Genomic DNA, 115343 nt, shown 5'->3' with positions numbered 1-115343 from the left:
CCATCATCTCGGTTATACCCCGCATTTAGATTATACGAACGCCTAACATACATATCTTTAGGGATGTAGCTAAAATTTGCAGTATCGTTAGAGATTACCTTATTAATTTTCGACTGATCTTCACCCTCGTAAGTAGCTTTATTGGTTCTGCCATACAGTTTTACCCAACCATTACTATTTGCAAAATCGTAGACTTTATCGCCTTTGCCACCAATAATGCGGATTTTTATTTTCGAGTTTTTATTATCGAGCATCAAACTATCATCGCCATTATGCATGTAAACGCGAAGTTCTTTCGTAGTATTTGGGTCGAATTTGCGGTCGAACAACTCCTGTTTGATGTTTCCTTCCTTCGATATTTTATTAATTTTAACCCGCAAGCCATCATTTTCGCTGTCTGATATCTTTATAAGCTCATTTTTGTTGGTGAGTTCGATATCTACAATCCGGTTAAAGAAGTGGTAGTAATCGTTCATCATTTTTGGTAAACTGGCGATACGCTCTTTAAGTGTTGCCATAAATGCATCGTGATGCAATGAATAGCTAGGTTCTGGCAGCTTTCTTAAAGCTTTCTCAAAAACCATTTCGTTATAGTTGGCGCAAAAATCTTTAACAATTTTATCAAACTCTTCCTCGGTGATATTGGCTGTCCAGCGGCTACTGATCTCCCTTCCCTCCCATAAGAACCAATTGATGTTTTGAATGGGTCTTTCGTACCCCTGCATCATAGGCAATAAACTTGAGGATTGTGAAAAGCGCTGTAAATAACCATCGGATCTGAAAAATACCTGATCCCGGTCTCGTGGAACTGGCGCATAATTAGAACCATCTTTAGTTTTGGTTTCTTTCCAACGCCACTGGTCTTCATGCCTATCCCAATCGCCCAGCAACACGTCTAAAGCCCGTGCTCGTACCCAAGCCGGGCCATCCAACTTATTGTCGTTATCATCTGTTAATTTCTTATCCATTTTCGGCGAACTGTCCGATTCGCCGACAGGCTCTCGTTCTTCAAACAAACACAAGGTATTTGCAAATGCAGATTCATACTCTCCTAATCCATCATCTGGAGATACCCAGCCAATGATGGGATTGGTATGTGGAATTTTGGCAGCCTTTGCCAGTTCGGGTACAACCAAAGCCGAAAAAGGATGTTGGGCCGACATGTTATCTTTGATGATATCTTTAGCAAAGGTATTGCGCAAACCTTCGGGCAGCAAAACCTCTGGAAATTTCTCCACGCTACGCAAAACATATTCTTTCCCGTCTTTGTCTTCGAGCCTTAACGAACGTGATTGATTGCCGCCACCGCGTTGAGTAGCTTTTAAGCCGCCCATCATCTGAGAAATTCTGAGTACAGGAACTTTGGTTTTCGCTGCATATTCTTTCCGGTAATTTTCGCCAAATACAAACCGATGGAACCGTCCAACGCTATCGTATTCTGGTTTTACTTGTACATAGATACTGTCAGCAGCAATTGGCTTATCGCGGTTCCTAATCTTGGCAGGCAATACTTCAAATTTCTTGGTATAGCTATAAACGCGTTTCACAGAGGTATCAGAATAGATGTAAAACTCGTAGCGCATATCATTATTTTTCAACTGGTCTGCTACTACATAACCCTGTTGCATTTCGTGGAAAAGTGAATTTCTACCTTCTTTATTTGGCGATACCTTCGACCCAGAACCGCTCACAATCTGGAGTTGCTTACTCTTAATAAGTTGCAATCCATGCTCGTGCCCCGCCACATAAGTTACATTCGGATAATCTCCGAATACACCATTTACCGATCTGATTAAATCTTTATAAGCAGGATGGTTAATATCTTCAGGGCTTAGTAAAGTTGACCTTAACAAGGGATAAATAGAGCCTAAAACTGGGAGTGGAATAAAAAGATTTTTATTGAGTGAAGTAAGTGGGAACAGGTGGTTTCGCAAATTAAAATATCCACCGTGGGGCCCATAACTTTGGAATGGGTGATGCGAAGCCAAAAGAATTACCTTGTCTTTATTTTGTTCCAGAAGTTGTTCCATTCGTACCAGTACCTCATCTTTGGTTCTGCACTCACACTCACCTGCCGGGTTACTTTTATTATACGGAAACAACCACCATTCGCTATCATAAGCAATGATTGTTAACTTATCGGTTAATTTAATCGCGACTGGATCTGGGCAGCCGTTATCAGGGATTAATTTAAGAAGTGGATCGCCTTGCGCTTTTAAATAATCGTCTTGTGCTTTAATTTTCGCCAAGCCGTTAGGACCAGATTTATCCCAGTCGTGGTTACCCGGGATGAAATAAACTGCAGCCCCCATTTGTCTCATCGGTTCGAACTGCGATTTCAGAATCTTACGGGTATCCTCTTCCTCTAAACTTCCGGGTAATCCCATCCCGGTAGGATAAATGTTATCTCCCAAATAAATAACCGTAGTCTTTTTCGGAATTACCTGTTTAGCGGCATTTTTTAGATCCTGCATCTGTGCCGGATTCATTTCTCCAGCATCGCCAAAGAGAATTACACGATACTTAACATCATCCTGCCCAAAGGCAGCAACTTTTATCAATATCAAGAATACCAGAAGCGTAAATCTTTGGATCATATATGAATTGTTATTACGTAAACTTTCAATTATTTCTTTAAACTAAATTTAAGCACATTGCCAGCAGCCAGGGTTCCACCTTCATTAGAGATGTATAAATTACCGGCCTTATCAAAAGCAATTCCTTCTGGCTGGTTAAAGTTATCGCCTTTAAGTGGTGCAGTGGCTTTAATTTTAAAATCTGCATCTGTAACTACCAATAATTTATTTATAGATGAGATGATATACCACTCACCCGTTAAAGGATTTTTTGTTAATGCCGAAGGACGAAATTTCATTTTCGATTCGCCAGCAAGTTTGCCAATTTCTTTGAAAGAAAGTGTTGTTGTTGCACCGGGTGTAAATTTACCACCGTCAAATTTAAAGGCATAAATTGTATTTCCGTCGGCTTTGCCCTTTTTAACTTCCTTATCTAAAATGTAAACCATTCCTGCTTCCTCATCGGTTGCCAAGCCTTCATATTCTGCCTTTGGAACCAAATCTTTTGTTTTAACTACGTTGCTTGCTTCAGGCTGATCAATGCCTTTCATTGGGAAAGTATGCAGTTCACCATTGCTTTTCAACACGATAAAATGATCATCGATGATTGCCAAATCCTCGTAATCTCCGCTACCACCAAATTTGGTAAACTTCGAAGACTTATCCCCCAATGCCAGGTTAAATAAATCGCCATCTTCATCCTGGATAGCGTAAATTGTTTTAGAATCGCCCTTGTAGAAAGTAATTCCAGAAATTTCAAACAAATTTTGCGGCATGTTAAATTTTTCTGGTCTCGATAAATCGTAAGGGATACTAGTTTCTGAATTTGCACTTTGCTCGGTCTGCTCTGCAGCTGCAGGATCATTTCCGTGCTTTTCGTTTACACATGAGCTACCTACAAAGGCACTTACTAAAAATCCTAATATAGCGGCAGATTTTGTTTTTTTAGTCATCATTGATTGAATTATGCTTATTTTTTAAATAATTATAGATGCCGAGCTGTGAAGCCAACGGCGTTTTGGTTACGCTTACCGGAACATTGTTCATGTGCGCATCTATAGTAACAGCCTGGGCGCTGTCGTGTTTTTGAATATTAATGATCTCTAAAATTTCTTCTTTAATTTCCTCGCTGTAAATTGGAAAACAAACCTCTATTCTCCGGTAAATATTCCGGTTCATCCAGTCTGCAGAACCTAAATAAAGCTCGGTTTGGCCCAGGTTATGGAAAACAAAAATTCTGCCATGCTCCAGGTAACGGTCAACAATTCTGGTAATGGTTATATTTTCGCTTTGGCCCTTTAATCCCGGTACTAATCGGCAAATGCTTCTTACAATTAAATCGATTTTTACACCTGCGGTGGATGCCTCGTAAAGTTTATCAATTAAAACTTTCTCTTCGAGGTTATTCATTTTGATGGTAATAGATGCAGGTTTTCCCGCTCTGGCAGAAGCAATTTCCCGATCAATTAGCGATAAGAATCTCTCCTGCAAATTAAACTGTGCTACCAAAAGCACTTTAAAATCGATAAATGTATCGGCTGTTGGTTTAATGCGCTTAGACAAAAACATAAACAATAACTCTACTTCGCGGAGCATCTCCTTATTGGCCGTCATTAAAATATGATCGGTATAAAATGCTGCCGTACTTTCGTTAAAATTCCCTGTAGCAAAAAGGCCCACATAACGCATCCTACCATCTACCAATCTTTTTACCAAAGCCACTTTGGCATGGACTTTTAAGGCGGTAACGCTGTAAATAATGTCTACGCCAACGGCTTTCATTTTCTTTGCCCATTTGATGTTGTTGGCCTCATCAAAACGGGCTTTAAGCTCTACCAAAACCTTAACCTTCTTGCCGTTTTTTGCAGCGCTAATTAAAGCATTTACAATCTTCGAATCGCTGGCCACCCGATAGAGCGTTACGTAAATTTCTTTTACAGTTTCATCAACCGCAGCCTCATTGAAGAAGCGGAGCACACTATCGTAACTTTGGTAAGGCGTGTGCACCATAATGTCTTTCTTTTCTATGGCAGCGGTTAGCGTGCCATCTATAACATTGGTGTTGCAAAGTTTAGGCCAGGCGGCATTTGAAAGTGGTGCAGATTTTACCGGAAAGGACATCAGGTCTTTAAGGTTGTGGTATTGTCCGCCTTCGATATTATTGGCTTTTTTAAGGTTAAATGTCTTGCGGACTAATTTAAGCACATGCTTTGGGATCCCCGGTGCATACAAAAACCGCGTGGCGAAGCCTAAATCGCGTTTTGATAGCTGTTTCTCCAGCTGGTCTGACAAGCTTCCAGAGTATTCGTCTTTTAAATCAATTTCCGCATCACGGGTAATTTTGAAACTAAAGCATCCGGTTACTTTATCGCCTGGAAAAATACGATCTAAATGGTAACGGATAATATCATCTAAAAACACCACAACGGTTTCATCATTGGTTACCACCTGGTAAAATCGGGGCAATTCGGTTGATGGAATGTTTAACACCACAACCTGTTCTGCTTCATTTCGCTTTAAGGTAATTAAGAAATAGAGCTCGTTATTCGATGGAAAAAAATCGGTATTGTCATCAATATATACCGGCTGTAAAAAGGCCAAGACCTGACTTAGAAAATAGGAAGTGACATCTTGCTGAACGGATGTAGGGTAAGAGTGGCCATATACCAGGTTTATCCCATTAGATGAAAGTGATGGGATAATGGAATTTTTTAGCGCTGTACCATAACGCTGTTGCTGCTCGGAAATAAGGCTATTGGCGCTAAGCAATAAATGTTCATCTATCTTAATATCATTATCTTCCCGGTTACTTAGTTTTTCCAAAGCCAATAAGACCGGCATTCTCACGCGATAAAATTCATCCAGATTGGAAGAAAAGATCGATAGAAATTTAATGCGCTCCAGTACGGGTACCGATGTACGCTCGGCTTCCATCAAAATGCGCTCATTAAATTTAAGCCAGCTTAAATCTCTGTTAAAAAAGGAAGTGGAACCCATATTCGCCATTACAATTTACCATAGGCAGCGTACGCAATTACAAAGGCAAAAACGGCAGCAATTAATCCCCACATAAAAATATTGTAGGCCAAACGAATGAGCTTGTATTTACGGCCAAGCACCACGCCTTGTGAATATACGTCTTTAATGAGCGTACCATATAAAAAATCCTTATCATTCATCACCTTTATCATCCCCTCGGTATAGCTGGGCAAACTCATCTTATAGAAATTGCCAAAAAACAATAAGTTTACCTTTTTATCTGCCAGGTCTTGCTGGGAAAATTCTCCTTCCGGGATGGATGGACGAGTAGACAAAATGGACACAACCACGCAGGTTAAACTAACAATAAGTAAAATAAATGTGGGGATGATGAGGTTCCCATGATCTTCTAGCCTGCGCAGGAGCAAACTTACAATTAACGAAAGCATGATGGAATTAACTGTAATGAGGATATGCGCTTTATTATCGGCCATATCACTCAATCTTTGGTTGTTGGTCGATGTAATCCGGAACATGGTTTCGATGCCTTTATCTGGCCGATCGCCTTTGCCCTTCTTTTTATCCTGGATCACGGGAATAACAGGAGTCGTTTCTGCCAGTTCAGTTTCGATCTCTTCCTGCGCCGTAAGCTTGCTTTTTAGCTTCTTGATGTTTTCCAGCTTTTGATCTTGGAGCAACAAAACTGCATAATCAGTATGGTAATGGTGTACCTCCATAAACTGGATGTCGTTCTTTCGCCATTCTGTTTTGCTGATGTCTTTCTTGTGTAGCAATGCCACCTCTTTGTGCATCAACTTACCTTTTTTGCGGAAGTCTGGCAATCCAAGGTGGAATAAATCGGCATCACAAAGAATTTTCTCGATCTGCGTTTTTGGCGCTTGCGGAATTTTAGTCGACAGGATTGCCGCCTTAACATTTTTGATTACGTGGGCATCTACCTGTTTTCCGCTTAGGAATCGATCAGCCAGTTCAGCACCTTTTTTTTCGTGGTGCGCTACATCTTCAAAATATCCGGTATCATGGAAATAGGCCGCAGCGGTTACCGCAAAATAATCTTCCTCATTTAACTGATAATGATTGGCGATTTGTTGGGCGGCTTCTACAACCTCTTTGGTATGTGCTAAATTATGGTAAACCAATCGCGGATCTTGGTGGGTATGGAAGTAATCGCTAACATGCTTTTCTACTTCTTCCTGCAATTGTTTATAGTTCATGGGTGTGCGTTAGTTTGTAAGTTGATATCCTGATGGTGGAAATTCATTTTCTATAAATATTAAAATCACAAAATTGTTTGCGATAATCGCAGATAAAAATACGCTTAATTTGATAAAAAGCGATTTGCGACCGCTAACAATAATTTTAGCCGCAGCTAATTTTACTTCGCTGGTATATATCCGTTCATGCTGTTGCCAAAATAAGAGAATAAAACCACTGAAATGAGGAGCAATAATTGACTGAAAATGAGTTTTATAAAAAAATATTGAAAATTTTAAAAGAAACTTTTTCGATAATTGAATGCAAATTTGTAACATTGCACTCGCAAAAAAGCACAGCTTTTTTCGGGGCCTATAGCTCAGTTGGTTAGAGTAGAAGACTCATAATCTTTTGGTCGCTGGTTCGAGCCCAGCTGGGCCCACAAACCCTTCAGTTCTACTGAAGGGTTTTTTTGTAACCAAAAACTGCACTTTAGGCTATCTGATGGCTAATTTCAATGATTGTAGCGACTGCTAAGCATGTGAATTTAAGTAAATCTTAGATCAAGTCGCTAACAAGAAATCGGCAATTTGTTTGGTTTCACCTGGCGAAAATATTGGCTTGAAGTAGTTGACATAGCTAAGTAACTCTTTTAAAGTTAGAACCTTTACATACTGAAATTCTTCTTTCGGTTTTGTGTTTATTAAAACAATTAGGTTTTTAATAGGGAGTTTTTTTGTACCCCAATGATGGTTGTCTAAATTAAGATTAAAGTTGCTGAGTTCATTGTTAAGCATTTTAAACAAGATGTAACTACTTCTTCTGATTTGCTCAACCGGCGAACGCAAATCTAAATTCTGCAATGATTTCTCACTCCAGTTTTTTGTTTCAATTAGAAATATGCCTGAAGGTGCGACAAGTAAATGGTCGACTTGGATAGATTTTATGTAATGCTGATCTCGTTTATTGTAAATTGCTGGTTCGAAAGAAAGCTTAAAATCATTTATTAAATAGTAATCATCAGAAAGGGCCTCCAATGTTTTTACAACTTTCTGCTCCCCTATTGCGCCATAAATATAATTGCTTGATTCCTCAATAACTGATTTCTTTCTATCAACTTCAGACAATGCAGTTTGTGCACTCTCTAAAACAGCCTTACTAAACTGTGCAATTATATAGTTGAACCGATTTCTTTTAATTTGTTGTATCTCCAATAAATGCCTGATCGATTTTATTACTTCTTCGTTAAAATTTTTTTCTTTGTTTCGGAGTCTTCTATTATTGTTCCAATTTATGATTTTTCTTCTAAGGCCGATAATCCTGCTTGTCCATTTATTGCTAATCGATTCTTCTAACTGTTGCTTAAGGTCATCAATCTCCATCATCAATCTTTCCTTTGCCTGTTTTGTTTCTATTTTAATCGTTGTACCTAACCGATTTAAATCTACATCCAGCGAATTTTTCTCATCCTCAATAAGCTGCTCATGGGTTGCAATTAATTGGTTTCTAATGGTTAAATAGGAAGTTTTGAAGGTCAGCACTTCTTTCAGAGAGTTGAAGTCATGAATATTATTCTCCTTCAAATGAATTTTCAAGGTCGAAAGCGAACCAATCATGTTATACGTTTTGCACATGCTATGAGGAGGAATAATTTAGGGAACTAGCTTTTGGTAATTCGTATTATTAAAATACAAAGCAATGATCGGATTTTTAGCGCAATGGTTAAATAGAATTACTACAGGTGAACGTTGTATAAATCTTTTATAAAAGCGCTTCAGCCTTAATGTTGTTAAATTCTCGTCTTAGGGAAAAGTTCTTCTCATTGTTCGTTTGCCGGAATATGTTTTTCTTTGCAATAACTTTCAACTTCTGTGTCGTTTGCAAAGTAGCCGTCACAAAATTCGTCTAGTTCTTTTTCTGCTCCGGATACATATTTTTCACTTGCAGTCATTAGTTTTTCAGTCTGTTCGATGAATTTTTCAAACTCCTTATTCATCTTACAAAGTTTGTCAATAGTCTTAAAATCTAAATCTCTATAAACTGCTGGAAATAGTACTTTGCTTTGATAAGGATTTGCGTTTAGTTCGATAATTCCAATTCCGAAAGATTGATTAAGCCTTGCCATTTCTTCATTTAAACTATCGCTAAACTCAAATGCAACTAAATACCCGTAATTAGCCCAACTTGAATTTGAAACCGCTTGAAAAAATGCTTTTTTGAGTTCACTGTCGCTGTTGATCTCTCTTTTCAGTTCGTAAGAACTCAATTTAAAAGTATCAACACGATTTATTGATTTTAAAAAGTTTTGGCTTGCTTTTGTCTGTAGATGCAAGAACTTAATTCCAACCATATCTGGGTGTGTCCAAATTTGATTACTGTCTTTGCCATTTGATTGTTCGTGAAAAATAGTTTTTGAGTAAGTATCGGTATTTTTTAAGTAACTACTCAACAATTTATGTAAATCACGCTCCTCGTAAATTTTAGATTTACTTACCTTTAATGGCTTTATAGCCAAGATTTCGTTGTCTCCACTTAAAATGTCGACGCCAATGTTCTGCTCGTTTTTTGTTAGGTAATAAGAATAGCTCCCTCCATCCTGTTTTATCCTTTTTACTCTTGTGTCTCCATTGCGAATAAAGTCGCCAAGTAAAGCCGAAATTGTTGAGTCAGGCGTTTTTGCTGGTCCAAAATCATAGTAATTGTTTTTAATTATATGATGATGTATCTCCAAATAATTTGTCAAATTGTTAATCTCATCTAGGCTTCTTAAAATAGCTTCTTTTATTGTCATTTCTAGTTCATTTTGTTATCGTGTATTAGGTATGCTACTATTGTAATATAGCTTCTAATGCTTGGAGCAGTGGCATAAATCAAAGCGCAAAAATTCGTATCAATTGCTAAAATTTAGTTGAAATTAAAGTTGAGTTACCCACATTTACCCAAAGAGTGCGATAACATGTCAGCTGCAGTTAATTTATTGTGTTATAATTTTCATTTCAAGCACGATGTAGTGTCGCACTTTATATTTCTCCCACCATTGTTCAGGAGGCACACCGTTTGCCGTCAAAGCGCAATAAAATAGATAGCCTGGTTGCTTAGGGTCTTCGTATGGCAAGGAATAAACAAACAACGGAATTATTTTATCTGTAGGGATTTTCTTGAACTTTTCGTTTGTTACTAATCCGTCCCTCAAGCTATATTGATCACTTTTTGCTCGCCTATATTTTCTTGATAAACTCATTCCTAAAAATCTATAATTGAAAAGAACACTGTCGCCTAAAGGCTTAGTGATAAGAGACAAAGTTGAGCTCGTATCATTTTCCTTAAGTTTGAAATTTTCTTTTGCGTATTCTGCGGTCAATAACGTGTCGCATTTTGTTACTTTTCCATTCCAATATTCTTTTGTAACTAAATGCAGATAACGACTTTTAGAGGAGTTCTTAAATTGAACTTTGTAATAATCTATATTTTCTAACTCCATTAGAAGTTGTACGTCACTTATTTTAGAACCATAATTTGCTTTGGCTTCAATACTGTCAATTGTCTGTGCTTTACTTATTATGAATATTGCTGTCATAATAATTGTCAAGGTAAGTCTTAGTTTCATCTGTGATTGTTTTCGAATGTGTGTTTAGTTCCAGCTAAGGTTTGCCGCTTTGCGAAGGACGGAATTCGAAATACAAAGGTTGAGGCTGGGCACTGAGCATTCACTTTGCCCAAACGCCTGCTATGCCCTCGCCCTTCATTTTCGGTCGGTTTATAAATTCGAATCATTACCTATATATTGATTTAGTAAGTCACCTCTTTCCAAATCTTGATTTAAAGCATTTAATAACCCAATTGCTTCATTGTAAGTTTCAACTATAAAAGGTCTTCTGATTCGGTTGGATAAGGCTAATGCAAACTGGTTGAGAAGTTCAAAAATACGAGGGTTTGTTAATAATCCAGAAATGAGCATATCTAATAATTTAGCAACCTAAGATATTAATTATACTCGAAAATGAGCATCTAAAATATAAGTATTTCCCTGATTAACTGTAAATACTTTTTCGAGTACCAATAATTTAATCGTGAGTTAATGAACATAAATCCAGCTCGTTTCACCATGCATAGCTCAAAACCGCCTGGCAACTAAGCCCTGGCGTGGCACATCCCGCGGAGCGGTTACAAATCATCATCTGTATTTAAAGGAAGTAATAAATCGGAGTCGTTATTTGGTTTCTTCAATGTAGATACCGCGTTAACTCTTTTGCTTACCATTTCTCTTTTCATTAGGCCTTCTGGAAAGGTGTCTAGCACCAACATTTTTGAGGCAATGGGTAATATTTTACTAAGCCAAATTGCTTCTTCCTGTTTAGTTAAAATAACTGGCATGCGTTTCTTAGCATGAATTTCGCCCACCAGAGTATTCGCTTCTGTAGTGAGGATGCCATAGGTGCGGAATTTCTCATTCGTTTCCGGGTCAACCCACTGCGACCATAATCCGGCAAAGCAAAACAGCTTTCTGTCTTTCACGGTAAAACGATAAGGCTGTTTCTCCCCTTTGCCAAATTCTTTCCATTCGTAAAAGCTATCGGCCAGTACCAGGCAGGTTTTATGGTTAACCAACAAAGGTCGCCACAACTTACTTTCCATTGCAGTTTCGCTTTTAATGTTCCAGGTGTCGCGGGTAAGTTTTAAACTTTCGGCAAAATAAGGCACAATACCAAAAGCCATTTGCTGGATAATATCAGGTTCATCTGCAGTGATGACCAATCCTTTCTGTGTAATAGCCAGGTTGTAGTTTGGTGTCCACTCTCCTTGTATTTGATGTGGATGGTTTTTTAAAATTTCCTTTTCCTCGGCGGTAAGTGTATATCTGGCGCACATGATAGCTGTTTAAAGCACATAACAAGTAGCGCCTCGTAATGGTTTTTTACTTCTTCGCCGATCTTGGTTTTGGTTCTTCGTTAATCTGGTTCAGCCTGCTGGCTTCCTTAAGCAAATATCGTTTAATTAAATCGAGTAATTCTTTCATCTTATTTTACTTTGATAATATCGTTCCAATTGGTGGTATAATGCGGCTTTAGAAAGCCCCGTTTCATGGTCCATTTCTGGTTGTGGCCCTCTCCTGCCATGCGTAAAGTGCCGGCTCCGTAATGGGTATTCAACTGATCTAGTACTTGAGAAACCTTATTGTATTTTGCGCCTTTAAATGCTGCAAACATATTTAGCTGCACTTCACTTTCAGGAATTAATCCTGTGGCGTTTACTTCAACCTTCTGGTACATGTAGCCCCGCAAAAAGATTTTTTTCAGTCCCCATAGCGCCGCCTGAATCATTTCAGTGGTATTGTTGATGGGGTGCGCAAGTGGTATGGTGATAGACGGATAGGCTTGTAATTCCTGATCTATAAATTTGTTCGTAAGTAACCTGACCGACAACACGGTAGTACATAATTGTTCCCTGCGCAACTTCCCGGCTAAACGGGCGGCATAATTCGCCGTGGCTTCTTTCAGCTGACTGTAGTCGCCGGTTAATTTGCCGAACGCCCTGCTGGTGCACATGCCTTTCTTTGGGTCGAGCATGGTTTTTAGGGGAATGCAACTTTCGCCCCAGAGTTCTCGCCACAGCCGCACGCCTACCACCGTCATGTGGGTTTGCACCCAATCTACCGGTAATGCCCTAAATTGTGCTGCCGTTTCTATGCCTCCTCTAATTAATTTATGTGCGAATTGCTTGCCAACGCCCCATAAATCTTCTACCGGGTAATCTGCCAGGGCGCTCTCAATTTCATCTTCAGTTTGCAATACCATTACACCATGGTGTTTCTTTGAAGTTTTGTTGGCAACTTTAGCCAGCACTTTGGTAGGTGCTACCCCTACACTAATGGGGATTCCGGTATTATTGATCACTGTATTTCTGATTTCATTCGCGTAAACGTTCAGGTTATCGAACCCGTTTAATCCGAGAAAACATTCATCAATACTATAAACTTCAACATTTGGCGTAAACCGGGCAAGGTTAGTCATTACCCGGGCGCTGATGTCGCCATATAAAGTATAATGACTGCTAAACACGGCAATGTTGTATTGCTCAATTTCGGCCCTGATTTTGAAAAATGGCGCACCCATAGCAATGCCGCAGGCTTTCGCCTCATTACTTCGGGCAATTACGCAGCCATCGTTATTGCTTAACACCACCACCGGAACGCCATTGCATTGCGGTTGAAACAAGCGGTGGCAGCTGACATAAAAATTATTACAATCTGCCAGTGCGAACATGATTTTGCTTGGCGTGAGGTAAACAAGTCCAGGTTACGGCACCAAATACCGTTATGGTTTTGCCTGTAATGTTCATACAGGCATCCATGCCATCATTAACACACAAATAGGTATTTGCGCCATTAATTAGGAGTTTACGGGTGAGCCATTCATCATCAATACAACAAACGATTAACATGCCCGAAGTTACTTTAACCGATTTATCAACGATGAGAATGCTTCCTTTCATGATACCAAAATATCGCATCTGGTCGTCATCAGCTTCAAAGTAAAAGGTATTGGTGGGATCGCTCACTATCCGCTCTGCAATATGTAATCTCCGCTGTTTATAGTCTTCTGCAGGAGAGATGAAGCCCGATACGCGACCGGGGTTTTCAAGGGTATCGAGCAAATTGTTAGTTGGTATCTCTAGTTCTCTAATCATAACATGGAATGCTTTGTTGATCAAAATTACTAAAAATATTAGCAAAACAATGTATTGTTGATAGTTAACTTACAACCAAAGCTAACCTACTGTTAAACATGAAATTAGCTATAATGAATTTTGTTTATAACTTATATGGGAATAGATATGATAGGAAAAAATTGTTTCTATGGCGATATACGATTGTTATAATTTAAACCAACCGATATTTCCCAGCTTATGTAACTGGCTATGCTAACAGATACAGATTACAGCCTATTGCAGACTTGCAAAAGCGCAAGCAGAAGATTGCCAGCTGAACCTGGCTATCTCACGTTTTCTAGATTGTGTGTGCTTTAGTAGCAGATGATAAAACAATTTATAAAAACAAAAGAGGTTGAATCCTTTTAAGATCACAACCTCTTCTGGGTTAAGTGTAGTGGTTTAAGTAAAGCTTTTCGGCAGACTAGCCGTTACCCGATGCGTTGCCAGCTAAATCGCCGCCCACATCTTCTTCATCATCCGTTTCGCCGGTGAGCCCACGCTGTACATCGTTATCTTCTAAATCTTCCTGCTCATTTGGGCTTTTCCTCGTCTGCCCACTTTCTTCTTCGTCGTTGTGATCCTTTGGATCGGTTGAATCTGTATGTATCATAGTCTTTGTTTTTTATTGATAACCTCGAGATGCGATTAATGGTTTTAAAAAAAAGGATTAACATTTTGGGGATGATAAATAAAGTATCGGGGAAGGAAAGCAAAGTCTTGCTGTGGTTGCTGCCGGGCTTGGCTCAGACCGCAACCCCGAACATAACCTTGAGCCTTTTACAAATTGAACCCGGGATCGAATTCTGGTTACGAAAAAAAGCCTCCAACTTTCGTTAGAGGCTCTGGTGATCCCGCTGGGATTCGAACCCAGGACCACTACATTAAAAGTGTAATGCTCTACCAGCTGAGCTACGGAATCGTTATTGACGGTGCGAAGATAGAATTTAAACACTTATTTTCAAATAATTCATCCATTACAGAAAATAGTATTTACAAACATTTGACGATCTCACGCTAAGACATAAGTATGGTACGAAGTGCTTTCATGTGCGATTCACGCCTGGGTAAAATCAATAAAAAAGGCCCTTCAATTAAGAAAGGCCTAATGTTTTAATCTAAATCGTCCCGTTGATTTAATTCTAACAATGTAAATATATACATTAAACATCCAAATAAATTAAAATTTCTAAAAAAAGGGTAATTCCACCCCCTTTATCTGTATTATTAAATATACAAATCGAATATAAATTTATTGTTCGAGTTCTAGAAATCTACGTAATTTGTGTGATTTAAAGCAAGCAGAGCAATAAAAATTCAAAAATACTTAGGCCAGGCAAGGCAAAATATTTATGTTTGCATTAAACGCTTAAAACTATACGTTTGCTTCCCTCCCGTTGCACAGCGGTAGTTCTGTTCAATCAATTTTTTCCGCTTAATATAACGTAACCCTAACACTTAAGTAAATTAATCATGCCCCAGTTTCTGTACGGAATAGATTTTGGAACAACCAACTCTGCACTTTCCATTTACGACGAACAAAAGAAAGAAATCATCGAGACCATTTCCATCCCGTCGTTGATTTATTTCACCGAGGCAAAATCTTTCGATAATGGTAGAAGCTATGTTATTGGCGATAAGGCTATTGATGCCTACATTAACGATGGCATGAATGGTCGCTTTATTAAATCGGTGAAACAAATTCTATCCCGCTCAACATTTACAGAAACAAGGATCCACAATCAGCGCTACAATGCATCAGACCTGGTTGCCTTGATCTTAAAAGGGCTAAAAGAGCAAGCCGATATGCTGATTGGTGAAAATTGCACCAAGGCTGTTATTGGCAGACCGGTTTTTTTCGATGATGATAACACCTCCAAAGATACATTAGCGCAAAGCAGATTAAAGAAAGCGGCAGAAATGGCTGGCTTCACAGATATTCGCTTCCAGTTCGAACCAATTGGCGCCGCCTTTGCTTATGAAAAAACCATCACCAAAAAAGAAAGAGTGTTGGTGGCAGATTTAGGTGGCGGTACTACCGACTTCACGTACCTAATCCTGGATCCGACTAAGGTGGGCAGCAAAGATAGGAAGAACGATATGATTGCATCTGGTGGCATTTATATTGGCGGAGATAGTTTGGATTCGGCTTTCATGTGGGAAGTAGGCACGCCTTATTTTGGTAAAAACACCACCTACGAAGCTACACCAGGAAAAGTACTCCATGTGCCTAAATCGCTTTTTGCCAATATTTGTACCTGGGATAAAATGAATTTCTTTAACGGCCTGAAAATCAAAAAAGAAATGGAAGATTATTACTACTATTCGAAATTCGATCCGCAATTTAAAAACCTGATTACCTTGGTAGACAATAATTTAGGTTATTCAGTTTTCAGGTCGATCGAAAAAACCAAGATTCTCCTATCAGCCGAAAAAGAGACACATTTTACCTATAGCCAAATGGGGATTAAGATCGCGGAAACTGTCGATATTCACCGGTATAACCAGATCATCGATAGGGATATTCAAAAAATTGAAAGTTATTTAGCACAGTTTATGACCGCCAATAATATCCGTTTTGATGATGTCGATTGCTTATTCTTAACTGGCGGTACGTCTATGGTTGCTTCGGTACAGCAGCTTTTTAAGAATAAATTTCCACATATCCCCCTTAATTCTGGCGACAATTTTAAGAGCGTAGCCAAAGGCCTGGCTTACAGTGGGTATCTCTTCGAGGATTAAGCGCTTTAAATATTCTCGTCCTCTAAATCAGTAGAAAGTTAACTCAAGATCACACACCGAAACCTTATTAGCGACGAGCTTATAACATTTCGATGAACCGTTTCCAAGGTATAATTTGGGCAATACAGATCAGGAAACAGGTATAATTGGCTTGGCGCAAAGTTGATCGTTAAGTAATTTAATTGACATTTATCACTTTATTTTTGTCGATTATCTGCCCAATTGTGTTAATTGCAAACAAGTTTTTATAATTTAGCAACTTGAAATTGATGCGGCTGAAATGTAGATAACCGTTAGCAAAACCTTACGCGTTAGGCGCAATTGCAAGCAATGCTCGAGGTCGGGAAAACCTTTTATCGAGAAGAGAATAATATCGATGATGTATTTTCTTTAACAACCGCATCAATTTTCAATTTATCCGAGGTTGCTAAACTGAAGGACAGATATGCCCTTATATCGTCTGAAAGTACTGTTAAAGCTGGTTGTTTGTTCAAAACCTAACATGTTCGAAATTTCTTCAACCGTGTAATCGCTGTTAAGCAGCAGTTCTTCTGCTTCCCGCATAATTCTGTCTTTTACCAGCACCGTTAGGCTTTTCCCCAACACCCGGTCTAGAAATGAATTTAACCGACGTGGACTCATGCCCATACCTTCTGCATAAAATTGTATGGAACGCTCTTTTCTGAAATAATGTTCTAAAATGGCTTTAAAACGCAGCACATTCTGGAGTTCATCAAGCGTAAGCGCAGCAAGGTAACCATCAAAATTAGATGTGAAGCCTAAAAACAATGAGAGGTACTGAGCAAGAAACTGGGCATCTTTCTCAGCTTCGATTTCCTTCTTAAGTTGCGCAATTAAACTATAGGTCTTTTTAAGCTTTTGCCCTTCTAAATCTCTGTATGATAACTTAAGGAAAAGGTTTTTCGCCTGAGGATCCAAGTGTTGCATCAAAAATTCCGCATATAAAAAGCTGCTGAATGTTAACCAATAGCCAGACTCAATTTCTCCCTCAATCCTTACTAATCCCTCCTCGGGAATAAAAAAAATGCGACCCTCTTTTAGTGGATAGTCGCCAGAATTCATGCATAAAAAACCGTCTGCTTTGGTAATGACTAAAATACGCATTGCATGTTTGGCTCGCAATGCTCTTTCTCTTTTAAAGGTTCCCTTAATAACTTCGAGTTCTATCATTTTGGTAACTGGGCTTCTGCAACATATTGCTAATTGTTAGATGCTTCGCTGGCTGCAAGGTTACAATATTAGCAAAACGATTTAGGTTTCCCGATGCTTTTTGAACGGTTGTTTACCAAACCTGTGCTTCCTCAAAGATTTACCCCTACATTTACAGCTATTGTAAATACCCTGTGCAATGCAAAGCACACATTAACCTCACTTTTTTAGCCGCTTTGTTGATACCTTGCCAGTAAACAGCGTTTCTTTGCAGTATTAGTTGGTAATGTGCCTGAAATCTTCTTCATAGAAATATAACCTCAATGAGCGCTTAAAGATTCCCCCGAGCTCTGCGTTAACTAAATCGGAATCAAACTTACATAAATGAATTTACTAATCTTCTGCTTCGATTGAAATTGCCACAAACATCAGGATTGCTCATTATAAATTCAATTTATCCTGCTGCAGTTTATGTTTCCAAACCTAACACACACTAATAATCCTTGATAATTTTGCAACCTAAAATTAAACCCATGCTAAACACGATAGCCATCACAACTCATCCTGTAAAAATATCTAACAAAGAAAAATTTTAACTCGCTAAAACCTTCACATCGATGGCTTCAACACGTTTTTCTACAAAGTGAATATCAAAAAGTACAATGTTATTTGGCTCTATCGGATCTAGTAATCCGGAAGATGAGAAACGAAAATCGGTGCCACCGTTTGATGGTGTGATAAGACCAAGGCCTTTTTCCTTGTCGTAAAATTTTACAGTACCTAAACGCATATTTAAAACAAAGGGCATTTTAAGCAGATGCCCGAGCATTTAACATCTATTTTGTTAAATGGTTTGCAGTTTTAAGCTTTTATCACAAAAAAGAGTAATTATAGATTTATTCTAGACTTGAAGATGAATTATATTTTCTTTCCGGCAAAGATTATCCAGAATACGATAATACCACTTACTATAAAAAATATCCCTAATATCAGATTTACCTTATCATCCATTTCGGTAAGCTACACAAAATATTATAGCACAATGTAGAAACGGGGCATTTACAACCTGCAGTTGTAGTATTGATGGTTATAGCTCTGACAGCTTTTCGGCTATTGGCTTTCTGCGTAATCTCAGCCGTGGCATTCCGGTTATGTTCTTTGCTACCACACCTCTTTTCGTCGTCGCAATTTCAAATTCTACCTCACTGCCAACATATAAACCCCTGGCCTTACAATCGGCAATATCGAAGTATATACCATTAACTACCATTTCCTGAGAGATTAAGCCAAAACCTCGTTGTTTATTGTAAGCTGTAATTACGCCTGTCATAACATATGTGGTTAGAGATGTGATATCATAAAAATAGTAATCAAACAACCAAAGATTAACACAAGTAGATTAGGTAATCCTTTCAATAGATAAACTTCGCTAATTAGTTGATAAATAAGAAAGAAAGGTAGGTTTATTTTAAGCAGATAGTAATCTACACCAAATCTATCAAGGCTGCCAAAGCCAGTTCTTGAGATTACTATTTCGGAACACACCAGACAATTAGTTTACACCAGCTATTTGATTAGCTTACTAAACACCTATTTTTATTATCAAATTTTTAAAGATATTTGCGGAAAATTAAACCCGATGCAGCACATTAAAAACATTATATTTGATTATGGGAACGTAATTTTCGACATTGATTTCGAAATTGCACAAGAGTCGTTCAGGAAACTCGGTATTAGTGATATTGCCAACTTCTTTGCACACAAAAGCCATAACCGTTTATTTGATGATTTCGAAACCGGGGCCATCTCTCCAGCAGCGTTTCGCAATGGCATTAGGGAAGCCGCAAAAAATCCAGATTTAAGCGATAGTGAGATCGACGCCGCCTGGAATAGCTTGTTAATTGGCACTATCCAGGAAAATCACGATTTACTGCTTGCGGTTAAGCAGAAATACCGCACCTTCTTATTAAGCAACAACAATGAAATTCATTATAATTGGATCATCAATTATTTGAAGCAGACATTTACGCTTAATAACTACGATGATTTTTTCGAGAAAGCTTATTTCTCTCAACAGATGAAATTGAGAAAGCCGAATACCAACATTTTCGAGCAAGTTCTAAAAGAAAACAATTTAAATCCTGCAGAAACCCTTTTTATTGATGATAGTCCGCAACACATTGAAGGCGCAAAAAAGGTGGGGTTACAGACCCTATTAATGACAGATAAGCCGGCTCAACTGGAAAATTTCCTAAAAGCGAACGGCATCATTTAGTAGAAGCCATGTTGCGAAGCATCTTTCTAAGTTGAATAATGCTTCGCAAATTTATCTTATTTAAGCGACCTACGTTTTAGTTCTCTTTCAATTAAACCCAACTCCCGACCAGTTTGCCCTGCTACCGAAGTGTTTTCTTGTGCTCTTCTAAACAGATATGGCATTACCGCTTTAATTGGTCCGTAAGGTACATATTTAGTTACGTTGTAGTTGGCATCGGCCAGGTTGAAACTTAAATTATCGCTCATGCCCAACAACTGCGCAAAATACACATGCGGGTGGTTGTGCGGTACCTTTTTTTCATCCATCAGGTAAGTTAACAGACGACTACTATCTTCATTGTGCGTACCACAAACAATCGCAATTTCATCAATATGATCTACGCAATAACGCAAAGATTCGTTGTAATCGCGATCTGAGGAATCCTTATCTGGCTGTATTGGCGATGGATAACCCATTTCTTCAGCACGTTTGCGCTCTTTCTCCATATACGCTCCTCGCACCATTTTCACGCCAAGTACAAAACCTGCTGCCTTAGCAATCAGGTGGTCGGCTTTCATGTCTGCCAACTTATCGTGGCGATACATTTGGTAGGTATTGTAAACGATAATCCTTTCCTGGTTAAATTTGCGCATCATATCAAGCGCCAGTTCATCTATTGTATCTTGAATCCAGGTTTCTTCTGCATCAATCATCACTGGCACCTGCTTCTCAAATGCCGTTCGGCAAATCATTTCGCATCGCATTTTAACCTTTTCAAATGCAGCAGTTTCATCTGCAGTAAGCGTTTGCTTCGCATCTAACTTCTCTAAAAGGGAAAAGCGCCCAATACCGGTAACCTTAAAAACGGTGATGGGAATATGCAGATCGCCTTCGGCACGCAAGATGGTGCGGATAATCTCCTGACAGGTTTCATCGAACACCGTTTCTTCTTCTTCTCCTTCAACCGAATAATCTAATATGGTTCCAACACCACCCTTGGCTAATTGAGCAATGGCCTTGTCGCATTCGGCAATGGTTTCTCCACCGCAAAACTGCTGAAAAATGGTTGCCTTGATAGCGCCTTGAATAGGCAAACCAATACTCAGAAAAAAGTTGGTTATTGGCGGACCAACTTTTGTTAAAAAATTACTCCCAATCATCTTGAAAAGCCAATAAGCCTTTTTTAATTCGGCATTGGTTTTTTGACGAAAAGCGATTTCCGTATTATCGAAATTTGGTTGCTTGTTGGGAGATAATTGCATTACAAAATGTTTAATAAGTCAGTTGGATGCAAAATTATAAAAAGCATTGATTGTAAAAATTAAAAACAGGTAAATAATCGTATTTTTGCAGCAAAATGATACAATTCAAACTAGAAGGCGAGTTTATTCCATTAATCCAGCTGCTAAAAGCAATGGGTTTAGTTGGCACTGGCGGCGATGCACAGGCGGCAGTGATGGATGGTTTGGTGAAATGCAATGGAGAAGTAGAATTTCGCAAACGCTATAAAGTTAGGGTGGGCGATATCATCACTTTTGGACAAGATAAAATCGAAGTAATTTAATGGAAACTTTAACCAGTGCAGGCCACTCGCTTTATTTCGAAAGCAATTTAACCGCATTAAAAGCACTTTTAGAGCGCAATACCTATAGTAAGGTTTTTATTCTCGCAGATGAACATACCAGCGAAATCTGCTTGCCTGTTTTTCAATCACTAATGGACGATTTTGCCGATTTCGATCTGATTGAAACATCTGCAGGGGAAGAAAATAAAAACATCGATTTCTGTATTGGCATCTGGAAAACCCTTTTAGATTTTGGAGCCGACCGAAAAAGTCTGTTGATTAATTTAGGCGGAGGTGTAATAACCGACATGGGCGGGTTTATCGCATCTACATACAAACGCGGTATCGATTTTATCAATATTCCCACTACCCTGCTCTCACAAGTTGATGCTTCTGTGGGCGGAAAAACAGGGATCGATATTGATCATGTTAAAAACATGGTAGGAACATTCTCTTTACCAAAAATGGTTTTTATTGAAACCCAATTTTTGACCACCCTGCCGCAAAGAGAACTTTTATCCGGCTTTGCCGAAATGATAAAACATGGATTAATATACGATAAAGCCTACTACGAAGAACTAAAAACCAGTAACTACCAAACCCCATCCGCAGCACACATTTACAGATCTGTAGAAATTAAGAATGAGGTAGTTACCATTGATCCACAAGAGAAAAACCTCCGTAAAATTTTAAACTTTGGCCACACCATCGGCCATGCGCTGGAGAGCTACTCTTTAGACCACGATGAGAACCCGCTTACCCATGGCGAGGCCATCGCAATCGGCTTTGTTTGTGAAGCAGCATTATCTATAAAAAACAGTACGCTAACAAAAAGCGAACTTAAAGACATTAGCGAATATATCTTATCGCTTTACCCTAAATACGACATTAAGGAAGAAAGTTTCGATAGCCTCCTGGCCTTAATGCAAAGCGATAAAAAGAATGAAGACGGCAATATTTTGTTTTCGCTTTTAGAAACAACCGGCAAATGTACGTTCAATTGCCGCGTTGCCGATTCAGATATTTTAAGTAGCCTGGCCTATTATAATAGTTTATAAAATGAATTTTTCAAGTAGCGATATTTCTGTTGGTGCACTCTTTGGCTTTGTAATTCTGCTCACAATCGTAGAAATGTACATCAGCTACAGGCACGATAAAAAACTTTATACAAAACGCGATACCTGGACCAACATTTACCTAATGACGGTGGCAGTCGTAATTAATCTTGGAATGAAAACAGCAACATTCTTTTTGCTGGATTACTGCTATAAGTTTCGGCTCTTTCAGATTGGAAATGTGTGGTTATATTGGTTGGTGCTTATTTTAGCGCAAGATTTCCTCTATTGGTTTTTACATACCGTAGGCCACTATGTTCGTTTTTTTTGGGCCATGCATGTCACCCATCATTCTTCAGAACACTTTAACCTTACCACTGGCTTCCGCTCAACAGTTTTCGAACCGCTTTACCGCGTATTTTTTTACCTGCCGCTAGCCTTTATGGGTTTTACTGCGTTAGACATCCTTTTTGCTTATTTAGTAACGCAAATTTATGGCAACTTGGTGCACACGCAATATCAAATTAAGTTTCCAAAGTGGTACGAATACATCTTTGTAACGCCTTCGCACCACAGGGTACACCACGCCAGCAATGTGCGCTACCTAGATAAAAACATGGGTATGGTTTTAATCTTGTGGGATCGGTGGTTTGGTACTTTCCAGGCAGAGCTGCCCGAAGATGAAGTGAAATATGGCTTAACCACGCAACCTAAAGATACCGGGGCGGTTAATATCATTTTTCATGAATTTATTGCCTTATCTGCCGATGTAAAAAAAGCGCCAAATTTTAGCGATAAGATAAGATATATTTTCAACCCGCCGGGCTGGAGCCACGATGGCAGCACTAAAATTGCTAAAATTATGCAGCAGGAATTGCATGAGGCTGAAAGCAAAAACAAAGCAAAGTTATAATTGCATAGCAATAAAAATTAATGATACAGTATTATGGTAGCATGCTTTACCGCTATAGCCATTCCTTTTTTTTGTTTGAAAATGAACGTTGAATTTTTTTGGCTCAACCTGCCCTGCTATCCATTACAATCTTTTTGTTAGTATCAATGCAGTTATGTTAAATTGCCACAACAAAAAGTATTTTCATTCCTATCAGGTTTATTGCACCAAGGGCTGTAATGCTTGGCACCGTTATTTTCCGATAGCTATATTAGAATGCGATTGAGCAAGGATAGATTATTGATGTTGGAACTAGAAATTTGCTGTAGTAAAAATTTATTCAGATCGTTGATGAATGCTCAAAACAACATTCAACAGCACTTTTATACCCATGTTAGAAACAGTCTGTATTGTAAAAAATTAAATTTTATTTAAATTATTTTGAATTTCCTATTGACAAATTAAATTTTGTTGCTACATTTGGCTCATTCAAAAAGAACAATGAAAAATTTTAACACATATTACTTTGGTTACTTTTACTTTTTTAGTAAGAGCCGGGGCTAATATGCAAAAAGATAGATAAAAATATTAAAATGTATAAAAAGTCCCGGCCAACAGCCGGGACTTTTTTGTTTACGCGGAAATGGACACGACAAAAAAAGTAGCAATTCAAGGTATCAAAGCATCTTTCCACGAAGAAGCGGCATACAAGTTTTTCGGTAAAAACATCGAAACGGTAGAATGCAATTCCTTCAAAGAAACTTGCGATAAGCTGGAAAAAAATGAGGCAGATTTCGTGGTCATGGCCATAGAAAATTCTATTGCAGGTAGTTTGCTACCCAATTATACGCTCATTCGCGATTATGGTTTTTCGGTAGTTGGAGAAGTTTATCTACCTATTCAATTACATTTAATGGCATTGCCAGGCGTTAAATTTGAAGATGTTAAAACTGTTACTTCCCATCCTATCGCCATTCGCCAGTGTATCGATTTCTTTTACGACTATCCGCACATTAAAATTGTAGAGAGTAATGATACTGCCGCATGCGCAAAACGCATTCAAGAGGAAAAACTTACAGATACCATGGCCATTGCCAACAATCTGGCTGCAGAACTTTATGGTTTAAACATCTTGGAGCGCAGGGTAGAATCAAACAAAAAGAACTACACCCGCTTCCTCATCCTTAAAAAAGATAAAACGGATGAAGGCAAAAAAATCAATAAAGCATCAATCTGCTTTCAAGTTGGGCATAAAGCTGGCTCGCTGGCAACGGTACTAAACATCTTTGCAGAACAAGAGGTAAGCCTAACTAAAATACAATCTATGCCTGTATTGGGCAAGCGGAACGAGTACTATTTCTACGTAGATTTAGAATGGCCAAGTACCGACAAATACGACAAAGCCGTTCGAAAAGCACTTAAATACACTTCCAATTTTAATATTCTTGGTGAATACCAAAAAAATGATAAAGTGTAAGCGACAAAGAATCAAAGCATCTGAATATAAAAAAATAAACTAAAGCATTTTAAAAAAATACAACCTCATCATCATGAAACTTAATTTAAACATCCAACCATTAAACACTTGGTTAAACACAAACAACGAACCATTATTAATTTCTGGCCCGTGTAGCGCAGAAACGGAAGAACAGTTACTTACTACGGCACATTTGCTGGCTGCAACTGGAAAAGTATCTGTATTAAGAGCAGGTATCTGGAAACCACGCACCCGTCCGGGAGAGTTTGAAGGTATTGGAAGTATTGGTTTAGAGTGGTTGAAACGTGCTAAAGCAGAAACAGGTTTACCAACAGCTGTGGAAGTTGCAAATGCGAAACACGTAGAGGAAGCCTTGGCTGCTGGTGTAGACATTCTTTGGATTGGTGCCCGCTCTACTGTTAACCCTTTTACTGTGCAAGAAATTGCAGATGCTTTAAAAGGTCATGATATTCCTGTATTAATTAAAAACCCGGTAAATCCTGATTTGCAATTGTGGATTGGTGCCATTGAGCGTATCAATGGAGCAGGAATAACCAAAATTGGTGCAATCCACCGTGGTTTTTCTTCTTTCGAAAAAAGTTCTTTTCGCAACGAACCAATGTGGGAACTGGCTATACAACTGAAAACTCTATGCCCAGATTTACCAATTATTAATGATCCAAGCCATATTTGTGGTAACCGTGAGTTAATTCCATACATCTCGCAAAAAGCGTTGGATTTAGATATGCAAGGTTTGATGATTGAATCGCATGTTGATCCATCAGTAGCCTGGACAGATGCTAAACAACAAGTTACGCCAGCTGCGCTTTCAGAATTGGTAGATCGTTTAACGGTTCGCGAACCTGAAGCGCCAAATGCAGCATCAGCTGATAAATTGGCCGATTTACGTAAGTCGATAGATAAAATCGACGATATCTTGCTTCAAAAATTAGGTGAAAGAATGTCGATCGTTGAGAAAATTGGCGAGTTTAAACGCGATAACCAAGTAACTATTTTACAGGTTAATCGCTGGGATGCCATCATCAAAAAAGGTCATGCTTTTGCTAAAGCTCTTAAATTAGATTTGAACTTCACCGAGAAATTCTTAGAATTGGTACATGGTGAATCTATCCGTAAGCAAACTGAAATTATGAATGCTGGCAAAGTAGAAAAAGGCATTGCAGCAGAACAACATAACGAAGTTACAAAGTAAAGTATTTGGGCAACAGTCTGAAAAAGATTCGAAACCGAAAACCCACTTCATAGCGAAATCAATTCATTGGTTTCGCTATGATTTGATAAAAACAAAATAATAAGCGCTGGGTAAAGTCCACTCCTTACCAGGAGGATTTGACAACGGCAAAACACGAATAATAATGGCTAAAAATGCCTTGGTTTCTTTCAAAGGAACAAAGAATATACAAACTGAAATCCAGCTGACAGGCTCTAAAAGTGAATGCAACAGGGCATTGATTATCAGTGCGATAAGCAAGAAAACGGTTCAGGTAGAAAATTTATCAAACGCAGCCGATACGGTTACACTCAATGGAATCCTCAACACCTTGGAAGATGAGCTCGAAGTAGAAATACAAGAATCAAAAACAGTTGATGTTGGCCCGGCAGGTACTGCTATGCGTTTTCTATCAGCTTATTTATCTGCAAAGAACGGCAACTTTTTATTAACGGGAACCGAGCGGATGAAACAACGCCCAATTGGAATCCTTGCAGAAGCGTTGAAATCTTTGGGTGCCGATATTTCCTATGCCGGGAACGATGGTTTCCCACCCCTAAATATCATTGGTCCATTACACCAGACAACTGCTTCGGTTAAGATTAAAGGCGATGTAAGCAGCCAATATATATCAGCATTGCTGATGATTGCGCCCATTTTACCCCAAGGTTTGGTGCTCGAAATAGAAGGCGAACTTACTTCAAAGCCTTATGTAGATATGACTTTAGATATGCTGGCGGAAGTTGGTATCTCACATAGTTGGGTAAATAACGTGATCACAATTAAACCACAGCCTTTTAAGCCAGCAACATTAGTTGTTGAGCCAGATTGGAGCGCTGCATCTTATTGGTATAGTATTGCCGCACTGGCAGATGAAGCCGAAATTAGCCTCCCAGCCTTAAAGGATAAGAGCTTACAGGGCGATAGCCAAATCCAGAAAATAATGAAGATTTTTGGCATCGCAACAACTAAAAATGAGACTGGCATTGAAATAAGCAATTTAGGTCTGCATTTCGAATCCAACCAAGTCTTAGATTTGAAAACATGCCCTGATTTGGCACAAACCATTATCGTTATCGCAGCTGCCTTAGGTAAAAACATGGCATTTACAGGTTTGGAAACACTTAAAATAAAGGAAACCGATCGCATTGCGGCTTTGCAAAATGAACTTGCTAAAATCGGCGTTACCCTAACAGAAGACAACCAGGTTTATACCCTAAACACAGATGAACTTCATTTTCCTGAACGTGTGAAGATTGCCACTTACGAAGACCATCGCATGGCAATGGCCTTTGCGCCGCTCGCTCTACTCATAGATGAGGTAGAAATCGAAGACATGCAGGTAGTTGAAAAATCTTATCCTTACTTTTGGGAAGATCTGAAAAAAGCGGGCTTCACAGTAGAAGAACATCAGTAGAAAAACATAGCGCCAAAAAATAGTAACACTAAACTTAAATCCTCAACTCAATAAAATGGCAGGCAATTCATTTGGTCAATTATTTCGCATTACTACGTTTGGAGAATCTCACGGCATTGCCATTGGTGTAATTATAGACGGCTGTCCGGCACAATTGGATATTGATCTGGATTTTATCCAGTCGGAGCTGGATAAACGAAAACCCGGCCAATCGAAAATTACTACCCAACGGAAAGAAAGTGATACCGTGCAGATTTTATCTGGTGTTTTTGAAGGAAAAAGTACCGGTACACCAATAGCTTTGTTAATTCCAAATGAAGACCAACGTTCTAAAGACTATGGCCATAATGTGGATGTTTACCGTCCAAGTCATGCCGATTATGTTTACGACGCTAAGTATGGCATTCGGGATCATCGTGGCGGCGGACGATCATCGGCTAGGGAAACCGCAGCCCGGGTTGCCGCTGGTGCAATTGCAAAATTGTTACTTAAGCACCAAGGCATCGAAATTTTTGCCCACGTTACATCAGTTGGAGATATCGAAGCACCACACTTAGTAAGCAACGATTTATCAGCTTTGCTAAATACCAGGGAAGAAAACATTGTCAGGTGTGCAGATCCTGCAACTGCGAATGAGATGATTGAGCTAATAGATGCGATTAGGAAGGATGGTGATACCATTGGCGGAAAAATTGGGTGCATTGTAAAAGGCTGTCCGGCGGGTCTGGGCGAACCTGTGTTTGATAAGTTACACGCAGACTTAGGCAAGGCAATGCTCAGCATTAATGCGGTACATGGTTTCGAATATGGATCTGGCTTTGCAGGGAGTACGCTAAGGGGTTCGCAGCACAATGACATTCCGCAACCAAAGGATACCAAGGCGAAAGTTTTTGAAACCGTCACCAATTTTGCGGGCGGTATTCTGGGTGGCATTTCAAATGGCATGGATATTACTTTTAAAGTAGCCTTTAAGCCTGTAGCCACCATTATGCATAACCAACAAACCATAAATGCTGCAGGTGAAGCCGCCGAGATTAAAGGAAAAGGCAGGCATGATCCTTGCGTGGTGCCCAGGGCAGTGGTTATTGTAGAAGCAATGGCTGCATTGGTTCTTGCCGATCATTTGTTAAGAAATCAAGTCAGCATTCTTCCCTCTGTTACGCTTGCTTAACAAGCATTTATTTGCAGCAATAATTTTTATTAATCGTTAGCATGGCTTTGTTGAGTATTTTTAAGTTTGCATCAACATACTCAGTATGATGGCTCTTTAAGCTTGGTTCTGGCAATCCCACACAATAATTGCTGCTATGCCCTTCCTTTTTTCGCCTTTTTGTGGCAATTCTTAAGGTGTTTAGTTAACTTACAGCTTTTGATTTAACAGTAGCTGATGAAAGAGATAAAATGGGGAATTATTGGCTGTGGAGATGTGACTGAGGTTAAAAGCGGACCAGCATTTAATAAGGTATCAAATTCCAGTTTGGTCGCTGTGATGCGAAGAGACGGCCTTAAAGCAGCGGATTATGCCAAAAGGCATCAGGTACCAAAATGGTATACCGATGCTAAGGAATTAATTCATGATTCGGAAGTAAATGCTATTTACATTGCCACCCCTCCCCTTCAACACGAAGAATATACCATTAAAGCTTTGGCTGCTGGGAAACCTGTTTATGTTGAAAAACCCATGGCGCTAAATAGTGCTGCTGCTGAAAGAATGGTACAAGCATCGCAGCAATATAATACCCCGCTGGTTGTTGCGCACTACAGAAGGGCGCAGCCACTTTTTTTAAAAATTAAATCACTTCTTCATGTCAAGGCCATTGGTGATGTGCTTTTTGTTGATTTAAAGATGCTCCAATCTTCAAAAAATAAGTTAATAGCTGCTAGCGATGAAAACTGGCGAATAAATCCGGCGATTTCAGGTGGTGGCTTTTTTCATGATTTGGCACCTCACCAGATAGATTTGATGTTTTATTACTTTGGTGATCTGAATGATTACCACGGCTATGCATTAAATCAGGGCAAAAATAGCCAAGCCGACGACTTAGTGAGCGGACATATGCATTTCAAAAATGGCGTGTTATTTAACGGTTTATGGAGCTTTAATGTTTCCCCCCACCAGGAAATAGATCGTTGCGATATATATGGAAGTAAAGGAAAAATCAGTTTCCCCATGTTTGGCCATCACATCGAGTTACAGGTTGGAGAAAGGGCAGAAATTTTCGACTTAATTCCATTGCCTCATGTGGAACAGCCTATGATTGAACAAGTAGTCAATTTTTTCCGGGGGGCTGGAAAAAATCCATGCAGTGGCAACGAAGCTTTAAAAACCATGAAAATACTGGACGGATTTACTGGCCCAAAAATAATTTAATTTATTTTAAAAACCTGCAAACAATTTACCTGGTCGTTTGTCTATTATTTAGTTTGTTTGGTTTAGCTTTAAATGATGGATGTCTTTAAAGCAAAAATAATTCGGCCTCATAGAAATATGAGGCTTTCTTATTTTCTACCATTTCCAAAGATAAAAAAACGAAAGAAACCGAAACTTACCGAATTACGTTCATATATTTACAGCTAATATTTAGCAAGAAGAACACTTGATGAACTCGGAGTATCGCCCCTGGACATGGGGTAGATAAGACGAGCACATGAAAACAAAAACTAAATTCCCTACGCCACAAGGTGCAAATTTCTATGCTGAACTTAGGAGGAGAGTAAACGATGATTTTGCTGAACGCAAAATTAGCGTCAATGCGACTGGCTTAATGTGGTTAAAAACAATTATTTTCCTTAGCCTGTTTACCACTATCTATCTACTAATCCTATTATCATCATTTAATTTGCTTACGCTCATCATGCTTACCTTATTACTGGGTATTGTGAGCGCATTTATTGGTTTTAACGTTTGTCACGATGCCATCCATGGATCGTTTTCATCAAGCAAAGCCACAAACAAAGTACTCAGTATGTTTTTTCACCTGGTTGGGGCCAGCCCATATGTGTGGAACATTACGCATAACGTAGTTCATCATACTTACACCAACATACCGGGGCATGACGAAGATATTGAAATTGCGCCAGGCTTAATTCGGATCTCCCCTGAAGACGAACTGCGCCCACACCAACGGTTTCAACATTGGTATGCTTTTCCTATGTATGGCTTGGCTTCATTATCTTGGGTATTAAGAAAAGATTTTAAAAAGTTTTTTCAGAAAAGAATCGGTGCGAGAGAAAATAGCCACCCGAAAATCGAATATTTTAATTTGTTCTTTTACAAGAGCATTTACTATTGCTTGTTTATTGTGTTCCCAATTGTTTTTATGGAAATTGCGTGGTGGCAGGCTTTAACTGGCTTTATACTTTTGCATTTGGCACAAGGTATTACAATGGGACTGGTTTTTCAACTCGCACATGTTGTAGAAGGCACTTCTTTCCCAACACCAAATGAGCATGGAAATATGGAAGAGGCTTGGGCAGAGCACCAGATGCGCACAACAGCAAATTTTGCAACGCAATGTCCTATAGCAGCTTTTTTTCTAGGCGGCTTAAACAGACAAATTGAACATCATCTATTTCCCAAGGTTTGCCATATTCACTACGGAAGAATTTCGGTTATCGTAAAAGAAACAGCGCTGGAATTTGGGATTCCTTACCATGAGAACAAAACTTTCTCTTCGGCATTAGCCTCTCACTACCGGATGTTGAAAAAAATGGGAAGGCCGGCTGTGTTATAGCGGAGAGATAATGGTTTAGACATCCCTTATCGCAGCATGCAATAAGAGATGTCACCGTGATGGATTAATAACGCCTATCGGCCTTTTTTGCTCTAAAAATGTCGTAGAAAACACCGATTGAGCTAAGAATTAAAAATATACCGATAATAAGATTTGTTCTGTCGTCCATGGTTCTATAAGTTTAGGGACTACAATCTAAAACTTATTTATGACATTTCAGAGACATAAACAAAATAAGAATACGAATATTATTTTAGCAACTCTTTCAAAAACATCTCGGTATGTTTCCATGCCCTTTCTGCCATTATTTTATTGTAATCTGGCGACTTAGGGTCGGTGAAGGTATGCTTACTGTTTGCATAGGTTATAATCTGCCAATCTGCTTTGCCTTCATTCATCTCTACAATAAGTTTGCTCATATCTTCAGGTGTAACACTTTGATCATCTGCCGGATTTTCAATAAGCATCTTCGCTGTTAAAGGTGCATTCTTTCTGTCGGCAGCTTTGCCTAAACTCCCGTGGATAGACACTATGCCAAGCACCGGTAAACCAGCTCTTGCTGTTTCAAGTGCACCTGCACCTCCAAAACAATAACCAATTACTGCAATCTTATCAGGCTGTGCTCCTGCTTTTTTCAACTCTGCCAATGCTAAAGCAATACGTTTTTGATATGCGGCGAAGTCGTTTTTATACTTACCAGATTGTTGAGCTGCCGAAGCGTTATCTTTTGGAACATTGCCTTCTCCATAAATGTCTGCAACAAAAGCAATATAGCCTTGTTTTTGCAAATTCATCGCAGCAGATTTCGCCTCATCATCAATGCCCTTCCACGCTGGTAAAATCAAAACCCCAGGTAGCCCCTTAGTTGCGTTAGAAGTTACTAAACCATTTAATTTCTGTGTTCCGTCTGCATAAGCAACAGGCTTTAATTCTTGTGCCTTGGCAAAAAAGCTCGTTAGCATCACTGCAACCAATAGTGTTGTTTTCATTTTCTTAATTTAATTAACATGAATTTTTGTTAGGATTAATCATTCTTAAACACCCAACTTGTTATTAAGTTTGAATTCCAAAGTACGATTAGATTGCTCCCTCCCAATATTTACAAAATGAGGATCATGTATTTTTCAAAAGCAGTTGTTTTTTGTTTTCTTCATTATACCTTTGCATTGCAAAGTAAACAAAAGCCATGTTGGCTCAGTTCGAAGCAATCCCTATGAAAAAGTTATTGATTTTAGTTTTCGCCGTATTTTCATCTTATTTGCTCAAAGCACAAACATTAGTTTTGTCTAAAGATGCTAAGGCATCTGTTGGCAAAACCGTTACCATTTGCGATTCGGTTTATAGTACAAAGGGTCTTGAAAACCTTACGCTCATTAACCTCGGTGGTGCTTTCCCAAAAGAACTGATTACCGTGGTTATCAATAAACCTGATATTGGTAAATTTGCCTCAGAACCTGCTAGCATGTTTTTGGGGAATAACATCTGCGTTACGGGCGTAGTAACGGAGTATAAAGGTAAATTTCAAATTGTTGTAACAGAGCCAAAACAAATTGTAGTGAAGTAATTGAAGGCTCAAGAACTTTAAGATGCATTCTGGAGGTAACATTTAGATTTTTTTCAATCTAACATTAGAACACCCAAAATATTTTTGTGAAATAGCTATCAACCTTATTGTCTCCTTTAATATAAAAGGAGAACAACTCGGTTGGAGCGTTATATGGGCATGTTTTCGGTAAAAGTAAAGGGATGCCTTTCAAGTTGGCAGGATTTAATCTGCCAACTATCCAAGCTTAGATATCCTTATTATCCAGATCAAATATAAGGGTTATCATCCAAAAAATATAATTACTTATACAGACCTGTATGTTTTCTTGATAGAAAGCTTGATTTACAGTATGAACATGCTTTTGGTGATGTGATACTAACCCTGGTATACCAGAAGCGATTTATAATGAATAAATTAACATTTTGCAAAAATTTGCTGCTTGTTTACGGCTAAATTGATAGTTTTGGCAGAAAAATTTTATAGCGTAGAATGAACTTAAAATTCCGAACGATCGTATTTGCAAGTGTATTGATATTGTTTTTTTTTATAATACTAAGCATATATGTTGCTCACCACCCTATTATCCCGCTAGATGTGGCGATATCACTCCTGGTTCAGAAAAGCCAAAGCAGTTGGTTGGATTATATTATGCTGGCGATTAGTTTTTTTGGAGAATTACCGTTCTCACTTTTATCTGTCGTATTAATTGCTGGCATCTTTTATTGGAAAAAGTTTACCCTGGAAGCTTATTACATCTCTACCGTTTTATTGTCGGGCTTACTCATCCTTGGTATCAAAAATATGATCAACAGGCCCCGCCCAACCGCCTTTTACGTTAGGTTAGTTGAGGTAAATAGGTTTCAAAGCTACCCAAGTGGACATGTTTTATCTTATGTGCTTTTCTTTGGGTTCCTGATATTCTTGATGTTAACACTGAAAAATATCTCAAAAAGAATTAAAAATATAGTGATCACGATCTCAGCTTTTTTAATTTTCGCTATTGCGCCATCTCGAATATATTTGGGTGCACATTGGTTTACAGATACCTTGGGCGGGTTTCTACTTGGCCTGCTCTGTTTGCTTCCACTTTGCTACTTTTACTGGAAAAGCAAATCGGCCGTTAGACCTCTGAACTAGCTTTTTGAGATTTATTTTTCATCCTGATTCTACTTAGCGTTTCGATTCGCATACCCAGGTAACTTGCCAAAAACTTAACAGGAACTCTAGACCTAACGGAAGGGTTAGCCTCATTAAATTGCCTGTACCTGGCTTCAGCAGAAGGTATCCGCGATAGAATTGATCGCTCCTGCGAAAAATTATATTGTATGGCCAATAGTTTTCTCGCCAGAACATTCAATTCTGGAAATTTTGCGTAAAGCCCATCTAAAATTTGATAAGGTAAAACAACCAATTCTGAATCTTCAAGTGCCTGAAATTTTTCCTGATATTTTAATTTACCTGGCAAGTGATTTCTTATGCTCCCCAGCATCTGATTTTCACTGGCAATAAGCGTGGTAATATCCTTATCCTCATCAATTACAAAGCCTCTAACTAAACCCTTGATAATAAAGAACAAGCATTCCTGATGCTGATCAGTTGGCAAACTGATCAGCTCATTCTTCTTTAAGAATAGTTTAAAAGTATTTTTCCTTGCCAAATTGATCAAGGATGGCTTAAGTGGCTGTAAATAATTTAAAAAATTGAGAAGAATATCGTCTTTGAGGGCTTTAGATGGCATGATGTTTAACAACAGATTTCTTGGCAATGTATTACAAGAACACGAATTTAACAAGTACAAAATAGGCTTCAACTTTACAATTCGCTCACCACTTTTAAACGTAAGGAATAATTAAAGCTAAGCATGGCATTGTTTTACGAAATAGTTCAGAAAATCTGATAATTTTGCGGTATGATGAATAAGAAACCAAAGGCATTTCTCTTCGACTTAAATGGCACCATGATTGACGATATGAAGTTTCATAACCAGGCATGGCATACAATCTTAACAAAAGATCTTGGGGCAAATATTAGTTTTGAGGCAGTAAAAAAGGAGATGTATGGTAAAAATCAAGACCTGTTAGAGCGAGTATTTGGCGTTGGGCATTTCACCGAAGAGCAGATAGATCAAATTTCGCTAGAAAAGGAACACCGCTATCAAGCTGCCTACAAAAAACACCTGCAGCTTATCCCTGGACTAAAGGCATTTTTAGATCAGGCAAAACATCAAGGTGTTTTAATGGCCATTGGTTCTGCTGCAATTCCTTTCAATATTAATTTTGTGCTTGACAATCTAAATCTCCGCCCGTTCTTTAGTGCAATTGTAAGCGCAGAAGACGTTCAAAAGAGTAAGCCAGATCCGGAGACATTTCTAAAAGGTGCTCAGATTTTAGGGGTTTTGCCAGATGAATGTGTGGTGTTTGAAGATGCGCCGAAGGGCGTAGAAGCTGCTGCAAATGCGGGTATGAAATGTGTTGTGCTTACAACAATGCATACCGAACAGGATTTTGCGAAGTACGATAATGTTATTGCTTTTATCGAAGATTATACCGATCCGGCACTAAAACAACTGCTATAAAAAAACCAGGCCATATCGTTTAGGTTATGGTTACCTGCCCCATCAGAATTGCGAACAATGCTACTCTGAAACTGAAAGGCATGATGCGCTTACCTCCTTGATATCGCCTGGTTAATTTATCTATTTAGAGAATTTATAAATCGAACTCGTTTTGTATGTCTGACCAGGTTTTAATACGGTTGATGGAAAACTTGGTTGATTTGGAGAATCTGGAAAATGCTGTGTTTCCATGCAAAATGCTGTTCTAAAATCGTCTTTAGAACCGGTTTTGAAAGTGTTTTTGCTCTGCATAAAATTACCACTATAAAATTGTAAACCAGGCTCTTGCGTATAAACATCCATCAAGATTCCCGATTGGTTGCCTTTAACCTCTGCCGCATGATACATGCCCATTCCCTTAGTTTGGTTTAGCACGTAATTATGGTCGTAACCTTTACCAAAAGTTAGCTGTTCATTTTTATCGCCAATTCTAGCACCAATGGTTGTTGCTTTAGTAAAATCAAAAGGCGTACCGGCAACTTTTTCTATTTTTCCTGTCGGGATAAGTGTCGAATCTACCGGGGTATACGTATCTGCAAAAATTTGTACTTCATGATTTAAGATATCGCCGCTACCCTCACCATTTAAGTTAAAGAAAGCATGATTGGTTAAATTCAATACTGTATTCTTGTCTGTTGTAGCTTGATAATCCATTTTCAGTTCATTATCATCTGTTAAGGTATAGGTTACCATTACGTTCAAGTTACCAGGAAATCCTTCCTCACCATCTTTAGAGAGGTAACTAAATTGAACCGTTTGTGGATTAATTTGTTTCGCATCCCAAACTACATCCTGGTAGCCTTTTTTACCTCCATGCAGGGTATTTTGACCATTGTTGGTAAATAAAGTGTATTGTTTTCCATCAAGTGTGAACTTTCCTTTCGCAATCCGGTTACCATACCTGCCGATAGTGGCACCAAAATATGGTTCTGCAGACTTTTCATAATCTGTTACGCTTTTAAAACCGACAACAACATCTACCATTTTACCATCTTTATTCGGCATTAATAAACTTACAAGCCTACCTCCATAATTGGTGAAAATAGCTTCTGCATTGTTCTTGTTTTTCAAGGTATACAAATCGGTTTGCTTATTATCAATTTGCTTTCTGAATGAGTCTGGCGATAATGTTACAACCGCAGCAGAATCTGATTGGATGCTGTCGCCAGAAGATTTTTGCTTAGTTTCTGATTGGCAAGAGGCAAAAGCTATGCCCGCAACAGCCAATACGCATAAAGATTTAAATTTCATATGTTAATATTTGGATTAGTTTAATTGTCAAATTTACATTTATTAATCTATCATCAAAGCAATTTAACACTTTACAGCCATCAAAAAGATTAATGTAATACATCTATTACGTATTAAAATAAATATAAATTAATCTTACTAATTTGCCGAAAAACTAGACAAATATGAATTTAGACATTGATAAAAATCGATATAAGACCATGACCTATAATCGTTGTGGCAATAGTGGATTAAAGTTACCTGCGGTTTCGCTTGGTCTTTGGCATAATTTCGGATTTGTAAATGTATTTGAAAACGCTAAAAAGTTGATTGAAACAGCATTTAACAACGGCATTACACACTTTGATCTTGCTAATAACTACGGACCGCCTCCAGGATCTGCGGAAGAAGTTTTCGGTAAAATTCTGAAACAAAACTTTCGTGGCTACCGCGATGAGATGATTATTTCCAGTAAAGCTGGCTACACCATGTGGGATGGTCCGTACGGAGACTGGGGCTCAAAAAAATATCTGGTTTCTAGTTTGGATCAAAGTTTAAAACGAATGAAACTAGACTATGTGGATATTTTTTATCACCACCGTCCTGATCCGGAAACACCACTTGAAGAAACGATGGGTGCCCTGAGTTTGATGGTGCAACAAGGAAAGGCTTTATACGTAGGAATTTCGAACTATGGTGCAGAAGAAGCACTAAAAGCAGTAACAATTCTGAAGGATAATGGCACACCATGTTTAATTCATCAACCAAAATATTCGATGTTTGAGCGGTGGGTAGAAGACGGGTTATTAGAGGTTTTAGAAGCAAATGGCGTTGGCTGTATCCCTTTTTCTCCATTGGCGCAAGGGTTACTAACCGACAAATATTTGCACGGCATCCCTGCCGATTCGAGGGTAGCAACAAGCGGCGTATTTTTAAAAGAAAGCAACATTACACCCGAAAAAGTGGCGACTATCTCTAAGTTAAATGAAATGGCGAAGTCTCGGGAGCAAAAATTATCTCAGATGGCCTTGTCCTGGATTTTAAAAGATAAACGCATTACTTCAGTTTTAATTGGTGCCAGTAAACCTGAACAAATTACCGATGCCATCGCAGCCTTAAACAACACTGAATTTTCAGCAGAAGAACTCATACAAATTGATAATATTCTGGCCTAAATCTAAAAGTGGCAAATTAGCGCTAAGCTTGCAGCTGTATGTAAGCTTAGCGTATTTATGGATTGATCTTTATTTCGGCTTATCCTGCCAAGTGTCTAAGTTTTTGCTTTGAGTTTTTGCTTTAAAACAGCTGCAGCTTTAGTATACCCACCATCTCCACCGTCTACAAAGTGGATATGATCATCCGAAAGATCGCGAACATAGCACGACATGACCGACTCTCCACTAACATACAATCCATAATGGATAATATTATCCTGCTCTAAAGCATCTAATACCCCTTGTAATGCCAGGCGTTGCTTCTCTGTACCAATAATAACAGTATTTATCCTTCCATCTATTACCAGCGTATCAGACATTTCTACCAACTGCTGCAAGTATTTTTTACCACTTTCTGTTCTAAAATAAACAAAGCCATAGAGGTTAATCATCCAGGTTTTTACCAATTCAAAGAATTTGATTTTCCCTAACCGATTGGTCATCTCTCTCCCTAAGTTGTTAAAGCTGGTTTTAAAGATAAGCTTAGGAATAGAAATCGGCCTGCGTTTTTCAGGCGCACCGTAGATTTGATCTAGGTGCCTGATGATGTTACTAAAAACTTCAGCTTGCTTGGTGTAGTCTTGCGCAATCACAATCAGCGTTACTACTTCTTCACTGTTTTCTGGCGGCTGAATTTTATCCCACCTACATTGCATGCCTGTTAAATCGATATCTTCAACAGAGGTGGTTTCATCTGCAAGCAAATAGTCATCCCCTTTAATAATCCGTTCAGCATAATCAAGTCCATCACCTAGAAAGATTGGTATCGAAAATTGATCAGTTATGGTAAACCTGCTAATTTTCAGGCTATGCTTTTCTTTATAAATCTCGCTTACGGGTACGATGCCAGCCCTCAGCGTGAGGTTAAAATTTTCTTGCGAGTTGCTCTTATACTTCATCAAAGCATCCATTGCCGGCTTAACAATGCTTGGAGGAACAATAAATGTTGCACCATCGCCACCGAAGAAAAACGGTATAAGAATGTTCGCTTTAAAAGCAATGTTTAGGACTGCTACAATACTGCCGGTTGCGATGAGGTTAACATCTTCGTGAAAGCCACCGGCCACCGCCACCGTGGAATTTTTTATGTCCGTAATAATTACCGACCAATCATCAGGTACGGAATAAAACAAATTTTTATTACGCAAAAGCTGGCCAAGCGGCATCTTGCTTACACGTAAGTTTGAATAAAAATGATCTTGGTTTCGAGACATATTTTTTCTTTACTACAAGATACGCAAAGCACTTATGTTTTTGTTGAAAAAACCAATCCATCAAAGAATGAATTGGTTTGTATTAAATTGCGAATGATTCAGGATTATTTCCATTAGAACATAACCTACTTAAATACAACAAGTATTGATGCTAAATACTGAATCAGCTAGGCACTCCAGTTTCGCTATTGCGCATCGTAGATTACTACCCGTTCAAAGTACACTTTAAACTCATCCAGAAAGGCTTTATGAAGTGGATGAACCTGATATTCATCGTGTCCAGCCATATCGTCAAAAATTAATAACAGGCTAAAAGTATAGGTGGTATCTACCACTGCCCGCGATATATCTGCCGGAGTTCCCAGATGGAAAGTTTTTACCACATCTATATTTTGAAGGGTTTCTAGACTTTTCCGAAATGCTGTTTTTTGTGCTGATGTGGTATCGGCTTTAAGCCAGAATAATACGTGGTGTGCGATCATAAATAATTTTTTTGGGCAAATATAAGCAAACAAGCAACATTGCAACGGTTAACCAAAAATGCTTTTAGCTTTACTAATTGCTTTCTTTAGGTCGATGCCTTTTCCAAGCACACCTTTGAACAAATCCCCCTCTGTTTTCAGTCGTTCGATTGCATTAAAAATATGAAAATCAGTCATTTTGAGTCCCTTCTTAACTTCATCCCAATGCAGTGGCATAGATACCGTAGCACCAACCTTAGGCCTCAAAGAATATGGACCGGCAATTGTTGCACCTGGTCGATTTTGTAAAAAATCTAGATACATTTTTCCTTTTCTTGCAGATACCATCCGCTCGAGCGATGTGTAATCCGGAATTTGTTCGTGAACAATATTTACGATGATTTTGGCGAACATTTGGCTTTGATCGTAAGTGTACTTAGCGTTCAACGGAATATAAATATGCATTCCTGTAGAGCCAGATGTTTTGCAAAATGAAGGAACATCAATTGCATCTAGCACTTTCTTGGTCTCTTGAGCCGCGGCAACAACTTGGTCGAAAGTATGCTTATCAGGATCCAAATCTATAACGCAATAATCTGGATGATCCGGACTTTGTACCCGACTAAACCAAGGGTTCATCTCGATGCAACCCAAGCTAGCCATCCAAAGTAAGGATGCCTCATTCGTGCCCACTAAATATTCTTTCTTTTCGCCCTCTCCGTTTTCATAAGGAAAAGTTTTTGCCCAATCAGGCGCTTTGCCTTTCACATCTTTTTGGTAGAAACTCTTACCGTGTATGCCGCCGGGAAAACGGTTTAGAGATTGCGGACGATCTTTTAAATAAGGTAAAATATAATCGGCCACCTGGTAATAATAGTTAAACATATCTCGCTTACTCACCTTGTCTTCTGGCCAATAGATTTTACTTAAATTAGTAAATTTGAGTTCATGCCCTTTAACCTTACGCACTTGCGTTTCCTCTTTTGGGTTGAGCAAGCTTTTGCGATCTTTATTTTTTGGTGCACTAACCGCAGTTTGATGATCTTCGACCTTTTTCTCACTGCCTTCTGCCAGGTCGCCTGTTTCCACTGCCGTTTCGCGAACCACTTCTTTCGCTTTTTTGTCTTCACGCATCCCCTGGAAAGAAGGGTGTCTGAAAACACCGTCTTCTGTAACCTCTGTAAAAGCAACTTCGCACACCAGCTGGGGTTTTAACCATGTTGCCTTTGCCTTCGTCGGATTTGGCCTAAAACGAGACGGTTTATTTACATCAGGCAAGCTATCAAAAGGGCTATCTTTTACGATTAGTGGCTTAAACAGTTCAATCATCTCTTTCTGGGCTCGATCTGAAAAACCAGTTCCCACCTTACCAACATATTGGAGGTTTCCATTTTCGAATACGCCAAGTAGCAAAGAACTAAATGCTTTGGAAGTATCTTCATTCTTGGTATATCCGGCAATAACCACTTCCTGGCGTTTACTAACCTTAATTTTGAGCCATTCCCTTGATCGCCGATCTACAGCGTAAGTACTGTTAATTTTTTTCGCGATAATTCCCTCCAAGCCCATCTTCTCTGCAGCGGCGAAAAAATCTATACCGCTGGCTTTAAATACTTTTCCTAACCTCACACGGTCGTCGTTTTGTGGCAGAACATCGTTCAAAATTGCCTGCCGCTGAAATAATGGTAAATCCACCAGGTTTTTACCATTGTACCAAAGGATATCGAACACATAATAAACTAATGCCCCATCGGCTTCGCTACGCCAGTTTTGAAGGGATCCAAATTTGGAAATTCCCTTTTCGTTAAGCACCAGGATTTCGCCATCTATTACTGCATTTATCTTCCAATCGCTTAGTAAATCATAAATCGGATAAAATTTATCATTGAAGGATTTATTATTGCGTGAAAGCAAATCAACCTTGCCTTTATTTACCATGGCCACAGCACGGTAACCATCCCATTTCACTTCATACTGCCATTCTTCATCATCGAACGGCTTATCAACTAAAGTGGCTAACATGGGTTTTATTCCTTTTAGGATTGCCGCTTTGGGCGCCTTTTTTAGAATTGCTGCAACATCAACATCATCATTATGATCGCCAATGGTCGTCTCCGTTTCTTTAGCAGCCGTCGATTTCTTTTTCGTTTTCGCTATACGCTGTGCTTTCCCATCCTTCCAAACCTTTTCTCCGTTCTTTTCTACTGCAGCAATTGTTTTCCCAGACAGCACAGATTTTTCCTCTTTTGTGATGTCTTTGGTAGAAGCGTAATCATCTTTATGTTTAATTAGTAACCAGCCATTTTCGCCCATGCCCTTAGTTTTAACCAAAGCAAACTCACCCATTAGCTTTTTACCACTAAGCTTAATCTTAACCGATCCATCTTTAAGTTGCTGTAGCAGATGTTTTTCTTGGGCTTTCTTGGTTTTAATTTCCGCTATCGGCTCATACGTTCCTCGGTCCCAAACAATTACGGTGCCACCACCATATTCGCCCTCAGGGATAATTCCTTCGAAATCTTTATAGTCAAATGGGTGATCTTCTACCATCATGGCCAGGCGCTTAGTTTTCGGATCGGTAGATGGTCCCTTCGGCACAGCCCAGCTCTTAAGTACGCCATCCATTTCAAGCCTAAAATCGTAGTGTAAACGAGAAGCATCATGCTTTTGAATAACAAATTGTAATTTATTATTCTGCTTGCCTTTGCCGGCTTTCGGCTCGGCTGTTTTAGAGAAATCTCTCTTTTCTTCGTACTTCTTCAGGCTCATTTGCTTGCTTATATTAAGGAATTCATCCACCAATTTTTAGTTATATTATAGCTGCTATTCTGCATTAAGTTAGCCTTACCAACGTAGAATAAATTAAGCCGGTAATGCAATAAACACCTCTAATATTACTTCTTCTACGATCAGCAAAGAATGCTCTTGCTCATCTTTTAAAAACATTCATCAGTTAAACCTTAAACATTATAAAAACACAAAAGGTTTGTAGCAAGCATTGGTATAAAATGCTCCGGAACTTATGATAAAAGTGTTTATGTCAACGAACAGAAAATAAGTGAATGTAGCTATAGGAATTGGCTAAAAACCGATAAGATGTTCACCAACATAAAAATTTATCTTTTTTGGAAAAAATTACAAAACCAAAACCTCAACACTTGTGTTTCTAAATAGATTAACCAAATGTAATAGCCATGGAATTTCAAAGCACTACTGCCAGCACCCGAAAAGAACTTATCGACATTGCTGATGAACAAGATCGCAACTATTGGGCAACCCGCCTCGGTGTAACTGGAGAAAAATTAAAATCGACCATTAGGGCCGTACAAAGCATGGAGTTTTCGAAACTTAAAGATTATTTGCGAATGGAAAAAGTTAAATCCAGCGATACATATCAACGCTTTGTTAATTCTTAATTGAAATGAAAAATCTCGCTGATTTAGGTGAAATGATCAATCCGGCTAACAATACCGTTATTGTAGACTGTACACATTTAATTGATTTGCCATCAACTAAGCAGATTTTCGATCAAAAAGTACAGGGTAACAGTATCAATAATCCGAAGGCTAAAATTAGCGTTCTTACCATTCTTTATCCAAAAAATGGCTTGGCTAACCTCTTGTAAGAACTAAAATCACTACCAGCCTTATTTGATAAAATTGTTGTACAAACAATTCAATGCATCACGGCTAAAATCTGGATAGCCTCCGCTGTATGTGGCGTTAATACCGTTGGTGATAATTACAAATCCATATTTCTTTTCTGGGTTGAAAAACATGGTACTATGAAGGCCATATGCAGATCCGGTATGTCCAATCAGTTTTACGCCTTTAATTAATTCGTTATTTTCTAGAAGTGCCAGGCCATATCCTTCATCTTCGGTAATTTTAACTTGCATTAATTTTGAGTATTTTTTTGGAATAATGCGCACCCCATTACCCTTACCGTAGTTCATGTGCATCATCATATATTTGGCTAAGTCTGTTGCGGAAATTTTCATCCCGCCAGTTGGCGAGAAGATGGGTGTAGTATAACCCATAATGTAGTTGCTAATCTCCGTTCTACGCGGAGCATATGCCATGGGCGATGGCGTAAATATCTGTTTTTCGGCATTATATTCGTATAAGGTTACAAACTTATTTGCATCCAAAGAATCTACGCAGTAACCTCCATAAAGACCTAATGGCTTTAACACGTGAGTTTTCACATACTGATCAAACCGTTCACCGGATTTCTTTTCGATAATGGTTCCAATGAGATTGAAATTCAGATTGCAATATTGGTATTTGCTTCCTGGCTGATAATCGTTATAGCATTTGGCCCAATCAGTGTTTTTATCTGGGTTAATCACATCTAAACTAAGGTATCCCTGGCTATCATTCAAACTAGATGTATGAGAAAGAGCCATCTTAAGCGTTATTTTCCTATCGGGATATTTTGGATTTCGGATCTTAAAACCAACCAAATCACCAAAATCATCATCCAATGACAATTTTCCTGCTGCCACCAATTGCATAATAGATGTAGCAGAAAAAGATTTTGAAATGGAAGCGATCCTAAAGATATCATCATTTTTTAATGGTGTTTTACTTTCGAGATCTTTGTATCCAAAACTATGTGTGTATACAATTTTTCCGGCTTTTACAACCGCAACTGCCGCTCCAACCGCCTTATATTTGGCCATGACGGCTTCAAAATCTGCAGCTACCTGGCCTCTCGAGGTAAAGATTTGGGCAAACATGAATAAGAACAGCATCAAAGATTTAATGGAAAGGACTTTCATAAAAATGGATCTTAAAAATAAATTAACTGGAATAATGGCACTATTGTTTCGCATCGTTGACCTCAAGCCAATGCCCATCGGGATCTTTGAAGTAGATTTGTTTCACACCATCTACCCTTTGCGTAATAGCACCAGCTTTACCTGGCCAATCCTCGTAGCTAACATTTTTCGATGCGAGTTTTTTAACGAAGTCATCTACCGACACAACACTAAAGCAGAGGTGATCATTCTTATCAAAAACCTGCTTAACAACTACGCCCTGAATGAGGTGTAGTGCAGCACCGTTTCCAAGACTAAACCAAGTATGCTTACCATCTTTAAATGGTTCTGGTATTTGTTCGAGACTGAATACATCGCGGTAAAAGTTAGTCGATTGATCTAACGCTGATACATAAACCGCGATATGGTTTAAAGCAGCAGGTTTATCTTGAGCCATAAGTTTAGTGCAGTAAAGCATTGAAATTAATAGTACGAATTTCAAAGACATCTTTTTCATACCTAAAGATCACATTAAAATTTAATATTGATCAGCATTTTACATATTTCGTAAACTAAATTCACACATTTCAGTATTCTTATTTGCTATGTTTATATGAATTTTGCAATCAAACTACTGATTTACAATTATTTGAATATTAACGCTCCCAAACCAATGCGAACGGAACAATTATAGCTTAACCTAAACCCTCTACTTGCGCATACCAAAATCTTACCGATCTAAAAGCTATGGATATTATTACCGATTTAAGCGCTCATGCCGTATCTTTTTTGTGTGTATATCAAGATGTGTGCACGCTTATTGGATTAAATACCGACATCAACTATCACGAAGTAAATGCCAACATTAATAAAATTGGCTTAGAACCCTACCAGGGAAAATCTACCAGTGTAGCTGTTACCAAGCGGATTAATGTACTAATGTGGAACTGCCCCAATCAGGAAGAAGGATTAGCCAAATTTTTCTTTGAGAAGATAAGTATCCTGGTAAACATTTACGAATTGGAAAATGAACAAGCCGCGGCGATCAAAGACAGCCCCTACGAGTGGCGTAAACACTATCGAAAAGTACTCTATCGCAATCCAAAACGCAGAACAGAAATTGCACAAGCAATGGAATATATGCCACTTCTAGTGATATTTGGCCTGAACGCTGAAAAAGCTAATGCATATAATTTACGCCTATACCAGGTTTGGGGCGATGGGGCAAATCGATTTCATGTACGCAAAGAAGAAAAATATATTCGCAATAAAATAAATTACAACAAGTGGTGGCATAACCCGAATAAAGACAGGCAGACAAAGGCCATTAACTTATTGGAAGACGATAAAGCATTGATGGCCGCACTTCATGCAGAAGAAATTGCATTGCCTTTCGAAAGTTTATTTAATGAGGAACTCGATGAAATAAATAAATCGAGAATTTTAAGGAATTATGTTCCAGAAAATATTTCATCAGCAGAATTAGATATAATTAATACCATCCCCGACCCATTAGTTAGGGCAAGTGCTCTAAAACTTAGGGGGCTGGCTTTTTCTGGCGGAGGAATCAGGTCGGCAACATTTAACTTAGGCATACTCCAAAAACTATCCGAACTAAACCAGTTGAACAGTTATGATTTTATTTCAACCGTATCTGGCGGAGGATATATCGGATCGTGGTTTATTGCCTGGTTAAAACGTGTGGGTTCTATCAATCAGCTTAGTTTATTATTGAACTCAAAGGAATCCGCAGACCCACAGGCAGAAGAAGTACGCCCTATCCGCTGGCTTAGGATGTACAGCAATTATCTCTCACCAAATACGGGCATCATGTCTGCCGATTCATGGACCATGGGCTTAACCTGGCTTAGAAACACACTTATTAACCAGGTAATTTTGATTTTGCTGCTATGCACCATGCTTTCTGGCGTGGCATTAACTTTCGAACTTTGGAATCAATTAGGCTTTCAAAGCGACTTCGGGTTTCAAAGACTCTTTTGGTGGACTTTTCTTATTTTGTGTATTGGTGCCGCCATCACCTCATCGGGTATGCGCCTCTACGACCGCGAATATGCACCACCAAGTAAATATAAATTTGGATCGAGTAAGTATATGCCTGTGGCGCTTCTTTTCTGGGCAGCCGCATCTAGCTTTCTAATTAGCGCCTGGATAAAAAACCAGTTGCAGTATTTAGTTGCCAATACTTTCGATAAAGATCAAATCATTCTTCCAACGGCCCTGGCGGCTTTATTAGCCATGCTTATTCTAACCTTCTTCGGAAGGTACTATTTAAGAAGCCGTTTCGCTAACAGGCAACTATGGTTTTGGTTATGGGTGTTGATCTCATCGGTAACTGCTAGTTTTTTTGGGGCTTACCTCCTTGCCATTTGTTGGGAAATCATGAGGAGTATCAAAGAAATTAATACAGCTATTCCATATTTAGCACAAAAACTCTTATTCATTTTGGGCGTACCGATTATTTTAGAAACTTATACGTTAAGTGTAATCATTAGAATGCTGATCATGGGAAACCTCTTTCCAGATGAGCGCCGGGAGTGGTGGGGTAGATTGGGAGCGATTATTCATCGTTTTATCCTAATCTGGGTGGTTACGGCAGGTGGCGCATTGGTATTACCTAATGTTTTAAGTTATTACTATGCAAAATATTCTGTTCTAATCCCTACGCTGTTTGGTGGTTGGGGTGCTATCGTTGGTTTGGCGGTAAAAATGGCATTTCAATCTAACTCAAGCCCCGGCCAACCCAAAAAATCGGCTAACGTTGCTGAGTTATTTATCCGCTTTGCGCCCTACCTATTTATGGTTGGATTTCTAATTATAGGGTCTTCTGCCTTGAACACGTTTAGAAAAATGATTGGAATGCACGACCATAGCGATGCGAGCCAATTGCTGCCATATCTACTATTAACAGCGGGGCTTTTTTTAGTTACGCTGTTCTTCAGCTATCGTTTGGGTGTAAACGAGTTCTCACTACATCATTTCTATCGAAACAGGTTGATGCGAGCCTACCTCGGTGCCACCCGCAGACGCACTGACAGGGAGAGTACGGCAAATAATTTTACAGGTTTTGATAACCAGGACGATTTAAAAATGACGTCACTTACAACCGGGAATGGCTACGAAGGGCCCTATCCTATCGTAAACACGGCACTCAATGCTTCAACGGTTTCAGAGTTAGACCGGCAAGACCGAAAGGCAGAATCTTTTACCTTTTCGCCACTCTATTGCGGTTACGATTTTAGCTCTACTCGTTCTGCTGCTGATTCGAGGAACGGAATTTTTCAATATGGCTACAGGCCCACCAAAGATTTCTCTGAACCTGACGGCCCATCTCTCGGTACGGCAATGGCGGTTTCCGGTGCTGCTGTTAATCCCAACATGGGTTACCATTCTTCTGCCCCTACAGCTTTTCTACTTACAATATTTAATGTTCGCCTGGGGCGGTGGATTGGCAATACCCGCCTGGGAAGATGGAAGAGATCTGATCCCCTTTCTGGTCTAGCCTACCTCATTTACGATATGTTTGGCAAATCAGATATTAATAAAGATTATGTGTGTTTATCAGATGGCGGACATTTTGACAACATGGGTATTTACGAACTGGTGAGAAGGAAATGCAGTTATATTTTGCTTTGCGATGCCGAAGAAGACGTAAATGCTACATGCGAAGGCCTGGCAAATGCCATAAGGCGATGCAGGATTGATTTCGGCGTGGAAATTAAGATCAACCTCAACAAAATAATCGAAAAGGATAAAGATGGTTTTGTGGAAAGCCAAACCGTAGAAGGTGAAATCCGTTATCCGGAAGATGATGCGCCATCGGGCAAAATTGTTTACGTTAAAACCGCCTTAACAGGCAGAGAAAGTGTAGACATCCGCCAGTATTACCTGGCGAACGATAAATTTCCGCAAGAATCTACCGGCGACCAGTTCTTTGATGAAGCACAGTTTGAAAGCTACCGAAAGTTAGGCTACCAATCAATTAAAGACATTCATCAACTAATTTAAAGTGTAATTTTATTGGTATTTTTGGATGAAATCCTTTTTTCTGAACATTTGCAGATATGGGTAGTTAGTAGAAATCTGGTATCTCACCCGTAAACGGTAAATGAAATGACCGCCAAAATCTATAAAAACTGGGCAGGTAGCACTTAGCCAAGCCTGATGTGGATATTTCCAGCTGAAAGAATAAAAATCTGTAGTTAAAGGAATTTCTTTTAATAAAAGATGATAAAAATTTAAAATTTGCGGCCTCGGATGTTGTGCTAAGGCCTCTTCTGTAGTAATAACAGAAAGATGGTCTGACTTGCGGAATTCGAAACCTGATAAACGGGCATCATTTACATTTGGTAAAGCCTTTAAAACTTTGAAACCTTTAAATTTAAGACCATTTACAACCCAAATTAATTTCGGATAAAATCTTTCCCTGGCGATAAGTTCTTCATGGTTTAGATGGGAATTCTGAAATTCGATAGTTACCCCTGCTGCATTAAAAATATCTGCCCGATGGTATTCCCGCATCGTTTCGTCGAAGAAATTAATTTCCCTGTATTCTGCAGGAAAAAATCCCTTCCATTCGCGGTGCCAGGTAGTTTCATTTTCCCACCATGAATCGCAGGTAGCAGATTTTACATGTGCCCAATGATGAATTTTAACATTTCCGCATTTGGCAATTACGGGTTGCCCACAACCAATACAAGTCGCTCGCTGCCCCTTGGCAGCTTCTGATTTTGTTCCTTGTAAAAATGCGTATTGCATGCTAAGGCATGTTATTCATTACCTTTAAAGATGTTCATTACAGATGTTTTCCACTGTATGTAGCCTAAATCGCCACAAACGCGACCAACATAACCTTCCACTTCTTCGGGTACATCGTTTACTATTCGCCACCTAATTTTATACTTCGGATTATAGCTGATGTAAACCACAACATCATCATTTCGCTGTCCAACAGTTTGTAGACCTTGTAAATGTATATCCCTTAAATCATCTGCAGCTATCTTCAGCCTTTCGTTCATAATTTTACCCAACGAAAGGTCTGGTCGAAAATCTGTCTCTAATATTGCTAGTACTGTAACAGTCATTTTATATCCAATTCTTCAAAAACAGCGTACTATTTTTGATTCAATTAATCTTAATTTCTCTCAACGAGATAAACAAATTTATACTAAAATATTTAGCAAACAAAAATATCCCCTCCTATTTTTGTTTGCTAAATGTTAATTAAAAACATCTTATTGATCATCAGGTACATATAAGATTATAAAAAAAATCAAACACGGTTTTAAGATGATTAATTCGCTTCCAAACTATATTTTGTGCATAACATACTAAAAAATAGCTCGGCGGTAAGGTCAATTCTGTGCATATTTGCAGTTCAAGTTATTCCATATTTTAAGAAGGATGAAGTAATAAAATGAATGCCAATACCGATTTACAAAATTCGAACCAAGATAACCAGCTCATTCTCGATTTTTTAGCCACTACTAGCCAGCCAATTTTTTTAACCGGTAAAGCAGGTACGGGTAAAACAACGTTATTGCGTAAAATAAAGGAGACTACAAGTAAGAATTTTGCTGTGGTAGCGCCAACGGCAGTGGCAGCCATCAACGCAGGTGGCGTAACCATTCATTCTTTCTTTCAAATGCCTTTCGGACCGATCATTCCAAATCATCAGAAAGAGCGGAAAATTCAGAAATACGCGGAAGACAAACTTAAACTTCTGAAATGCCTTGAGCTGCTCATCATCGATGAAATTAGTATGGTCCGGGCAGATATGCTCGATTTCATTGATAGTACTTTGCAACAGGCTAAGGCTTCCAAACAACCTTTTGGGGGTGTGCAGCTATTAATGATCGGCGATTTATACCAACTTTCGCCAATAGCCCATGATGCATGGCACATTCTTAGAAATTACTATCTGAGTCCGTACTTCTTCGATAGTCTGGTCTTCAAGCAAATTTCGCTGGTTACTTTCGAATTGCAGAAGGTATATCGTCAATCTGACCCATTGTTTCTGGAGATTTTAAACCGGATAAGAGAAAATAATTTAAGCCAGCCGCAGCTTGATCAATTGAATGAGCATTATGATCCAACTTTAGCAGAAAGCTGGAAGGATGATTATATTACCCTTACAACACACAATAACCTGGTTGGCCAAATAAATAGCGATTGCTTGGATAAATTGTCTGGCAGCCTGAGCACCTTTCAGGCAAAAATAACCGGCGATTTCCCGAAAGATGCCTACCCTGTAGATGAAATTTTAAGCCTCAAAGTTGGCGCACAGGTGATGTTTATTAAAAATGATTCATCTGGAAAAAAGCAATATTATAATGGCAAGGCGGCTAAAATAGTTGGCCTGGAAGAAGACCGTATTCGCGTTCAATTTCTGGATGAAAGCAACGATTTCGAGGTAGAACGAGAAGAGTGGCAAAACGTAAAGTATGCGCTTGAGCAGGACGAGAATAAAATTGCAGAAACCAACACCGGCACCTTCTCCCAATTTCCTTTTAAGCTGGCTTGGGCCATAACCATTCACAAAAGCCAGGGTTTAACCTTCGAGAAAGCAATTGTAGATATCAGCGCTTCGTTTACGCATGGGCAGGCATATGTAGCGCTAAGTAGGTGTAAAAGCCTTAATGGTTTGTTATTAAAAGCGCCTGTTAGAATGGAGAACATCATGACGGACAAGCGGATTATCGAATTTACCGCAAAGGCAGTAAGTATGCGCCCAACCGCAGATGATCTTAATCGTTTCAGGCAGCAACAAGCATGGCAACTGGTTGCAGATCTGTTCGATTTTGAACCCATTCATCAATATTGGAACATGCTCAAGGTCGCCAAGTTCAGTGTAAGTCATGACAATAAGCTACTTGAGCATTTTTTAGAACACAGCAATTTCCTCGAAAAAGAAGTAATTGAAGTAGCCAGAAAGTTTTTCATTAGGGAGCTAAGTGAACGATCAAAAAACCTGGCTTTAATTGCCGACACCGCTTTTTTAGGTCGTTTGGATAAAGCTGCATCTTATTTCATCCCCAAAATTGAATCAATGATTGAGGAAATTAAAATGTTTTCAGCATTAAACTACTACATCGACGAGCGGGCAGAAATTATCTTGGCAAACCTAAGTGACATTGCCAATGCCTTGAACGTTAAGCTGGCTTTATTTGGATTTAAATGGCAGTCTTTTTCATTTAGAGCTTACCAAAAAACCTATATCGCTGCAGTAAATGTATTCGATCAGCTGCCAAAAAAAACCGCTACCAAAAAGACGGAAGTAACACCACCGGTTACCAACCCTGTTTTATACGAAAATTTGGTAACGTGGCGCAGGGGTTTGAGTGAACAGAGAGGCATTGCTCCACACAGTATTTTATCTGATTTTGCACTATTAAATATTGCCGCAAAGCCACCTAAAAACACCGATCAACTTGCTGCCATCAAAGGTGTAGGTGTTGGTAATGCAAAAGATTTAGGCTGCTATGTGCTCAGGATTGTTAATGATTTTATGGGTTCGAGTACATTGTTCTAACGACCTGCTACGAATTTAAAGTAAAAATAACAGACAAAAAAACCGAGGATAAAAAAGAGCATCCGCCATAACCAATTTTTTAAAATCCCCTTTCCTTGTTGCGTAATACTCTGTTCTAAACCTTTAAGCAAATGTGCTTGTTCGGCAACTTTCTCTTGCAGGGTTAAATTTTCTTTTTTTAAATCGAGGATATTCTTTCCCGTATCTTCCTCTAATTTATTAAGTGCATAGCGGCGCTTAAATCCGCCCTCATTGATGAACATATCTGCACCGGCCTGTTTGCCTACCATAGCTGGCAAAGGCACTCCATCAACCTGTCCAACCAGAATCACCAGATTCATCTGAACTAATAAGTCCAAGTAATCGGAAGCCAGGTTGCCATTACCCCTAAAAATTTTTAGCACACGTTCCGATTTGATATAAATTTCCTGATCAAACTCGTTAAGGATGTTATCCAAAAGCTCGCACTTAGCGGGGGTTAAACTGATGGAGAGATTATTCATTTAGGGAACGTTGATATTTTAAGGTAATAAAGTAAATATATAGACAATGTAAAAGTATTATCTGTAATAAGTTGTGGTTAGCGTTAAATAAACTCTTTTTTAGGAATTTGGCTGCTAATATCCTTCATTTTTCTCAAAAGAAAAACTTAAAGTAACATCAAAATGTTGTTAAAAAAACGAGATACCATGAAAAATCAAGATGAACAACCCCAAGAGGAACAGAATTTACCTAATGCTGATCAGTTTAAAATGCACCGTGCTGGTGGTAATGTAGCTGATGGCCATTTGCCTGCCGAAGAAAAAGACGACAGTGAATATACACCCGATGAAATCCCCTTTGCAGATGGTGAAGGCACTAAATTGGATGAATGGATTGATGACAAACCGGATGAAGATTAAAAAAAAAAGCGCTCATTTTTATGAGCGCTTTTTCATTCTACGTTAATCTAAATCGTCCCGTTGATTTAATTCTAACATATCAAACTTCATTAATTATTATCAGATAAGCAATACGCACCGAGGTGTATTTTTTAACCATACTAATTTGTAAATGAAATTAGTAATCGCAAAAATATATTTAACTGAAAATCAATTATTTGAAAAAAAAACATAGTGAGGGCAAAACAGAAATTAGCTGTCATTTGGCGTAAAATGGCATAAATTGAAGATCTGATTCTATGACAAAATTGTCAATCCGAGCCTAAATTTTCATTTTTTCTGAAAATTTAAATTTTTAAAGCATCTAATTTGGTGTCGCATCAGGTGCACCTTATTTTTTCTTCAAAGCTGTTAATGCTTTCAAATTTGCTTTAAACGACCCGATATGTTTAGATGCGAAGCTTTTTACATCTTTATCGTTGTTACTCGCAGCCATTTGGAACAGGCTTATTAATTGTTTCTGTTCTTCCATCATCAAGGCTATGTAGGCCTGATTTAATTCATCACCTTTCAACTTTTTTAAACGTTCAACGTTTTCTAGACCATTTTTTTGCATCGTTCCACTTTCGTTGGCACCGGCAGCCTCCGCTTGGTTCTGGTTCCTGGTGGTATCTTGCAAATTTTCTGGCGCAGAATCAATCCTCCCATCGGGGCGAAGACCTCCTTGAGGTTTATCCATTGGTAGATTTACTTTTTTCAGAGTTGCCAATGCTTTAAGCTCTTCATTTAGCTCGGCCCGTTGAACAATAATCTGATCTGCAAAAGTTTTAAGCTTCGGAAGATTGGATTGCTCGCTGGCCACACCACTGATTTGAATTTCGTTCATGGCGATAATTGTTGCCTTTTTCAGAAAAGCCGCAGCCGGAACATCATCTAGCATATTTACAACAGGTTTTTCACTGTACACTAACTGTTTCGAGGCAAAAGATCCAGGCAGGTTTAAACTGCAAACCAATAGTATAAGTGATGTCTTTTTGATGGGTAATAGCAGAAGATTTTTCATAATTGATTTTCCTAGGTATTTAAACAACCGCCAGATAGCTGAAAAGTTTAAAAAATTTATGAGTCTCCAGAAGGAGCTTACGCTGTTGCTAAAGTTAATAACTATCTCGTTGTGAATAAATTGATTAAACAAGCACGGATTGCACACGTTTATAATACAATTAAAACACATGCCGATGAAAAAGCGCATATATGTTGTCGAAGATAATCCAAGTATCAGAGAGATTATCGAATTTTTGCTCACCGAAGAGCTCTACGAGGTAAAGGCTTTTCCAAATTCAGCGACGTTCTGGCAGAACATGCAGCAGGGCTATCCAGACTTTATCATTTTAGACATAATGCTGCCTGATGAAAATGGCATAGACATTTGCAACAAGCTTAAAAGAAATATAAAAACACACAGTATTCCAGTAATGATGATGTCTGCAAATAACCATTTAAATGCGGTTAAATCTAAATGCACTGCAGAAGATTTCATTAATAAGCCTTTTGATCTGAATGATTTTGCTAGCAGGATAGAGCGTTACATACCCAACTAGTTATCGGTATAAAGATGAACCGCAGAATTTGCAGAAGAGTGCGTTGCTATCGTGCCCTTCTCTACCACAACTTGGGCAAGATTCTGTTAACTCTTTTTTCTGACGAGAGGCAACGGCAATATCGTGCGTAATAATTCCTGTGGGTACAGCAATGATAGCATAGCCAATGAGCATAACAACAGATGCCACGAATTTACCCATGGGCGTAATGGGCGATATGTCGCCGTAGCCAACAGTGGTAATGGTAACAATAGCCCAATAAATGCTTTCAGGAATATTCGAAAATCCATTTTCCCGCTGCTCAACTAGGTACATAATAGATCCAAGAATTACAGTTATGGTAAGTACAGTAAGTAAGAAAATGCTGATTTTTCTTACGCTTCCCTTTAATGCCTGGGTTAAAAAGTTGATCTCGGTTAAAAACTGTCCGAGTTTAAAAATTCTAAATACCCGCAGTAGCCTGAAAGCCCGAAAGACGAGAAGCGATTGGGCGCCGATAAAAAAGATCCCAAGGTAAGAAGGTAAAAGGGCAATCAGGTCTATAATTCCGAGCGGACTAACTACATAACGCATTGGCTTCTTAATGCAGACGAGCCGTAAAATATATTCTATGGTAAATAAAACGGCAAAAATCCATTCCAAGGTGTTAAATAAGTGTCCATAATTGGCATGGATACTAATTACGCTATCTAGCATAACGACAATGATGCTGGTAAAAATGGCGATGAGCAAGCCTATATCAAAAGCTTTTCCAGCAGGAGTATTAGATTCGTAAATAATTTCATGGAGGTTGAAGCGCCAGTCGGCCTCCCCGCCTTCGATATTTTGTTTCTTATTCACTTCTGCTATTTTCTGTCAAGTTAGTAGAATATCCCAACATATAATTTACTATTAGCCATTTACCACCTCACCCCCATTTACATGCATCACCTGTCCGGTAATAAACGAAGCATCTTCGCTGGCTAAAAAGACATACGCTGGCCCAAGCTCTGATGGCTGCCCTGCCCTTTCCATTGCCGTTTCAGAACCAAAAGACTTAATTTTTTCCTCATCAAAAGTAGATACAATAAGTGGTGTCCAAACCGGACCGGGCGCTACCGCATTTACACGAATACCCGATTTAGCTAAATTAGTTGCCAGCGAGCGTGTAAAGGAAGTGATTGCACCTTTAGTTGAAGAATAGTCGATCAGGTTCGGCGACGAGCGATAGGCAGTTACAGAAGTGGTATTGATTATACAGTCTCCGAGGTTCATGTGTGGCAATGCCTCGTGTGCGAAATAGAAATAGCCAAATATATTCGTTTTGAAGGTATCTTCTAATTGCTTGTTATCGATATTTTTGGGATCTTTTTGTGGCACCTGCATCCCGGCATTATTTACAAGGATATTGATTTTTCCAAATTCTTTCAGCACGGTTTGAACTGCCTTTTTACAGAAGGTCGGTTTTTTTACATCTCCTTTAATCAGAACGCACTTTCTACCTTCTGCTACTATCATTCTTTGTGTTTCCTTGGCATCTACATCTTCATCGAGGTAAACAATTGCTACATCGGCACCTTCGCGTGCAAAATGCACTGCTACGGAGCGTCCAATACCACTATCTCCGCCGGTAATCAAACTTACCTTATTTTTTAACTTCTCTGCTCCCTTGTAAGTGGTCTTTATTATTTCGGGCGCCGGATTCATTTTTGCTTCTATGCCGGGTTGGCTGTTTTGTTTTGCTGGAGTCTTTTGCGATTTCATATGCATGCAGTTGGTGTTTGATGAACTAACAACAGGTAAAATGATGGCATGGTTTTACGAAATGATAGCGTAGCCTCGCAATCTCTAAAAAAGCTAAACATAGCTTGTGTATCTTTTGTTGATTTACGATGCGGATAACCTTACTACTCTTCACAATGCTTTTGTCGAATCATTTGAGCGCACAATTCACAGACTCAACACAATATCACCTGGTAGTTAATTCCACAGGATCAATTAACCGAACTAACGACGAGCGAGCATACCTACTTAATAATGCTATCAATATAGGTTTAAAGAAAAAAGATTTCGTATTGAATTCTACTACCAGCTGGCTTTATGGGAAACAGAACAATAATTTGAGTAATAACGACTTTTCTACCACCATTAACTTTAATCTGTATAAAACCATTCCGCATTTTTATTATTGGGGTCTGGTTAACTACAACACCAGTTTCTCGTTACAATTGAAAAACCAGATTCTTGCAGGCGGCGGAATTGCCTATAGTTTTTTAGATCAGCCAAATGCGTATATCAACCTAAGTGATGGAATTTTATTTGATCAAAGTAGCCTGATTGTGGGCGAGCGCTACAACACGTACCGAAATTCTCTTCGGTTACAATATCACTTTGCGATAAAAGAAATCGTTACCATAGATGGAGGCCATTTCCTTCAGCATTCATTTGATAGAAAGGGCGATTATATTATTAGATCGGCTACAACTGTTGGCCTTAAGCTTAGAAAGTGGATTAGCCTAACCACTGCCCTAAATTACAACAAATTAAACGTTACCAGTCGCGAAAACGTAAATCTAACATATGGCTTAAGCATCGACAAGTATTTCTGATTTGTTTAACGGAAGTTATAATGGAGGAATTGATCAATTCAGCATCATATTTAGTTGGATATGAAAACCTTAGACATACTTCCTTTTATTATGACAAAAACATTTATTGATTTCACGTTCAAATCATAATTTTGCACCATGGCAAACTTAAATGTAAAAAAATCAATCCAAACGAAAATAGAATCGCTAACGAAAGAGATTGAAAACCTGCAGGCAGATCTTAAAAAATGGGAGAAAATTGCTGCTGAATATGATGCTAACTCTGAAAGTATCGATCTCATTTTATCTATTCAATTACCAGAAAAAGCAGATGGCAGCAGGGCGAAAAAGGTGAAACAAGCCTGATGTTAAACCATTGGTTAGATGTTTGGGCTAAATTTTAGGTTGTAGCATTGAAAAGCAAGCTTGCTACAAACAATTGTTGCCGGGGTTTGTTTAACAACCACTATCCTGTAATCACAACCAAAAACAAAAAACAATGACTATAACATTAGAACAGGCAGAAAAAATCTCTGCCGCAGCAAAAAGTAAGGCGCAAGAAATTGGCGTAGCCATGAACATTGCAATTGTAGATGAAGGCGCCAACCTAAAAGCATTCCATCGTATGGATAACGCTTGGCTAGGATCCGTAGATATCGCTGTTAAAAAAGCAAAAACTGCTCGTTTTTTCGATATGAATTCAGGAGAAATTGGTAAACTTTCGCAACCAGGACAGCCCCTTTATAACATAGAACACTCAAATGGCGGATTAATTTCCTTTCCAGGCGGTGTATTGTTAAAAGCTGCAAGTGGCGAAATTGTTGGTGCCATCGGCGTTTCTGGTGGTTCAGTAGAACAAGACCATGAGGTAGCTAGCGCCGGTGCAGCAGCATTAAACTAAATTACTTCTTTGCAAATAACCCGAAAAAATCTCGGGTTATTTGCAGGTTTTCGCTTCGCCAAATCTTCCTATTGGCGCTGGTGAAACATAAGGGATGCCAAGATTGGCCGAGCGTAAAATGAGTAGCAAGCCTAACATCAATGATGCCCATGGGATTAAAATTCGAGTTCGAAACGCAAAATATCTTTTGAGCATTATTCCGCCCATTGAAACCATTATCATTAATGGCGTTGTTCCTAAGCCGAATAGAAACATAAATTTTGCACCACTGGCAGTTGAACCAGTATTTATGGCGGTTGCTAGTGCAAGGTAAACCATTCCACAAGGAATGATGCCATTTAGCGATCCGACAAAAAAAGCAGCAAAAGGCCAGTTTAATACTTTCCCCATTAAACTACTGATGGGATTTAAAAGTATATTTTGGATAAAGTAAAAGCGTTTTAGATATCGAGGAACAAATTGGAGCATTGTAAAACACACCAGCAAAATCCCTAAAAATAAAGTCAAAGCTTGTTGATTAGTAAATAGTTTAATGGTTCCGCCAATGCTACCCACCACTAAACCTAAGCACGTGTAGGTGGTTATTCTACCGAACTGGTACAATAAATATCGGAAGGAGGCTGGCAAAATCCCCGCTTTTTGAAATGGCAGGCTAAGCATCATCGGTCCGCACATGACAGCACAATGCACACTTCCAAAGAAGCCCATCAAAAACGCCAATGGAAAGTCTTCCATCACAGCTTAATATTGGTTTGAAAACTATATGCCTTATTGTTGGCCTTCCAACTCAGTTGCACAAACCAAATGCCTTTAGCTAACCTTGCTCGGTCTATCAAAATGAGGTAATTCTTTCCTTTTGTAACACCATCAAAAGATAAATCATCAGCTTTGTTGGCTGCGTGCATCATTTTTAGTTGATAAGTAGCTGGTGTTTTTAGAGCGATGACAACCTGAGTGTTGTTTAAAGACATTTTAGGCGCTACCTGATCAATAACGGCATTCTGCGCCGCATTATATGTTGCATTATATGCAATTCCTTTCTCATAGTAATCTTCTTCAATCAACGCATCTTTGCTCTGTTGCAAAAACATGAAGCCAACCATCGAAAGAATGAAAACCATAAATACCGCCATCCCTAATAAAATCTTCGTTCCCCAGTTCATCTATTTCTATTTTAATTGTCATCGCCCTGCGGCGCAAAAAAACTTGTTGTAGCATGGCTTAAGACTTTCCCCTGTACCACTACTTCAAAATTGGCATCAGTTTTATTTTGTATTTGATGCTTATTTCTAATGAGAAAAAATGTGATATGAACGCTTCCCTCCCGAGGCAACACTGGTGTGTTTTGAATAAATTCAATGCGATCAGCTTTATCTCTCGACCTAAAGATGAACTTCAAAGGCCTATTGGTTTTGTTAATTAATTCTGCGTTGTAAAGATTTGTAATTGCTGCTTGCCCTCTTACCTGGTAAGTGGTACCACTTGCCCTTAAAACAGTTGTTTCTATCTGATCTCTTTTGTATATAAGACCTACAAAGACGGTAAACAAAATGCAAAGTACGGCTGCATAGCCCAAAGCTCTACTACTCAGTTTAAAAGCCCTATTATTTTTGATGAATTCTTGTGTATAAAATCCGATAAGCCTTTTTGGCTTTCCAATCTTTAGCATTACTTCGTCGCAAGCATCGATGCAGGCCGTACAATTTACACATTCTAGTTGTGTTCCGTTTCGAATATCGATGCCTGTTGGGCATACCTGCACACACCAACCACAGTCTACGCAATCACCTTTGACAAGTAAATCTATTTCTTTATTTAACTTACCTCTTGGTTCTCCACGGTTTACGTTGTATGCCACAATTAAGCTCTGATTATCAAGCAAAACGCCTTGCAACCTACCATATGGACATATAACTGTACAAACTACTTCTCTTGCATAAGCAAAAACAAAGTAGAACACTAATGTAAACAAGCAAATTGATAGCAATCCCGAAAGATGGAGCTTAATAGGTTCTGTTACAATTTTCGACAATACATCAGTACCAATAACATAGGCTAAAAAGGTGTTGGCTATTACAAAAGAAACAACTAAAAACAACAAATGCTTGCTGGCTTTTTTGGCTACTTTTTCGGCACTCCATGGCTGCGTATCTAATTTTCTTTGTTTCTGTGCATCGCCCTCTATCCAATATTCTATTTGGCGAAAAACCATTTCCATGAAAATGGTTTGTGGGCAGGCCCATCCACACCAAAGCCGACCTAGAACTATTGTAAAGCACACGATAAAAATAATGAAGATGAGCATCGCCAGTGCAAAAAGATAAAAATCTTGAGGAGTAAAAATCAAGCCAAAGAAAACAAATTTTCGCTCTAAGAGATTAAGTAGAACCAGCTGCTCGCCATTGAGGCTAATAAACGGACAAGAGAAAAAAAACAAAAGCAACAGGTAACTAAACCACTTGCGGTAGCTATAAAGCTTGCCCGATGGTTTTTTCGGGTAGATGAAATTTCGTCCTTTGTTTTGTGGTTCCAAGATAATATCTATTTATTGGCGATTGTTGCTTGTTCAACTGGCTTCATGGATTGATCTTCGGGAATTTTTTCCTCGTACTTTTCTCCTTGTGGAGCTTTTGCTCCTGCCGGATGAGTGCCAGATAGTGAAATGATGTAATTGGCCACCGCTGCTATCTGTTTCGGCGTGAGGTTCTTCTCCCAACTAATCATTCCCTTGGCCGGAACGCCATATTTAATTGTTTTGAAAACATTATGAATACCGCCGCCGTGCAACCAAAACTCATCTGTTAAATTAGGACCAATAATTCCCTGGCCCTTATCGCCATGACAAACCTTACAATTGCCTTCAAAAATTGAGTTCCCTTCTTGCAAAGTTGGTGGCGTACGATCAACTTTAACATTATTCTCATCTATCGTATTGGCAGATTTTTCTAAGTAAGCGGCTTTTTCCATTTGTGCCTTTGCCAGTTCATTCTGGTATTCCTTGTCCTGCAAATCACCATATCCACCTATGTGGTAATAAATCAGATAACTTGCCGCAAAAATCATTGTGCCAAAAAACAAGAAATTAAACCAGGCTGGCACTGGGTTGTTAAGTTCCTTAATGCCATCGTAGGCATGGTCAATTTCCAAATCTTTTTCTTCTGATATTGGTTTTAACCCGAGCAATTTCGCCCACAAAGATTTACCTGTTTTTTTATGCCTTAACCAATCTTCGTATTTTAACGGCGCTGTTTTAACCGGTGCAACATAAGGTGTGGGCTTCATTTGTTCCTGGTACATTACTTTAAAAGCACGAAGCAAAGTGAGCGAGACAAACACCAGTACCAGTGCAAAAAGCAGCGATATAACGATTAACAATTCAGACTGCGATAGACCAAGTGATGGACCAGAATGAACGGTTTGAACCATTGCACCTTCGGTTTCTGAAGCTAATGCCAGTAGCTGTACAAAAAGCAGCACAATAAGTAGTTTAATTTTCTTCATATCCATTTAATTGACTTTCTTTAATGGGCAACTCGCTCATCATTTCAGTATGTTTTCTATTTAATTTAAAAAGATAAATGCCTACTATAATGAAGAACAACATGAACATTACTAGCGAGCTAATGAGGTAAATTTCGCCTCCGGCCAGGTTTTTTATTTGATTGAACATAGTTAGTTGTTTGAAATAGTTTCCTTATTAGCTTTGATATCGGTTCCTAAACGTTGCAGGTAAGCAATGATGGCAATGATTTCCCTGTTGCTTTTTACTTTAATATTGTTTTGTTGTAGGTCTGCAGCAATAGCATTGGCTTGCATTTGCAAGTCGTGGTTAGCTGCCTGTGCATAACCAGGTTGATATGGAACGCCGAGCTTTTGCATGGCTTTAATTTTAGCTGGTGTAGTCGAAATATCCAACTCTTGTTTTACTAGCCAGGGGTACGATGGCATAATGCTTCCGGGCGACATCGAGGCTGGATCTAGCAAATGGTTGTAGTGCCAAGCGTGGGAATACTTACCGCCAATGCGGTGCAGATCTGGCCCGGTGCGCTTACTTCCCCATAAAAAAGGATGGTCGTAAACAAATTCGCCAGCTTTACTATATTCGCCATAACGCTCTGTTTCCGAACGGAAAGGGCGAACGGTTTGCGAGTGGCAATTTACACAACCTTCCCTAATATAAAGATCGCGACCTTGCAGTTCTAAAGCCGTATACGGTTTAACACTGGCGATAGTAGGCACATTTGATTGGATAGTAAACGTTGGCATCATCTCTACCATTCCACCAATAAGAATAATGATGAGCGACATTACCATAAATTTAATGGGTTTGCGTTCTAATACCCGATGCCAGGTTTTATCCGCTGCACTTTCGTGCGAAATTATCAATGCGAGGGGCATGGCCTCTGCAGGCTCATTCGCAACAAGCCTTGCGCTACGCATGGTTTTGGCTAAGTTATAAGTCATAACCATTACACCACCAAGGTACAAGGCACCACCAATGGAACGCAAAACATGCATGGGGATTATTTGCAGCGTTGTGCTTAAAAAGTTGGGGTATTTCAGCATTCCTTCGGCTGTAAACTCCTTCCACATCAATCCTTGTGTAAAACCAGCCCAATACATGGGAATGGCATAGAAAAGAATTCCTAAAGTGCCAATCCAAAAATGAAAAGCCGCCAATTTTTTAGAGTGTAGGTTAGTTTTATAAATACGCGGGATAAGCCAATACAAGATACCAAAGGTTAAAAAACCGTTCCATCCTAGGGCGCCTACATGCACATGAGCCACAATCCAGTCGGTAAAGTGAGCAACGCCGTTAATCTGTTTTAAGGATAGCATTGGCCCTTCGAAGGTGGCCATGCCATAGGCTGTTAAAGCCACAACCATAAATTTAAGCGTTACGTCTTCCCGCACTTTATCCCACGCACCGCGAAGGGTAAGCAGGCCATTGATCATTCCACCCCAGCTCGGTGCGATTAGCATAATAGAAAATGCTACACCCAGAGACTGCGCCCAACCTGGCAAAGAAGTATATAATAAGTGATGTGGCCCAGCCCAGATGTAAATGAAAATAAGCGACCAAAAGTGAAGGATGCTGAGTTTATAGGAATACACAGGTCGCCCGGCCATTTTAGGCAGGAAGTAATACATCATTCCTAAATAGGGCGTTGTTAAGAAAAAGGCGACCGCGTTGTGCCCGTACCACCATTGTACCAAAGCATCTTGCACACCGGCATAAATATAGTAGCTTTTAAAGAACGAGATTGGTAACTCAAATGAGTTCACAATATGCAACACGGCAATGGTAACAAAGGTTGCAATGTAAAACCAGATGGCCACATACAGGTGGCGCTCTCTCCTTTTAATAATGGTACCAAACATATTAATTCCAAAAACTACCCAGATGATAGTTATGACAATATCTATCGGCCATTCTAATTCTGCATATTCATGCGAGGTAGTAAAGCCCAATGGCAGGGTAATGGCTGCTGCAACAATAATAAGTTGCCATCCCCAAAAATGAATTTTACTCAATGCATCGCTAAACATTCTGGCCTTAAGCAAACGCTGAAGAGAATAATAAACCCCCATAAAAATGGCATTTCCTACAAATGCAAAGATAACTGCATTGGTGTGTAAGGGTCTTATTCTACCGAAGGTGGTATACTGGTTACCTAAATTCATTGCAGGTTTGAATAGTTGCATAGCGACTAAAAGTCCTACCGACATACCTATAATGCCCCATACCAGTGTGGCAATTCCGAAGTTTCTTACAATTTTGTTATCGTACGTAAATTTGTCTATTTGCATAAATTTTGGTTGTATCTATAATTCAAAGGTATTGGGTGTACCAGTAGCCGATGATGATTTGGCTTAGTTAGAAAAGTGATCTTCTTCACTATTTTCCACTAGCTCATCATCAAACAATATGCGTACACCTGGCGTGTATACGTCATCATGCTGACCGGTTTTTGTTGCCCACAAGAAAGCGCCAAGAAATATGATGGCCATCAGCACACTACATCCCACTAAAAAATAAAGGATATTCATCTTAACTGGTATTTACGAGCCAAAATCCGCGTAGCGATGGTGGTGAAACAGATAATGGTGATGGTGCTAATGGGCATAAGTACAGCTGCAACTAAAGGAAATAACCTCCCCTGAACGGCGAAGTAAATCCCTATACTATTATAAGCAATGGCAATGGCGAAACTCCACTTGATGATTCTCAAACCGCCTTTGCTGAGCTGAATGAACTGCTGCAACAGGAACAATGCATCACCTTTCATAATTGCATCGCAGCCAGGTGTAAAATTGTTAATGTTATCTGTTAATGCAATACCAAAGTTACTTTGCTTCAAAGCGCCAGCATCGTTTAATCCATCGCCCAGCATCATCACTTTCTTTTGTGCTTGTTGTAAGAGCAAAATGGCTTCTAGCTTTTGATGTGGGGTTTGGCCAAATTTTATGGTGGTACTACCAGTAAAAACGCTGTGCAGGTACTCCTGATCTTTGTTGCTATCGCCAGAAAGAATATTAAGCGAATAGTGGGGAATAAGTTTCTCTACCAATGACTTTATGCCTGGTCGCCATTGCTGCCGAAGAGTAAATGTACCTTTATACTTTCTGTTGATGATAATGTGCACTCCATTGTTTTCCACCTGCTGTGCTAACTGAAATGGCAGCAGTGCTAGCTGACCTGCATATATTTTAGAACCATTTACACTACCAGATAAACCTTTACCAGGGGTTTCTATATACTCATACACCGGGTAGAAATCTGCTATATTCAAACTGGTTAAAATGTGCCTACTTAGCGGATGGGAAGAATTCCGAAACAAAGAGGCTACCATTACTTTTTCCGTGTTGCTCAGCGCCCCTTCAAATATCACCTCGGCACGCTCGGTGCAGGTAAGCGTACCTGTTTTATCAAACACGATGGTATCACAGTTGGCCAAGTCTTCTACCGCATCGGTATTTTTCACGTAAAAGCCTTTCTTATCGAAGATAGATAAGATGGAAGATAATGTAAACGGAGTGCTTAATGCCAAAACACATGGGCAGGCCACAATAATTACAGCAGTAAAGGCCGACCAAGCCCGGTTGATGTCGTGTTGGGTTAGCCAATAGCCAGTAGCCATACAGGCAATAATAAAAACGCCTAAAGTGAAATACTTCGCAATTCGATCGTTAAAAGTGCGTTTTTGGGTATTGCTTTTATAATTATCTTTGTTCCATAATCCAGTTAAATAGCTTTGAGATACTGGCTTAACCACTTCCACTTCAATGGCTTGAGCCGTTTGCTTAGCACCAGCATATAGAATCTCTCCCAACACCTTATGCACAGGAGCTGATTCGCCCGTTACAAAACTCATATCCAGCCATGCATCGCCTTTCATCAAAATGGCATCAGCAGGAATTAATTCACTATTTCTAATCCAAAGGCGATCACCAATCTTGAGTTCGCTAATAGCCACTGGTTTTTCTATACCTTCCATTAATTTGGTTACCGCAAGCGGGAAGTAAGAACGATAATCCCTATCAAAAGAAATGTGACTATAGGTACGCTGTTTTAGCCATTTACCCATTAATAGCAAAAACACCAAACCGGTAAGTGTATCTGCGAAACCTGGGCCGGCATGGAATAAAATTTCAAAAGCTGTTCGGAGAAACAATACCGCCATAATTAAGGCTAAAGGCGTATCGAGATTAATGTGCCTATGCTTAATACTGGTAATTGCAGAGCGAAAATAATCCTTTCCACAATAAAACGTGGCGGGTATAGCAAAAGCAAAATTAAGCCAGCCGAAAAGTTGCTGAAATTGTTTCTCTAAGCTTGATAGCCCAAAATAAGCTGGGAAGCTAAACAGCATCACATTGCCCATTAAAAATCCGGCGGTTGCTATTTTAATAACTAATTGCTTATCGGCAGTGCTATGTTTTTCCTTTACCACATCCTGAAGACTAATCAGTGGTTCGTAGCCAATTTCGTTAAGTATCTGAACCAATTGCCGCAAGGAAATTTTTGTGTGATTAAAGGTGATGGTTACCTCTTTCCGCATAAAATCTATTCGCGAACTAAAAATGGATGAATCAATTTTATACAAATGCTCGAGCAGCCAGATACAAGAACTGCAATGAATAGCAGGGATATAAAAAGACACGATTGTAGATTTCTCGTCACGATAATCAATAAGCTGATTAATAATACTTTGCTCATCCAGATAGGCTAAATGAGTACCAGATTGGCCCCGCTGACCAGGATGTGCATGGTATTGGTAGTAACTGCAGAGCTGATTTTCGGAAAGAATTTTGTAAACGCCCATGCACCCCGCACAGCAAAAATCCTTCTCATGCAACTGATATTTAGCCGCAGGTAAATCTTCGCCACAATGGTAGCACGCGGACTGGATTACAACGGATTCAATTCCTTTCATAATATTAAATTGCGGTGCTAAAGAGCTGAGATTGTGGTTGCTTGAGCCAAAGTTTTTCGTCGAAAGCCATGCAAATATTGCGCAAGAACGATTTTCCTAACAAAGAAACCTTAATCTCGTTATCATTAACAAAAATTAATTGGTCATCAATAAGCGGCGCTAGACGATGAAAAACTCTTTTAGGAATATCATCATTATACTTAGTAGTATCTTTACACATGATGTTTAAAATATGCTGGCGAATACTGAGATCTTGCTCGGTAAGTAAATGCCCTTTTTCTACCGCCAGTTGCCCTAGATTAATTTTTTCCAGATAGCTGGCTAAGGTTTTCGGATTTTGGGCAAAGGCACCCCAGCAATCGCTAATTGATGACACGCCTAATCCAATAAGTAAATGGGTATGTTGATTAGTGTATCCCATAAAATTGCGATGGAGTTGCCGCGTTAAACTGGCTTTAAAAAGCGGATCTGTTTTTAAGGCGAAGTGATCCATCCCTACATCAGCATAACCTGCATGCAGAAAGAAAGATTTTCCTAGTTGGTAAAGTGCAAATTTTTCATCGCCGGTAGGCAAATCTAGTTCGGTATAATGCCTTTGAACCGGTTTTAACCAAGGTACGTGAGCATAACTGTAAAAGGCAATTCTATCTGGCCGCATGGCGATCACTTCATTTAATGTTTCGCTTAAGCCCACCAGATTTTGACAAGGCAAGCCATATATGAGATCGAAATTGATGGAGGTATACCCAATTTTACGAGCCATTTTGGTAACAGCAGCTACTTCTGCAGGAGTTTGAAACCGATTAATCATCAGCTGTACTTTCGGATCGAAATCCTGAATCCCTAAACTTAACCGTTTAAAACCCAATTGAAACAAGGTTTTGAGATGATCTTCTGTTGTGTTCGCTGGATGCGCCTCAAAAGAAAATTCGGCCTTATTGCTTTGCTTAGCTGAAGCCAAAATGCCTTGAACTAGAACACGAAGGTTTTGTGCACTAAAAAATGTTGGTGTACCTCCGCCAAGATGAAGCTCGCTGATGAGCGGTGCTTCACCTAAAAGTGCTACATACATCTCCCACTCTGCTAATACAGCTTTGATGTAAGGAAGTTCTACTGCATGATTTTTGGTAATTCTGGTATTACAACCACAATATGTACACAAACTTTCGCAAAAAGGCAGGTGAATGTATAAGCTTATGCCCTCATCAGCATGTTTGTTGTATGTAAATTGTACGGCTTGTGCCCATGCTTCTGCATTAAATTGGTCATTATCCCAATAAGGCACTGTAGGATAACTGGTATAACGCGGCGCTGCTACATTATACTTTTTCAAAAGCTTTGCGCTATCCATCACTTTAAGGCTTTACTTGCACCACAATTATTTTGGCAGCAGCAAGCCTTACCTAAACATTTGCCCGCAGCCCACTGGTCGAGGTTACGAATCACTTGCTCCATGCGAGATTTTGGGTCGGCCTTACCCGATAATAATGGCACATTTGCCACTTTCATACCTGCCTTGCCGGCTGCTATCAAATCTAAATGTTTTGTTTCTGAAGATGAGGTGGCAATGTAACGGATGCCGAGCGATTTTAATCCGGCGATGAGCAAATCGCTTAAATCGTCATTATTAAAAACCAATAAAACTTCTTTGCCTTCGGCAAACGGCAAAGTATCTGCTGTTAAGCTGTTGGCAATGATGGTAATGTCGTGTTTTTTGTAATTGGCCAAAACTAACCATTCCTTTTCATCGGGTCTTATGTTGTAGGCTATTGCTTTCATGTACATGTTTTCTAGTAACACAAAGCTATGTGAGAGGCCAATAATAGATGGTGAGGATGCTTAGTCTAAAAAGTGATGTTCATCACCTTATTGCTTTACTTGTTTCAGCTTCTTTATCGATAAGATATTGATGGCATTGCCAGTCTTATCAATCAATTTTTCATCCTTAAAATCGGCTAACATTCTACTAACAGTTTCGCTTGCGGTACCCACCAAAGCGGCCAAATCATCTCTAGCTATTTTAATGGTACAGGTGTCGTTATCACCAGTCCCAAACTTTACAGCAACTTGCAATAGCGCTTCTGCAACCCGTTTTCTAACTGAGGAGTAAGCCAGCTGTAGCATTTGCTGGCCTTTATCCTGCACATTTTCTGAAAGAAGACTGATAAACTTTTTGGAAATGGCCTGGTGTGTAAGCAAATATTCCAGAAAATCTAACTTGGGAATCTGAATAATTTTAGCTGCCGATAAGGTTGCCGCATTCTCGGTGTACGCTACGCCATTGCAAAGGCTTTCGTAACCAAAAAAGTCGCCGTGGTGGTATAGCCCTGATGAAAGCTCTCGCCCATCTTTAAAACGTTTATAAGTTTTAACCTGCCCCTCTACTAAATAATACAAATGGGTTGGTTCATCATCTTCTATATAAATAACTTGTTTAGCCGAAACCGTTCTGTGTTTGCCTCTGCTTTTCAAGTCATCTAAGGCTTCCTCAAAATTGCTGGTAGAAATGCCCATATTGGCAAATTGTTGTTTTTTCTTGAACCTGCTCTCTATCGCCTTAAACAATTCCAAATCATCAAAAGGTTTGGTTAGGTAATCATCTGCGCCCATTTCCATGCCTTTGCGCATGTCAGATCGTTCGGTTTTAGCGGTAATGAATATGAAGGGAATGTTAGCGGTTTTTTGATTTTTATTGAGCAGATAAAGCACACCATAACCGTCAAGCTCGGGCATCATAATATCACAAAGGATAACATCTGGTAAGTGTTTTAGCGCTAAATCCACGCCCAATTTGCCATGTTTGGCTGTATAGGTTTCATAACCTGCCAAATCTAAAACTTCTGCAGTGCCTTCTCTAATGTCGTCGTTATCTTCGATAATTAAAACTTTCTTTTTCATGGGATTAAATCAGTTATGATGATGCAGATAAAGGGAACGTTAATGTAAATATTGTACCTAAATTTTGTTCGCTTTTGCAAAACACTTGGCCATTCATCAGCGTAGCGTAGCGCCTAACAATATTTAAACCCAAGCCAGTACCAGGAATATCTCCAGTATTATGTGCCCTAAAAAATGGTTCGAATAAATTATGTTGGTCTGCTGCCGGAATTCCAATTCCATTGTCTCGTACTTCAATTACCAGTTCATCAACTTTAAGGATACTGTTAAACTGAATCAAAGTATCCTCGCCAGAATATTTTATGGCATTGGAAATTAAATTGATGATACAATTTTTAAGTAAGTTGGCATCGAGCAGCACCTTGGCTGTTATACCCTGGTGCTCGTAAATGATGTGTTGATTTTGTTTGGTCATCAGTTGCATCTCTTCCGCAATTTCTTCAGCAAAGCTGATGATATTAAAAGTTTGCGCAGCTACTTCTACCTTACCTGCTTCAAGCTTTTCTAACGATAAAAAATCGTTAAGAATAGTTGTAAGATTATTAATTGAGTTCTTAATTTTGGCGGTGTGTTTTTCTACGTTAGCTACATCGCTTTTACTAGTATACTTATCTATTAACGAGGCAGATAATTGCATGGAGCTTAATGGCGTTCTAAACTCGTGCGAAGCCATCGAAACAAAGCGTGTTTTTAGCTGATTTAGTTCCTTCTCTTTCTGAAACAGCGCCCGCATGTTTTCTTTTGCCATCTCTAACTCTGATACCAGCTTGACCAAATCTTGAGTTCGCTCTTTGATTTTAACCTCTAATTTTTCGGTATAGGATTTAATCTGCTCTTCGTTAGCTTTTTCTTTAGTTAAATCGTGAATAAAACCAGTATAAATTTTGCGGTCGCTAAACTTCACTTCGCTTACACCCAACCTAAAAGGAAAAGTTGTACCATCTTTTTTTTGTCCATGCACTTCCCTACCAATGCCAATGATGTGTTTTTTACCCGTTTCATTGTAATTTTGGATGTAGCCATCATGCCGAGCTTTATCAGGTGCGGGCATCAATACGGAAACATTTTTACCCACCAATTCTGCTTTCTCGTAGCCAAATAATTGCAATGCCGATGGATTGAGATGCTCAATTGTTCCCCTATCATCGATTGTAATAATGCCATCAATGGCGTTTTCAATTATGGCATCCAAGAACTTCGATCTATCCATATTAAACGTGTTGTATATCTGTTAAATATAACGCTTTTGGCCAATGTATTTCGTCTTTTAAACGATTTAAAGCGTGGCTAGTGTAGCCGAAAAGTGATGTAATTCCTGCTGAATTTCATTTATTGGCCAACTGGTATTTAACGCAATCTGAATAAAAAGCAATCTGTAATAAGCAATACCTTGCTGCAATTGATCTCTAAATTGTTCGGTATACTGTTTTTTCTTAGCGCTAAAGTTATCGTAAAGTTGCCTAAATTCGCCTTGCAGATAAGCCATATATAAACTTATCTCTTTAATGAAAACATGAGGACGGTTTACGTTTTCCAATAAATCTAACCTCCCATAAATATGAGCTACCATTTCTTCGAGCAGGTAGTTGCTGGAGAAATAGGCCAGGTTTGGCCCCGGGCAAATGGCTACCGCTGTTGATGTTTTTGGTTTAGTAATTTTATACTTAAGATAGGTAGATGTACATAAGCCTTCGCAAAGGCATATTTTCTCAGTGATAAAATCAAATTCCTTCTGATACGCAGCTTCGCTAAGATCTAAACTTTGCAACTGCTTTATTTTTTGATGTTGATATTTCCTGGAAGCCGTACAAATGGGTTCATCGGTAAATTCGGTATTTGTGCACAGTAATTTCTTTGTGCAAGGGCTGCCTGGTTTTCTCTCCTTTATCCTTACTAAGCGCTGTTTTTCGCTACTGCTATTTTTAAAGTTATTAAATTGAATACCTAAAGGTGAAGCATTGCTTAAATAAAAGTCGTCTGCCTTGGCTTGCTGCAATGCTACAAGGGTTTCATGATCTACATTGGTAACTTCTGGTACCAATAAAAACGGACTTCCCCAGCCTATTGCATCTAAACCATAATGCCGCAGCAAGAACTGGTGTTCTTCAGCAGTTCCTATCCCACCTTGTGCGGTTATGCGCTGGGCTGGAGCTGCAGCAAAATAGGTACTGGGCCCTAGCGTGTTTGTGTATATATTAAATAGCTCTTCGAGCATTACTTTCCTTTTCTGTTTAAACTCTTCTAAAATAGGACCAAGTAAATAACCCGCCGTAGCAAAGGCATGGCCGCCACAATTTAAACCAGATTCGATTCTAAATTCGCTTACCCATAGGCCCTTTTTCGCCAGAAACTTCGCCTGAATTATGGCTGAGCGGAAGTCGCTAACTTTTAATATTATTTTCTTTCTGAAGACACCTTTCGTATCAGGAAAAAAATCTGGAAAAGTACTGATATACTGATACAAGCGAGGGTTCATGCCTGCCGAGAGAACTAGCGAAGATTGGAGCTTGCTTTCGGCGAAGCCACGCAGCGCAGCAAGTGCGTCAGAATTCACTTCATCTGGAATTGTTGGTACTGCCTGAGCCATTCGATCTACCTTAGCCATAATATTTACATCAATGGCACCCATTTTCATCTGTTGCTTAAGGATGCGTTTAAATCTCTCTTTGGCAATTCCATCGGCTTCATCCATCATTAGCTCGTAGCCATTTCGAAGCGAAGAACCAGAAGGCAGAAACTCGAAATATCGACATAGATCGTTTCCTTTCTCAAAATCTAGTTGCTTTAAATCTTCAAACTGTTTGTTGATGGCGTCAGCCAAAAAATTTAAATAACTTTTAATACGTTTCGCCCTGGAGTCGGTTTCCGTTTTTAGAATCGGTGTATATGGCAAATTATTTGTTCGGCAATGGTAGCCGTGCACCCTTTCAATTAAATCATCATCAACAATGGATAGAACTGATGAAATACCGTATCGAGAAACTTTTAGTGGTGTATCAATAGAATAACCTAAGCCTAAAACCGGAATATGAAAGGTGTGTAACATGCTCAAAATGATTTAGGCGCAAACCTATAAATTAGGCCACGCCTGCATTAAAATTTAGCTTACAAAAAAAAGTGATTGATCTCATTTTTTTTAACCTTCAGGATACATAAATGTTAACTCGCTCAAACCTTTGCCATACAAAACTGTTAATATTAAAAAAGAAAAAATAATATGGGACTTTTAAAAACAGCATTAATTGGCGCTGCAGTTTATGCAGGCTTCAAATACGTAACAAAGAAAGATCAAATTACCGGTAAATCTGTAATCGACGATTTAAAAGATAAAGCTCCGGAATGGAAAGAAAAAACTAAAGGTTTCCAAAGAGATTTAGAAGGAAGAATGAGCGCAGCTGAAAGCGACTTAACCAGATGAATATCGGGTTTTCGCAGGCCCAAAAAAGTTGCAGAACCAATTCTCTTTCTGTAAATATTTCCGGAATTAATATGCACACTGGCAAGGATTTGAAGATGTAGAAAATCTTCAAATCCTTGCTTTTTTTATACAATTGAATAAATGATGTTAGTTGATATTGATTGGAAACAATTTTTAATTGGTGAGGAAAACTTCGAATTCTTGATGGAAATTGCATTGCGCACCCTTGTAATGTATTTTATCATTTTATTCGGATTGAGGTTACTCGGCAAGCGTGGGGTAAGGCAGTTATCAGTTTTTGAGCTGGTGGTTATTATCAGCCTCGGTTCTGCCGCTGGCGACCCTATGTTTTATAAAGAAATCGGCTTACTTATACCGATTATTATCTTTATCATCATTGTAGGCGCTTACCGATTTACAACCTATTTAACGGCGAAAAGCGAAAAGTTTGATGATTTAATTGAAGGTAAATGTGTCTACCTCATTAGAGGAGGAAAATTTAACATTGAAGATTTTAAAAAGGAAACCTTGGCAAAGGATGAATTTTTTGCAGAGTTGCGCCAGCAGGGCATTTCGCATCTTGGGCAAATAGAAACAGCAATATTGGAAACTTCTGGAACGATGAGTATATATTTTTATAGCGATGAAGATGTAAAATACGGACTACCTGTATTGCCAGATCTCTTCGAGAAAAAGGTTGAGCATATCCACAAAATTGGGATTTATGCCTGCACTTTTTGCGGATCTGTAGTCCATGTTGCCACCGAAGGCAAACATATCTGTAAGGTTTGCGGGCGTAAGGAATGGGTTATGGCAATCAAGAATTACCGGGTAACATAACTATTATGCTCTTGTAGAAGCACATGCAAATTTTAACCCGTCTATAAAGGCAGAACGCATTTCTGATTTGTAGCTTTGCAACATGACTTTACAGGATATACAGCAATTAGAAGATTTCTTTGCACAAGCCGGGAAACAGGAAGTTCCTATTTTTTTAAATGAGGCTACCGTTATTACCGATTACGATTATTTTTTGGAAAGCCATTTTACACCACTAAAACAAAACCCCGATGCTAAGGTTAGTCAGCCCATAATTTACCGCTTGAAATTGCTAAAATTGCTTATTGAAGCAAACGCTTAATTAACCTGCAACAATACATTTTGCGTTCTGTTTTGGTTGGTTAAGATGATTGGAAAAGATGCATCAAAGGTTACAAGGTTGTGAATTTCATCCTCGAAAAAAGTTTTGAAGACCTCAAAATCGGCGTGGTCTGCTACTACAACTTTCAATTGCCCCGTATCAAGCCATCTTGCTGCAACCACTTCTGGGTAATTACCTTTAACAATGGCAGGAAATTCTTTTCTGGTAAAGATATGGGAAAGGTGATGCAAAATTTCTTTCATATGGGGTTTAAGTGCCTCGTTCGGCGTATTCCACTCTGGATTTTTATTTAAATCTCGCCATAAGAAACCTTTCTTTTCGCCATTTATCTTAACAGAGAATGATTCACCCAAGTTCTCAATTTCGACTGATTTAACACCAGTTTCGGTTTTAATATCAAAAACATACTTTTCTCGGTACAACCTGTTTGCCAACAACGGTGTTCTCCTTGATTTAAACCATCTCGAAGAGCCAAGGGCTACTGTCGCAAGCGTGGCACTGAAAAATAACCCTTCGATCAACAACGCAGCGTTATTCCGTTTTATTCCTTTATACAGCGAATAACCAGCAATAACACCCAGTCCGCTAAGCTCTATCAAACGCTTATTTTTCGCCGAACCGGATAATCTTGGACCAAAAGCTACTTGCATGAGTTGATCTACAAAATGAAATTTTTTGGCAACTCTTGTTTTTATTGCCGGACGTGTAGTATGAATTCCTAGGCCATGACCTACTGCTTGAAGCGCATCAAATGCAATTCCCGTTTTAAATTTTTCTTTGGTATTTTCGCTCATCATCTAATCCTTTTAAAAATCAACAATGCGAAAATGGATATGGTTTTAGCTAATTATTATTTTTTAGCTACGGTAAACATGCATTTTTTCGTCTATCCAACAAAAATTTCAGCTAAAAGCTTATTCGAATGGAGCTTCGCATCCAGATCATAAATATGAGATGTACTCATGATTTCATTTACACCATACTTATCTACAAAGGCTGTTAAATTTTGCCTAATACTTTCTTTTCCACCTATAAAAGAATAGTAAAGCATTTGTTCTACTGCCTCTTTTTCCATTCTATCCCAATAATTGTTAATGTTGTCAAAAGGCGGCTTTAGTTTTTCGCGTTTTCCAGTAATGACGCCAAGAAACATACGTTTTACAGAGCTCGAGAGAAAATCTGCTTGCTCATCAGTATCGGCTGCAACCACATTTACGCATGCCATTACATATGGCGCACTCAATGTTGCCGAGGGTTTAAAGTTATCTTTGTAAATGGCAATGGCCTGTTCGAAATATGTAGGTGCAAAGTGACTGGCAAAGGCGTATGGTAAACCTTTAGCCGCGGCGAGCCTGGCACTGTCGGTACTCGAACCAAGTATCCAGATTGGAATCTCTAATCCTTCTCCAGGGATTGCTCTTACCGAAGCATTAAGATTATCAGCAGAAAACAACTGTTGTAGTTTTTCTACGTCTTTAGGAAAGTAATGAGCGGCATTAAAATTTTCTCCACGAATGGCCATAGCCGTTACCTGATCGGTACCAGGGGCCCTCCCTAAACCCAAATCAATCCTATTGGGATACAGTGAAGCCAACGTACCAAATTGTTCTGCAACAATAAGTGGTGCATGGTTAGGAAGCATAATACCGCCAGAACCGACACGAATGCTTTTAGTACCACCTGCAACATGGCCAATAAGAATGGAAGTGGCAGAACTGGCTACCCCGGCCATGTTGTGGTGCTCGGCAAACCAATAACGTTTGTAGCCCAATGCCTCAGACTGTTGGGCAACCTGCAAACTGGCTTTAAAGGTATCGGCAGCGGTAGAGCCGTCGATTACAGTAGCTAAATCTAGAACGGAATATGGGATATGTTGTAGGCGATTGTTGTTCATTTCTGTTGAATTGGTAATGTATTGCAAAAATATCGGTAATTAAACAAACAAATAGTTTCACTCAATACAAATGACCCCTAACCAACAGTTAAATGACTTTATTTTGGCGAGCGGGATCTTTCCAAAGAATCTTAGATGTTAGCTTTATTTCTATCGATTTTAGATTTTTCGACTTATATTGCCAACGTTTCGTATTTATCACTTCCTTTTTTTATGCTATGACAAAAAACATCTTTATTGCATCTGCAGAACCTTATACCGGAAAATCGGTTATCGCCTTTGGTATGATAAACATGCTTTTGGCTAAAACGAAAAAAGTAGGTTATTTTAAGCCAATCATTGCACAAGAAGATCCAGATAAGAAAGATAAACATGTAGAAGCAATGCTTGATTATTTCTCGCTTCCTGTTAGATATGAAGATGCATTTGCATTTACCAGGCAAGATATGCTTCATCAATCAGATGATAGCGGAGCGATTATCAATACCATCATCAGCAAGTATAAAATGTTAGAAGACAATTACGATTTTACCGTAATTGAAGGAAGCGACTTTTTGGGAGAAGGAAGTGCTTTCGAGTTTGAGTCGAACGCATTGATGGCAAAAAACCTTGGTGCTCCGGTACTCATTGTCGTTTCTGGCAAAGGAAAATCCGCCAGTCAGCTTTTCAAATCCGCTATTAACATTTACCGCAATTTTTTGCTTCGAGATGTGCAGGTTTTAGGAGTAGTTGCCAATATGGTAAATCCTGATGAGGCCGAGCGGATAAAACAGGCTTTAACAAACCAATTACCTGCAGAACTGCTTATTGCGGTTATTCCGGTAGAAAATAGCTTGCAAAGCCCTACCATGAAAGAAATTACGGCTGCCTTAAATGCAGAGGTCTTATTTGGTGCCGATTTAATGGATAACCAGGTAGATAATTTTGTGACCGGCGCTATGATGTTGCCAAATTTTTTAAGACACATCAAAGATAACTTGTTGATTGTAACTCCTGGAGATCGGGGTGACATCATTATTGGTTCTTTGCAGGCAAACTTGTCGGCTAACTATCCGAAGATAGCGGGAATAGTTTTAACCGCAGGGAGTTTACCAGACGAGCCTATGATTAAGCTGATTGAAGGCTTACAAACCATCATCCCAATTATATCCGTTCCAAATGGCACTTTTGAAACAACAACCACTATTGGCGCCATCCATTCTAAAATTACCATCGATAATAAAAAGAAAATCGAGATGGCTATTGATATTTTTGAACGACATGTGGATCTGGAAGCACTAGACGACAAAATCATCACGTTTAGTTACCAGGGCATAACCCCGCATATGTTTCAATACCAACTGGTTAAATGGGCAAAACGAGAGAAAAAACATATTGTACTTCCCGAGGGGAATGATGAGCGAATTTTAAAGGCCACAGAGAAATTAGTAGCCCAGGATATTGTAGAAATTACCCTGCTTGGCGATCCACTTGAAATTGGTACATCTATAAAAAGATTGGGATTAAATTTAGACATTAACGCCATCCATATTCACAACCCTGCACATTCACCACAGTACGATAATTATGTAGAAAGTTTGCACGAGTTACGCAAAGCGAAAAATGTGAACCTGGAAATGGCAAGAGATATGATGACTGATGTATCTTATTTTGGCACCATGATGGTTTATAAAGGCGATGCCGACGGAATGGTTTCGGGTGCGGTACATACTACACAACATACCATTAGGCCGGCTTTGCAGTTCGTTAAAACCCGCCCCGGGGTTTCTGTTGTTTCGAGTATCTTTTTTATGTGCCTGCCAGAGCGTGTTGCTATTTTTGGCGACTGTGCAGTTAACCCCAATCCTACTGCCCAACAGTTGGCAGAAATCGCCATTTCTTCTGCAGAAAGCAGTGCGAAATTTGGCATCGAACCCCGAATCGCGATGCTCTCCTATTCGTCGGGCACTTCTGGTGAAGGGGAAGATGTGGAACGTGTTCGCGAGGCAACCGCTATTGTTAGAGCACGGCATCCTGAACTAAAAATAGAAGGCCCAATCCAGTATGATGCTGCCGTTGATCCGAAAATAGGAAAACAAAAAATGCCCAATTCGGAAGTTGCCGGAAGAGCCAGTGTATTAATTTTTCCGGATTTGAATACGGGAAATAACACTTACAAGGCTGTACAACGAGAAACAGGCGCATTAGCTATTGGCCCCATGTTACAAGGTTTAAATAAACCGATAAACGATTTAAGCCGCGGCTGTACCGTAGACGATATTTTTAACACAGTAGTAATTACGGCCATTCAATGCCAAGATATTAAATAAAGCATGAACATTTTAGTTATTAACGCTGGCAGCAGTTCCTTAAAATACCAGTTGTTTAGAATGCCTAACCAGGCACCCATTTCGAGCGGTTTGGTAGAACGCATCGGTATAGAGGGATCGTACATTAAACACACGGTTTATTTAGTTACGGAGAAAGTGGTAATTGAAAAATCGGCATTCATCCCCGATCATGGTAATGGTTTGAAACAAGTATTAGCATTACTAAGCGAGGGTGAACAAGCGGTAATTTCTAGTCCCGATGAAATTGCTGCAGTAGGGCATCGGGTGGTGCATGGAGGAGAAAATTTCTCGGGTCCTACGCTCATTACAGCAGAAGTAAAAGACCTGATCAGAAAGCTTTTTTCTTTGGCACCTTTGCACAACCCTGTAAATTTAAAGTGCATTGAGGTTGCAGAGCAAACATTCCCTAAAGCAAAACAAGTGGCTGTTTTCGATACGGCATTTCACCAAACCATTCCGCAAAAGGCTTTTAGATATGCCATTCCAGAACGTTTTTATAAAGAGGATGGCATTCGCGTATATGGTTTTCACGGTACTAGCCACCGGTATGTAAGCGAGCAGGCTTTGCGTTGGCTAAATAAAAAAGACGCAAAAATTATCAGTATTCACCTGGGCAATGGATGTAGCATAACTGCTATTAAAGATGGCCAATCTGTAGATACAAGTATGGGTTTTGGGCCTTTAAGCGGGTTAATGATGGGTACACGCTCTGGCGATATCGATCCATCGGTAGTGTTCCATCTCATTGAACATGCAGGCTATAGCCTAAGCCAATTAAGCACCTTGTTTAATAAAGAATCTGGATTGTTAGGTGTTGGAGGTTCCAGCGACATGCGTGACATCAGAAAAATGGCCAACGAAGGAAATGAGGATGCAATTTTGGCCCTACATCTTTACGCTTATCGTATTAAGAAGTTCATTGGCGCTTATGCTGCCGTATTAAATGGTATTGATGCCATGATTTTTACCGCAGGCGTTGGAGAAAATGACAAGGACATGAGGGCTGCCGTTTGCACAGCACTTTCTTATCTTGGCATAGAAATAGACCTTGACAGAAATAGCGAATATGCTGGCGGAATAATGGAAATTAATACCAATGAATCCAAAGTAAAGATTCTGGTAATCCCAACAAACGAAGAGTATGAAATTGCGCACCAGAGCTACGGCTTGCTTGCAAAATCTATTGAACCCGAGTAAAGGAAAGGGCAAATCCTAAAAATCTTAAATAATCACTAAAAGTTAAAATAGTATTATATTTCAATGATGAACTTAGCTGAATCTTTTCCAATACTGAAAGATTATACCTATCTGAATACGGCGAATTCCGGTATTCTTTCTACCGATTTAGCGCAATGGCGAAGAACACACGATGAAGCCTTTATCAAAGGCGGAAGTGTCTTCAGAATGGAAAATGCTCCCATCATTGATGAATTAAGAACTAATATTGCAGATTTTTTTCAAGGAGAAATCTCACGTACTTTTTTAACACCAAACTTCTCCTTCGGATTTAATACCTTGATTGATGGATTGGCTAGAACACACCGTTTTTTATTGCTTAACGAGGAATATCCATCAGTAGCTTATCCGGTGATCAGCAGGGGATTCGAGCATCATTTTATCGATATCGATGAAAATTTAGAAGCTAACGTATTGGCGGCCATTGAAAAATTTAAGCCCACTGTATTTGCATTTAGTGTGGTACAATATATCAGTGGTTATCGCATGCGCCCGAAGTTTATCCGGGAATTGAAAGAAAATTATCCAGATTTGTTGCTTATTGGCGATGGTACACAATTTTGTGGTACAGTACCTATTCACTTTAACAATTCTGGCCTCGATGCGCTGTTGACCAGTGGCTATAAATGGCTGCTGTCTGGTTATGGTAATGGCTTCGTTTTAATATCTGAACAACTTGCAAATAATATTTATAACGAAAAAAAACAGTTCCCACTTCCTGCGCTTCCATTTTTAAAGGGCAAAGCATTGTTAGCCTATTGTTTTGAACCAGGCCACCTCGATACCTTAAATTTTGGATCGTTGAATGAAGGTATTAAATTGATTAAAAAGATTGGCATTGAGGCAATTGAGGCGCACACGCAAGCACTTGCGAGTAAAGCCAGGATTGCTTTGTTTGACAGAGGTTTAATTCCTGAGTTCCTAGTTAGACAGCAAGATGCATCAACTATCATGAGTATGCAACTGGATAACAACTTGGTTCAACAGCTGCAGCATGAGCGAGTTGTTTGCTCTCCACGAGGTACCGGTACCAGAATTTCATTCCATTTCTACAACACCGAAGAAGATTTACAAAAGTTATTAAGTGTACTAGATGGCAAAAGAACGTAAATATTTGCCACTGGCGATGAATTATCCAGCTTTCCAAATGGCATCTACAAAATATCGGCGTTGATCGAATAAGTGGGCAACCGGTATGAAACCAGTTTTACCTGCCAATTGATCGGTTTCTGGTAACGCGTATTTTTGTGAGATCTCCATGTAAATATGTTCATTTTCCAAAAAATGAATCTCTTCGCTACCAACATTTACAAGCTGATCTGTGAGGCTAATCAAATAGCTTTTACACGCACCAGTTTCAGGATCGTATGTAGCATAATGATCAAAATTCTCGACCACGAAATTGGCTTGCAGTTCTTTATTAATTCGATGTAATAGATTGATGTTAAACGAGCGGGTAATTCCTGCGGCATCATTATAAGCGGCCAAAATCTGTTGTGGATTTTTCTTCAGGTCGAAACCAATAATTAACAAATCATCTGTTGATAATTCACTTCTCAGCGCACGACAAAAATCCTCCGCCTCGGTTGTATTCATGTTGCCGATATTTGCGCCCATAAATAACAAAACTTTTCTCCTCGAAGATAAGGCATTGGCTTTTTTCACCATCGCAAAGTAATCGCCATTTAAACCTTCCATTTTTAAATTGGGAAGTTTGGTGGGAAGTGTTTCTTCCAAATCGCTAATTACGTGGGCAGAAATATCTATCGGCAGGTAAGTAAAATCTACTTCACGACTCAGCAACGACTTCAATAAGTGAATAGACTTTGTGGCATCCCCGGCGCCCAACTCAATCAAATCGAATGCACTACCTTCAGCTACAATTAAATCGCTTAGCGTTTCTGATTGATCTTTTAATATTTCCATTTCAGCATTGGTAAGATAATATTCTTCCATATCCATAATTTGCTGAAAGATATAATCGCCAGTTTCGTCATAAAAATATTTAGAACTCAGCGATTTTTTATGAGCTTTTAAGCCTGTAAGTACATCGTTTAAAAATGCAGTATTAATAGCGGTGGGTGGTGTAATCATTGTACTCATAATGTTTATTTTGCTAATCTGATACCGGTAAACTGCCACCTTAAATTCGGGTGGAAAAAATTTCTATAAGTTACTCTACCGTGATTTTCCGGGGTGGCAACAGATGCCCCACGAAGTACTTTTTGGCTTACCATAAATTTCCCGTTATACTCGCCAATCGCACCGGGCGCTTTACTAAATCCCGGATAAGGCAGGTATGCACTCTCTGTCCACTCCCAACGCCTACCCCATTGAAAGGTTTTTGCCGCAGCTTCCCACTCAAATTCTGTTGGTAACCGCATGCCTTTCCAACTGGCGAACGCATAAGCCTCGAAGTAACTGATGTGGCTAACATATTCCTTAGGATTTAGTGGCGATAATCCTTTGAGTGTATAATTGAACCATTTGCCGTCAATTTGATGCCAATACATGGGCGATGATACATTGTTACTCCAAACCCAATCCCAACCTTCGGCATGCCAAAAGCTAAAATTCTGGTATCCGCCATCGGCAATAAAGCTCATGTATTCTTCATTGCTCACCAATTCGCTACTAATAGAAAACTGGTTAAGGTAAACTTTATGCCTGTTTAACTCGTTATCGAAACAAAATCCATCTCCTTCGTATCCAATTTCATAAATCCCTTCTTCAAGCTGAATCATTTCCGGCGCTTTTTGCTGTTCGAAATGCTCTGTTGTTTTAGTTGAATAAACCGGGAAAAGCGGGTTGTTACCTAATACAAATTTAATATCGCACAGTAGAAGCTCCTGGTGTTGTTGCTCATGATTAAAGCCAAGATGCAGCAATTCTTCTACCGATGAATCGACTTCTGTGGCTAAAAAATTAATCATCGCATCATCAACATATTGCCGATACTGGTATACTTCGTTAACACTCGGGCGACTTAAATTACCACGATCTGTTCTGATAACACGGGCGCCCACAGTTTCATAGTAACTGTTAAAAACATAGTTATATTCTGGATGAAAAACCTGGTAAGCTTTTGCGTGTGGAATTAATATAAAGGTTTCGAAAAACCAAGTGGTATGCCCTAAATGCCATTTAGGCGGACTAACATCAACCACTGGCTGCACTACATAATCTTCAGTTTGTAAGGGCTCACAAATAAATTCAGAATGTTTACGAACGGCCTTGTATTGCTCAATTAAGCTCATTAATTTTTATCTAGATAATTCTTAAGGTCAGTTATGGTATTAACATTTAATGCTTTTGATTGTTTTCGACGCATCATTAAAGCATACGAATTATTAAAACCAATAGGCTTTAACCACTTAATGTTAAACTTTCTATCAAAGCTCTTACTTACAAACTGGTAAGTGCTGTCCTTGTTGTGGGCAATTTTTTTGGCCAATCTGGCATCGGGCTTAAGTAAAACCAACAAACCCGTGCCTGTATATTCTGGATAAAAATCTATCTGATTATTCATCAAAGCATCAAAACAAATTTTTGTACCACCAAGCCCGGTTTTGGTGGCCACATCGTAATTGGTATAGCCCTTAATAAGCATGCTGTACATTTCTGCTAAAATATATTGCTCGCCAAAGATTTTAGAACCTATGCGTACCGTACCATTTTTACCACCGCTGGATGCTTTGTATAAACCGATGCTCACTAAGAAATCTTTGGCAACCCGCTCGGGCGTTTGGTGCAGATAATCGGTTTTGTAATTCAAGTCCGTCATTACATCATCGGTAATTTTTCCTGCCAATAAATTCAAAGTGCTTTCCAGTTCGGGAAAGTTGGCCAAAGCAGTTTTGGAGGCAATCGGTGCTGCATAATATGGTGGGAAAATGCCCTTGTTATCTTCCAATATTTTTAGGTCGAAAGCTTTTAATCTTCCATCGGTAGAATAACCGCTAATTACATCAAGTTCTTTCTCGTATGCCGCTTTGTACATCACTGCATCACTAATTACAATGGTATGGATTTTTAAACCATAGGCAGATTTGAGTCCTAAATCGCCATCTTGCCTGCCCATAAATTCTGGTGTAAAACCGGCGGTAAGTGCACCGGCATAAGCTTTGGGCAACAGGTAAAACCCACTTAAAACCAAGCAGACCACGGGAAGCGCAACAATTAATTTTTTTGCTTTTCGGAAATCTAATTTTTGAAGGGATGCGAGTGCCAAATCTAATATCACCGCCAGCAAAGCAGCCGGAATTGCTCCGGCTAAAATCATATTGCTGTTATTGAGTGAGATGCCCCCGAAAATAAATTCACCCAAACCGCCAGCTGCGATGTAGGAAGCCAGTGTAGCCACACCAACATTAATTACTGTTGCTGTTCGTATTCCGGCAAGAATAACAGGCATGGCCAATGGAAGTTCTACTTTGAACAGTACTTGCATCTTACTCATACCCATAGCCTTAGCGGCTTCTTTTACATCGGCATCAACACCAACAATGCCCGTATACGTGTTTCTGATAATTGGCAATAGCGCATAGATAAGCAAAGCCACAATGGCCGGCTTGGCGCCAATGCCCAGCAAAGGAATCATAAATCCGAGTAAAGCAATACTTGGGATGGTTTGCAGGATGCCAGCGAAACCCAAAACCGATGCAGAAAGTTTTCGTTTTCTGGCAATCAGGATCCCAATGGGCAGTCCGACTGCTACGGCTAAAAAAAGCGAAATAAATGTTAAACCCAGATGTTGTAATGTTTGGTTTAGAAGCTTATCAGACTGTTCTGCAATGAATTGCCAAAGCGTTTGCGAGTTTTCATTCATGGTGCTGCATTTGATAATGATTAAAAGCCTGCGTAAGTGTTTGGTAAGTGAAAGTTTTAAGAGCGCCATCGCTTGTTTTGAAACCAAGCCGCTCGTTACCAGGTTGGAAAGTTGACAGGGCGTCCCAGACACTTAAATCTGCACCTAACAGTGTAGCCTCAACGTTTCCATCATTTGCAAATTGGCTTGCAAGATCATCCAAAGTGGTCAGTCGGAAGCCTAGCGTCAACCGATCTCCATTAAAAAAATTCCTGGCGAATTCATTTATTGGGTGGTACAACAGCTCTTTTGGCGTCCCAATTTGAACTACCTCTCCTTTATCCATCAGGCAAATGCGATCGCCCATTTCAAAGGCTTCCTGAATATCGTGGGTAACCATCACAATAGTTTTTGTTTTTAGTTCATCCAGGTCTTTAAACTCCTTACGGATTTTTGTGCGGGTAACATTGTCTAAGGCGCCGAAAGGCTCATCCATTAACAGTACTGGTGGATTGGCAATTAGCGCTCTAGCTAGACCTACACGTTGCTTTTGGCCACCACTCAATTGATGGGGAAACTTTTGCAAGCAATCTGTCGGAAGATGTAATTTAGCCAGCAGATCTTGTACCCGGCTATCAATTTTTGGTTTATCCCATCCGAGTAGTTTCGGTACTACCGCCACGTTTTCGTAAATGGTATAGTGTGGAAATAATCCAATATTCTGCATAACGAAACCCATTTTTCTGCGCAAAGCTTCAGGATCTTCCTTTATGATATCCACTTCATTAAAAAACATTCTTCCTTCACTTGGCTCAATCAGGCGATTAATCATCTTTAAAGTGGTCGTTTTACCGCATCCGCTAGTACCCAGAAGAATTAAGTTTTCTCCTGCTTTAACTTCGAATGATACCGAACGCACGCCACGAACCTGACCAAAACTTTTACTAACGTTTTCTAGCCTGATCATCTTAAGGAAGAATTTTCATAAATAGATTGTTTAGCGACTCAGCGTATGTTGGATGTGCAAATACACCATATCGAATCTTATCGTAAGTAATGCCACCTTCCATTGCCAACTGTAACACCGACATGATTTCTCCACCCTCTGGCGCAAGAATGGCTGCGCCGAGAATTTCTTTCGTCTGCTTGTCTACAACCGCCTTCATCATGCCACGGGTTTCGCCTGTTTCTATACCGCGTGCAACATTTTTCATCGGCAACACGGCAACTTCATAGTTCAACTGCTGCTTTTTGGCTTCCTCTTCAGAAATACCAATTCTCCCCAATTGTGGGTCGGTAAACATGCAATATGGCACCGGGCGGTTTTCAGTTGTGAAGTTTTTTTGTTCGACTAGGTTACGGTAAACAATTGTATAATCATTATAGGCAATGTGGGTGAAAGCCGGTCCGCCTTTTACATCTCCAAGTGCATAAATTCCTTTTACGTTGGTTTCCAACTGGCTATTAACAGTGATATGGCCATGATCATCAGTAGCAACACCACAAAATTCAAGTCCTAGCGATTTAGTCTGTGGGGTTCTGCCCACCGCAATAAGCAAATGGCTACCCTTTATTTTACGCTGTTTTTTACCGTTGTTTAGTATTACTTCAATCTGATCACCATTCCATCCAACCTTCTCCACGTTCACGTTAGTTACAATTTCTATCCCTTCCTCTATCAAAATATCGGTCAGATTCTCTGAAATATCTTTATCTTCTTTTGAGATGATATGTGCTGCCTTCTCTAAAATAGTTACTCTACTACCAAACCGCTTGAACATTTGACCAAATTCTAAACCAATATAATTTCCACCAAGCACGATTAAATGCTCAGGAACTTCATCTAAATCTAAAATGCTGGTTGAAGTTAGGTAATCTACATCCTGCAAACCTTCAATATCCGGAATTCGGGTCTGAGCACCAGTGTTGATAAAAATTAAATCTGCACTTAAATGCGTTTCCTTACCCGACTTAGATTTGACTACAATTTCTTTTTCTGCAGTAAAAACTGCTTCACCCATATACAATTTAAGGTTCTTTGTTTCTTCTATTCCTTTTTCTGCTCCTCCTTTAAAGCTTGCTACGATATCGTCCTTGCGCTTCTTTACCTGTTTAAAATCAACCCTTACATCACCAGTAATTACACCCAGTTCAGCCGATTTTTTTGCTTGATAAACTGCACGGGCAGATGCAACCATTGCTTTAGTTGGTGTACAACCATCGTTGATGCATGTACCTCCAACCATACGTTTTTCGATAAGCGCCGTCTTCTTTCCAGCTTCGGCCATTTTTTTAGCTAAGGGAACACCTGCCTGGCCTGCACCGATAATGATTGCATCATAATGTTTCATAATCATAATTTTACTTCAGATACTAATTTAACCTTTTAAGAATTGGTTTGTAGATTTAATAACTTTATAACATCGCCTTTGTTTGAAGTGAACCTGATTTATAAATCCACAATAACCAATAACGTTTGGCTAACGATCTGTATGACCCAGGCTCATCTGCGGATCGATGTAATCCCGCACTAATTTTTTTAACTCCTTTATTTCTGGAAAACGTCCCGCCGCTTCCCTATCAAAGATTGTTGTTTCATTGGTTTTAATAACAAATTCGCCCCCTTTTTCGCTTGGACACAACATTACGCCTTGTAATTTTTCACTAAAAGTTGTCAATAACTCTTGTACCATATAAGCAGAACGGAGCATCCATCCACAACGTGGACAATAACTAATGGTAATTGTCGGTTTCATTTAAGCAAATTAAGTTTTTTTTTGGACGAAATATTTGGTGTTGCAACGATTTTATCGCACATGAGCGTCTATTGTTAGCGTAAAAAACAGATCATTGCAGATAAACCAGGTACAAATACGCGAATTAGCTTTCTGCTAAACCTTTATTAAAACCCTGAGTTGTTTATATAAACTAACCATAAAAACATGGCAACACAGAAAACTACGGCTGCAAAAGGTGCCGCAAAAAAACCTGCGAAAAAATCAGGTAAAATGGAAAATTCAGAGTTTCATGAATTTTTTGTAGATGAATTAAAAGATATTTATTGGGCAGAGAAGCATCTTTCTAAGGCACTCCCGAAAATGAAAAAAGCTGCGACAAGTGAATCGCTTATTGCCGCATTTGATAAGCACACCGGCGAAACTGAAGCACATATTGCAACTTTAGAAGAAATTTTCTCTTTACTGGATGAAAAGGCAGTTGCAAAAAAATGCGATGCTATGGCAGGACTACTCGAGGAAGCGAACGGCATCATTGAGGAAACCGAAAAAGGCACCATGATTAGGGATGCCGGATTGATTTTAGCAGCCCAAAAAGTAGAACATTACGAGATTGCTACCTACGGAACCCTACGTGTTTTTGCAAACAATATGGGCCACACCGAAATTGCCGAATTGTTGAATAAAACCCTTGAAAATGAAAAAGCGACAGATGTAGCGCTCACAGAAATTGCCGAGGGCACCATTAACGACCAGGCTGCAGCAGAATAATAATTAAAGCCCCATTTGGATTAAACCAAGTGGGGCTTTTTGCTACTTGTTATTTTGTTTGAAATACCGACTGAAAAATAGCATTTGATAGTTTATCGCATTGCTCCAGTAATCCCAGTTATGCACCCCAGGACGGATGATAAAATCATGCGGGATGTTGCGCTCCATTAGTTTATCATGCAGATTCACATTCACTTTGTAGAAAAAATCGTTGGTGCCGCAATCTATTATGATTGACAATTTATTAGGTATAAGTAAATGTGTTAAATTTATTACGCTATTTTCCTCCCAGCGATCTGGGTGCTCGCTATATTTCCCTAATCGTTTACTTAAGTCCCAATTTTCCGGAAAAGGCCGAAGATCTACCCCACCACTCATACTCCCACAGGCGCCGAAAATATCTTGATGCCTAAATGCAAGATAGAGCGCTCCATGCCCACCCATACTCAAACCTGTAATTGCCCGGCCTGTTCTGTTTGTAATAGTGGAATAATTTTTATCGATATAGTTGACCAACTCATCGGCAACATACGTTTCGTAAAGATAGCTCTTCATTTCCGGACTATCGAAATACCAACTTGTGACCCCTCCATCAGGGCATACTACAATCGTTTCGAATTGGTCTGAGAGATTTTTAACAACGTTTTTATCTGGGGTTGCGGTAACCCAATCGGCGTACTTACCACCGGCACCATGCAGCAGGTATAGCGTTGGATATTTTTTGGAAGCATTGTAAGTTGAAGGGCGAACCACAACCGCTTTTATTTCCTTTTGCATGCTCTTACTAAAGGTGGTAACAGTATCTACCGTTGCTCCGGAAACCGACGCCGACAGTAAAACTGATAAAACTAAGAGTTTGATAAAATTTCCCATATTGATCATCTAGCTATTAGAAACAAATATGTGAAAAGTAAATTTATAATCGGGACTTGTTTAGGATTTCATTCTTTTCTGTTGTGTGCTTTTAAGCGCCCAATAAATTAATACTGGTTGAAAAAACAATCTGGCAAATCTTTTTTGATCGGTGTCTAAACCAAAACCATCTCTATGGTTAAGATATTGAGCAACATTTCCAGGAAATACGGCAACAAACATTGCAGCTGTTAACAGGCCAACCTGTGCACGATACTTAACCGGTGCTGCAACCAAAGTTACGCCCAGTGCAATTTCTGCAATACCAGAATAAACTACAGTATCATCTTTCTTTAATGGCACCCAGTCTGGCACCTGCGCCTGAAATTCCTTGCGTGCGAAAGTAACGTGACCAATGCCTGCTACTATTAATCCTGCGCCCAATAATATCCGGGCAGCATCTTTATATCTTAACGAACTCATAACGGTTTTTATGATTTCGAAGCAAATACTAAGCCACCCAATACATCATCGATAGATTAATTAAAATAGCTACTTAAGCGCTGAGTTAAGCGATTAAGTAAGGCTCTTGGTGCTTGGTGGGAAAATTCGGCAACGCTGAAGTGATTAAGATTTATCATTTCAGCATTTATAACCGCCCGGTCTAAATCTTCCAAAGCAAGCTCAAAATCAGTGGCTAAACCAACATTTTCATCAATCTCATTAAGCGAGAGCGAAGCAATAACTCCATTTATTTGGTAAGATAACCATTGGATATCTTCTAAGGCAGCTAAATCCAGCGACCTTGCTGCAGGCTCCTTTTTTACTGACTGGAGCGCCTCACTTAATAAGGAAAAACTAACGTAAGCCTCTTTTCTGGCAAGCTTAGTTCGGTAATAATAATTTAAAAACCCTTTTTTTTCTGTCGCTACGCAGAAAAGGTAATGATGAATGGCGACAAGCATATTGTTTATCAGGGCGCTGATTCGAGCACTTTCCCATATCGGGAAAATAAAAATCGAAACGTAAGATAATCCGCAGCCAATAAGGGTAAATAATAACCTATCTGCAATGATCTGAGAAACATGTCCATGGTACACATTCAAACCCAAAATTACCATTACGGTAACGCATGCTACCCCCCAAAGATAGTGCGTGCGGTTAAAAATGAAAAAGCCAAGCAAACCTGCAACCGCCAAGCCAAGTTGAAAAGATGTATTCGTTAACGCCAGAATGAGGCCAATACAAAGACCAATTAATGTGCCCCATAGGCGTTCCGTATTTCTTTTCCTGGTTAAACCAAAACTAGGCCTGTTAACAATTACAACTGTAAGCAATAGCCAGTAGCTATACCTTTGTTCTGGAAAAATTAATGTGGGCAAAACCGCAATCAGGCAAAGCAAGCTTAGGCGCAGTGCGAAGCGAAAAGTTGGGGATCTGAGCGAAAAATGCTGACCAAAATTCTGCCAACTGAAACCTGAATCGGGGATGAAATCTTTATAAATATTATTTTCTATCCAATCGGCATCGGGAAGATGATGTTGATGCCCCTGATACAGTCTATTGATAATAGCCGTTACTTCGATCAGATTTCTAATCACGGGCGCTAGCAAATGACGTTCATCATCGCTTAGCTGAGTAGATAGCTGTGTGATCTCATTCAGATCGATGGAAATATCATCTTCATATTGTTGCGCTTGATTGGCTCCTTTTTGTTTGGCAAAGCAAAAAGCACTTTTCTCCAGTTTATCCGCCAACGCATCAATCACGCCAGTAATTTTCGTAAGCGAGCCAGAGTCGCTAAGAACCTTTCGAATGTCGGCATAATCATAATGAATAGCAGTAACTTGCTCGTACAAATCAATTATGTCTAAAGCAGCGCCGAGTAATTTATGCCCTTCGTAATTTCCAGGCGACATTGCTATGCGATCTCGGAGCAACAGGCTTCTGATGAGTTCTTGACGGGCGTTCAGTTTTAAATGAAGTGTAATATTTTGTGTATTAAAATCGCGACTAGAGACGGTATCTCTGTAGGCATTGGCACGTAAGCGCATCAACGCAGCGGTTTCATTAAGCGCCTGGAAAATAGCGTGGTGAAGCGATCTGTAAGGTTTTAAGAATACCTGAATTAGGCTTATTATCGCATACCAGATTGCACCTATTGTAATGTAGATGCTAAACATGATTGGATTTTGGGGATGCAGGCCCAATGTAAAGGCAATCATCGCTGTGCCCATTAAACCAATAACTGATAGTCGATTTCCAAAGACGGAAAACATGGCAAAAATGAACGTAAGTACTACTACAAATAAACCCACCAGGTAAGAATGGTTAAAGCTTATTGCAATAAGAAATGATGTCAATCCAAAAGCAACAATGGAAATGAGCGATCCTATTATTTTATCCCTCCGATTGCCGGCAATGTCGCATAAGCTAATAAAAAGTGCGCCTATGGAAATGCTTATGCCCGTAGCAACGCTTCCAAAGTAAATGAAAATGACAAGTGGAACAATAATCGCCAGCGTATTTCTTACGGCATCGCTAACATATTCGCCATGAAAAATCTCATTAAAGATGGATTTACATTTGTCAAGGAACAATGGGATGAAGTTTTCTTCTTTGGGCTTACTCATTAATGCGGCCAAATTTAACCACAATTTTCTATTAATCCGGGCATTGGTTAATAACAAATCGAAAGATGAGAATAAACTTTCGGTTATACCGATGTAAGTATTAGCAGATGGAAACTGCTATGCATAAAATAGTAATCCTAGCTAATGTATTTGAGCTGAAATTCGATTTACAAAATCAGTTATTTCAAATGGTTTATGAATGTAGTCCTGGGCTTTACATCTTTTATACATGTCATCCTTAGAGAAATTTGCCGACATCATAATAACCGGCATTGCAGCGGTAATTGGAGATGCTTTTAATTCAGTGCAGTAATCCATCCCATTTCCATCTGGAACCATCACATCTAACAGGAATAAATCTGCTGGCGAATCTAAAGCTACTCCAGAACGAATTTCTGCGATGCTTGAATAAGCACAAACTTCATAATTTTCTTCTTCGAGAAGAATCGATACAATCTCTCTAATATCATCATTGTCTTCCAACACAAATATTCTCTTGCCCATAATTTAATTGTTATTCCTAGTCCTGTTCATATGCTGAACCAATAAATAGCATATAAAGTTTTATTTTAAATACAAAAAATACAAGTTCACCACAACCTAAAGGAATAATTGCCAATAAGCTAAAACTTTAACTGTTAGTCAATTGATGTTGATCACCGTTTAATCCTTAGTTATACGCTTTAGTTGATGTATTTATTAAAAATTAACATTCGTGGAAAACTTTCTATCTCAGATTCGTGTTATATACCAGAATTTAGCCTTTCATCCACACACACAATGAACCAGATCAATAATCACGACGAATATAAAGCAGCAATTGCGCTTATAAATGAGTTGACTTCCCAACAAGAAAACGCACACATAACAAAAGAAATCTTTCAGCTACAACGATTGGCGATTGCCTACGAATTGAGAAAATACGACTTTACAATTGGAATGCCTGATCAATGGCAACTTTCCATAGCAGGTTAAAGATTCCGATTAAAACCCTGTTTCGGGCGATTTGTAACAACACAAACTGATGTGTTCACTCTAGGTTATAAATCTGTTTGTAACCAGCACCATATTTTGAAACAGGAAAGTAGTAGGATACAACTTTCCTATTCATTTATATAGCTTAAAAGAGGTTAATGATTTTTTAAAAATTTTCAGATCTCTTAGTGAGCGTAATTCACTTCAAAACCTCCATACATCGCCATTTCGGCAGAATGATGAACAGTGAGACTTAGTTTCATTTTCGCTATAAGCTCTTTTGCCATAGTGATGCTTTTGTAGACATCATGGATTCCACGGATCTCAATTCCCCGGGAAAGTACTTTGTATTTATTGGGTTCAAATTTTTCGATAAATAGTTGTAAGTGTTTTTGCGTATTTGTTTCTTGTTTCATATTGTTTCTTTTACGTTCAAATAACCCAGATAATTGCTATTGGTTTGGTTACGTTTTCCACATTTTCGGCTTTTTATCAAAAAAATAAATAAATTTGCGGCGCACGCTCTTACCAACTCAACCAAACGTGCAAATGAAACTTACTCCGTTAATAAATTTTTGTAAATCGTTAGATCATGTATCTGATGGTTTTATAGCCGACTTAGAGAAGCATGCTATCCCGGTAGATCTTCCTAAAAATACACAGCTATATCCAAACGGCCTTGCTGAGGGAAATGCTATTTTCGTGGTGAGCGGATTGCTTCGCAAATTAGCCGCCGTAGATGGAAAACACATCACGCTCTCTATCTACCGTGAAAATGAGATGATAGGATACTCCGAAACATCTTGCTATTTAGACAGCGAGATCTTGGAGTCGGTAAGTGATGCAGCGATCATTTTGCTGCCAAAAGCATTCGTAGAGCAACTTTATCTAGATTATCCAGAGATAGAACGCATCGCAAGAAAAATTTTAGCCATCAAATATCAGAAAATTGTAGAAGAATCTAAGCTCTCTCGATTACCTTCGGCAGACCACCGCTACAACTTGTTTAACAATTCTGATCATAAATTCCGACTGCCTGCAAAAATCTTGGCTAGCTATCTGGTAATGAGAGAAGAGACATTGAGCCGATTAAAAAGCCGATACAAGAAGTTAAATCTCAAAGATAAAAAAGATAGGTTAATGGTGCTTTAGTGGCATCATAAACCTCCAAATCAACTGCCGGGTTTCCCGAAGATAGGGAATTAGAATATCTATCAACATTTGGATAATAATACCACACGCTAAAACTTTATTTAATGATTTAGGTTGTGATTTTATGGATTTAAATCAGATACTTATACTCGCTGCCAGAAAGGGAGAAACAGCTGTAATACAAGAATTAATTGAAAAAGGTGTCAATCTTAATTATCAGGATGAGAAAGGATATACGCCACTCATCATTGCCTGTTACAATAACCAGCCCGACACCGCCAAATTTTTGATAGCGGCCGGGGCGGATGTAAATGCTGCAGATTTAGGTGGAAACACTGCTTTGATGGGTGCAGCATTTAAAGGATACCTCGAAATTGCTAAATTACTTATAGCAAGCAATGCCAACTTGGATCTTCAGCATGGAAATGGCGGCACAGCCTTGATGTTCGCTGCTATGTTTGGCAGAAATGATGTGCTTGCATTATTATTGGAACATGGTGCAAATAAAAATATCACTGATGCGAAAGGCCAGCGGGCTATAGACTTTGCAGCATTACAAGGAAATGAAACTGGAATCGAATTGTTGAGATCAGCGTTGGTCTAATCTTCGAGAAAAGCCTTCACCAGGCGTTGCCACTGTGGGTAAGACAGACCAAGCTTCGATGCGAAGCCCACTATCAAATTCCTTCCTTTATCGAGTAAATTCCCTTGATTAGTGTTTGGCTGTTCATTCCGGGCATGTTCTTCAGCAAAAACTGTGTTATCCTTAATTCTTACAATAAATGTTGAGGTAGCTTTTTCCGTAAGGAAATGAGCGATCTCATCATTTCCCTCTATAGGATGTTTTGAGGGCCTTACCGTCATTGATACAAACCGTTCCAGTTGGGTGTCATCGGCATTAATAGCTTCTATTCTTACCCAATCGTACCCCATTCCTGCTGCAGTTCCCGGCCCTGGGATATCAATCCTGATAAAATCGCCAACTTCCGCCCTTCTTTCAACCCTTACTCCTTTCGTATTAAGCAATTGGAATGATGAAATATTAGCTAAATCTCCCCACCTATTCACATTTAATAACCGATCAGCCGCCTGTGTAAAAACCATTTCAGCGGCTGCTAAAGTGTCGCAAACACGTTTTTCTACAACGTCTAATTTTCCACCATCAAATTGCTCGGGAATAATTTTAGAATGATTCGCTGAATCCATAAATAATTATTAAAGGTTGTATCATCCATCCATATTAAACGGCTAATGATACAACCTGATATTTTGATTATGCCGGCACTTTTCTTGGTTTCTCCCGATTCCAGAATCTGTGCATAGCAATCATTTTTGTAAATGTTTCTGAAGTTGATTTGGCATCGCCGCTAACCAGCAATCCAGCTGCCAAAGCGGCTTTAGTATCCTTGTCTTTAGGAAGTTGCTTTGCAAAATAAGTTGCTTCTAATACTGGCATAGCCTCCTGGTGGGCTGCAATGGCCTTACAGTGCTTAAAGGCTTCATTAATAAAATGAATGGCATTCGGTTCATCAAGTAAGACGTTGATGGCATCGCTACCACCTGGAATGTAAACGGCATCATATAGTACTGAAGCAGCAGTAAGAAAACTCTCATCAACAGCCATTGTCTTTTTTCCTGTTGATTTAATTTCACCAAGCATAGGTGCAATAATGTGTACAACCGCACCTTCGGCAACTAAACTATCTTTAACTGCGCTTAGCGAAACCTCATCAACACCGTTAGCCGCTAAAATCGCAATTTTCCTGGTTTTGATGGAGTCTTTAATTGTATCTGCCATGCTTAAAGCTGCAGATTTTTCCAATGTTGATTTTGGATTGGTCGAAGCATAAGCTTCCCTGTCACCATCGGCTGGAATGCTGTTGTTAAGCGCTTCTAAAGGAATTTCTGGAATAGATAACCCGAGTGCTGCAGCAACCTTATTGGCTAAGTCTGTATCGATTTGCACCAGTACGGCTAACATTCTCTCCCTTATATCAACCATCTTCACCTTTCCTAATTCAAAACTAAGCGCATCTACAATATGGTTTTTTTCTGGTTCACTCTGTGAATTGAAAAATAAACTAGCCTGCGAAAAGTGGTCGAAGAAGCTTCTGCTTCTCGCTCTGATTTTCTTTGCATCAATACGTTCGTTATAACTTACAAATCCGCCTTCTGCCTCCGAAACCTGCTGTGGATCATTTGCAGCAATGGCGTTTGGACCATAACTTGTTTTACCGCGGTTAATGGTCTGGCGCATGTAACCATCTCGCTGGTTGTTATGTACAGGAGCCACAGAACGATTGATCGGAATTTCGTGGAAATTTGGACCGCCCAAACGGATTAGTTGCGTATCTGTATAAGAAAACAATCTACCCTGTAGTAGCGGGTCGTTAGTAAAGTCGATACCTGGAACCACATGTCCAACATGGAAAGCAACTTGCTCGGTCTCTGCAAAAAAGTTATCTGGATTTCTATTGAGGGTCATTTTCCCAATCCGTTGAACAGGCACGAGCTCTTCTGGGATTAGCTTGGTCGGATCTAAGATATCGAAATCGAATTTAAATTCATCTTCTTCCGATACGATTTGTACACCCAATTCCCATTCTGGAAATGCACCCGCCTCAATGGCATCCCAGAGGTCTCTTCTATGAAAATCAGGATCTTTACCGGAGATATTCTGTGCCTCATCCCATGCTACAGCATGAACACCTAATAGGGGCTTCCAGTGAAATTTCACAAAATTTGCTACGCCTTTTGCATTCACAAATCTAAAAGTGTGTACACCGAAACCTTCCATCATGCGGTAGCTCCTTGGAAGTGCCCTATCACTCATAGCCCACATCACCATGTGTGCAGATTCTGGCATTTGAGAGATAAAATCCCAAAAGGTATCGTGTGCCGAAGCAGCTTGAGGCATCTCATTATCAGGTTCTGGCTTAACAGCATGTATCAAATCAGGAAACTTTACTGCATCCTGAATAAAGAATACAGGCATGTTATTACCAACAAGGTCAAAATTTCCTTCTTGGGTGTAAAATTTAACAGCAAAGCCGCGTACATCTCTTGCCAAATCGGTAGAACCCCTGGAACCAGCTACTGTAGAAAAGCGCACAAACACTGGGGTTTCCGCTCCAGGATCGCAAAGAAATGCAGCCCTGGTAAGGTCAGACATGTCTTCATAAACTTTAAATACTCCATGTGCCGCAGAACCCCTTGCATGTACAATACGCTCAGGAATTCTTTCGTGGTCAAAATGTGTGATTTTTTCCCGCAGGATGAAATCTTCCAACAGCGTGGCTCCTCTTTCTCCCGCTTTTAGTGAATTTTGATCATCATTGATCTTTACACCATGATTGGTGGTCATACTTGCTCCAGAAGCATCAGAAAACGAAGACGATAGTTGCCTTGTTTTTTCATTTTCCTGCTGTTGAGGTTTTGTTTTTACTGCTTTTTTATTATCCATTTTGATTATTTGTAATGAGACGGTTCAGTTTAAGAATGCAAACCAAGCATCGTTAGTTGGCTTGTAATATTTACAACCCTAGATTTTAAGATTAAGTTTTGCCTAATTTTTATTTTAATCGAATGATGGCTAGCAGATTTTTCGCCTAGCCAAAAAAAGCGTTGGTGATTGCAACTTCAATAATATTATGATGGATTGTGTAAGCGCTTTAAATCGTAAAGCTTCAAAACCATAGGTTGTAAGTGCCGCCGATTGAAACTAAAGATTAATCAACTCTTATAATTTTAAACCATCTCGAGCTTAGTAGATTACTTAATTATGACCTGCGGACCTAAAAAAACGACTTATAATACATATTTTTATGCCCTCTTAATGCCACAATGGCAATGATTAAAAACAACCTGCTTGGTTGCTCAGCTGGCCCCTACCGACCATGAATTAATTAAGCAACAAATAAGAATGAATGCCTGAAATGAAAAATTACGATGCGCAGTTCTGTGGAAATCTTGCCATCCATCAAACCAATTCCATACAAGATTACGGTTACTTGCTTGTAGCAGATAAACAGACCTTCGAAATTATCCAGGGTAGCGAAAATATTGATCAGCTTACCACTAAAACGGTGCAAGAGACCGTCGGGACCAAATTACAAGATTGGTTCAGTAGCAGCGATATTGAAATGCTTGGCGCTGAAGTAGCCAAAGGCGAGCGGAATAGAATACCTTTCTTGCTACCAATACTCGTTAATGGTAAGGCCATTCCCGTTAATGTGCTTTTACACGTAAAGAAAGATATGCTCATTCTGGAAATTGAACAGGAAGATTCGAATCCGCCTAGAAGCTTTACAGAAGTTTTTAAAGAAGTGCGGTCTTTTATATCCACTATAGAGCATACGAATAGTTTAGAAGAAATTTGCGAGGCAAGCATTAAAGAAATAAGGCGAATCTCTGGGTTTGATGGCATACGGATGTACCGTTTTGATAAAAACTGGAATGGAAGCGTAGTTGCGGAAGAAATTACCGGTGAACTTGAGCCTTATTTAGGGCAAACATTCCCGGCATCTGATGTACCTAAACAAGCAAGAGCACTATATACAAATAATCCATACAGGTTAATTCCTAACAGAAGTTATATCGCTTACAAATTATATCCTGTAATAAATCCTGTAAGCAATGGTTTTCTCGACCTATCTGATTGCAATCTCCGTAGCGTAGCAGGCGTGCACCTGGAATATATGGCCAATATGCACGTAATGGCCTCAATGTCTATAAGGGTTATGGTTGATGGAAAACTTTGGGGTTTAATATCTTGTCATCACAATACCCCTAAATATTTAAGTAACGAGCATCGTTCAATTTTCGAATGGTTAAGTATGGAGATCTCATCGCGTATTGCCGGTGTAACCATGCAAGAAACGCTAACAGAATCTACTACCTTATTGAAAATACAGGCAGCAATTACCGAAAATGTTTTTAATAAAGGCAGTATTGTGAACGGATTGATCGATGACGAAAACCAAAACCTGCTTTCTTTGTTTAAGGCATCAGGATTTGTGGTGAGCATTAACGGAAAAATCACTTCTGAGGGCGCTGTTCCCGATGAAGAAGCACTAGAAAATTTGCTTTTATGGGCAGCTGGAAAGACTTCGGGAGCCGTGTTTGCAAGCCACGAACTTGGAGAAGTTTATGATGAAGCAAGGGCTTACACTGATATTGCAAGTGGTGTGCTTGTTATACCAACAAGTAATAACGGAAGTGACTTCATTATGTGTTTTAGACCAGAGTCGATAAAAGATATTAAATGGGGAGGTGATCCAAATCAGGCAATTAATTTCGCTAAAGATGGTTTGAAATATCATCCACGTAATTCGTTCAAGATTTGGCTTCAAACGGTATACGGACAAGCTGAAGAATGGTCTAGATTAGAAGTTGAAGCAGCTGAATCATTAAAAAATTTCATGTTCGATTTTCAATCATCACAGCAGTACAATTAAAAAAGGGAATATTGCAGCGCAGAATTATGGAATCTATAAAACGTTATGATAAGTACATTGTCGCCATCGGTGCATCAGCTGGTGGCCTCGAAGCTATTCATGAATTTTTTGATCACATGCCCGCCAATACAAGCTTCTCCTTTGTTGTTATACAACATTTATCTTCAGATTATAAAAGCCTACTGGTAGAGCTTGTTGCCAAGCACACACACATGAAAGTTTTCGAGGCCGTTAACGAAATGGCCATACAGCAAGATTGTGTATATATTATCCCAAATAACAAATTAATGACGGTTAGCCATGGTAGGCTAAAACTGGCAGAAAAATCGCTAATTAAAGCTCCAAATACAGCAATAGACCATTTCTTATACACATTGGCCAAAGACAAGAAAGAGAAAGCTATTGCCATTATCCTTTCTGGTACAGGTACTGATGGCACTAAGGGTATTCAAGCAATCAAAGAAGCAGGCGGGATGGTGATTGTTCAGGAACCTGGCTCAGCAAAGTTTGACGGTATGCCAAACAGCGCAATTTCATCAGGAAATGCAGATTTCATTTTGCAACCTGCTGATATGCACCGTGAGCTTTTCAACTATGTTAACGAAGAACCCATTAAAATACTCGAAAACGGAAAAATAAATGAACTCTTGCTCGATGATATTTTCAAGATTGTCCATCAACAGAGCGGAAACGATTTTAATCTCTACAAAACGCCAACAATAATTAGAAGAATTGGCCGTAGGATGAATGAGAATGGGATCAAATCACTTGAACGTTATGTAAGTCTGTTAAAAAAAGACGAGCAGGAAACGGCTCGTTTGGCGCAAGATTTTTTAATTGGCGTAACCAAATTTTTTAGAGATACACAAGCATTTGAAGCTTTTAGCGATCACCTGAATAAAATTATCCAGAAAAAGGAAAACGGCGATACGTTAAAAGTGTGGGTATGTGCCTGTAGTACAGGGCAGGAAGCTTACACCGTTGCTATTCTGGCAAAAGAACGTGTAGAAAAATCAGGAAAAAAGATAGACATTAAAATTTTCGCAACAGATATCGATGAAAAGAGTATCGAGATTGCGGCCAAGAACCAGTATCCTGAAAGCATCGGTAATGAGGTGCCATCTAAATTATTTAAAAAGTATTTCGTACAGGATGGAGCATTCTATGGCGTGCTCCCAGAAATCAGGAAGATGGTGGTTTTTGCAAAGCATGATGTAATTAAATCGCCACCATTTATTAAAAACGACATGGTGACGTGTAGGAACATGCTCATCTATGTGAATAATATTCTTCAGGAAAAAATACTCTCTGTATTTCATTTCTCACTGGTACATGGAGGTTATCTTTTTTTAGGTTCTAGTGAGACTGCATCATCATTAAAAGATGGTTTTACAGAAGTATCAAGCAAATGGAAAATTTATCAAAAAACGGGTATCATTAATTACGCAAGCTATAACACGTACAACACCGGTACCAGATCCATCATCGAAAAAGGAAATAAGAAGCCGAGCAATGTTGATTTCGTGATGAGCCCAATTGAGAAGAGCCTCACACAGTTCTTAACCAAAGATTTAGGATACATTGCTGTATATGTAGACAAGTCTTACATCATGCAGGATGCTTTGGGCGATTATCGGCAGTATCTTTCTTTACCTGAAGATAAGATTGAACTTAATATCCTGAAAATGGTACCTAAAGAGGTATCAATTACATTAAATACAGCACTTCGCAAAGCTTGGAAAGAAAATGAAACGACACACCTCAAAAGGATCCGTTTTGTTAAAGATAACCAGGAAATTTATTTAAATATTTCCGTACAACCGCCTGTCACTCAAAATGGCAATCCTTATACCATGATCGTTTTTGGAGAGAGTACGCTCGAGACTATTCCAGAGAAAAACGAAATGGGTGTTTTAGATGCCCACAGTGGCACCCAGAACGAATATATCTTCGAATTAGAGGCCGAACTCAACGAAACCAAAAGCAACCTGCAGCTGGCTGTTGAGGAAATGGAAACCACCAATGAAGAACTGCAGTCTACTAACGAAGAGCTTCTTTCGGCCAATGAGGAACTGCAATCGAGCAATGAAGAACTGCAGTCGTTAAATGAAGAACTGCATACACTCAACACCGAACATCAGCTAAAGATTAAAGAACTTCTGGAATTAAATGATGATTTAGATAACTATTTTAGAAGTACTGAAATTGGGCAAATATTTGTGGATAGCAACATGTATATCCGCAAGTTTAATGCCGCTGCAATTGCGATGGTTAACCTTATTGAGGCAGATATTGGTCGCTCTATTCTACAAATTTCGAATAACATAAAGGTAGATAACCTGAACAGTGATATTCAGCAGGTATTAAAAACCGGAAAGGTTGTTGAAAAAGAGATCCAAATTAGAAATGGAGACAGCAGCCTAATGCGCATTATGCCTTATACCCGCAAGGATAAGAAGAATGACGGAGTTGTAATTACTTTTGTAGATATTTCTAAACTTACCGAACTTAACAATATTATAAACGGTGTATTTAACGCAAGTTTGAATGGTGTACTTGCGTTTAAAGCTGTTAGAAATAAACAGCACTTTATTACAGACTTTGAGTGCATATCTTTTAATGATGCTGCGCTGAAAATTCTTAGCAAATCTAAGGACGACCTTACTAAAGCCCGGCTGATGGAAGGTTTACCCGAACTTACCGAAGCTGCCTTATTAGAAAGATACGTGGGCGTAGTAGAAAAAGGAAATCCGCTGCAATTCGAATTTAAGTTAAATGATAAAGTCTGGCTCGAGCTGGTAGCGGTGAAGATGTCTGATGGGTTTGCAGCCACGTTAACAGATATTAGCAAGCAAAAAATATCTGAAGATAAATTAAAGAAAAACTATAACGAGCTTCTTGGTACCCGGGAGAATCTTAAGCGATTAAACCAAGATCTTGAAGATAAAGTAAAAGAAAGGACCGAACGCTTATCAGAAAGCGAAACCAGGTTCAATTTAGTTGCGCAAGCTACCAATGATACCATTTGGGATTGGAACCTTGCCGATAATACCATGTGGCGAAGTGATAATTTTACCACCATGTTTGGCTATAAAAATGGGGCTGGAAACAATAATATTTCTTTTTATTTTGATATCATCCACCCAGACGACAGGCAGCGTGTAAAAGAAAGTGTTTACAATGCCATCAACAACAGCCAGGAACAGTGGACAGCACAATACAGACTAAACAAGGCCGATGGAAGTTACGCCACAATTCTTGATCGGGGTAGTATTTTATTCGATGAGAACCAGGTGCCATATCGAATGGTGGGATCTATCCTGGATATTTCCGTTTTAGCAGATACCGAAATTAAACTAAGCAATACTGAAAGGAAATTTAGGAAAATATTCGATTCTAATGTAATTGGAATGCTCTTCTCGAATATTGATACGGGTATGATTGAAATGGCGAACAAAATCTTCCTTGATATGCTTGGCTACACCGAAGAGGAATTTAACCAGGGTAAAATTCATTGGCAAAATATAACGCCGGATGAGTTTTTACCAATCAGCAAAATTTCGGCAGAGCTGGTAAAGAATGAAGGTTTTTGCCCCCCATTCGAAAAGCAATACATTAGGAAAGATGGTAAAACGATAGATGTGCTACTGGGATCGGCAGTGTTAGATGAGGAACTTAAGGATGCGGTTACTTACGTTATAGATATCACCAAGCAGAAACATAACGAAAAACGAAGAAACGAATTACAGCGCCTAATTAAAAAGCAGCAAGATGAATTTTATAGCATCTTTAAAAAAGCGCCGGCGTTAATTAGCATTCGTAGAGGAAAGCAATTGTTATATGAGTTCGTGAACGAGGCTTTTTCCAACTTCGACGATCAAAGGAGTTATATTGGCGAACCGATGCACCCAGAATCGCAATTTGCAACAAAGGAACTTAGCGCAATTGAAGAACAGGTAATTCGTTCAGGGAAAACCTACATTGCTAATTCATACAAACTTCGCCAGAAAGATCTTGAAACCGGAGAATTTGTAGACACCTGGTTTGATTTGATTATAAATCCAGTGTTTGCTGCCGATGGTAAGATAGACGGAATTTCTTTTTTCGGCTTTGAAGTAACAGACCTGATGATTGCCCAACGTACTACCAAAGAACTTATGAACAAGAAAGACGAGTTCATGAGTATTGCAAGTCACGAATTGAAAACGCCGATTACCTCTATAAAAGGATATTTACAATTTGCGATGAAGATGGCGAGGGAAGAAAAGTTTGGTAATATTTTTGGGTTTATTGATAAGGCGAACAGGCAAATTGGCAAGCTAACCCGCTTGGTAGATGATTTACTTGATGTAACAAAAATTCAGGCGGGCAAAATGGCATTTAGCATTTCCTCTTTCCAGATTAAAGAGATTGTCGGCGAATCAATAGATGGCATACAAGGCAATTTGGGCAACCAAATCATCAAGAAAGAAATCGACGAAGTTTTAATTACAGCAGACCGCAATCGAATTGAACAAGTGATATCTAACTTTTTATCAAATGCACTTAAATACTCTCCTCATGGGAAAGAGATATTGATAAAAGCAAAATCAGATGGAAAGAAACTTCGGTTATCGGTAAAAGATCAGGGTATTGGTATTCCGAAAGATAAAGCGAAATTTATATTCGATCGTTTCTTTAGAGTAGAAGAATCTTCAAGTCATTTTTCTGGTCTGGGATTGGGGTTATATATTTCTGCACAAATCATACACCGCCACAATGGAGAAATTGGCGTTACAAGTGAAGTTAACGAAGGGTCAGAATTTTGGTTTGAAATACCGCTTGAAGGAAATATTGCAATGGGAAGTGCGCAGGAACTCCCGCTAATATAGCCATTGTGGTGCTGGTCAAATTCAATCGACTATTTCGGCCTGTCCTCGCAAAAAAATACGCGGCAAAAAAGCTTTAAAACAAAAAACCCGTAGAAGTAAATTCTACGGGTTTTTCAATTTTAGCTTATTTACAATGCAGCGTGTGCATCTCTAAGTGCTTTAATGGCATCGTGGCTAGCATTAATTCCATCTTGTTGTTTCAACAAAACTGTTCTTACTTGCTCACCCAATTCATTTTCCTGAAGGGCATCGCGGTAAGCTTTTTTAATTGCATCCTCACCTCTTTCGCATTCTGCTAGAATACTATGACGATCATCACCACCGAAGCTTGCTTTGATATCAATCCAGGCACGGTGTAAAGTCCCTAAAACGGTATTGCCATTATCAGGATTTTCACCATTTCTGCCTACTAAACCAGCAAGTTCAGTTACATTTTCCCTGCTATCTGATGAAAGTTTATCAAACGTAGCTTTAAGGTCAATGTTTTTATCATCTAAATCTTTCGCAGCTTTATCAAAGCCATCTGCTCTGTCGTTGTTAATTTGAATAAGGTCATTTAATACCTCAACTGTTTTTTCTTGATTTTCCATATTGAATATTAATCTTGTGTAATGGTAGATGAATTAATAACAAGCGCAGGTTATTAATGTTTTACCCTAAAAGAAAAAAGCGATTAATAATTTGCTTTGAATTTATCCTGCCGCAAAATGTGCTATCAAAAACATGCAAGGTATCGCATTGTAGCATATTTTGGAGCTATTTATGTCATTGGCCGTTTAAAAAAGTAAGAGCCGTAGATTAGAATAAGCTATACATGCTAATCTTTTGGGGATGAATGAAGAAAACCTATCGGGATTGTAATTTTGGTATAAAACAACTGATCTTCTTGCCCAAAGTTGAAGGTTATTTCATCACCGTAAGCAAAAAGCAAACGTTCTTTGATGTTATTCATCCCAGCATTGGTACCTCCTATTTTAGGCTTAAGGTTTATCGCGTTACGGGTTTCAATGCATAGTTTCTTCTCTGCCAATACTACACTAATTAATATTGGTAAATCTGGATGGTTCACATTGCCGTGCTTAAAAATATTCTCTACCAATGTTAACACCACCAATGGAATAATACGCAAAGCCATTACTTCATCGCTAAAGTAGGTCATAATTTTTAACTCCATATTTTTCCGCAGTTGATAGATGTAAATTAATTTGTTTACCTGTTCCAGCTCGTCGCCTAATAAAACGGCATCATCTACATCTGTAGAATCCACGGCATAGCGCATCATCTCAGATAGGGTCATTACCGCATCGGCACCATCATGTGATACTTCGCTGATGGTATGAAATATATAGTCTAATGTATTAAATAGAAAATGTGGATTAATCTGGGCTTTCAAAAAGTCATTCTGGGCTTTAGCTAAAGATCGTTTCATCTTTTCTTCCTCAATTAACCTTTCTAAATGCTCGTTATGCATGCGCTCGGTTAGCTGTCTTTCTCGTAAATAGTTGATCAGGAAAAAATATGCTACAGAGAAGCCTAAAATGTAAACACTTCGATAAAGAATTTTGAGAATATAGTTCGTATCTAATACTATTGGGGTTGCGGTCTCTACAAGATGATTTTTTGTAAGTAAAATATCCAGCTCGTAGTTAGCCAGAATATAAATCGAGATACTAATTGCCAGGGAAAGTGGCAACAACCAAAATGTGTTAATTTCTTTCGTTAATGCCCACGGTAATAGTTTATGGGCATTAAAATAGAAGAAACTAATGATAATGATGTAGTGGCTGGCATAGTTAATAGGATTACTGAAGGTTCCAAGAACGAGGCCCACCACGCCAATCTCATAAGCAATAAAGATCGACCAAACTAATACATGTATCCAATTTCGCTTAAACCAAGAAGAAATGTGCTCGCCCATCTAATTTTATTCACCTTAACCCCATTCGCTATGTACAATTCATTTTATAACCGCTGTGCTCGGTTGCAGTTTCACCTATCATTTACAAATCTCAAATATAGTGTTGCATTGAAGATGCCGACTCACCGTACCGCTCTCGGCTGGCGTACACCAGCATTTTAAGTTCTTCGTTTAGCTTTAAATAGCTTACTACTGATAAACTCATTGAAATACTTTTTGTAGTATTCGCCAACACTAATTTTGATTCCATTGATCATGATGATCGAACTCCCCTCTATGTAATCAATGTAATCCTGCGAAATGATGAAACTGCGTTGAAATTGCAAAAACCTATCGTATATTTTTAACTTTTTAGAAATTTCTGCTAATGAAGTATAGGTGAGAATGCTTTTGTTAAGAGTATGTACCTGCACATAATTCAACTTGCTTTCTATAGCTATAATATCGGCATACTTAACTTTAATAAGTCTAAAATTTTCTTCTTTGCTTTTTATAAACATGAAATCATCTACTGTTTCATTTGTGTGCGGGAAAAGTTTGTTAATGGTTACAGCAAATTTGCCTTGGGTGTAAGGCTTTAATAAAAAAGCATCTGCCTGAACTTCAAAAGCCTCGAATGCATATTTTTTATGGGCAGTTGTAAAAACCAGCTTGTTTGTTTTAGACCTGATTTCTGGTGCCAGTGTCGTTCCATTTAAACCAGGCATATCTACATCTAGCAAAATCAAATCTACGTTTGCTCCTGCAGTTATTTCCATCAGTGCCTTAACAGGATCTGTAAAACTATTAACAAGCTCTAGGTTGGGTATTGTGGCAATATAACGCTTTAAACCCTCTACCGCATGCGGTTCATCATCAACAATAATACACTTATACATGCAACAGGATAATTAAATTATAAAGATAGGGCTTTATCATTTTCGATTTATAATCTTATCTATCTTTTTGATGAAGTTAACTTGATTGATACACTTGTATTGATAAGAAAATCCATTACTGAAGCAATACTCATTTGTAATGATTGTGATGAAGATCTGATTTAACTGGATGAAAAAAAAGGGGTTACAAGAAAGAAACAATATCTTTAAAAAAGAAAAGCAGGTGAAATCACCTGCTATCTTTAACACGCCCTCTAAAAAAAAACGTGTTGGTTAACAAAATTGTAGATCAATGGGACGTTGCTTGTTAACCAAAATCGCTTCGATAAATGCGAAAATATTTCAGTATATTATTTCTATTGCACAAGGCAATTGTTTCAATATTGATATGGCATCAAAGCAAACAATATTTACGGAAGATTTAAAATTTCATCAACGATTTGTATTGATTAAAGTCATAAACAAATTGTCCCCAGAATTGTATAGGTAGAGCTATGTCACTTATATTTACACTGTTAGAATTAAATCATCGGGACGATTTAGATTTTAAGGAGAAGCCTTTCTGAAATGGAAGGCTTTTTTTTTGAATTACATATAAGGCTCGCAACCTAAATGCCCTGTGATGTTTACATTGACAGCACTGTTCTTTTTGGATGTTAAGGTACTTGCATCAACGCAACCTCATACCCGGAGCGTGAGCTAGTTGCATGTATCTTAATTTGTTAAAGATCAGCCAACACTTAGGTTTACAAATTCACCCTAAAAGGCTATAGCACAATTAACGGTGATGAGGTAGGTTTGCAGCGATGTCATCAATCTCTATTATCACCGTAAACTATAACCAACCTGCCGTAACGGTCGATCTGTTAAACTCAATAAAAAACACCTGTTCAGCATTGGATGTTGAAGTTATACTTGTAGATAATGCTAGCAAAACAGACAACGAGGTATTATTTAGATCCTGCTATCAAGATTTAAAATATATTCGTTCTGCCGAAAATCTCGGGTTTGCAGGCGGCAATAACCTGGGCATTAAAGCAGCCAAAGGTGAATATATTTTAATGGTTAATAATGATACAGAACTGATTCCAGGTTTTGTAGAGCAAATGGTAGCAGAAATGGTTGCACAACCCGAAATCGGCATGCTTTCACCATTAATTCTTTATTACGATGATCCCAATTTAATTCAGTATGCGGGATATACTAAAATGAATTATATGACTGGGCGGAATGATACCATCGGATTAAAGACGAGAAATCGCAATCAATATGCAACGGTAAGCGAGGAAACGGCCTTTTGCCATGGTGCCGCCATGATGTGCAGGAGATCCGATATCTTGAATATTGGCCTCATGCCCGAGCAATATTTCTTATACTACGAAGAGCTTGATTGGTGTGAAATGTTTAAAAGAGCAGGCAAAAAGATCTGGTTCACCGGAAAAACACACATCTTCCACAAAGAATCTATAAGTGTTGGAAAGGAAAGTGCCTTAAAAACTTATTTCGTTACCCGCAACCGCCTGCTTTTTATGAGGAGAAACGCAAGCCGCAGAAATGTGCTGATTTTCTGTGCCCACTACCTGCTGTTCGCCATACCAAAACAGTTAATAAAGTACGCAGTAAATGGGAGGTTTGATTTAATTCCATACCTCGGGAAAGCAATTTCATGGAACATTGTGCACTCCAAAAATCATATCGCCCAAAATCCAGCTGTTATAGCATAGCCTAATACACTTGCATACGAATTGGTAGTAAAGTACTATTGAGTGATTATCGACTTATATCTACTTTCGTGCTTCATTCATAACCGTTAACAATCTTATAAATGGTTAATTACCATTAATTTATATCCCTTATAAACATGATCATTTTCTTTTGGGTTTGTCTCATCATTGTATTTTACACTTTCGCGGGTTATGGATTAATCTTATTTATATTGATAAAGATTAAACGTCTTTTTGTAAAGCCCATTAAACTTATCCAAACAGAACCTTTGCCAACAGTTACACTTCTTGTTGCCGCCTGGAATGAAGAAGAAATGATAAGCGAAAAAATCCAGAATACGCTGCAAATAGACTATCCTAAAGAATTACTCCAAATAATTTTTATCACAGATGGATCTACCGATAACACACCGGGGCTTATTCTTCCACATAGCGAAATTACTTTATTACATAACGACGATAGAAGCGGCAAAATGGCTGCTATAAAAAGGGCTATACCCTATGTAACCGGAGAAATTCTCGTTTTTTCCGATGCCAATACATTCCTCAATCCCGCGGCATTAAAGGAGCTGGTTAAACATTATCAAAATAAAAAAGTAGGCGCTGTAGCTGGTGAAAAACGAATTCTGGTACCAGAACAAGCCGATGCAAGTGCTGCCGGTGAGGGCTTCTACTGGAAGTATGAGTCGGCATTGAAAAAATGGGATTATGAACTCTACTCAAATGTAGGCGCAGCCGGAGAGCTTTTTAGTATTAGAACGGCTTTGTACCAACCAGTAGAAACCGATACCATTATTGATGACCATATGATTGCGATGCGCATTGCCGAAAAAGGCTACGTAATTGCCTACGAACCACAGGCATATGCGAGTGAAACGGCGTCTGCCAATACCGCAGAAGAGCTAAAACGTAAAATAAGAATTGCCGCAGGTGGAATGCAATCGATATTGAGGTTGAAGAAGGCCGCCAACCCATTTCATTACCCGGTATTAACTTTCCAGTACCTCTCTCACCGCGTGTTAAGGTGGACAGTTACCCCCTTCCTCCTCATCTTCGCACTCATCTTTAATATCATTATTGTAAGTAATGAAGCGCCACCAATGTATTCAGCAATACTTGTTGCCCAAATTATATTTTACCTTTTTGCGCTGTTAGGTTTAATGATGGAAAGCCGAAACATCAGAATTAAATCGTTCTTTATCCCCTATTATTTTTGCATGATGAATTATGCTGTAATAGCGGGGATATGGCGTTACATCAACAAAAATCAAAGCGCCGCCTGGGAAAGGTCGAAACGTAAGTAGCATAAAAACGTAACCCATTTAAGCACCTGGCAGATAGTCACTTGCCGAGCAGATAAAGCCATAAAAGAAGGCCTTTAACAACATGGTATTAAAGGGCTATTGATAGAAAATCGCGATAGAACTACTTTCGCATAGTTAAAAAAACCCATTCAGTTTAATAAAAAATTCATCCACTAACGTTTAAAAAATTTATGAAAATCGCAGTAATAGGAACTGGTTATGTAGGCTTGGTAACAGGCACTTGTTTAGCAGAAACAGGAAATGATGTGATCTGTGTAGACATCGATGCCCGCAAGGTAGAAAAAATGAGAGGTGGTCAACTACCAATCTACGAACCCGGCTTAGAGCTGCTTTTTCATCGCAATATTCAGCAGAATCGAATCCAGTTTACTACCGATTTGGCTGTAGCCGTAGCGCATGCAGAAATTATTTTTATGGCATTACCAACTCCTCCGGGAGAAGATGGTGCTGCTGATCTTTCATACATTCTTGGCGCGGCCAAAGATGTTTCTGCACTTATAACTGACTATAAAGTAATTATAAATAAATCTACCGTTCCTGTAGGCACTGCCGACAAAGTAAGTGCGGTATTTAAAAAATATACCGATATCGCAGTAGATGTTGTATCGAACCCTGAATTTTTACGTGAAGGTGTTGCCGTGGATGATTTTATGAAACCAGATCGTGTGGTAATTGGTACCACCAGCGAGCGTGCAAAGAAATTAATGTCTGAACTTTATGCACCTTACGTTCGCCAAGGCAATCCAATCATATTTATGGATGAACATTCTGCCGAACTAACCAAATATGCAGCAAATGCCTTTCTAGCTACAAAAATTACCTTTATGAATGAGGTAGCAAACCTATGCGAACTTGTAGGCGCAGATGTTGATGCGGTACGAAGAGGCATTGGAACCGACGAAAGAATTGGCAAGCGTTTCTTGTTTCCGGGTATTGGTTACGGCGGTTCTTGTTTCCCTAAAGATGTTCAGGCATTGGTAAAATCTGCAGATGAGAATGAATACCATTTCGAGATTTTGAAATCTGTTATTACGGTTAACGAAAAGCAAAAAGTTATTCTTGCAGATAAATTGCTTAAATATTATCACAATGATATTGAAGGCAAACACTTTGCACTTTGGGGGCTTTCTTTTAAACCAGAAACAGATGATATAAGAGAGGCGCCAGCACTATACCTAATTAAAACTTTATTGGCAAATGGTGCTACGGTAAGTGTGTTTGATCCCGAAGGACAAGAAAATGTTAAGGCCTTATTTGGTGATAAAATTAATTACGCTACAGACCAATACGATGTTCTTGAAGGAGCTGATGCCCTTCTTATTGCCACAGAATGGTCGCTGTTTAGAAATCCGGATTTCGACAAGATATCCCAATTGCTGAAAGAACAAGTAATTTTTGATGGCAGAAATCTTTTTGAACTAGAAAAGATGGTTGAACTGAATTATTACTATAACAGCATCGGCAGACAATTGATCTCTCCCGTACAAACCACAGAGCAGGCAACATCATCCATTAACCTACACAGTTTAGCGCAGCATGCATAATTCAAATACAGGAGCTGCAGAACAATTGAACGGGTCAGCAAAAAAAAGAATCCTTATTACGGGGGCAGCAGGTTTTTTAGGATCTCACCTTTGCGACCGCTTTATTAAAGAGGATTATGAAGTAATTGGAATGGATAGCCTCATTACCGGCGACCTTTCCAATATACAACACCTCTTCGAACTGAGCAATTTTAGTTTCTATCATCACGATGTTTCAAAATATGTACACATTCCAGGTGAGATCGACTATATCTTGCACTTTGCGTCGCCCGCAAGCCCGATCGATTACCTAAAAATACCTATCCAAACCCTAAAAGTAGGGTCTTTAGGCACGCACAATTTATTGGGTCTTGCAAGAGCAAAAAATGCCCGCATGCTAATTGCCTCTACTTCTGAAGTTTATGGCGATCCAAATATAAACCCACAGCCCGAAGAGTATTGGGGAAATGTAAATCCCGTTGGGCCAAGAGGTGTTTACGATGAAGCAAAACGTTTCCAGGAAGCCATTACAATGGCCTACCATACTTTCCATGGTGTAGAAACGCGAATCGTTAGAATTTTTAATACATACGGGCCACGGATGCGGCTGAACGATGGCCGTGTTCTACCAGCATTTATTGGTCAGGCGTTACGTGGCGAAGACCTTACCATTTTTGGCGATGGCACACAGACACGATCTTTTTGCTACGTTGACGATCTAATTGAAGGAATTTACAGGTTGTTACATAGCGATTATACCCAACCAATGAACATTGGAAACCCGGATGAGATTACCATTAACCAGTTCTGCGAAGAGATCATTAAGTTAACAGGTACCGATCAAAAGATTGTTCACCATCCATTGCCTACAGACGATCCGAAACAGCGCAGACCTAATATTGAAAAAGCAAAATCAATTTTGGGCTGGGAACCGAAAGTTGATCGTGCAGAAGGACTGAAACGTACCTATGCATATTTCAAATCTTTACCAGCTGATGCTTTGGCGAAAGTAGAACATAAAGATTTTGCAAACTACAACCGCTAACAAATACCAATATAGGCTGGCCATCTCGGCCAACTGATTAACAGGAATGGAAAAAGTAAAAAAACCCACAAAACCAGAACCCTACCTATGGCTCGACCTCATTAGGGGAGTTTCGGCACTGGCCGTTTTTACAGGGCACCTTAGGGTACTTTGTATTGCAGATACCCCGGTGAGTGAACTGGATTTATTGGGCAAATTCGTCTTTTTCATTACCGGATTCGGACACATTGCCGTAATGATTTTCTTCGTCTTAAGTGGTTTCCTCATTATTAAAAGCATTGTAGAATCTTCAAATAAGGGAAAATTTACCACTAAAGGATATGCAATTAATAGATTGGCCAGGTTATTAACTGTACTAATACCATGTTTAGTTATTGGCTTTGCATTAGATAAAACGGGCTTACACTTTTTTGGCGATGCCCCTGTTTATTTAGGAAATTTCCCAAACTTCCCCTTACCAGAAATGGCCTATAAGCTTTCAGCAAGTGTATTTTTGGGGAACCTGTTTTTTATGCAAACTATCCTGGTACCTACATTCGGCACAAACGGACCATTGTGGAGTTTGTGCAACGAATTTTGGTACTATGTTGTCTTTCCCCTGCTCTATTTCGGTATTACGATCAAGAAAAACATCAACACCAAGATCGTGCTCATCCTGGTAGCGGCAGCATTGTTGTTTTTTATAGGGGCTAAAATTTCCCTATATTTTATCATTTGGTTAATGGGCGGAATCAGCTATTTCATCGCCGAAAGGATAGATAAAAAAATATTGAAAAATGGCTTGTTTCGGTTTAGCCTATCGGCGATATTTATTGCGGTAGTGGTACTTACGCGATCGAAGTACATGCCACAGCTATTTAATAATTATAGTGTTGGATTGCTTTTCGCTTTATTGATTCCATTTCTTGTGCATATTAACATTAAGAATGCAGTTGGGAAATGGATCTCTACGTATCTGTCTAACATTTCTTTTACGCTCTACCTGGCACACCTACCCTTTTTATTTTTCATTACTTCGATAACCAAATTTCAGGGGCAGGTTTGGAACCATAAAAACCTACTTTACTTCATTACCTATACCATTATCACGCTGATTTATGCTACAGTACTCTGGTTTATTTTCGAACGGAATACAGGAAGCATTAAGAAGTTCATTTTTGATCGCTAATATCAATTCAATAAAAACTATCCGATGAAAGCTGAAACGCCATATCATTTTCCAAACGTTACCTTGCTAATTACGCATTTTAATCGTTCCGAATCTTTGGAACGGTTACTTATGGAGCTAAACAAGCTTAATGCTAGTTTCCAGGAGATTATCGTTTCTGATGATTGCAGCGCTGACAACCATTTGCAGAAGCTAAGGCAGCTAAGCAGGAAATTTCCATTCACCCTGGCCGATACCAAAATAAATAAAGGCTTGGGGAATAACATTAATAAAGGGCAGGATTTGGTGAAATCTAAATACACACTTTACATCCAGGAAGATTTTGTGCCTAAACCAGCATTCCCGCAGAAACTGCAGGAGGCAATTTCGATAATGGAAGAAGACCAGAAATGGGATCTAATATCATTTTACGCATACTTTCCCTACCCCTACCTCAAGCCCTTCAAAAACGGTTTTTCAGAAAAATATTTCCCTGCCTCTTTACTTAAGGGCAATAACCTAAAGTTTTATTTCTATAGCGATCATCCGCATCTGCGAAGAACATCGTTCCTCGAAAAATTCGGAAGGTATAATGAAACGGTAAACAGTGATAGAACTGAGCTGGAGATGAGTCTTTCGGTTATTCAGAATAAGGGCAACGCCTTATTTTATAATGACCACTACAGCCTGCTCGAGCAAATAAACTCGCAAGATGAACCGAGCACGGCCAGCTTTAGGAAATCATGGTCGCAAAGGAAAAACCCTATAATGAGTTTATTAAAAAGCGGATATATGCTTTATAAATTCTTTAAGCTCAACATTTTGCTGAGAAATAAAAAGAGATTTTCAGAAACACACCCTAGCGGGATTATTTCAGGTACATGAACAAGTCACGTCTGCATTTAAACAATACTTCATTAATTATTACCCATTACAATCGAAGCGAATCATTGCGTGGCTTATTGCAACGCTTGGCAACGCTCGAAATTACTTTTGCCGAAATTCTGGTATCTGATGACTGTAGCGACGCTCACCACCTGAAGCAGTTGAAGCAGTTATCGCAGCAATTTGGCTTTAGATTATTTACTACGCCGGTAAACAAAGGCTTAGGCGCCAGCTTGAATGTGCTACATACAAATGCCAGATCTGATTACTTTTTTTACGTGCAGGAAGATTTTGTACCTGGTATTGCGCTTGCAGATGCTTTAAAAAAAGGAAGCACTTTATTGGAAAAAGAACATTGGGACATTATCCGGTTTTATGCTTTTCCCTGGGCGCAGTTCCCTTATCAAAGGAAATACCGGGATGGCTTTAATAAATTGCTTTTCAGCATATCGCCGTATTATGCCTCGCACCTTAAGTTTTTTGTCTACAGTGATCATCCACACCTAAAGCGAAAAACTTTTACCGATAAATTTGGCCCATATAAAGAAAATGTGAAAGGCGATGAAACGGAGAACGCCATGTGCCGCAGCTTTTTAAAACACGATGGCAAAGCACTTCTCTTTGCTGAGAACCAAAGCTTATTTGACCATGAAAATACCGAAGAAGAGCCTGCTCAAGCCAGATCAACCGGACAAGGGATTGCCAGATTAAGAAATACCAAACCCATTTATTGGCTTTATCTCAGATTTAGGGTATTTCGAGAAACTTTTAGCTACCTAACAAATACATAATCTCCTGTTTTAGAAATGAGTAATAAAAACAAAGCGATAAACGGAGCAAAGTGGACCAGCATATCTACCGTATTTAGTGCTGTGCTGCAATTTGTACAGGTAGCCATCCTGGCAAGACTACTTCATCCATCTGAATTTGGATTGGTAAGTATAAGCACATTAGTGATTAATTTTCTGAGCATTTTTGCGCATTTCGGTTTCGCAAATTCCATCATACATAAACAAGAAAGTGATGTTAGAAACCTTTCTACCATGTATTTTTTCAATATCATTACCGGCTGTATACTGCTTTTGGTAATTTACTTTGGTGCTCCATTGCTAATGCTCTATTACAAAGAACCACAGTTGGTAGGCATCTTACGCATTTCGGCATTCTATTTTCCTATTGTATTTTTCGGGCAGATTTATAATATCCTGCTCGAGAAAGAACTCAAATTCAAGTGGATTGCGGTTACAGACATTATCTGCTCAACTGTTGGTACAACAGTAGCCATTGTGCTTGCTTATCAAAATTACCAGGCCAAGGCCTTGGTTATTGGACTCCTGTCTACCCAATTTTTGAAAATGACCATTCTTAATATTCTAGGTCGCCGGCTGTTTTCGCCAATATTCTATTTCAAGCTTAAAGAGATTAAAGACCATTTAATATTTGGCATTTACAATATTGGCGACAGCCTGCTTAGCTTTGCGAATAGCAACCTCGATACAATTATTATTGGAGGATTATTGGGTGTTAAGCAACTCGGCTATTACACCATTGCTGCACAAATTGCCATTTACCCGGTAGCAAGGATTTGCCCAATTATCGTGCAAATTGCTTATCCAATTATGGCTAAGTTTAAAGAAAATATCCCACAGCTAAAAGCCGCCTATTTCAAAGTATTGGATTTAATGATGTATTGCATTTCACCGTTGCTTTTTG

General features: G+C 39.1%; 105 protein-coding genes and 2 tRNA genes (2 of these 107 cut by a window edge). 45 read left to right on the top strand and 62 right to left on the bottom strand.

Going from position 1 to position 115343, the window contains the following annotated elements:
* The 4 genes in view from OQ268_RS10605 to OQ268_RS10590 are tightly spaced (at most 29 nt apart) and all read right to left on the bottom strand, a layout consistent with a single transcriptional unit that may run on beyond the window.
* Positions 1–2597, bottom strand: partial view of a BamA/TamA family outer membrane protein gene (locus tag OQ268_RS10605; protein WP_265856100.1) — the 5' portion only. The gene continues 1009 nt to the left of window position 1, outside the view; 2597 of the gene's 3606 nt are visible here — the first part of the coding sequence; it begins with the start codon at positions 2595–2597; the stop codon falls past the left edge of the window.
* Positions 2598–2626: 29 nt separating this feature from the next.
* Complete coding sequence (locus OQ268_RS10600; RefSeq protein WP_265856099.1) at positions 2627–3532, bottom strand: SdiA-regulated domain-containing protein; 906 nt, start codon at positions 3530–3532, stop codon at positions 2627–2629.
* Complete coding sequence (gene ppk1, locus OQ268_RS10595) at positions 3522–5582, bottom strand: polyphosphate kinase 1 (protein WP_265856098.1); 2061 nt, start codon at positions 5580–5582, stop codon at positions 3522–3524. The genes OQ268_RS10600 and ppk1 overlap by 11 nt, the downstream gene beginning before the upstream one ends.
* Complete coding sequence (locus tag OQ268_RS10590) at positions 5582–6790, bottom strand: Pycsar system effector family protein (protein ID WP_265856097.1); 1209 nt, start codon at positions 6788–6790, stop codon at positions 5582–5584. Before OQ268_RS10590 ends, ppk1 begins: the two co-directional genes overlap by 1 nt.
* Before the next feature lie 348 nt (positions 6791–7138).
* Between OQ268_RS10590 and OQ268_RS10585 the strand changes: the two genes are divergently transcribed.
* A tRNA-Ile gene (locus tag OQ268_RS10585) sits at positions 7139–7212 on the top strand.
* A 121-nt stretch (positions 7213–7333) separates the two neighbouring features.
* Here the strand turns inward: OQ268_RS10585 and OQ268_RS10580 are convergent.
* From OQ268_RS10580 to OQ268_RS10540, 9 genes are all read right to left on the bottom strand, one after another.
* Complete coding sequence (locus OQ268_RS10580; RefSeq protein ID WP_265856096.1) at positions 7334–8386, bottom strand: nuclease-related domain-containing protein; 1053 nt, start codon at positions 8384–8386, stop codon at positions 7334–7336.
* Positions 8387–8589: 203 nt separating this feature from the next.
* Complete coding sequence (locus OQ268_RS10575; protein WP_265856095.1) at positions 8590–9561, bottom strand: hypothetical protein; 972 nt, start codon at positions 9559–9561, stop codon at positions 8590–8592.
* Between the two features lie 183 nt (positions 9562–9744).
* Positions 9745–10377, bottom strand: coding sequence for a hypothetical protein (locus OQ268_RS10570; RefSeq protein WP_265856094.1), 633 nt, complete (start codon positions 10375–10377; stop codon positions 9745–9747).
* Positions 10378–10527: 150 nt separating this feature from the next.
* Positions 10528–10728, bottom strand: a complete 201-nt coding sequence (locus tag OQ268_RS10565) for a hypothetical protein (protein ID WP_265856093.1) — start codon at positions 10726–10728, stop codon at positions 10528–10530.
* A 206-nt stretch (positions 10729–10934) separates the two neighbouring features.
* A complete protein-coding gene (locus tag OQ268_RS10560; RefSeq protein WP_265856092.1) occupies positions 10935–11639 on the bottom strand; it encodes an SOS response-associated peptidase in 705 nt (234 codons plus the stop codon).
* A 149-nt stretch (positions 11640–11788) separates the two neighbouring features.
* Positions 11789–13033 carry a Y-family DNA polymerase gene (locus tag OQ268_RS10555; RefSeq protein ID WP_265856091.1) on the bottom strand — a complete coding sequence of 415 codons (1245 nt, stop codon included), beginning with the start codon at positions 13031–13033 and terminating at the stop codon, positions 11789–11791.
* Positions 13011–13457, bottom strand: coding sequence for a S24 family peptidase (locus OQ268_RS10550; RefSeq protein WP_265856090.1), 447 nt, complete (start codon positions 13455–13457; stop codon positions 13011–13013). Before OQ268_RS10550 ends, OQ268_RS10555 begins: the two co-directional genes overlap by 23 nt.
* Positions 13458–13902: 445 nt before the next feature.
* Complete coding sequence (locus OQ268_RS10545) at positions 13903–14091, bottom strand: hypothetical protein (RefSeq protein WP_265856089.1); 189 nt, start codon at positions 14089–14091, stop codon at positions 13903–13905.
* A gap of 233 nt (positions 14092–14324) precedes the next feature.
* Positions 14325–14400, bottom strand: a tRNA-Lys gene (locus OQ268_RS10540).
* A gap of 551 nt (positions 14401–14951) precedes the next feature.
* On the opposite strand from OQ268_RS10540, the gene OQ268_RS10535 reads away from it, so the two are divergent.
* On the top strand, positions 14952–16220 hold the full coding sequence (locus OQ268_RS10535) for an Hsp70 family protein (RefSeq protein ID WP_265856088.1): 1269 nt from the start codon (positions 14952–14954) through the stop codon (positions 16218–16220).
* Positions 16221–16634: 414 nt separating this feature from the next.
* Here OQ268_RS10535 and OQ268_RS10530 read toward each other — a convergent pair whose 3' ends face one another.
* From OQ268_RS10530 to OQ268_RS10520, 3 genes are all read right to left on the bottom strand, one after another.
* On the bottom strand, positions 16635–17411 hold the full coding sequence (locus OQ268_RS10530) for a helix-turn-helix domain-containing protein (RefSeq protein WP_265856087.1): 777 nt from the start codon (positions 17409–17411) through the stop codon (positions 16635–16637).
* 571 nt (positions 17412–17982) lie between these two features.
* Positions 17983–18219 carry a cold-shock protein gene (locus OQ268_RS10525; RefSeq protein ID WP_265856086.1) on the bottom strand — a complete coding sequence of 79 codons (237 nt, stop codon included), beginning with the start codon at positions 18217–18219 and terminating at the stop codon, positions 17983–17985.
* Positions 18220–18477: 258 nt separating this feature from the next.
* Positions 18478–18720 carry a cold shock domain-containing protein gene (locus OQ268_RS10520; protein ID WP_265856085.1) on the bottom strand — a complete coding sequence of 81 codons (243 nt, stop codon included), beginning with the start codon at positions 18718–18720 and terminating at the stop codon, positions 18478–18480.
* 309 nt (positions 18721–19029) lie between these two features.
* Between OQ268_RS10520 and OQ268_RS10515 the strand changes: the two genes are divergently transcribed.
* Positions 19030–19665 carry an HAD family hydrolase gene (locus OQ268_RS10515; protein WP_265856084.1) on the top strand — a complete coding sequence of 212 codons (636 nt, stop codon included), beginning with the start codon at positions 19030–19032 and terminating at the stop codon, positions 19663–19665.
* A gap of 56 nt (positions 19666–19721) precedes the next feature.
* Here the strand turns inward: OQ268_RS10515 and OQ268_RS10510 are convergent, their stop codons facing one another.
* The gene (locus OQ268_RS10510) at positions 19722–20909 is read right to left on the bottom strand and encodes a proline dehydrogenase family protein (RefSeq protein ID WP_265856083.1); all 1188 of its coding nucleotides are present in this window, start codon (positions 20907–20909) and stop codon (positions 19722–19724) included.
* 95 nt (positions 20910–21004) lie between these two features.
* On the opposite strand from OQ268_RS10510, the gene OQ268_RS10505 reads away from it, so the two are divergent.
* The 9 genes from OQ268_RS10505 (at position 21005) to OQ268_RS10465 (ending at position 31017) form a co-directional block, all read left to right on the top strand.
* Entirely contained in the window at positions 21005–21211 is a 207-nt protein-coding gene (locus OQ268_RS10505) for an RNA-binding S4 domain-containing protein (RefSeq protein ID WP_265856082.1), read from the top strand.
* Positions 21211–22269, top strand: a complete 1059-nt coding sequence (gene aroB, locus OQ268_RS10500) for a 3-dehydroquinate synthase (RefSeq protein ID WP_265856081.1) — start codon at positions 21211–21213, stop codon at positions 22267–22269. The genes OQ268_RS10505 and aroB overlap by 1 nt, the downstream gene beginning before the upstream one ends.
* Before the next feature lies 1 nt (position 22270).
* Complete coding sequence (locus OQ268_RS10495; RefSeq protein ID WP_265856080.1) at positions 22271–23179, top strand: sterol desaturase family protein; 909 nt, start codon at positions 22271–22273, stop codon at positions 23177–23179.
* 622 nt (positions 23180–23801) lie between these two features.
* Complete coding sequence (locus OQ268_RS10490) at positions 23802–24635, top strand: prephenate dehydratase (RefSeq protein ID WP_265856079.1); 834 nt, start codon at positions 23802–23804, stop codon at positions 24633–24635.
* Between the two features lie 73 nt (positions 24636–24708).
* A complete protein-coding gene (locus tag OQ268_RS10485; protein ID WP_265856078.1) occupies positions 24709–25848 on the top strand; it encodes a chorismate mutase in 1140 nt (379 codons plus the stop codon).
* A 163-nt stretch (positions 25849–26011) separates the two neighbouring features.
* Complete coding sequence (gene aroA / locus OQ268_RS10480; protein WP_265856077.1) at positions 26012–27283, top strand: 3-phosphoshikimate 1-carboxyvinyltransferase; 1272 nt, start codon at positions 26012–26014, stop codon at positions 27281–27283.
* 55 nt (positions 27284–27338) lie between these two features.
* Positions 27339–28454: a chorismate synthase gene (aroC, locus tag OQ268_RS10475; protein ID WP_265856076.1), complete on the top strand. Its 1116-nt coding sequence runs from the start codon at positions 27339–27341 to the stop codon at positions 28452–28454.
* Between the two features lie 216 nt (positions 28455–28670).
* Positions 28671–29654, top strand: coding sequence for a Gfo/Idh/MocA family protein (locus OQ268_RS10470; RefSeq protein WP_265856075.1), 984 nt, complete (start codon positions 28671–28673; stop codon positions 29652–29654).
* 277 nt (positions 29655–29931) lie between these two features.
* Positions 29932–31017 (top strand): fatty acid desaturase family protein, encoded by a 1086-nt coding sequence (locus OQ268_RS10465; RefSeq protein WP_265856074.1) that lies wholly within the window; start codon positions 29932–29934, stop codon positions 31015–31017.
* A 248-nt stretch (positions 31018–31265) separates the two neighbouring features.
* Here OQ268_RS10465 and OQ268_RS10460 read toward each other — a convergent pair whose 3' ends face one another.
* Positions 31266–32006 carry a dienelactone hydrolase family protein gene (locus tag OQ268_RS10460; protein ID WP_265856073.1) on the bottom strand — a complete coding sequence of 247 codons (741 nt, stop codon included), beginning with the start codon at positions 32004–32006 and terminating at the stop codon, positions 31266–31268.
* A gap of 224 nt (positions 32007–32230) precedes the next feature.
* Here OQ268_RS10460 and OQ268_RS10455 point away from each other — a divergent pair, with 224 nt between their 5' ends.
* Together OQ268_RS10455 and OQ268_RS10450 are read left to right on the top strand one after the other, a co-directional pair.
* Positions 32231–32581, top strand: coding sequence for a hypothetical protein (locus OQ268_RS10455; protein ID WP_265856072.1), 351 nt, complete (start codon positions 32231–32233; stop codon positions 32579–32581).
* Between the two features lie 471 nt (positions 32582–33052).
* Entirely contained in the window at positions 33053–33700 is a 648-nt protein-coding gene (locus OQ268_RS10450; protein WP_265856071.1) for a phosphatase PAP2 family protein, read from the top strand.
* Here OQ268_RS10450 and OQ268_RS10445 read toward each other — a convergent pair.
* The gene (locus tag OQ268_RS10445) at positions 33684–34301 is read right to left on the bottom strand and encodes a Crp/Fnr family transcriptional regulator (RefSeq protein ID WP_265856070.1); all 618 of its coding nucleotides are present in this window, start codon (positions 34299–34301) and stop codon (positions 33684–33686) included. The genes OQ268_RS10450 and OQ268_RS10445 overlap by 17 nt on opposite strands.
* A gap of 174 nt (positions 34302–34475) precedes the next feature.
* Between OQ268_RS10445 and OQ268_RS10440 the strand changes: the two genes are divergently transcribed.
* Entirely contained in the window at positions 34476–35138 is a 663-nt protein-coding gene (locus tag OQ268_RS10440; protein WP_265856249.1) for an HAD family hydrolase, read from the top strand.
* Positions 35139–35258: 120 nt separating this feature from the next.
* On the opposite strand, the gene OQ268_RS10435 is transcribed toward OQ268_RS10440, so the two are convergent.
* Complete coding sequence (locus tag OQ268_RS10435) at positions 35259–36428, bottom strand: aldose epimerase family protein (RefSeq protein WP_265856069.1); 1170 nt, start codon at positions 36426–36428, stop codon at positions 35259–35261.
* 164 nt (positions 36429–36592) lie between these two features.
* Here OQ268_RS10435 and mgrA point away from each other — a divergent pair, with 164 nt between their 5' ends.
* Complete coding sequence (mgrA, locus tag OQ268_RS10430; RefSeq protein WP_265856068.1) at positions 36593–37582, top strand: L-glyceraldehyde 3-phosphate reductase; 990 nt, start codon at positions 36593–36595, stop codon at positions 37580–37582.
* Positions 37583–37677: 95 nt separating this feature from the next.
* Here mgrA and OQ268_RS10425 read toward each other — a convergent pair whose 3' ends face one another.
* The 3 genes from OQ268_RS10425 to ligD form a co-directional block, all read right to left on the bottom strand.
* Positions 37678–38835: a DUF3095 domain-containing protein gene (locus tag OQ268_RS10425; RefSeq protein ID WP_265856067.1), complete on the bottom strand. Its 1158-nt coding sequence runs from the start codon at positions 38833–38835 to the stop codon at positions 37678–37680.
* 185 nt (positions 38836–39020) lie between these two features.
* Positions 39021–39317, bottom strand: a complete 297-nt coding sequence (locus OQ268_RS10420) for a Dabb family protein (RefSeq protein WP_265856066.1) — start codon at positions 39315–39317, stop codon at positions 39021–39023.
* A 48-nt stretch (positions 39318–39365) separates the two neighbouring features.
* Complete coding sequence (gene ligD, locus OQ268_RS10415) at positions 39366–42065, bottom strand: DNA ligase D (RefSeq protein ID WP_265856065.1); 2700 nt, start codon at positions 42063–42065, stop codon at positions 39366–39368.
* Between the two features lie 425 nt (positions 42066–42490).
* On the opposite strand from ligD, the gene OQ268_RS10410 reads away from it, so the two are divergent.
* Positions 42491–42712: a DUF3606 domain-containing protein gene (locus OQ268_RS10410; protein WP_265856064.1), complete on the top strand. Its 222-nt coding sequence runs from the start codon at positions 42491–42493 to the stop codon at positions 42710–42712.
* Positions 42713–42717: 5 nt separating this feature from the next.
* A complete protein-coding gene (locus OQ268_RS10405) occupies positions 42718–42921 on the top strand; it encodes a hypothetical protein (RefSeq protein WP_265856063.1) in 204 nt (67 codons plus the stop codon).
* Between the two features lie 21 nt (positions 42922–42942).
* On the opposite strand, the gene OQ268_RS10400 is transcribed toward OQ268_RS10405, so the two are convergent.
* On the bottom strand, positions 42943–44079 hold the full coding sequence (locus OQ268_RS10400) for a serine hydrolase domain-containing protein (protein WP_265856062.1): 1137 nt from the start codon (positions 44077–44079) through the stop codon (positions 42943–42945).
* Positions 44080–44119: 40 nt separating this feature from the next.
* Entirely contained in the window at positions 44120–44515 is a 396-nt protein-coding gene (locus OQ268_RS10395; protein ID WP_265856061.1) for a VOC family protein, read from the bottom strand.
* Between the two features lie 290 nt (positions 44516–44805).
* Here OQ268_RS10395 and OQ268_RS10390 point away from each other — a divergent pair, with 290 nt between their 5' ends.
* Positions 44806–48084 (top strand): patatin-like phospholipase domain-containing protein, encoded by a 3279-nt coding sequence (locus OQ268_RS10390; RefSeq protein WP_265856060.1) that lies wholly within the window; start codon positions 44806–44808, stop codon positions 48082–48084.
* 9 nt (positions 48085–48093) lie between these two features.
* Here OQ268_RS10390 and OQ268_RS10385 read toward each other — a convergent pair whose 3' ends face one another.
* Positions 48094–48834 (bottom strand): competence protein CoiA, encoded by a 741-nt coding sequence (locus OQ268_RS10385; RefSeq protein WP_265856059.1) that lies wholly within the window; start codon positions 48832–48834, stop codon positions 48094–48096.
* Positions 48835–48845: 11 nt separating this feature from the next.
* Positions 48846–49160 carry a hypothetical protein gene (locus OQ268_RS10380; protein WP_265856058.1) on the bottom strand — a complete coding sequence of 105 codons (315 nt, stop codon included), beginning with the start codon at positions 49158–49160 and terminating at the stop codon, positions 48846–48848.
* A 332-nt stretch (positions 49161–49492) separates the two neighbouring features.
* On the opposite strand from OQ268_RS10380, the gene OQ268_RS10375 reads away from it, so the two are divergent.
* Entirely contained in the window at positions 49493–51607 is a 2115-nt protein-coding gene (locus OQ268_RS10375; protein ID WP_265856057.1) for an AAA family ATPase, read from the top strand.
* Here OQ268_RS10375 and OQ268_RS10370 read toward each other — a convergent pair.
* Positions 51604–52110 carry a hypothetical protein gene (locus OQ268_RS10370; RefSeq protein ID WP_265856056.1) on the bottom strand — a complete coding sequence of 169 codons (507 nt, stop codon included), beginning with the start codon at positions 52108–52110 and terminating at the stop codon, positions 51604–51606. The genes OQ268_RS10375 and OQ268_RS10370 overlap by 4 nt on opposite strands.
* A 186-nt stretch (positions 52111–52296) precedes the next feature.
* On the opposite strand from OQ268_RS10370, the gene OQ268_RS10365 reads away from it, so the two are divergent.
* Positions 52297–52509 carry a hypothetical protein gene (locus OQ268_RS10365; RefSeq protein ID WP_265856055.1) on the top strand — a complete coding sequence of 71 codons (213 nt, stop codon included), beginning with the start codon at positions 52297–52299 and terminating at the stop codon, positions 52507–52509.
* Positions 52510–52879: 370 nt separating this feature from the next.
* Here OQ268_RS10365 and OQ268_RS10360 read toward each other — a convergent pair whose 3' ends face one another.
* Positions 52880–53551 (bottom strand): DUF4142 domain-containing protein, encoded by a 672-nt coding sequence (locus tag OQ268_RS10360; protein ID WP_265856053.1) that lies wholly within the window; start codon positions 53549–53551, stop codon positions 52880–52882.
* A 175-nt stretch (positions 53552–53726) separates the two neighbouring features.
* On the opposite strand from OQ268_RS10360, the gene OQ268_RS10355 reads away from it, so the two are divergent.
* Complete coding sequence (locus OQ268_RS10355) at positions 53727–54089, top strand: response regulator transcription factor (protein ID WP_265856052.1); 363 nt, start codon at positions 53727–53729, stop codon at positions 54087–54089.
* Here the strand turns inward: OQ268_RS10355 and OQ268_RS10350 are convergent, their stop codons facing one another.
* Together OQ268_RS10350 and OQ268_RS10345 are read right to left on the bottom strand one after the other, a co-directional pair.
* A complete protein-coding gene (locus tag OQ268_RS10350) occupies positions 54090–54929 on the bottom strand; it encodes an ion transporter (RefSeq protein ID WP_265856051.1) in 840 nt (279 codons plus the stop codon).
* Between the two features lie 51 nt (positions 54930–54980).
* On the bottom strand, positions 54981–55838 hold the full coding sequence (locus OQ268_RS10345; RefSeq protein ID WP_265856050.1) for an SDR family oxidoreductase: 858 nt from the start codon (positions 55836–55838) through the stop codon (positions 54981–54983).
* Between the two features lie 167 nt (positions 55839–56005).
* Between OQ268_RS10345 and OQ268_RS10340 the strand changes: the two genes are divergently transcribed.
* The 3 genes from OQ268_RS10340 to OQ268_RS10330 all read left to right on the top strand — a co-directional run bounded on the left by OQ268_RS10340 (position 56006) and on the right by OQ268_RS10330 (position 57557).
* A complete protein-coding gene (locus OQ268_RS10340) occupies positions 56006–56677 on the top strand; it encodes a DUF481 domain-containing protein (protein WP_265856049.1) in 672 nt (223 codons plus the stop codon).
* Positions 56678–56815: 138 nt separating this feature from the next.
* Positions 56816–57022 (top strand): hypothetical protein, encoded by a 207-nt coding sequence (locus OQ268_RS10335; RefSeq protein WP_265856048.1) that lies wholly within the window; start codon positions 56816–56818, stop codon positions 57020–57022.
* Positions 57023–57155: 133 nt separating this feature from the next.
* Positions 57156–57557 carry a GlcG/HbpS family heme-binding protein gene (locus tag OQ268_RS10330; protein ID WP_265856047.1) on the top strand — a complete coding sequence of 134 codons (402 nt, stop codon included), beginning with the start codon at positions 57156–57158 and terminating at the stop codon, positions 57555–57557.
* Between the two features lie 36 nt (positions 57558–57593).
* Here the strand turns inward: OQ268_RS10330 and OQ268_RS10325 are convergent, their stop codons facing one another.
* The 13 genes from OQ268_RS10325 to OQ268_RS10265 all read right to left on the bottom strand — a co-directional run bounded on the left by OQ268_RS10325 (position 57594) and on the right by OQ268_RS10265 (position 71939).
* A complete protein-coding gene (locus tag OQ268_RS10325) occupies positions 57594–58292 on the bottom strand; it encodes a sulfite exporter TauE/SafE family protein (protein ID WP_265856046.1) in 699 nt (232 codons plus the stop codon).
* Positions 58292–58720 (bottom strand): FixH family protein, encoded by a 429-nt coding sequence (locus OQ268_RS10320; protein ID WP_265856044.1) that lies wholly within the window; start codon positions 58718–58720, stop codon positions 58292–58294. Before OQ268_RS10320 ends, OQ268_RS10325 begins: the two co-directional genes overlap by 1 nt.
* Before the next feature lie 11 nt (positions 58721–58731).
* A complete protein-coding gene (gene ccoG / locus OQ268_RS10315; RefSeq protein WP_265856043.1) occupies positions 58732–60090 on the bottom strand; it encodes a cytochrome c oxidase accessory protein CcoG in 1359 nt (452 codons plus the stop codon).
* 8 nt (positions 60091–60098) lie between these two features.
* A complete protein-coding gene (locus OQ268_RS10310; protein WP_265856042.1) occupies positions 60099–61058 on the bottom strand; it encodes a cbb3-type cytochrome c oxidase N-terminal domain-containing protein in 960 nt (319 codons plus the stop codon).
* Positions 61045–61227, bottom strand: coding sequence for a hypothetical protein (locus OQ268_RS10305; RefSeq protein WP_265856041.1), 183 nt, complete (start codon positions 61225–61227; stop codon positions 61045–61047). Before OQ268_RS10305 ends, OQ268_RS10310 begins: the two co-directional genes overlap by 14 nt.
* Positions 61228–61229: 2 nt before the next feature.
* Positions 61230–63368 (bottom strand): cytochrome-c oxidase, cbb3-type subunit I, encoded by a 2139-nt coding sequence (ccoN, locus tag OQ268_RS10300; RefSeq protein ID WP_265856040.1) that lies wholly within the window; start codon positions 63366–63368, stop codon positions 61230–61232.
* 63 nt (positions 63369–63431) lie between these two features.
* Complete coding sequence (ccoS, locus tag OQ268_RS10295) at positions 63432–63608, bottom strand: cbb3-type cytochrome oxidase assembly protein CcoS (protein ID WP_265856039.1); 177 nt, start codon at positions 63606–63608, stop codon at positions 63432–63434.
* Positions 63605–65995 (bottom strand): heavy metal translocating P-type ATPase, encoded by a 2391-nt coding sequence (locus OQ268_RS10290; RefSeq protein WP_265856038.1) that lies wholly within the window; start codon positions 65993–65995, stop codon positions 63605–63607. Before OQ268_RS10290 ends, ccoS begins: the two co-directional genes overlap by 4 nt.
* 4 nt (positions 65996–65999) lie before the next feature.
* Positions 66000–67346, bottom strand: a complete 1347-nt coding sequence (gene hemN, locus OQ268_RS10285; protein WP_265856037.1) for an oxygen-independent coproporphyrinogen III oxidase — start codon at positions 67344–67346, stop codon at positions 66000–66002.
* The gene (locus OQ268_RS10280; RefSeq protein WP_265856036.1) at positions 67346–67774 is read right to left on the bottom strand and encodes a Rossmann-fold NAD(P)-binding domain-containing protein; all 429 of its coding nucleotides are present in this window, start codon (positions 67772–67774) and stop codon (positions 67346–67348) included. Before OQ268_RS10280 ends, hemN begins: the two co-directional genes overlap by 1 nt.
* Positions 67775–67861: 87 nt before the next feature.
* Entirely contained in the window at positions 67862–68893 is a 1032-nt protein-coding gene (locus tag OQ268_RS10275) for a response regulator (RefSeq protein ID WP_265856035.1), read from the bottom strand.
* A 13-nt stretch (positions 68894–68906) separates the two neighbouring features.
* Positions 68907–70103, bottom strand: a complete 1197-nt coding sequence (locus tag OQ268_RS10270) for a PAS domain-containing sensor histidine kinase (protein WP_265856034.1) — start codon at positions 70101–70103, stop codon at positions 68907–68909.
* A gap of 66 nt (positions 70104–70169) precedes the next feature.
* Complete coding sequence (locus OQ268_RS10265) at positions 70170–71939, bottom strand: hypothetical protein (protein WP_265856033.1); 1770 nt, start codon at positions 71937–71939, stop codon at positions 70170–70172.
* A gap of 171 nt (positions 71940–72110) precedes the next feature.
* On the opposite strand from OQ268_RS10265, the gene OQ268_RS10260 reads away from it, so the two are divergent.
* The 3 genes from OQ268_RS10260 to OQ268_RS10250 all read left to right on the top strand — a co-directional run bounded on the left by OQ268_RS10260 (position 72111) and on the right by OQ268_RS10250 (position 73452).
* Complete coding sequence (locus OQ268_RS10260; protein WP_265856032.1) at positions 72111–72311, top strand: YtxH domain-containing protein; 201 nt, start codon at positions 72111–72113, stop codon at positions 72309–72311.
* Between the two features lie 141 nt (positions 72312–72452).
* Positions 72453–73151, top strand: a complete 699-nt coding sequence (locus tag OQ268_RS10255) for a DUF421 domain-containing protein (RefSeq protein WP_265856031.1) — start codon at positions 72453–72455, stop codon at positions 73149–73151.
* An 82-nt stretch (positions 73152–73233) separates the two neighbouring features.
* The gene (locus OQ268_RS10250) at positions 73234–73452 is read left to right on the top strand and encodes a DUF6965 family protein (protein ID WP_265856030.1); all 219 of its coding nucleotides are present in this window, start codon (positions 73234–73236) and stop codon (positions 73450–73452) included.
* Here OQ268_RS10250 and OQ268_RS10245 read toward each other — a convergent pair.
* Both OQ268_RS10245 and OQ268_RS10240 read right to left on the bottom strand, forming a co-directional pair.
* Positions 73449–74270, bottom strand: a complete 822-nt coding sequence (locus OQ268_RS10245) for a hypothetical protein (RefSeq protein WP_265856029.1) — start codon at positions 74268–74270, stop codon at positions 73449–73451. The genes OQ268_RS10250 and OQ268_RS10245 overlap by 4 nt on opposite strands.
* An 89-nt stretch (positions 74271–74359) precedes the next feature.
* The gene (locus tag OQ268_RS10240) at positions 74360–75367 is read right to left on the bottom strand and encodes an LLM class flavin-dependent oxidoreductase (protein WP_265856028.1); all 1008 of its coding nucleotides are present in this window, start codon (positions 75365–75367) and stop codon (positions 74360–74362) included.
* A gap of 92 nt (positions 75368–75459) precedes the next feature.
* On the opposite strand from OQ268_RS10240, the gene pta reads away from it, so the two are divergent.
* The 3 genes from pta (at position 75460) to OQ268_RS10225 (ending at position 80043) form a co-directional block, all read left to right on the top strand.
* Positions 75460–77676 (top strand): phosphate acetyltransferase, encoded by a 2217-nt coding sequence (gene pta / locus OQ268_RS10235; RefSeq protein WP_265856027.1) that lies wholly within the window; start codon positions 75460–75462, stop codon positions 77674–77676.
* A 3-nt stretch (positions 77677–77679) separates the two neighbouring features.
* The gene (locus OQ268_RS10230; RefSeq protein ID WP_265856026.1) at positions 77680–78894 is read left to right on the top strand and encodes an acetate/propionate family kinase; all 1215 of its coding nucleotides are present in this window, start codon (positions 77680–77682) and stop codon (positions 78892–78894) included.
* Between the two features lie 63 nt (positions 78895–78957).
* Positions 78958–80043 (top strand): aminotransferase class V-fold PLP-dependent enzyme, encoded by a 1086-nt coding sequence (locus tag OQ268_RS10225; RefSeq protein ID WP_265856025.1) that lies wholly within the window; start codon positions 78958–78960, stop codon positions 80041–80043.
* A gap of 21 nt (positions 80044–80064) precedes the next feature.
* Here OQ268_RS10225 and OQ268_RS10220 read toward each other — a convergent pair whose 3' ends face one another.
* The 6 genes from OQ268_RS10220 to OQ268_RS10195 all read right to left on the bottom strand — a co-directional run bounded on the left by OQ268_RS10220 (position 80065) and on the right by OQ268_RS10195 (position 86496).
* The gene (locus OQ268_RS10220) at positions 80065–81036 is read right to left on the bottom strand and encodes an L-histidine N(alpha)-methyltransferase (RefSeq protein ID WP_265856024.1); all 972 of its coding nucleotides are present in this window, start codon (positions 81034–81036) and stop codon (positions 80065–80067) included.
* A 5-nt stretch (positions 81037–81041) separates the two neighbouring features.
* Positions 81042–82190, bottom strand: coding sequence for an ergothioneine biosynthesis protein EgtB (egtB, locus tag OQ268_RS10215; protein WP_265856023.1), 1149 nt, complete (start codon positions 82188–82190; stop codon positions 81042–81044).
* Entirely contained in the window at positions 82190–83761 is a 1572-nt protein-coding gene (locus tag OQ268_RS10210; protein WP_265856022.1) for an ABC transporter permease/substrate-binding protein, read from the bottom strand. The genes egtB and OQ268_RS10210 overlap by 1 nt, the downstream gene beginning before the upstream one ends.
* The gene (locus tag OQ268_RS10205; RefSeq protein ID WP_265856021.1) at positions 83754–84707 is read right to left on the bottom strand and encodes an ABC transporter ATP-binding protein; all 954 of its coding nucleotides are present in this window, start codon (positions 84705–84707) and stop codon (positions 83754–83756) included. Before OQ268_RS10205 ends, OQ268_RS10210 begins: the two co-directional genes overlap by 8 nt.
* Before the next feature lies 1 nt (position 84708).
* On the bottom strand, positions 84709–86091 hold the full coding sequence (locus tag OQ268_RS10200) for a mercuric reductase (RefSeq protein ID WP_265856020.1): 1383 nt from the start codon (positions 86089–86091) through the stop codon (positions 84709–84711).
* 129 nt (positions 86092–86220) lie between these two features.
* On the bottom strand, positions 86221–86496 hold the full coding sequence (locus OQ268_RS10195) for a SelT/SelW/SelH family protein (RefSeq protein WP_265856019.1): 276 nt from the start codon (positions 86494–86496) through the stop codon (positions 86221–86223).
* A 186-nt stretch (positions 86497–86682) separates the two neighbouring features.
* On the opposite strand from OQ268_RS10195, the gene OQ268_RS10190 reads away from it, so the two are divergent.
* Positions 86683–87246, top strand: coding sequence for a YciE/YciF ferroxidase family protein (locus OQ268_RS10190; RefSeq protein ID WP_265856018.1), 564 nt, complete (start codon positions 86683–86685; stop codon positions 87244–87246).
* 42 nt (positions 87247–87288) lie between these two features.
* Here OQ268_RS10190 and OQ268_RS10185 read toward each other — a convergent pair whose 3' ends face one another.
* The 4 genes from OQ268_RS10185 to OQ268_RS10170 form a co-directional block, all read right to left on the bottom strand.
* Complete coding sequence (locus tag OQ268_RS10185) at positions 87289–88119, bottom strand: alpha/beta hydrolase (RefSeq protein ID WP_265856017.1); 831 nt, start codon at positions 88117–88119, stop codon at positions 87289–87291.
* A 60-nt stretch (positions 88120–88179) separates the two neighbouring features.
* The gene (locus OQ268_RS10180; RefSeq protein ID WP_265856016.1) at positions 88180–88581 is read right to left on the bottom strand and encodes a DoxX family protein; all 402 of its coding nucleotides are present in this window, start codon (positions 88579–88581) and stop codon (positions 88180–88182) included.
* 56 nt (positions 88582–88637) lie between these two features.
* Complete coding sequence (locus OQ268_RS10175) at positions 88638–90731, bottom strand: FUSC family protein (protein WP_265856015.1); 2094 nt, start codon at positions 90729–90731, stop codon at positions 88638–88640.
* Positions 90732–90872: 141 nt separating this feature from the next.
* Positions 90873–91235 (bottom strand): response regulator transcription factor, encoded by a 363-nt coding sequence (locus OQ268_RS10170; protein WP_265856014.1) that lies wholly within the window; start codon positions 91233–91235, stop codon positions 90873–90875.
* A 276-nt stretch (positions 91236–91511) separates the two neighbouring features.
* On the opposite strand from OQ268_RS10170, the gene OQ268_RS10165 reads away from it, so the two are divergent.
* On the top strand, positions 91512–91706 hold the full coding sequence (locus OQ268_RS10165) for a hypothetical protein (protein ID WP_265856013.1): 195 nt from the start codon (positions 91512–91514) through the stop codon (positions 91704–91706).
* Between the two features lie 185 nt (positions 91707–91891).
* Here OQ268_RS10165 and OQ268_RS10160 read toward each other — a convergent pair whose 3' ends face one another.
* On the bottom strand, positions 91892–92122 hold the full coding sequence (locus OQ268_RS10160; protein WP_265856012.1) for a hypothetical protein: 231 nt from the start codon (positions 92120–92122) through the stop codon (positions 91892–91894).
* Between the two features lie 133 nt (positions 92123–92255).
* Between OQ268_RS10160 and OQ268_RS10155 the strand changes: the two genes are divergently transcribed.
* Both OQ268_RS10155 and OQ268_RS10150 read left to right on the top strand, forming a co-directional pair.
* Positions 92256–92858, top strand: coding sequence for a Crp/Fnr family transcriptional regulator (locus OQ268_RS10155; protein ID WP_265856011.1), 603 nt, complete (start codon positions 92256–92258; stop codon positions 92856–92858).
* Positions 92859–92982: 124 nt separating this feature from the next.
* Entirely contained in the window at positions 92983–93462 is a 480-nt protein-coding gene (locus tag OQ268_RS10150; protein ID WP_265856010.1) for an ankyrin repeat domain-containing protein, read from the top strand.
* Here OQ268_RS10150 and OQ268_RS10145 read toward each other — a convergent pair.
* Together OQ268_RS10145 and OQ268_RS10140 are read right to left on the bottom strand one after the other, a co-directional pair.
* Positions 93459–94064, bottom strand: coding sequence for a hypothetical protein (locus OQ268_RS10145; protein ID WP_265856009.1), 606 nt, complete (start codon positions 94062–94064; stop codon positions 93459–93461). The two genes, OQ268_RS10150 and OQ268_RS10145, sit on opposite strands and share 4 nt — an antisense overlap.
* 67 nt (positions 94065–94131) lie before the next feature.
* Positions 94132–96321, bottom strand: coding sequence for a catalase (locus OQ268_RS10140; protein ID WP_265856008.1), 2190 nt, complete (start codon positions 96319–96321; stop codon positions 94132–94134).
* A gap of 463 nt (positions 96322–96784) precedes the next feature.
* Here OQ268_RS10140 and OQ268_RS10135 point away from each other — a divergent pair, with 463 nt between their 5' ends.
* Together OQ268_RS10135 and OQ268_RS10130 are read left to right on the top strand one after the other, a co-directional pair.
* A complete protein-coding gene (locus tag OQ268_RS10135) occupies positions 96785–98314 on the top strand; it encodes a GAF domain-containing protein (RefSeq protein ID WP_265856007.1) in 1530 nt (509 codons plus the stop codon).
* Positions 98315–98340: 26 nt separating this feature from the next.
* Positions 98341–103185, top strand: a complete 4845-nt coding sequence (locus OQ268_RS10130) for a chemotaxis protein CheB (RefSeq protein ID WP_265856006.1) — start codon at positions 98341–98343, stop codon at positions 103183–103185.
* A 128-nt stretch (positions 103186–103313) separates the two neighbouring features.
* Here OQ268_RS10130 and OQ268_RS10125 read toward each other — a convergent pair whose 3' ends face one another.
* The 3 genes from OQ268_RS10125 to OQ268_RS10115 all read right to left on the bottom strand — a co-directional run bounded on the left by OQ268_RS10125 (position 103314) and on the right by OQ268_RS10115 (position 105981).
* On the bottom strand, positions 103314–103775 hold the full coding sequence (locus tag OQ268_RS10125; protein WP_265856005.1) for a PA2169 family four-helix-bundle protein: 462 nt from the start codon (positions 103773–103775) through the stop codon (positions 103314–103316).
* A 227-nt stretch (positions 103776–104002) separates the two neighbouring features.
* Positions 104003–105103 carry a sensor histidine kinase gene (locus tag OQ268_RS10120; protein WP_265856004.1) on the bottom strand — a complete coding sequence of 367 codons (1101 nt, stop codon included), beginning with the start codon at positions 105101–105103 and terminating at the stop codon, positions 104003–104005.
* A gap of 158 nt (positions 105104–105261) precedes the next feature.
* On the bottom strand, positions 105262–105981 hold the full coding sequence (locus OQ268_RS10115; RefSeq protein WP_265856003.1) for a LytR/AlgR family response regulator transcription factor: 720 nt from the start codon (positions 105979–105981) through the stop codon (positions 105262–105264).
* A gap of 806 nt (positions 105982–106787) precedes the next feature.
* Between OQ268_RS10115 and OQ268_RS10110 the strand changes: the two genes are divergently transcribed.
* The 8 genes from OQ268_RS10110 to OQ268_RS10075 form a co-directional block, all read left to right on the top strand.
* Entirely contained in the window at positions 106788–107705 is a 918-nt protein-coding gene (locus OQ268_RS10110; protein WP_265856002.1) for a glycosyltransferase family 2 protein, read from the top strand.
* Between the two features lie 137 nt (positions 107706–107842).
* Positions 107843–109009, top strand: a complete 1167-nt coding sequence (locus tag OQ268_RS10105) for a glycosyltransferase family 2 protein (protein ID WP_265856001.1) — start codon at positions 107843–107845, stop codon at positions 109007–109009.
* Positions 109010–109200: 191 nt separating this feature from the next.
* The gene (locus OQ268_RS10100) at positions 109201–110574 is read left to right on the top strand and encodes a UDP-glucose dehydrogenase family protein (RefSeq protein WP_265856000.1); all 1374 of its coding nucleotides are present in this window, start codon (positions 109201–109203) and stop codon (positions 110572–110574) included.
* Complete coding sequence (locus tag OQ268_RS10095; protein WP_265855999.1) at positions 110567–111598, top strand: UDP-glucuronic acid decarboxylase family protein; 1032 nt, start codon at positions 110567–110569, stop codon at positions 111596–111598. Before OQ268_RS10100 ends, OQ268_RS10095 begins: the two co-directional genes overlap by 8 nt.
* Positions 111599–111644: 46 nt before the next feature.
* Complete coding sequence (locus OQ268_RS10090) at positions 111645–112766, top strand: acyltransferase family protein (protein ID WP_265855998.1); 1122 nt, start codon at positions 111645–111647, stop codon at positions 112764–112766.
* A 24-nt stretch (positions 112767–112790) separates the two neighbouring features.
* Positions 112791–113630 carry a glycosyltransferase family 2 protein gene (locus tag OQ268_RS10085; protein WP_265855997.1) on the top strand — a complete coding sequence of 280 codons (840 nt, stop codon included), beginning with the start codon at positions 112791–112793 and terminating at the stop codon, positions 113628–113630.
* Complete coding sequence (locus OQ268_RS10080) at positions 113627–114421, top strand: glycosyltransferase (RefSeq protein WP_265855996.1); 795 nt, start codon at positions 113627–113629, stop codon at positions 114419–114421. The genes OQ268_RS10085 and OQ268_RS10080 overlap by 4 nt, the downstream gene beginning before the upstream one ends.
* Positions 114422–114436: 15 nt before the next feature.
* Positions 114437–115343: the 5' portion of an MOP flippase family protein gene (locus OQ268_RS10075; RefSeq protein ID WP_265855995.1), read on the top strand. Its footprint extends 533 nt past the window's final position; the window shows 907 of its 1440 coding nt (coding positions 1–907); it begins with the start codon at positions 114437–114439; the stop codon falls past the right edge of the window.

Origin of the sequence: Pedobacter sandarakinus (assembly GCF_026240095.1) — a bacterium.
Classification (GTDB): Bacteria; Bacteroidota; Bacteroidia; order Sphingobacteriales; family Sphingobacteriaceae; genus Pedobacter; species Pedobacter sandarakinus.
This window is presented reverse-complemented; position numbering and strand designations above follow the sequence as displayed.

Excerpts from the sequence above, each read along its gene's own strand:
- OQ268_RS10255 (WP_265856031.1), top strand. The coding sequence starts at position 72,453 with ATGATGTTAGTTGATATTGATTGGAAACAATTTTTAATTGGTGAGGAA.
- OQ268_RS10395 (WP_265856061.1), bottom strand. The coding sequence starts at position 44,515 with ATGGCTCAAGATAAACCTGCTGCTTTAAACCATATCGCGGTTTATGTA.
- OQ268_RS10380 (WP_265856058.1), bottom strand. The coding sequence starts at position 49,160 with ATGACTGTTACAGTACTAGCAATATTAGAGACAGATTTTCGACCAGAC.
- OQ268_RS10320 (WP_265856044.1), bottom strand. The coding sequence starts at position 58,720 with ATGAACTGGGGAACGAAGATTTTATTAGGGATGGCGGTATTTATGGTT.
- mgrA (WP_265856068.1), top strand. The coding sequence starts at position 36,593 with ATGAATTTAGACATTGATAAAAATCGATATAAGACCATGACCTATAAT.
- OQ268_RS10195 (WP_265856019.1), bottom strand. The coding sequence starts at position 86,496 with ATGAAACCGACAATTACCATTAGTTATTGTCCACGTTGTGGATGGATG.
- OQ268_RS10185 (WP_265856017.1), bottom strand. The coding sequence starts at position 88,119 with ATGGGAAATTTTATCAAACTCTTAGTTTTATCAGTTTTACTGTCGGCG.
- OQ268_RS10375 (WP_265856057.1), top strand. The coding sequence starts at position 49,493 with ATGAATGCCAATACCGATTTACAAAATTCGAACCAAGATAACCAGCTC.
- OQ268_RS10580 (WP_265856096.1), bottom strand. The coding sequence starts at position 8,386 with ATGATTGGTTCGCTTTCGACCTTGAAAATTCATTTGAAGGAGAATAAT.
- OQ268_RS10355 (WP_265856052.1), top strand. The coding sequence starts at position 53,727 with ATGAAAAAGCGCATATATGTTGTCGAAGATAATCCAAGTATCAGAGAG.
- OQ268_RS10505 (WP_265856082.1), top strand. The coding sequence starts at position 21,005 with ATGATACAATTCAAACTAGAAGGCGAGTTTATTCCATTAATCCAGCTG.
- OQ268_RS10260 (WP_265856032.1), top strand. The coding sequence starts at position 72,111 with ATGGGACTTTTAAAAACAGCATTAATTGGCGCTGCAGTTTATGCAGGC.
- OQ268_RS10175 (WP_265856015.1), bottom strand. The coding sequence starts at position 90,731 with ATGAGTAAGCCCAAAGAAGAAAACTTCATCCCATTGTTCCTTGACAAA.
- OQ268_RS10555 (WP_265856091.1), bottom strand. The coding sequence starts at position 13,033 with ATGTTCGCACTGGCAGATTGTAATAATTTTTATGTCAGCTGCCACCGC.
- OQ268_RS10275 (WP_265856035.1), bottom strand. The coding sequence starts at position 68,893 with ATGAAAAAGAAAGTTTTAATTATCGAAGATAACGACGACATTAGAGAA.
- OQ268_RS10305 (WP_265856041.1), bottom strand. The coding sequence starts at position 61,227 with ATGTTCAATCAAATAAAAAACCTGGCCGGAGGCGAAATTTACCTCATT.
- OQ268_RS10080 (WP_265855996.1), top strand. The coding sequence starts at position 113,627 with ATGAACAAGTCACGTCTGCATTTAAACAATACTTCATTAATTATTACC.
- OQ268_RS10145 (WP_265856009.1), bottom strand. The coding sequence starts at position 94,064 with ATGGATTCAGCGAATCATTCTAAAATTATTCCCGAGCAATTTGATGGT.
- OQ268_RS10115 (WP_265856003.1), bottom strand. The coding sequence starts at position 105,981 with ATGTATAAGTGTATTATTGTTGATGATGAACCGCATGCGGTAGAGGGT.
- OQ268_RS10085 (WP_265855997.1), top strand. The coding sequence starts at position 112,791 with ATGAAAGCTGAAACGCCATATCATTTTCCAAACGTTACCTTGCTAATT.
- OQ268_RS10525 (WP_265856086.1), bottom strand. The coding sequence starts at position 18,219 with ATGCTCGGGCATCTGCTTAAAATGCCCTTTGTTTTAAATATGCGTTTA.
- OQ268_RS10170 (WP_265856014.1), bottom strand. The coding sequence starts at position 91,235 with ATGGGCAAGAGAATATTTGTGTTGGAAGACAATGATGATATTAGAGAG.
- OQ268_RS10495 (WP_265856080.1), top strand. The coding sequence starts at position 22,271 with ATGAATTTTTCAAGTAGCGATATTTCTGTTGGTGCACTCTTTGGCTTT.
- OQ268_RS10100 (WP_265856000.1), top strand. The coding sequence starts at position 109,201 with ATGAAAATCGCAGTAATAGGAACTGGTTATGTAGGCTTGGTAACAGGC.
- OQ268_RS10440 (WP_265856249.1), top strand. The coding sequence starts at position 34,476 with ATGAATAAGAAACCAAAGGCATTTCTCTTCGACTTAAATGGCACCATG.
- OQ268_RS10545 (WP_265856089.1), bottom strand. The coding sequence starts at position 14,091 with ATGATACATACAGATTCAACCGATCCAAAGGATCACAACGACGAAGAA.
- ligD (WP_265856065.1), bottom strand. The coding sequence starts at position 42,065 with ATGAGCCTGAAGAAGTACGAAGAAAAGAGAGATTTCTCTAAAACAGCC.
- OQ268_RS10575 (WP_265856095.1), bottom strand. The coding sequence starts at position 9,561 with ATGACAATAAAAGAAGCTATTTTAAGAAGCCTAGATGAGATTAACAAT.
- egtB (WP_265856023.1), bottom strand. The coding sequence starts at position 82,190 with ATGAGCTTAATTGAGCAATACAAGGCCGTTCGTAAACATTCTGAATTT.
- OQ268_RS10345 (WP_265856050.1), bottom strand. The coding sequence starts at position 55,838 with ATGCATATGAAATCGCAAAAGACTCCAGCAAAACAAAACAGCCAACCC.
- OQ268_RS10200 (WP_265856020.1), bottom strand. The coding sequence starts at position 86,091 with ATGAAACATTATGATGCAATCATTATCGGTGCAGGCCAGGCAGGTGTT.
- OQ268_RS10410 (WP_265856064.1), top strand. The coding sequence starts at position 42,491 with ATGGAATTTCAAAGCACTACTGCCAGCACCCGAAAAGAACTTATCGAC.
- OQ268_RS10160 (WP_265856012.1), bottom strand. The coding sequence starts at position 92,122 with ATGAAACAAGAAACAAATACGCAAAAACACTTACAACTATTTATCGAA.
- OQ268_RS10165 (WP_265856013.1), top strand. The coding sequence starts at position 91,512 with ATGAACCAGATCAATAATCACGACGAATATAAAGCAGCAATTGCGCTT.
- OQ268_RS10105 (WP_265856001.1), top strand. The coding sequence starts at position 107,843 with ATGATCATTTTCTTTTGGGTTTGTCTCATCATTGTATTTTACACTTTC.
- OQ268_RS10550 (WP_265856090.1), bottom strand. The coding sequence starts at position 13,457 with ATGATTAGAGAACTAGAGATACCAACTAACAATTTGCTCGATACCCTT.
- OQ268_RS10125 (WP_265856005.1), bottom strand. The coding sequence starts at position 103,775 with ATGGAAAATCAAGAAAAAACAGTTGAGGTATTAAATGACCTTATTCAA.
- OQ268_RS10155 (WP_265856011.1), top strand. The coding sequence starts at position 92,256 with ATGAAACTTACTCCGTTAATAAATTTTTGTAAATCGTTAGATCATGTA.
- OQ268_RS10240 (WP_265856028.1), bottom strand. The coding sequence starts at position 75,367 with ATGAACAACAATCGCCTACAACATATCCCATATTCCGTTCTAGATTTA.
- OQ268_RS10385 (WP_265856059.1), bottom strand. The coding sequence starts at position 48,834 with ATGCAATACGCATTTTTACAAGGAACAAAATCAGAAGCTGCCAAGGGG.
- OQ268_RS10450 (WP_265856071.1), top strand. The coding sequence starts at position 33,053 with ATGAACTTAAAATTCCGAACGATCGTATTTGCAAGTGTATTGATATTG.
- OQ268_RS10310 (WP_265856042.1), bottom strand. The coding sequence starts at position 61,058 with ATGAAGAAAATTAAACTACTTATTGTGCTGCTTTTTGTACAGCTACTG.
- OQ268_RS10515 (WP_265856084.1), top strand. The coding sequence starts at position 19,030 with ATGCAGCACATTAAAAACATTATATTTGATTATGGGAACGTAATTTTC.
- OQ268_RS10180 (WP_265856016.1), bottom strand. The coding sequence starts at position 88,581 with ATGAGTTCGTTAAGATATAAAGATGCTGCCCGGATATTATTGGGCGCA.
- OQ268_RS10360 (WP_265856053.1), bottom strand. The coding sequence starts at position 53,551 with ATGAAAAATCTTCTGCTATTACCCATCAAAAAGACATCACTTATACTA.
- ppk1 (WP_265856098.1), bottom strand. The coding sequence starts at position 5,582 with ATGGCGAATATGGGTTCCACTTCCTTTTTTAACAGAGATTTAAGCTGG.
- OQ268_RS10460 (WP_265856073.1), bottom strand. The coding sequence starts at position 32,006 with ATGAAAACAACACTATTGGTTGCAGTGATGCTAACGAGCTTTTTTGCC.
- OQ268_RS10220 (WP_265856024.1), bottom strand. The coding sequence starts at position 81,036 with ATGAGTACAATGATTACACCACCCACCGCTATTAATACTGCATTTTTA.
- OQ268_RS10420 (WP_265856066.1), bottom strand. The coding sequence starts at position 39,317 with ATGATCGCACACCACGTATTATTCTGGCTTAAAGCCGATACCACATCA.
- OQ268_RS10390 (WP_265856060.1), top strand. The coding sequence starts at position 44,806 with ATGGATATTATTACCGATTTAAGCGCTCATGCCGTATCTTTTTTGTGT.
- OQ268_RS10205 (WP_265856021.1), bottom strand. The coding sequence starts at position 84,707 with ATGATCAGGCTAGAAAACGTTAGTAAAAGTTTTGGTCAGGTTCGTGGC.
- OQ268_RS10280 (WP_265856036.1), bottom strand. The coding sequence starts at position 67,774 with ATGAAAGCAATAGCCTACAACATAAGACCCGATGAAAAGGAATGGTTA.
- hemN (WP_265856037.1), bottom strand. The coding sequence starts at position 67,346 with ATGGATAGCGCAAAGCTTTTGAAAAAGTATAATGTAGCAGCGCCGCGT.
- OQ268_RS10590 (WP_265856097.1), bottom strand. The coding sequence starts at position 6,790 with ATGAACTATAAACAATTGCAGGAAGAAGTAGAAAAGCATGTTAGCGAT.
- OQ268_RS10400 (WP_265856062.1), bottom strand. The coding sequence starts at position 44,079 with ATGAAAGTCCTTTCCATTAAATCTTTGATGCTGTTCTTATTCATGTTT.
- OQ268_RS10210 (WP_265856022.1), bottom strand. The coding sequence starts at position 83,761 with ATGAATGAAAACTCGCAAACGCTTTGGCAATTCATTGCAGAACAGTCT.
- OQ268_RS10600 (WP_265856099.1), bottom strand. The coding sequence starts at position 3,532 with ATGATGACTAAAAAAACAAAATCTGCCGCTATATTAGGATTTTTAGTA.
- OQ268_RS10445 (WP_265856070.1), bottom strand. The coding sequence starts at position 34,301 with ATGCCATCTAAAGCCCTCAAAGACGATATTCTTCTCAATTTTTTAAAT.
- OQ268_RS10520 (WP_265856085.1), bottom strand. The coding sequence starts at position 18,720 with ATGACAGGCGTAATTACAGCTTACAATAAACAACGAGGTTTTGGCTTA.
- OQ268_RS10225 (WP_265856025.1), top strand. The coding sequence starts at position 78,958 with ATGATGAACTTAGCTGAATCTTTTCCAATACTGAAAGATTATACCTAT.
- OQ268_RS10325 (WP_265856046.1), bottom strand. The coding sequence starts at position 58,292 with ATGGAAGACTTTCCATTGGCGTTTTTGATGGGCTTCTTTGGAAGTGTG.
- OQ268_RS10570 (WP_265856094.1), bottom strand. The coding sequence starts at position 10,377 with ATGAAACTAAGACTTACCTTGACAATTATTATGACAGCAATATTCATA.
- OQ268_RS10330 (WP_265856047.1), top strand. The coding sequence starts at position 57,156 with ATGACTATAACATTAGAACAGGCAGAAAAAATCTCTGCCGCAGCAAAA.
- OQ268_RS10265 (WP_265856033.1), bottom strand. The coding sequence starts at position 71,939 with ATGTTACACACCTTTCATATTCCGGTTTTAGGCTTAGGTTATTCTATT.
- OQ268_RS10565 (WP_265856093.1), bottom strand. The coding sequence starts at position 10,728 with ATGCTCATTTCTGGATTATTAACAAACCCTCGTATTTTTGAACTTCTC.
- ccoS (WP_265856039.1), bottom strand. The coding sequence starts at position 63,608 with ATGAATATCCTTTATTTTTTAGTGGGATGTAGTGTGCTGATGGCCATC.
- OQ268_RS10140 (WP_265856008.1), bottom strand. The coding sequence starts at position 96,321 with ATGGATAATAAAAAAGCAGTAAAAACAAAACCTCAACAGCAGGAAAAT.
- OQ268_RS10405 (WP_265856063.1), top strand. The coding sequence starts at position 42,718 with ATGAAAAATCTCGCTGATTTAGGTGAAATGATCAATCCGGCTAACAAT.
- OQ268_RS10135 (WP_265856007.1), top strand. The coding sequence starts at position 96,785 with ATGCCTGAAATGAAAAATTACGATGCGCAGTTCTGTGGAAATCTTGCC.
- aroC (WP_265856076.1), top strand. The coding sequence starts at position 27,339 with ATGGCAGGCAATTCATTTGGTCAATTATTTCGCATTACTACGTTTGGA.
- OQ268_RS10470 (WP_265856075.1), top strand. The coding sequence starts at position 28,671 with ATGAAAGAGATAAAATGGGGAATTATTGGCTGTGGAGATGTGACTGAG.
- OQ268_RS10130 (WP_265856006.1), top strand. The coding sequence starts at position 98,341 with ATGGAATCTATAAAACGTTATGATAAGTACATTGTCGCCATCGGTGCA.
- OQ268_RS10190 (WP_265856018.1), top strand. The coding sequence starts at position 86,683 with ATGGCAACACAGAAAACTACGGCTGCAAAAGGTGCCGCAAAAAAACCT.
- OQ268_RS10290 (WP_265856038.1), bottom strand. The coding sequence starts at position 65,995 with ATGAAAGGAATTGAATCCGTTGTAATCCAGTCCGCGTGCTACCATTGT.
- pta (WP_265856027.1), top strand. The coding sequence starts at position 75,460 with ATGACTTTATTTTGGCGAGCGGGATCTTTCCAAAGAATCTTAGATGTT.
- OQ268_RS10110 (WP_265856002.1), top strand. The coding sequence starts at position 106,788 with ATGTCATCAATCTCTATTATCACCGTAAACTATAACCAACCTGCCGTA.
- OQ268_RS10435 (WP_265856069.1), bottom strand. The coding sequence starts at position 36,428 with ATGAAATTTAAATCTTTATGCGTATTGGCTGTTGCGGGCATAGCTTTT.
- OQ268_RS10425 (WP_265856067.1), bottom strand. The coding sequence starts at position 38,835 with ATGTCTCGAAACCAAGATCATTTTTATTCAAACTTACGTGTAAGCAAG.
- OQ268_RS10465 (WP_265856074.1), top strand. The coding sequence starts at position 29,932 with ATGAAAACAAAAACTAAATTCCCTACGCCACAAGGTGCAAATTTCTAT.
- OQ268_RS10270 (WP_265856034.1), bottom strand. The coding sequence starts at position 70,103 with ATGGATAGATCGAAGTTCTTGGATGCCATAATTGAAAACGCCATTGAT.
- OQ268_RS10090 (WP_265855998.1), top strand. The coding sequence starts at position 111,645 with ATGGAAAAAGTAAAAAAACCCACAAAACCAGAACCCTACCTATGGCTC.
- OQ268_RS10335 (WP_265856048.1), top strand. The coding sequence starts at position 56,816 with ATGGCAAACTTAAATGTAAAAAAATCAATCCAAACGAAAATAGAATCG.
- OQ268_RS10510 (WP_265856083.1), bottom strand. The coding sequence starts at position 20,909 with ATGCAATTATCTCCCAACAAGCAACCAAATTTCGATAATACGGAAATC.
- OQ268_RS10485 (WP_265856078.1), top strand. The coding sequence starts at position 24,709 with ATGAAACTTAATTTAAACATCCAACCATTAAACACTTGGTTAAACACA.
- OQ268_RS10230 (WP_265856026.1), top strand. The coding sequence starts at position 77,680 with ATGAACATTTTAGTTATTAACGCTGGCAGCAGTTCCTTAAAATACCAG.
- OQ268_RS10535 (WP_265856088.1), top strand. The coding sequence starts at position 14,952 with ATGCCCCAGTTTCTGTACGGAATAGATTTTGGAACAACCAACTCTGCA.
- OQ268_RS10455 (WP_265856072.1), top strand. The coding sequence starts at position 32,231 with ATGAAAAAGTTATTGATTTTAGTTTTCGCCGTATTTTCATCTTATTTG.
- OQ268_RS10095 (WP_265855999.1), top strand. The coding sequence starts at position 110,567 with ATGCATAATTCAAATACAGGAGCTGCAGAACAATTGAACGGGTCAGCA.
- ccoN (WP_265856040.1), bottom strand. The coding sequence starts at position 63,368 with ATGCAAATAGACAAATTTACGTACGATAACAAAATTGTAAGAAACTTC.
- OQ268_RS10245 (WP_265856029.1), bottom strand. The coding sequence starts at position 74,270 with ATGATGAGCGAAAATACCAAAGAAAAATTTAAAACGGGAATTGCATTT.
- OQ268_RS10120 (WP_265856004.1), bottom strand. The coding sequence starts at position 105,103 with ATGGGCGAGCACATTTCTTCTTGGTTTAAGCGAAATTGGATACATGTA.
- OQ268_RS10365 (WP_265856055.1), top strand. The coding sequence starts at position 52,297 with ATGAAAAATCAAGATGAACAACCCCAAGAGGAACAGAATTTACCTAAT.
- OQ268_RS10250 (WP_265856030.1), top strand. The coding sequence starts at position 73,234 with ATGACTTTACAGGATATACAGCAATTAGAAGATTTCTTTGCACAAGCC.
- OQ268_RS10490 (WP_265856079.1), top strand. The coding sequence starts at position 23,802 with ATGGACACGACAAAAAAAGTAGCAATTCAAGGTATCAAAGCATCTTTC.
- aroA (WP_265856077.1), top strand. The coding sequence starts at position 26,012 with ATGGCTAAAAATGCCTTGGTTTCTTTCAAAGGAACAAAGAATATACAA.
- OQ268_RS10530 (WP_265856087.1), bottom strand. The coding sequence starts at position 17,411 with ATGATAGAACTCGAAGTTATTAAGGGAACCTTTAAAAGAGAAAGAGCA.
- OQ268_RS10560 (WP_265856092.1), bottom strand. The coding sequence starts at position 11,639 with ATGTGCGCCAGATATACACTTACCGCCGAGGAAAAGGAAATTTTAAAA.
- OQ268_RS10150 (WP_265856010.1), top strand. The coding sequence starts at position 92,983 with ATGGATTTAAATCAGATACTTATACTCGCTGCCAGAAAGGGAGAAACA.
- OQ268_RS10370 (WP_265856056.1), bottom strand. The coding sequence starts at position 52,110 with ATGAATAATCTCTCCATCAGTTTAACCCCCGCTAAGTGCGAGCTTTTG.
- aroB (WP_265856081.1), top strand. The coding sequence starts at position 21,211 with ATGGAAACTTTAACCAGTGCAGGCCACTCGCTTTATTTCGAAAGCAAT.